This is a genomic window from Plantactinospora endophytica (assembly GCF_016862915.1).
GTDB classification, from domain to species: domain Bacteria; phylum Actinomycetota; class Actinomycetes; order Mycobacteriales; family Micromonosporaceae; genus Plantactinospora; species Plantactinospora endophytica.
On the sequence record NZ_BONW01000030.1, the window covers coordinates 1 to 114,378 of the forward strand.

Genomic DNA, 114,378 nt, shown 5'->3' on the forward strand with positions numbered 1-114,378 from the left:
GGACCACCGATGGGACGGGTGATTAAGGACACCGCAGCCGATAGGTTCGGGGTGCAGCGAATCGACGGCGGCCGGCGTTAGGAGCCCGGAGGAGGAGCTGGATGGCCCACGGTGCGTTCGGTGACGCCGAGGAGTTCGCCCGGGCCCGGCTGGACGCTTTGCGACGGTTCGCGTACCTGATCAGCGGCAGTGCGGCCGAGGCGGACGACCTGGCCCAGATCGCCGTGGTCGAGGTCTGGCAGCGGTGGCGCAAGGCCGGGGAGAACCCGGAGGCGTACGCCCGGCAGGTGATCGTGACCCGCAACGTGAGCCGGTGGCGACGGCGGCGCCGGGAGGTGCTGACCGACGACGTCGACAGCCGGCCCGACGACCCGGCCGCGACCGCCGTCGGCAACGGTGCGCTGTGGCAGGCGTTGCAGCAGCTCGGCAAGGCCGAACGAACGGTCGTGGTGCTGCACGTGCTGTACCGGTACACGTTCAGCGAGATCGCCGGGATCTGCGGTGAGCCACCGGGCACGGTCTCCAGCCGGTACGCGAGAGCCAAGCGTGTCCTGCGGTCGCACCTGGCCTCCGCCCAGCCAACGATTCGGAGCTGACGTGGTGAACGAGGTAGGCCCGGTCGACGACCGGCGGCTCGGCCAGGAACTGGCCGCCACCCTGACCGAGGCGCAGCACGCCCTGCCGGCGGCCGGCCCCGAGGCGATCGGCGCGATCCGTGCCCGCTACCGGCGGAAACGACGGCAGCGGGCCGGGCTGGCCGGCGCGGCGGTGGCGGTGCTGGTGCTGGCCGTGAGCCTGACCGGTGCGCAACTGACCCGGGGCGGAGGCGTGCCGCCGGTGCCGCCGGCCGAGGACGGGTCCCGGGGGGTGCTCCGGGTCTGGGCCGTCACGCCGCCGGACGCCGATCCCGCGCTGCGGAAACTGGTGAACCGCTACAACCGGACCGCCGAGGTCGACGTCGAACTGACCACCTTCGGCAACGAGGACTACAAGGAGAAGCTGCGTACCTCGGTCGGCACGGCGGACGGCCCGGACGTCTTCGCCAGTTGGGGCGGCGCCAACCTGCACCGGCTGGCCCGAGAGGGGCTGCTCACCGACCTGACCCCGGTGCGGGACGAGCCCGGGGTCGGTGACCGGTTCCTGCCCAGCGCGCTGGCCGGGGGCGTGGTGGACGGCCGGCAGTACGGCATCCCGATGAGCGGTACGCATCCGGTGGTGCTCTTCTACCACCGTGGCGTCTTCGCCGACGCCGGCGTACGCCCGCCACGCGACTACGCCGAGCTGCTCTCCCTGGTGGAGACGTTCAAGGGCCGGGGGATCACGCCGATCTCGCTGGGCGGCGCCCAGGGCTGGACCGAGCTGATGTGGGTGATGTACCTGGCCGAGCGGACGGGTGGCCCCGGCACCACCGCCGACATCATCGCCGGTCGCCCCGACGCCTGGTCGAAGCCGGCAGTGCAGCAGGCGCTGCGGGAGGCGCGGGCGCTGGCCGAGCGGGGTGCCTTCGGGGCCAACTTCGCCTCGATCGGCTACGACGACGGCGACGCCTCCCGGCGGCTGGCCATCGGCGAGGCCGCGATGCAGTTGATGGGCACCTGGGAGTATCCGACCCAGCTCGCCCGGAACCCGGACTTCGTCGCCGACGGCGACCTTGGTTTCGTGCCGTTTCCGGCGGTCTCCGGCGGGGCCGGCGACCCCGCCGACCTGGTCGGGGTACCGACCAACTACTTCTCGGTGGCGGCCGGCAGCCCGCATCGGGCGGCGGCGTTGGAGTTCGTCCGGGCCGCCTCGTCCGACGACTACGTGGCCGACCTGGTCGCCGACGGCGAGGTGCCACCGGTGACCGACGCGGCCGAGCGGTTGCGCGGTACCGAGCACGCGGAGTTCGCCACCTCGGTGCACGAGTTGGTCGCCCGGGCGCCGTCGTACGGGCTGGCCTGGGATCAGGCGCTGGAGCCGAAGGCGGCCACCGCGCTCACCGCCAACCTGCAACGGCTGTTCCGGGCGGAACTCACCCCGGAGCAGTTCGCGGCGGCAATGGCGGCGACCGGCTGACGCCGCCCCGGGCTCCCCGACTCCGGCCATTACCATCTCCGACACCTCCCAAGGAATAACGATCCGCCTCCATGGACTGTCGGATCTGCGACAGTGCGTTCGGCAGCAAACGTGGGTCCGGCCCGCGTTCCGGTAGGGATCGACGCGCATCCGTCCCGCGCGCGGCGATCCCCGCCGGCTTTGGCCGGGGACTGACGTCGAACCACACCTGGAGGCCTTGTCTCGATGAAGAAAATCCGGATAGCCATGGTCGGGGTACTCGCGGCCGGCGCCCTCTACACCGTCGGGCCGTCGACCGCCACCGCCGCCCCGACCCAGGTGCCGCTCGGCGCCGCCCAGGCACAGTCGAAGGGCAACTCCGCCGCGCGCACCTCCGGCGCGCCGAACACGGACCTTCCGCTCCGGCTGCTGGCCAAGCAGCACGGCCTGGGCATCGGCACCGCGGTCGACATGGCCGCGCTCGCCGCCGACACCGCGTACCGGGAGCGGGCCGCCCAGGAGTTCTCCGCGGTCACCGCCGAGAACGTGATGAAGTGGTCCGAGCTGGAGCCGACCCGGGGGCAGTACAACTGGGGTCCGGCGGACGAGTTGGTGCGGTTCGCCCAGCGCAACGGGCAGAAGGTGCACGGCCACACGCTGCTCTGGCACAGCCAACTTCCGGCCTGGCTGACCGACGGGGTCGCCGACGGCTCGATCGACTCCGCCGAGCTGCGGGAGATCGTGCGCAACCACATCACCACCGTGGTCAAGCACTTCCGGGGCAAGGTCCGGGCCTGGGACGTGGTCAACGAGGCGTTCACCGACGGCGACGCCCCGGTGCTCCGGGACACCATCTTCCGCCAGCACCTCGGCCCGGACTACATCGCCCAGGCGCTGCGCTGGGCGCACGCGGCCGACCCGAAGGCCAAGCTCTTCCTCAACGACTACGCGATCGACAACATCAACCCGAAGAGCACCGCGTACTACGAGCTGGCCAAGCAGCTCCGCAGGCAGCGGGTGCCACTGCACGGCCAGGGCTTCCAGGGCCACCTCGACCTCCAGTACCCGCTGCCGATCGACGCGCCGCAGAACCTGGCCCGGTTCGACAAGCTCGGCCTGGAGACCGCGTTCACCGAGGTCGACGTGCGGTTCTTCCTGCCGGGCGACACCTACAAGGAGGCCGGGCAGGTGGGTAGCTTCAACACCCTGCTGTCGGCCTGCCTGCTCACCCCGCGCTGCGTGATGTTCACCGTGTGGGGCTTCACCGACAAGTACTCCTGGGTCCCCGGCTTCTTCGACGGACAGGGCTCGGCCACCCCGTTGGACGAGAACTTCCAGCCGAAGGCGGCCTACCGGGGTCTCCAGCAGGTCCTCGCCGTCGCCTCCGACCCGAACAACAGGCGCGGCTTCTAGGAGGTCGGCCGGGAGCGGGTTCGGCCCGTGCCCGTTCCCGGCCACCTCGCCACCGACCGTTCCACCACCACCCGGTCTCCGGCCGGCCCGGTCCCCCGTCCGGGCCGGCCGGAGCCGAGCAGGGCCGCCGAGACGAGTTGGCGGAGCGCGATCACCACAGCCGCGCCGGCCAGGTCGCCCCAGTTCGTCAGCACGGCCAGCCGGACCAGACCGGCGGCGACCAGCAGGTCGAGCAGCAGCCGCAGCGCGGCCCGCCACGAGCCGGTGGTCAGCAGGGTCACCGCCGCCACCAGCAGCGCGAGCGCGGTGATCAGGGAGCCGAGTCCCTTCACCGCCGCGTCGTCCCCTCGCCGACCGGGGCGGCCCCGTCTGCCGGGCTGGTCCCGTCTCCCTCGCCGGCGAGCTTGCGCTTCTCCTCGCGGTTCTCCCGGCTGAGGAAGTAGTTCAGCGCCGTCCGGATGGCGGCGATCGCGGCCAGCCGGCCGAGCTGCCCGAAGCTCGGCGAGACGGCGGTACGCAGGAGGTCGGCGGCGAGCTGGAACTCCAGCCCCAGGGCGAGAAACCGGCCCAGCGTCAGCCGGACCGGGGTGAAGACGGCGCCCGACCGGTGCCGGATTCCCTCCACCACGAACCGGCCGGCGGCCCAGACGGCGCCCCCGAAGATCACCGCCGCGCCCACCGCCTCGATGACGGTGACCAGCACCTGGACGACGCGGTCCAGCAGTTCCTCGGCCAACCGGCGCGACCCCTACCGCGACCAGCGGGTGTGCGGCCGGGGCAGCAGCTCGCCGTCCACGAAGACGTCGGTCCGCTCGTTGAAGAAGGCCACCATTCCGGAGATCGGCTGCATCAGGTGGCTCGGGAAGTCGTACGCCCAGGCGACGTCGTCGTGCATGTTGTCACCGATTCGCACCGACCAGTAGTTGCTGGTCCGGCCCTTGTACGGGCAGGCGGTCTCGGTGTCGGTGGGAATCAGCCGGCCGAGGTCCACCTCGGTGCGGTTCAGGTAGTACCGGGTGGGCAGGCCCGTTTCGAAGACCAGCACCGGCGAGTGCGACTCGGCCAGTACCTCCCCGTCGATCTCGATCCGGATCCGCCGGGTCGACCGCAGCGCGTCCACCCGGGTGTACGGGTCACGCGGGTGCACGAAGACCTCCTCGTCCTCCTCGAACCAGGCGTCGAGCGCGTTCCACTCGAAGCGCACCATGTCGGCCAGCCCCTCGACGGACTTCTCGGTGTGCACCCGTACGGTGCCCGGCCGGTAGCTCTTGCGGACCCGCAGCCCGTACTGCCGGGCGGTACCCCCGCTGTACTGCTCGACGTCGTGCTCGTCGACCAGCAGTTCCTGGCGTACGTCGTCGAGCGGTACGTAGTAGTGCGGGTAGTGCGGCCACTCCCAGACGTACCTGGCGTGGTTGGTGTCGAACACCCACTCACCGTTGAGCAGGCCGCGGATCCGCCGGGCACAGGGTTCGACGTGGTCGATCGGGACGATCTCCCGGGGATAGAGGGAGACGGGCTTCCTGGTCGCCACTCCGGTTCGGCTCGACATCCTTCACGCCCCCTGTCCCTGGTTCTGCATCAGACCGCCGTCCACGAAGTACGTCGACCCGGTGACGTAGTCGGCGTCGGAGCTGGCCAGGAAGACCGCCACCCGGCCGATCTCGACCGGCTCGGCGGCCCGCTTGAACGGGATGCTCTGCACCTGCTCCTCAAGGTATTTCGGGTCGTCGATGGCGCGCTGGTTGAACGGCGTGAGCACCATGCCCGGCCCGATGTTGTTGACGTTGATCCCCATCGGTGCGAGTTCCAGCGCCATGCTCTTGGCGAGGTTGAGCAGGGCGCCCTTGCTGGCGTCGTAGTCCGAGCCGCCGGCCCGGGCCACCTCCTGGTGGATCGAGGTGATATTGATGATTTTGCCTTTGCCACCCTTGTCCCGCCGATGCCGGGCGAACCGGCGCGAGCAGAAGAACGCCCCGTACACGTTGACCCGGATCGCCCGGTCCCAGGTCTCGGTGTCCAGGTCGATCACCGGGATGCCGGAGGCGTCCACCCCGGCGTCGTTGATCAGTACGTTCAGCTCGCCGAACTCGGCCAGGGCGGTGTCGAACATCCCTTCGACCTGGTCCTCGTCGCTGATGTCGCCCCGCACCACCACCGCCCGCCGGCCGGCCCGCTCGACCTGCTCCCGGGTGTGCTCCGCGCCGTCGTGGTCGTGCAGGTAGTGCACCACCACGTCGGCGCCCTCCCGGGCGAACTCGATCGCGCTCGCCTGACCGATCCCGGAGTCCGAGCCCGTGATCAACGCCGTCGTCCCGTCGAGCCGTCCAGCCATCAGCTTCCTCCCCCTGTCGGCACCGCCTCGCTCCGGGCGGTGGTGAGTTCCCAGGCCGCACTGATCAGTCCGATGTGGGAGAACGCCTGCGGGAAGTTGCCGAGCTGCTCCCCCGTGTACGGGTCGACCTGCTCGGCGAGCAGCCCGAGGTCGTTGGCGACACCGGCCACGTTCTCGAACATCGCCGCCGCCCGGTCCCGCTCGCCGGCCAGTGCCAGGCACTGCACCAGCCAGAAGGAGCAGAGCGTGAAACCGGCCGGGTCCTCGGACCAGCGCCGGACCAGGCCGCCACGGGACAGCCGCTCCTCGACCAGCCGGATGGTGGCCCGCATCCGTTCGTCGGTGGCGGGCACGATCCCGACGATCGGCATCAGCAGTACGCTGGCGTCGAGCTGGTCCGAGCCGAAGGCGCCGGTGTAGGCGCCCACCTTCGCGTTCCAGCCGTCCCGCAGCACCGTCTCCCGGATCTCGTCCCGCGTCGCCGCCCACCCGGTCAGGTCCGCTGCGTCGGCCAGCCGGTCGCCGAACCGCACCGCCCGGTCCAGCGCCGCCCAGCAGCCCACCTTGGACGACACGTAGTGCCGGGCCGCGTCCCGGGCCTCCCACATCCCGGCGTCCGGCTCGCGCCAGGTCGCCGCCGCCTGGTCGGCGAGGCTACGCAACAGGTCGCGTACCTCGGGCGGCATCGGATCGAGGTACTCCCGCAGCCGCCAGGCGGCGTCCAGTACCTCGCCCGGCACGTCGAGCTGGCGCTGCCGCCACGCCTCGTTGCCGACCCAGACCGGTCTGCTGTCCGCGTACCCGCGCAGTGTCTCGATCCGGCGCTCGGTCAGGTCCCGCTCGCCCTCTACGCCGAACATGATCGGCACCGGCTGGCCGTCGATCCGGCCGACCGCCGAGGCGACCCAACTGAATAGCCGGTTCGTCTCGGTCGGGCAGGCCGCGACCCAGAGCGCCCGAAGGGTCAGACTGAAGTCGCGCAGCCAGGCGTACCGGTAGTCGTAGTTGCGGTCCCCGCCGATCGCCTCGGGCAGCGACGTGGTCGCCGCCGCCACCACCGCGCCGCTCGGCCCGTAGGTGAGTCCTTGCAGCACCAGCGCGTTGTGCCGCACCAGCTCCGGATATCGGCCCTGGTAGTCGTGGTGCGCCGCCCAGGACCGCCAACCCTCGACCGTGTCGGCGAGCGGGTCACCGCCGTCCACCGGCGCCGGCACCGGTTCGTGGAACGTCGGCCGGTACGCCAGCACGAACGACTCCCGCTGGCCGGCACCGACGGTGAACCGGGCGGTCGCCTCGGACCCCTGGCAGGTCAGCGGCACCGGGGAGGTCATCGTCAACGTCGTCGGCCCGGAGGTCGCCACCAACTCCCCGTCCCGCCAGACGAGATACGAGGTGCGCCGGCCGTACTCGAAGCGCGGGCAGTAGGACATCTCCATCGGAACTGTCCCGGAGAGTCCCTCCACCACCCGGATCAGCACGCCGGGCGAGCGGAGGCCGATGTCGTGTCCCCGGGCACCGTGCTCCAGCATCAGCCCGTCGGTCACCGACACCTCGCCGTGCGCGGTGCGGAACACGGTACGCAGCACCAGGGTGTCCGGCAGGTAGCTCCGGCGTACCTCGGACCGTTCGGTGGGCCGGATCCACCAGTGCCCCCCGGTGACGTCGAGCAGGCGGCAGAAGACCGAGGGTGCGTCGAACCGCTCCGGGCACCACCAGTTGACCGAGCCGGACCGGTCGACCAACGCCGCGGTGCGCCCGTCGGCCAGCAGCCCGTGCTCGGCGATTCCCCCGGCCTCCACGCGACGGGCTACCCCCGGCCGGCAGCTCTAATCGCGCTGTCTCCGAGGTCGCCGGCTTGACAACGAGAACTTAGGTCAGGCTAACCTAATGCCCCGACGGGCGGGGTTCGCCCGTACGGACCGGACAGTTTCGCTGCGCCGCAGCGGTCAGCCAAGGAGCACCACGTCATGCCGCACCCTCGTCAGTTCACCCGCCGGAACCTGCTCGGCGCGGCCGGCGCGCTCGGCCTCACCGCCCTACTCGGCGCCTGCGGCCAGGACGACGCCTCCACCGGGGACACCGGCAGCGACGGTGCGTGGAGCTTCACCGACGACCGGGGGCAGACCGCCTCCGCCGCCAGCCGCCCGAAGCGGGTCGTCGCGTTCGTCGGCACCGCCGCCGCGCTGTACGACTTCGGCGTCACCGAAGCGCTCGTCGGGGTCTTCGGGCCGACGAAGCGTGCCGACGGCAGCCCCGACGTGCAGGCCGGCAACCTGCCGGTGGCCGGGTTGACCGTCATCGGCAACACCTGGGGCGAGTTCAACATCGAGACGTACGCCTCGGTCAAACCCGAAGTGCTGGTCACGCACGAGTACGAGAAGAACTCGCTCTGGTACGTCCCGGACGAGAGCAAGGACAAAATCACCCCGTTGGCGCCGACCGTGGCCCTGGTCGCCTCGCGGGCGCCGCTGGACAAGGTGATCGGCCGACACGCGGAACTCGCCGCCGCGCTCGGCGCCGACCTGACCGCGTCTACGGTCACCGACGCCAAGGCGCGGTTCGAGGCCGCCGCCGCCAGCATCAGGGCGGCCGTGGCGGCCAATCCCGGGATCAGGGTGCTGGCCTGCTCCGCCTCCGCCGACCTCTTCTACGCCTCCAACCCGGGCGTGAACTCCGACATCCTCTACTACAAGTCGCTGGGCGTGGACGTCATCGTGCCGGGCAAGCCCGACGAGGGCGGCTACTTCGAGAGCCTGAGCTGGGAGAACGCCGACAAGTACCCGGCCGACGTGCTGCTGCTGGACAACCGCAGCAGCACGCTCCAGCCGAAGGACCTGACAACCAAGCCGACCTGGGGCCAGCTCCCGGCGGTGAAGGCCAACCAGATCGTCGGCTGGAACAGCGAACCCCGATTCTCGTACGCCGGCAGCGCCGCCGCCCTGGAAACCCTGGCCACCGCGCTGCGCTCCGCCCGCAAGCTGGCCTGACACCCCGCCCGCAGCGCAGCCATCCGCCCGCAAGCCGGCCTGAACCGTCGGGCCCGGACGCCTCGCCGGGCTATCCGTTGAACGCGGAGAGCCCGGTGAGCCGCTGCCCGATCACCAACTGGTGGATCTCGGACGTCCCTTCGTAGGTCAGCACGCTCTCCAGGTTGTTGGCGTGCCGAAGCACCGGATACTCCCCGCTGATCCCGTTGGCGCCGAGGATCGTCCGGCACTCCCGGGCGATCGCGATCGCCTCCCGGACGTTGTTCAGCTTGCCGACGCTGACCTGCTCCGGCCGGAGCGTGCCGGCGTCGGCCAGCCGGCCCAGGTGCAGCGCCAGCAGATAGCCCTTCTGCAACTCGACCGCCATGTCGGCCAGCTTGGCCTGGGTGAGCTGGAAGCCGGCGATCGGCCGACCGAACTGCATCCGGCTGGTCGCGTAGTCGATCGCGGCGTGCAGACAGTCCCGGGCCGCACCGAGCGCACCCCAGACGATGCCGTAACGGGCCTCGGTCAGGCAGCTCAGCGGGGCCCGCAGGCCGGTCGCCGCCGGCAGTTGGGCGTCGGCCGGCAGCCGGACGTCGTCGAGCACGATCTCCCCGGTCGACGAGGCGCGCAGCGACATCTTGTGCCGGATCTCCCGGGCCGTCACCCCGGGCGTGGCCATGGGTACGACGAAACCCCGCACCCCCTCGTCGGTACGCGCCCAGACCACGGCCAGGTCGGCGACCGGTGCGTTGGTTATCCACATCTTGCCGCCGGTCAGCACCCAGTCCGTACCGTCCCGGCGGGCCCGGGTCGTCATCGAGGCGGGGTCGGAGCCGTGGTCCGGCTCGGTCAGCCCGAAGCAGCCGATCAGCTCGCCGGCCGCCATCCGGGGCAGCCACTGCTGCTTCTGCTCCTCGGAGCCGTACCGCCAGATGGCGTACATCGCCAGCGAACCCTGCACCGAGACCAGCGAGCGGACACCCGAGTCGCCCGCCTCCAACTCCAGGCAGGCCAGCCCGTACGCGACAGCCGAGGCACCGGCGCAGCCGTACCCGGTCAGGTGCATGCCGAGCAGGCCGACCTTGCCGAACTCGACGGCCAGTTCCCGGACCGGGGCCTGACCGATCTCGTACCAGCGGGCGACGTGCGGGCGTACCCGGGTCGCCACGAGCTGGCCCACGACGGACCGGATCTGCCGGTCCTCCTCGGTGAGCGAGCCGTCCAGGTCGAGCAGGTCGAGCGGGGGTGTCCCGGCCCTGGTGAATGCCTCGGTCATGACCGCCACCCTAGCGGCCGGTCAGCCAGGCCCCGCCGCGCTCAGCCGGCGGCCGGCAGCACCAGCACCCGGGCGTGGATCTGGTTGCGCTGCTGGAGTGCGGCGCGCAGCGCACGGTGCAGCCCGTCCTCCAGATAGAGCCCGCCGCTCCACTGCACGACGTGCGGGAAGAGGTCGCCGTAGAAGGTGGAATCCTCGGCGAGCAGCTTGTCCAGCGCGAGTTCCCGCTTGGTCGTGATGAGCTGGTCGAGGCGCAGCGGGCGTGGCGGGATCTCTGCCCACTGCTTCAACGTGAGCCCGTGGTCCGGGTAGGGACGCCCGTCCCGAACCGCTTTGAAGATCACGACGGCACGCTCCCCTCCCCGTGGCCGTGCTGGCCCGACCCCTTGCTTCGCTACTCCGGCGGCCCGCCTCCCCGCAGGCCGCACCGTACCAATGACGCCCGTCAGCCTAGCGACCTCCGACGACCCCATGGTTTGTCCGTCGATGTCAGTTTCGTTACTACCGCCGGTGACATCCTGACCGTCTCCGGTCAGGATGTCAGCCCCATCGGCCCCGGTGCACCACCTGCTCCACCGACCGCCGGCCGCGCTTCAACGAGGGCGATCGATGGTCCGCCGCCGGGTAGCCGATGCTGAGCGCTCCGATCGGGGTGAACCCGTCCGGTACCCCGAACGCCGCCCGGAACGCCCCGGTCCGGTCGGGCGGAATGCCGAAGAAGCACGCCCCGAGCCCCTCGTCGACTGCCGTCAACAACATCAGCAGCGCGGCGAACCCGGTGTCGACGTACCAGTACGGCACCGGCCAGCGGGCCTCGTCGCGGTCCGTCCAACCCTTGTCCGGTTCGGCGTACCGATCCAGATAGGCGTCCCGGTCCGCCAGCGGTACGACGATCAGCGGCGCCCGCCGCATCCCGGTCAGCCACCGGTTCTGCCCCTCGGCAGCCGGGCTCACCTCAGCGGCCGGACTTCCCTCGGCAGCCGGATCGCGACGGACGGTGTCCGGGGTGGTCGCCGTCCAGAACAGCTCGCGGTCCGCCGGCTCGGTCAGCACCAGGAACGCCCAGCCCTGCGAGAACCCGGCCGACGGGGCCCGGACGGCGTGCTCCAGCAGCCGGTCGACGAGTTCCGGCGGCACCGGTCGGTCCGGGTCGTAGTTGCGCACCATCCGCCGTCGCCGGACGACCGTCGAGAACTCCATCGCGTGCCCCTCCCCGCTCAGGCTCCGGGGCGGATGCCCCAGCTACCCTGCCAGGTCTGTCCCGGTTCGAGGGTGATCACGTCGCGGCCGGAGCGGAACGCGTCCGGCGGGCAGGTCATCGGCTCGACCGCCACCGACCGGCGGTACCGGTCGCCGACCAGGGTGTCCCCGGTGAAGACCTGCCACCAGCCGAACGACGGGTCCGCCCAGATGCTCACCGCGTCGTCCGAATCCGGGGCGGAGATGGTGACGCTGGAGCCCCAGTCGTGCACCAGCGCCGGGTCGAGGTCCCCGAACGCCAGGTCGAGGACGGCCTCGCCGATCCGGCGCGGCTCGGTGAAGTCGTAGTCCCCGCCGGTCACCTTCGCCACCCCGATCGGCAGCAGCCGGCCGTCGAGCAGCAGCCGACTGCGGCCCGGTACCCGCAGCCGCAGGTCGTCCACGGCCACCCCGGGCAGCCGCAGGTACGGGTGCACCGAGAAGCCGAACGGACACGGCACCCGGCCGACGTTCGTCGCCTCGTGCCGCACCCGCAGCCCGTCCGCGCCGATCCGCCACTCGGCCCGCAGCGCCAGCGGCCACGGATAGCCGACCTGGGCCGGCAGCTCACAGGCCACCACCACCGCGTCCGGCCGCTGCTCCACCAGCCGCCACGGCAGCCAGTTGACCAGCCCGTGGATCGCGGTGTGCCGCTGCGGCTCGGTCAGCGGAAGCTGCAACTCCTGGCCACCGAACGAGTACTGTCCGTCGCGGATCCGGTTCGGCCACGGTGCGAGTACCTGACCCGCGCTGCCGGCCGGCAACTCGTCCTCGCCGTACCCGTCGAGATAGTCGACGCCGTTCGCCCGGTACGCCCGCAGCCCTCCGCCGACCTCGACCACCACGGCCTCCTGGCCGGCGGCGGAGATGGTCCACTGTGCACCGGAGAGCGGCCGGGCCGCCGTTGTGACGTTGTCCATGCCGGGACGATAGCCGCTACCCGGCCTTGGCGCCCGGCTGCCCGGACGTCGCGCCGCCCCCCGACCCGGAACCGGCACCCGCTCCGGACCCGGTGTCGGTATCTGCACCCGTATCGGCATCCGCATCCGTATCCGCACCGGGCGGTGCCGACCCGTCGGCGGTCTGGGGCGCCCGGTAGCGGGCCAGCGCCGGGAAGAGGACGCCCAGCAGCACCGCGAGCACGGCCGCCAGCACGCCGCCGCCGACCCAGGCGAAACCGACCCCGAAGGCGGCGGCGGTGCTGCCGGCGCGCAGGTCACCCAGGCGCGGGCCACCGGCCACCACGGTGATGTTCACCCCCTGCAACCGGCCGCGCAGCCGGTCCGGGGCGTAGACCTGCAACATCGACTGCCGGAAGACCGCGCTGACCAGGTCGGCCGCCCCGGCGACCGCGAGCAGCAGGACCGCCAGCCAGAGCTGCCGGGCCAGTCCGGCGGCGGCAATCGCCAGGCCCCAGCCGACCACCGCGCAGACCAGGGCCAGGCCCTGCCGGCGTACCCGGCTGATCCAGCCCGAGGTGAGGCCGCCGAGTACCGAACCGATGGCGATCGCGCTGAACAGCCAGCCGACCGCCGAACCGCCGCCGAACCGCTCCTGCGCCACCTCGGGGAAGAGCGCCCGGGGCATCGCCAGCACCATCGCGATGATGTCCACGGCGAAGGAGAGCAGCAGTACCGGCGTGGTGGCCAGATAGCGGAAGCCGTCCACCACGCTGGCCAGGCCGACCCGTCGGGGCGCCCCACCGTCGTCCAGCGGCGGCATCGAGGGCAGCCGGTAGGTGGCCCAGAGCGAGACGGTGAAGAGCAGTGCGTCCACCCCGTACGCCATCGGGAGTACGACCTCGACCGGGCCGGCCGAGAAGACCAGGCCGGCGGCGAGCGGTCCGAGTACGCCACCGGCGGTCGAGGTGGTGTAGCCCAGCGTGTTCGCGGCCGGCACCAGCGGGGTGGGTACCAGTCGAGCGATGATCGCCTGGCGGGTCGGCGAGCTGACCGCGAAGGCGATCGTCTGCACCGCGACCAGCACCAGCAGCAGTACCGGGCTGCCGACCCGGAACACCGCCTGGAGCAGCAGCCCGAGGGTGGACAGCCACATCAGCGCCGAGCTGGCCAGCAGCAGTTTGCGCCGGTCCACCGCGTCGGCGACGGCACCGCCCCAGAGACCGAAGATCAGCAACGGGACGAACCCGGCGATGCCCAGCAGACCGACCCAGAACGACTTCTCGGTCAGCGCGAACATCTCCACCGGTACGGCGACCGCGGTGAGCTGGAAGCCGAACATCGAGACGCCGTTGCCGACCCACAGCCGCCGGTACGCCGGCACCCGCAGCGGACGTACGTCCATCGCCCAGCGGGCGAACCGGCCCCCGGAGCGTGGGCTCGCGGCGGCGGCCGGCTCGGCGGTGTCCCCCGGTCCCGGTGCCAGCGTCCCGGCCGCCTCCGCAGCCGGCCCGACGGCGTCCCCGGGGTCGCCACTGCGCCGATCGGCGTCCTTGTCAACGCTGGTCAAGGCGCCAGCCGCTCGATGTCGAGGCTGGTCAAGGCGCCAGCCGCTCAATGTCAACGCTGGTCAAGGCGCCAGCCGCTCGATGATCCAATCGTCCGCACCGGACCGACGGTAGCGCAGTCGATCGTGCAGCCTGCTCGCCCGTCCCTGCCAGAACTCCACCGTCGCCGGCACCACCCGCAGGCCGCCCCAGTGCGGCGGAGCCGGCACCGGCTCGCCGTCCGGAAACCGCCGTACGGCGTCCCGGAACCGGGCGTCCAGGGCGGCCCGGTCGGAAAGCACCTCCGACTGCGGGCTCGCCCAGGCTCCGAGCTGCGAACCGCGCGGCCGGGCGGCGAAGTACGCCTCCGTCTCGGCCCGCTCGACCGGCCCGATCGTGCCGCAGATCACCACCTGCCGCTGCATCGGGAACCACGGCAGCAGCAGGCTGGCGTACGGGTTGACCCGTGCCTCGGTGCCCTTACGGGACCCGTAGTTGGTGTAGAAGACCAGCCCACGCCCGTCGTACCCCTTCAGCAGGACCGTCCGGGTGCTCGGCCGGCCCTCGGCGTCGGCGGTGGCCACCACCATCGCGTTCGGCTCGGGCAGCCCGGCCGCGACCGCGTCGGCGAACCAGCGGTCGAACTGGGTCACCCAGTCCGGCGCCAGATCGGCCTCGGCGAGCCCGTCGACCGATCCGTACTCCCGGCGCAGTTCGGCCGGCGGCACTGTGTCCCGCATCACGTCACATCCTCGTCCGTCTATCGGAAGCGCGGCACCCGCGCCGACCCGCCCCCGGGCCGGCAAACCCGGGGGGTGAGCAGCGCCCCCGGGCCGGTCGTGTCGCGCGTAGCACAACCGTGACCTCTCGCAAAGTTAGTTACCCAGCAGGCAAGATGGCACGAATACCTCGCTGAGTTCGCGGGGGCTCACGCCGGGCACCCGCCGGGTGGGCCCTGAATGCACGGACGACCGATCCAGGAGCGCTGATGTCCGACTTCAAACCGGGGCTGGAAGGCGTGATCGCCTTCGAGACCGCCATCGCCGAGCCTGACAAGGAAGGAGGGTCGCTGCGCTACCGCGGAGTCGACATCGAGGACCTGATCGGCCAGGTCTCCTTCGGCAACGTGTGGGCGTTGCTCGTGGACGGCCGGTTCGGTCCCGGCCTGCCCCCGGCCGAGCCGTTCCCGGTGCCGGTGCACTCCGGCGACATCCGGGTCGACGTGCAGTCCGCGGTGGCGATGCTGGCGCCGTACTGGGGGTTGTCGCAGTTCCTCGACATCTCCGACGAGCAGGCCCGGGAGGACCTTGCCCGGGTCTCGGTGACCGCGCTCTCCTTCGTCGCCCAGTCGGCGCGCGGGCTCGGCCTGCCGGCCGTACCGCAGAAGGAGATCGACAAGGCGGAGACCATCGTCGAGCGGTTCATGAAGCGCTGGCGCGGCGAGCCAGACCCGCGACACGTCAAGGCCGTCGACGCGTACTTCATCTCGGCCGCCGAGCACGGGCTGAACGCCTCCACCTTCACCGCCCGGATCGTCGCCTCCACCGGCGCCGACGCCGCCGCCTGCATCTCGTCGGGCATCGGCGCGCTCTCCGGCCCGCTGCACGGCGGTGCGCCGTCCCGGGTACTGCACATGATCGAGGCGGTCGAGCGCAGCGGCGACGCCGAGGGGTACGTCAAGGGCGTACTCGACCGGGGCGAGCGGCTGATGGGCTTCGGGCACCGGATCTACCGGGCCGAGGACCCGCGCGCCCGGGTGCTCCGGCGTACCGCCAAGGAGCTGGGCGCGCCCCGCTTCGAGATCGCCGAGGCGCTGGAGAAGGCCGCGCTGGAGGAGCTGCACGCCCGCAAGCCCGACCGGGTACTCGCCACCAACGTCGAGTTCTGGTCGGCCGTCGTACTCGACTTCGCCGAGGTACCGGCGCACATGTTCACCTCGATGTTCACCTGCGCCCGGATGGGCGGCTGGAGCGCGCACATCCTGGAGCAGAAGAAGCTGAAGCGGCTGGTCCGGCCGGCCGCCCGGTATCTCGGCCCCGGGCCGCGCAAGCCCACCCAGGTCGAGGGCTGGGACGCCGTCCCGCACAACGCCTGACCTGCCCCGAGACTCGTTTCTGGATCACCCGGAGGGCTCCTTCCCGCCGCACCGCCGGACGGGAGGGAGCCCGCCGCGTTTCCGGGGGTGCACCGGCCGGCCGGAGATCTCTCGGCGCACGGGCGCAGCCGGGGGTTCCCGGACCTGCCAGCGGCCTGGATTATCGGGGTTCGCCGGCGGGCCGGGTGTGGGGCAGAACTCAGCCGCCGCCGTGGGATCGTCCCTCGGCCCGCGCGGCGGAGGTGCGAGGATGGGAAATCGGCAGCGTCGCCGGATCAACCGCTCGGCTCACGGGCCTCTCGGCCCACCGGAAGGATCTTCGTAACCGTGGCTGACGTATCGACCATTCGGATTCCAGACGAGATCAAACCCGCTGACGGCCGGTTCGGCTGCGGCCCGTCCAAGGTGCGTCCCGCGGCGGTCTCCGCGCTGGCCGACGTCGCCACGACGTACCTCGGCACCTCGCACCGGCAGAAGACCGTACGCGACCAGGTCGCCCGGCTGCGCCGGGGCATCGCCGAGTTCTTCTCCCTGCCCGAGGGCTACGAGGTGGTGCTCGGCAACGGCGGCACCACCGCCTTCTGGGAGGTGGCCACCTTCGGGCTGGTCCGGGACCGGGCCCAGTTCGCCAGCTTCGGCGAGTTCGGCGCCAAGTTCGCCAAGTCGGTCAAGGACGCACCGTTCCTGGGTGAGCCGACCGTCCGCAAGGCCGACCCGGGCAGCGCGCCGTCCCTGGTCGCCGAGGCCGGCGTCGACGTCTACGCCACCCCGCACAACGAGACCTCGACCGGTGTCGCGGTGCCGATCCGTCGGGTGGCCGGCGCCGACGACGACGCGCTGCTGCTGGTCGACGCGACCTCCGGGGCGGGCGGGCTGGAGGTGGACGTCCGGGAGACCGACGTCTACTACTTCGCCCCGCAGAAGTGCTTCGGCTCCGACGGCGGGATCTTCCTCGCCCTGATGTCGCCGGCCGCGCTGGCCCGGGCCACCGAGATCAAGTCCTCGGGGCGGTACATCCCGGCCTTCCTCGACCTGGTCACCGCGATCGACAACTCGCGGCTGGAGCAGACGTACAACACCCCGGCGCTGGCCACCATCTTCCTGGCCGCCGAGCAGACCGACTGGATGAACGCGCAGGGCGGGCTGGCCTGGGCGGCCAAGCGCACCGCCGAGAGCGCCGCCCACGTGTACGGCTGGGCCGAGCGGTCCGCCGTGGCGACACCCTTCGTGACCGACCCGGCACTGCGCTCCAATGTGGTGGCCACTGTCGACTTCGCGGACGGGGTCGACGCGACGGCGATCGCCAAGGTGCTGCGGGCGAACGGGATCGTCGACACCGAGCCGTACCGCAAGCTGGGCCGCAACCAGCTCCGGGTCGCGCTCTTCCCGGCCGTCGAGCCCAGCGACGTGGAAGCCCTCACCACCTGCGTCGACTACGTGGTCGACCGGCTCTGAGTCGAATCGATCACTCGGGTCGGGCCGGTCGGCCGGACCACCCGACCCGAGTGATCAATTCTTGCAGCTCACCCGCGACATGCGGGCGCGCCTCTCCCCAACGGGTGACGGACCGGCGTACCGTGTGACGAGGACGCCCGGGTGTCTGACCTGTGGCGTGGGCCCAGCGAGGCGGGACGGAGGCAACGCGATGCGGCCAGTACGCTTCGTCGCCCTCTCCGAGGACGGCCAAGCTATGGTGCTCACCGACGAGGTGGGCCGACTTCTCGCGCTGCCGATCGACGAGCGGGTCGCAACCGTCCTGCACAACGAGCCCGGCAGCCCTCCACTGACAGCGGTCGGTCCCGGCACCGAGCCGGCACCCTCGCTGTCACCCCGGGACATCCAGGCCCGGATCCGTTCCGGCGAGTCGGCCGAGGACGTCGCCCGGATCGCCGGAGTGCCGGTCGACCGCGTGCTGCGCTACGCCGGCCCGGTGCTCCAGGAGCGGGCGATGCTCGCCCAGCACGCCCGGCGGACCAGGCTGAAGAACGCCGAGAACCAGTCCCCGCTCGCCGAGATCGTCGACGGCCGGCTCTCCCAGCACGGCATCGACACCGAGAAGATCTCCTGGGACGCCTACCGGCGCGACGACGGCACCTGGCGGATCATCGCGACCTGGCCCTCCGGCAAGGCCACCGCCCAGGCGATCTGGGATCTCGACAAGGCGCGCCAGTCGGTGACGCCGCACGACGACATGGCGCAATACCTCTGCGCCGAGCGTCCCGCGCCGCTGCTCGGCCAGGAGCCCGCTCCGGAGCGCGGCGGACACGCGCTGCCCGGTCCGTCCCGGGTGGAGCCGGGTCGTGGCGGGCACGGCCTGCCGGCGGCAGCCGCCGACCACGCGCGTCCCGTCCGGGACCCGATCCGGGCCGGCCGCGACGCGCTGCTGGCCGGGCTCGACCGGCCGCTCGGCTCGACCGCCGGGCGCGGGCTCGACCCGGCCGCGTCGATGGCGTCACCCGACGCACCCCGGCAACGGCCGGTCTCGGGCGGCGCCGCCGCGCTGCTCGGCGGCGGTCCCGGCTCCGCGTTCGACGACGACGCCGACGCCCCGAAGGAGGTCCCGGCGGTTCCCTCGCTGGCCGTCCTCCGGCCGCGCCGCGCCGCCACCGGGCCGGGCTCCGGCGAGTCCGGTGACGCTGCGGGCAAGCCGCGCAAGCGCCTGCCGAGTTGGGACGACGTCCTCTTCGGCAGCGGTCCCGCCGCCCGCGAGTCCTCCTGACGCCACCGCACGTCCGCCGGTCCGCCCGCCTCATGATCGACATCGGGCGGATCGGCGTGGCAGGGTGAGGAGATGGAATACACCAATCTCGGCCGGACCGGCCTCTCGGTGAGCAGGCTCTGCCTGGGCACCATGAACTTCGGGCCGGAAACCGACGAAGCGGACAGCTTCGCCATCATGGACCGGGCACTGGAACACGGAATCAACTTCTTCGACACCGCAAACGTCTACGGGCGCAAGACCGGCGAGGGCGTCACCGAGAGCATCCTCGGACGCTGGTTCGACCAGGGCGCCGGCCGGCGGGAAAAGGTCGTACTGGCCACCAAGGTCTACGGCCGGATGGGTGACTGGCCCAACGAGCAGGGACTCTCGGCCCGGCACATCGTCCGGGCCTGCGACGAGTCGCTCCGCCGGATGCGGACCGACTGGATAGACCTCTACCAGATGCACCACATCTCCCGTACCACGCCGTGGGAGGAGATCTGGCAGGCGATGGAGACCCTGGTCGCCCAGGGCAAGGTGCTCTACGTCGGGTCGTCCAACTTCGCCGGCTGGCACCTGACCCGGGCCCAGGAGTCCGCGTACCGGCGGAACTTCCTCGGGCTCGTCTCCGAGCAGTGCATCTACAACCTGATGAACCGCTTCGTCGAGTTGGAGGTGCTGCCCGCCGCCGAGGAGTACGGCCTCGGCGTCATCCCGTGGTCGCCGCTCCAGGGCGGGCTGCTCGGCGGCGCGCTCCGCAAGCTCGCCGAGGGCGGGGCGGCCCGGACCAGGAACGAGCACGCCAGCAAGCTGCTCGCCGAACACCGGCCGGCGATCGAGGCGTACGAGAAGTTGTGTGCCGAACTCGGCCACGATCCGGCGGACGTCGCGCTCGGCTGGCTGCTGACCCGACCGGCGGTGACCGCCCCGATCATCGGCCCCCGGACCCTGGCCCAGCTCGACGCGTCGCTCGGCGCGCTGGCCGTCGAGTTCTCCGCCGACACCCTGGCCCGGCTGGACGAACTCTTTCCGCCGCTCGGCAAGGGCGGCCCCGGCCCGGAGGCATGGGCCTGGTAACCCCTCTCCGGCGGATGGGTTTGGTAGCCCCCGTTCCGGCGGCCGGACTGCTAGAGCGGCCAGGCCGCCAGTCGGTCGTACGTCGGCCGGGGGCCGAGGTGGCTGCGCATCAGCACCAGTTCGGTCGCCGGCCAGGACGGCCCGAGATAGCCGTCGAGGGTGCGCAGGTCCTCGGCGAGACTTTCCGGGTCCAGCCGGTCGCCGGGTCGGGCCAGGGTGAGGTGCGGGCGCAGCGGCCGGAAGTCGAACGGCAGCCGGGACCGGCGCAACTCCCGCCGGACCGTCGCCCCCAGCCGGTGCAGGGCGTCGACCTCGCCGAGCAGCCCCACCCAGAGCACGGTGAACCGGCCCCGGCCGAACCGCCCACCGCCGCCGAGCTGGAGCCGGGGCGCCGTCCGAACATCAGACAGCGCCCGCTCCGCGTGTTGCCCGGGCTGTTCGGCGGGGGATGCGGCGGTGGTCGCGCGCCGACGTCGGGCGGGCGGATGGTGCCACGCCTCGACGGCCCGGGCGAGGGTCTCCTCCACTGTGGGCAGCCGGTCGTCCGGTACCTCGCCGAGGAACGCGACGGTCACGTGCAGGGTCGACGGGGCGGCGAGCCGGACGTTGATCCCGGCGTCGGCCGCCGCACCGATCCGGAGCCGGTTCGTCTGCGCGACGATGTCGTCCAGCGCCTCCGGCGGCGGATAGAGGGCGACGAAGAGCCGCACGTCAGCGTCCACCGTGCCGTGGTCGACGGGTGACGGGGCCGGCGGGCGGCTGCGGGCGCCGGAGCACCAGCGGGCGGGTCAACTGCTGCCCTGGCGCGGCCCGGCGTGCGGGGACGGCAGGATCAGGCCGGCCGCCTGCAACTCGCCCTCGACGCGTACCCGCTCGATTTCCAGGTCGACGCCGTCGAGATCGCCGAGGTGTTCCGCCACCCCCAGGCACCGGCTGGCCAGTCGCAGTCGGTCGTCGTACGCCTCCAGCACCGCGTCCTGCCACATCCGGGACCGGCCGGCGACGCTGAGCCGCTGGTCGCCCAGCCGGCGCAGGTCGGCGGCGATCCGTTCGATCGCCGGATGGTCCACCCGGTCGAGGTCGGCGGGACCGACCTCGTGGGCCGGCGCGTCCACTTCGAACGCCCGGTCCAGGCGGTTGATCGCCCTCCGGAACCGGCGGCTGTCGCGACGGTCGGCGAACCAGTGAAAGCAGCGGTCGGCCAACTCGTCGGCGAAGATCAGCGCGGCCACGACCGCCGGCAGGCCGACTACGGCAAGAAGGGCCAGCGGCAGCGCGAAAGCATGCACGATGGCCACATCGTCCGACGTTAACCGCCGGTAACCCGCCCCGCCACCGGTTTTGCAATCACCGAATATTCACCGGGTGGCCGCAGCGAGTACCAGCCGCAGCCGGTCGACCGCCGCCCGGTCGCCGGACCAGTCGACCGCGTCGTCGGCGGAGCGCCGCCACAGCCAGAGCAGCACCCGCTCCGGGGTCGCGCTGACGGTGGCCGCCGCTCCGCCCTCGGACGCGTCGTCGGTGGTCCCACCACCCGGCGGGACCGGGCCGGCTGCCGGCGGTGGCCCGCCGTTCTCCCTCGACGCCGACGTCCCGGCGCGGGCGACTCCGCCCCGGTCGGCGGCGACCGTCGCACCCGGCGGCCCGAGCCGGACCAGCCAGCTCGCCGGCCCGGCGTTGACCACGACCTGTACGGCGGTGTCCGGCAGCACCTCGGCGAACTCCTCGGGCCACCGCCGGCTGCCGTAGCCCAGGAAGATCCGGAGGATCTCGTCGATGCCGTCGGCGGCCAGGTCGGCCGGGATCTCCGCCACCGGTTGGGCGGTCGCCAACTCCGCGTCGACCCGGTGCACTACCGTCTCCTGCGCCATCCGGCGGAGCCAGAAACCGACGGTCTGGTCCGGGTCGTACCAGGTGGGGGCGAGCGCGGCCGGGTCGCGGCCGTCGAACTCGCCGCGCAGCGCGAGGTAGGCGCGATCGAGCAGGGCGAGCGGCTCCGTTCCGGACAGGTCCGGTGGCCACGCGGTGGGCATCCGCCCGGTCCGCATGCACTCGACCTTGTGCAGGTAGACCAGGGCGACGTGTCGGACCAGGTCGGCGACGGTCCAGTCCGGACAGCTCGGCACGGCGGCGGTGAGGTCGGCGGAGGCCACCTGCCGCAGCCGGGCCTGGTCGGCGGCCAGGCACTCCAGGAGTCGCACACGCAGCATGAGGTCAGCTAACCAGAGGGGTCCGACTGCCGCAGGTCGCCGAGCCGGCCGCCGCCGGGTGGCGGACGCCGACGCCAGCCCGCCAGGTACGGAAGGCGCCCGGCCGGCGCTACGTCACATGTCGGCCGGGTGCACCACGTAGAACCGGGGCATCGGGAGGATGCGCAGCCGAAGCCGGGTACCGGTGCGGTGCAGTTGCCAGATCAGCGCCGTACCGGCGGTGGCCAGTGAGATCAGTCCACCGATCCAGATGCTCGCCCCGGCACCGAAACGCTCGGCGATCCACCCGATGATCGGCGCACCGACCGGGTTGCTGCCGAGGAACACCAACACCCAGAGCGCCATCACCCGGCCCCGGAACGCCGCGTCGACACCGAGCTGCACCCGCTGGTTGGACGCCTGGGCGAAGAAGACCATGAAGAACCCGGTCAGCGGCAGCAGCAGCACGACCAGCCAGTACGTCGGAGCGAGCCCGACCAGGGTGCCGCAGACGCCGGTGGCCACGGCGGCGCCCAACACCGTCCAGACCGACGGCCGGCTGCGCCGGCCGCTGCCGGCCAGTGCCCCGGCCAGCGCGCCCACCGCGAGTGCGGTGGTGAACAGGCCGAACGAGGCCGCCCCGGTGTTGAAGGTGGTCTTGGCCAGTGCCGAGAGGGTGAGCTGGAAGTTGAACAGGGCCAGCCCCATCACCGACATCAGCACCATCGGCAGTATCAGGTCGGAGCGGCGGGCGACGTACCGGAGGCCGTCGATGACCCGGGCGGAGCCCCGCTCGGCGAGCGGCGGCAGTTCCTCGCGGTGCAGTTCGGCCGGGCGCATCAGCACCACGAAGATCACCGGAGCGACCGAGCAGAGCGCGCTGAACACGAAGACCGGGCCGACGTCGAAGAGGGCGATCGAGACGCCGGCCACCGCCGGGCCGATGATCCGGGCGGAGTTGAAGGTGGCGGCGGAGAGCGCGAGCGCGTTGGGCAGCAGCGGGGTGCCGACGAGTTCGGAGACGAAGGACTGGCGTACCGGGGTCTCGACGGCGTTCGCCACCCCGAGCAGTCCGGCGAAGACGAAGACGTGCCACAACTGCACGATGCCGGTGATCACCAGCACGCTCATCCCGAGCGCCAGGACGCTCCAGGTGCAGTTGGCGACGAAGAGCAGTACGCGTTTGTCGTACCGGTCGGCGAGGCGGCCGGAGAGCAGGGTGAGCAGGAGCACCGGGGTGAACTGCAACGCGATGACCACACCGAGCGCGGAGGCCGAGTTGTCCGATAGATCGAGGACGAGCCAGTCCTGCGTGGTGAACATCATCCACACACCGATCAGCTTGATGAGCTGGCCGGTGGCGAAGAGCCGGTAGTTGCGAACCGTCAGGGACTGGAAGGTGGTGCTCAGCTTTGCCCGCACTCGGGGTGCGCCTCCTCGGGTCGTACGCGTCATCCCGACCTCCGGCCTCGGCATTGCGGCCGGAAGGTCCTAGCGGACGAAGCGGACCCGGTCCTCTGCGGCGGTCAGTCGCGCGCCACCTTCTGCAGGATCTCGGCGGCGCGCTGGAGCGCGTCGCGGTCCTCCGGGGTCAACTCGGCGAGCCGGCCGGCCAGCCACTCGTTGCGGGCCCGGTCGAACTGGGCGAGCATCGCGCGGCCGGTGTCGGTGGTCGACAGGATGACCTGCCGACCGTCGGTCGGATGGGGGGTGCGCTGCACGAGGCCGCGCTCCTCCAACTTCGCGACGATCTTGGTCATCGTCGGCGGCTGTACCCGTTCGGTGTCGGCCAGCTCGCGAGGTGTCAGCGCGCCGGCCAGCTCCAGGCTGGTCAACGCGGAGAGTTGGGTCCCCGTGAGGTCGCCGACCGGCCGGGTCTGCCGTACCCGTCGGTTGAGTCGGGTGATCGCGTCGCGCAGCAACGTCGCAAGCTGCGCCGGTGGCATGCGCTTCGCCATCACCGTCCACTCCGTCACGATCGTTAGCCTAACTAATAAGCCAGGCTAACGACCACCGATTATGACCACTGTCACCGAGACCCGGCGCCGTACTGTTCCACAGGCTAGAACAGCACGGTCTCGATCGGGCCGCGCAGGAAGTAGAGCACGAAGAGCGCGGCCACCCCGTAGAGGAGCGGATGCACCTCCCGGGCCTTGCCCCGGGCCACCTTGACCAGCACGTAGCTGATCACCCCGGCCCCGATGCCGTTTGAGATCGAGTAGGTGAACGGCATCAACACGATGGTCAGGAACGCCGGGATCGCGATCTCGTAGTCGTTCCAGTCGATGGTCTTCACCGCGGTCATCATCAGGAACCCGACGATCACCAGCGCCACCGAGGCCGCCTCGAACGGCACCACCACGACCAGCGGGGCCAGGAACATCGCCAGCAGGAACAACCCGCCGGTGACCAGGTTGGCCGCGCCGGTCCGGGCACCCTCCGCGACCCCGGCGGCACTCTCGATGTACGACGTGTTGCTCGACGTGCTCGCCGCACCGCCGGCCGCCGCCGCGATCGAGTCCACCAGCAGGATCTCCCGGGTACGCGGCGGCATCTTCTCCTCGTCGAGCAGCCCGCCCTCCTGGCCGACCGCCACCATCGTGCCCATGGTGTCGAAGAAGTCCGTGATCAGCAGCGTGAAGACGAACATGATCGCCACCAGCACACCGGCCCGCTGCCAGGAGCCGAGCAGGTCGAACTGGCCGAGCAGGGAGAGGTCGGGAGTGTCCGCCACCCGGTCCGGCAACGCCGGCACGTTCAGCGACCAGCCGGCCGGATTCGGCTTGCCGTCCACCACCGACGGGCCGACCTTGGCGATCGCCTCCACCACGATCGCCAGCACGGTCGAGGCGAGGATGCCGATCAGGATCGCGCCCCTGACCCGGCGTACCACCAGGACCAGCGTGACCAGCAGCCCGAGTACGAAGACCAGGGCCGGCCAGGTGACCAGCTTGCCGCCGATGCCCAGCCCGACCGGCACGGTGGTGTTGGCGACGTCCGGGATCCGCCGCACGAACCCGGCGTCGACCAGCCCGATGATCGTCAGGAACAGCCCGATGCCCACCCCGATCGCGGTCTTCAACTGGGTCGGCACCGCCCGGAACACGGCGGTACGCAGCCCGGTCAGCACCAGCACCGCGATGATCACGCCCTCGATCACCACCAGGCCCATCGCGTCGGCCCAGGTCATCTGCGGCGCGATCTCGAACGCCACCAGCGCGTTGACGCCGAGTCCGGCGGCCAGCGCCAGCGGGAACCGGCCGACGACGCCCATCAGGATCGTCATCACCCCGGCGACCAGGGCGGTCGCCGCAGCCAGCGCCGGGATGGCCAGCCGGGCGCCGTCACCGTCGACGGCGTTGCCCAGGATGAGCGGGTTGAGCACCACGATGTAGGCCATCGTGAAGAAGGTGGCGAGGCCGCCGCGCACCTCCCGGCCCAGCGTCGAGCCGCGCGCCGTGATCTCGAAGTACCGGTCGAAGGCGTTACCGGCGTCGGATCGGCCCGCCGGCTTTGTCGGGGCGTTGTCCATCAGGTCCTCGCGAGGGGTGTACGAGCGTGCTCGGGGCATCGTTGATCGGGGCATCGTCCCAGATCACCGGTTACCGGCAAAGACCTTCCCGGTTACCAACCATTACCAGCCCGGCCGTACGCTGGAACGATGTCGGAGGAGGAGCCGCGGATCGAGCCGCTCGACCCGCCGATGGTCCCGTTCGCCGTCGCCGGGATCGTGGTCTGGGCGGTCGTCGGGCTGGTGCTGTTGATCTTCTTCCGGGACTGGCTCGCGGCACACGACCGCGAACACTGGCTCTGGACCTGCCTGGCCGGCTTCCTCGTCGGATTTCCGGGGCTGGCCGTGATGCTCCGACACGACGCCAACCGCCGCCGCCGTCGCGCCGGTACCCGCTGAACACGCCCGCCCCGACGCCCGCCAGGGCGACCCCCGGTCAGCCGTGCCCGTACGGCTCCGGCGGCTCGGCGGCCTCGACCGAGCCGGGTGCCCGGCTGACCGCGACCGCCTCGACCTCGCTGTCGTCGTAGATCGTCGGCAGCTCGTCGACCGGCGTCTCGGCCGACTCGACAAGCGTCTCGGAATGCGCGCCGCAGCCGTGGTCGGCGCTGACCGCCCGGCCGTCGTCGGGGGCGAAGAAGTTTCCGCAGACCCCGAAGGACTGGCGCAGCGCACCGGCCAGCGGGAGATAGAAGCCACAGGTGCCGCAGCGGGCGCTCCGGGGCGCGGCGACCGCGATCGGCGCGCTGGGCCCGTGGTCACCGTCATACCAGCGCTGGGCGGTCTCGATCCGGCCCTCCCGGGACATCACCCGGGACCGCCCGAGGCCCAGCTCCCAGGCCGTCTCCTCCACCGCGGGATCGTCGGAGAGCAGGTAGCCGGGGGCGAGCCGCTCGTCGTCCGCCGGGGTCGGCAGCAGGTCGCCGACCCCGAGGTCACCCGGCTGGAGACGCTCCTGCCAGGGCAGCCAGCTCGGCGCCAGCAGGGCGTCCGGACCGGGCAGCAGGAAGGTCTCGCAGACCGTGACGTGCCGGCTGCGCGGCACCCGGGTCACCGTGACCGCCCACCGCCAGCCCTGGTAGCCGGCGAGCCGACACTCGAAGAGATGCGTCACGAGCCGGTCGCCCTCGGCGATCGCCCCCTGGTGGTCACCGACGTCGGCCGGGTCGACCTCGGTGATGCCGTCCCGCGCCACGTCGACGGCGTTGGCGCAGACCTGGTCGAGACGGGCCGCGCGCGCCGTGGTGCTCCTGGTCACTCACCCATTCTTGCCTATCCTTGACGACGGGTCGGCGGCACTCCCCGGCACAGGCCACCACAGAGATATCTCGGCACAGATCCGACGGTCGTCGACCGGATGGGCGAGGATGATGCTCATGCCGCTGTTCACCCGCTCTGGGCGATCGGTTCCCGGGCGTGTCGTCGGTACGGCGATCCGGGCCGTCAGGCTGCTCTTCCGGGGTTCGGTGGGCAGTGCACGCTGGACGACCCGCCGGGTCGCCCGGGTACGCGCCAAGGGTGCCGGCGGCGAGGCCGGGATGGTCCGGCTCTTCGACCTGCACGCCGCCTCGTGTGCCGGCGACACGCTGATCACCATCGGCCTGGCCGGGACGATCTTCTTCAACGCCCCGCTGGGCGAGGCGCGGAGCAAGGTCGCGCTCTACCTGCTGATCACCATGGTCCCGTTCGCGCTGCTCGCCCCGGTGGTCGGGCCGCTGCTCGACCACTTCCGGCACGGCCGCCGGTACGCACTGGCCGCCACCATGCTCGGGCGGGCCTTCCTGGCCTGGCTGATCTCGGACTACATCCACGGCTTCGGCCTCTATCCGGCCGCGTTCGGCGTACTGGCGCTGTCCCGGGCGTACGGGGTGGCCCGGTCGGCGGCGGTGCCCCGGCTGCTGCCGGAGGGAATCGGCCTGTCCCAGGCCGGCGCCCGGGCCAGCGTGTACGGCTCGATCGCCGGTGGCGTGGTCGCGCCGATCGGGCTGGCCGCGTTCTGGTTCGGTCCACAGTGGCCGCTCCGGGTCGCCTCGGTGATCTTCCTGGTCGGCATGGTGATCGCACTGCGGCTGCCACCCCGGGCCGACTCCGACGCGCCGGAGACGATGCCGAGAGCCTTCCAGGCGCTCCGCCCCGGCCGGAACGGGCGGGAACGGGCACTCAGCCGCAGCGGCCCCGGCGGCCGACTGGTGATCTCCGCGCTGATCGGCAGCGCCGCGCTGCGCGCCGTCTACGGCTTCCTGCTGCTCTTCCTGGCCTTCGCGATCAAGGCCGGTGACCTGGACACCGAACTCTTCGGCCGGCGGCACGGCGCGGAGGTGGCGCTCGGGGTGGTCGGCGTCGGGCTCGGCCTCGGAACCTTCCTGGCCACCGCCCTGGGTACCCGGCTGCGGATAGTCCGCCCGGTCGTACTCCAGGCCGCCGGACTGGTCGTGGTCACCGGGATCGGGGTACTCGCCACGCTCTGGTTCTCGCTGCTGCTGGTCGCCCTGCTCTGCCTGGTCACCGCCGTGACCAGCGGGATCGCGAAGCTGGCCGTCGACGCCTCCATCCAGGAGCGGGTGCCGGAGCGGCTTCGGGCGACCGGGTTCGCGCACTCCGAGACGGTGCTCATGCTGGCCTTCGTGGCCGGTGGCGGGCTCGGCCTCGTACCGCTGGCCGGCCGGGTCGGGATCGGCCTGCTCACCGGCCTCGCCGCCGTCGGCACCGTCTGGGCGTTGGTCGTGGCCACCCGGCTGCGCGGCGAGCGGCTCTCCGGGCGGGCCATGGCCGACGGCGAGTCGCCCGAGGAGACCCGACCCGATGCGGCCCGGTCCGACACAGCCCGGCCCGACGCGGCCCGTACAGGCCCGGCCCGGTCCGACACAGCCCGGTCCGACGCGGCCCGTCCCGCCCCGAACCGGGTCGACGCGGGTCGGTCCGAGCCGGACCAGCCCGGTGAGCAGCGGGTGAGCGGCGACCCGGCACCCACCTCACCCGCGCCCACGGTCAACCGGCGCCCCGACGGCGAGCCGCCGGCCGCCGCACCGGAGGATGACGGCGAGGATCCGGAACTGGCGCCGCCGGGCTACCACATCTATCGGCCGTCCTCCGCCGTACCCGGCCCGGGGCCGGGCGACGAGGGCTCGCGCCGGGAAACCCGGGGGAAGTAGTGGGCGACGGGATACTCGTGGTCACGGCCGTCGAGGCCGAGGCCGAGGCGGTACGCGCCGGTCTGGTCTCCGACGTGCTCACCGTCGCGCCGGTCGGGGTGGGTCCGGCCGCTGCCGCCGCCGGCACCGCCCGGCTGGTCGCGCTCGCCGAGGCGGCCGGACGACCGTACCGGGGGGTGCTCAGCGCAGGCATCGGCGGCGGCTTCCCCGGCCGGGCCCCGGTCGGCGGGACCGTGCTCGCGACCCGCAGCGTCGCGGCCGACCTCGGCGCCGAGTCGCCGGACGGCTTCCTCACCCTCGACGAGCTGGGCTTCGGCACCACCAGCCTGCCCGCCGACCCGGCCCTGCTGGAGGTGCTCCGGGCCGGGCTGCCGCAGGCGGTCACCGGGGCGGTCCTCACCCTCAACACCGTGACCGGCACCGCCGCGTCCAGCGCCGCCCTGCTGGCCCGGCACCCGGACGCGGTGGCCGAGGCGATGGAGGGGTACGGGGTGGCGACCGCCGCAGCCGCAGCCGGTCTGCCCTTCGCCGAGCTGCGTACGATCTCCAACCCGATCGGGCCCCGGGACCGCTCGGCCTGGCGGATCGGCGACGCCTTCGCCGCGCTCACCGCCGCCTTCGCCACGGTCGGCCAGAAGCTCTGAGTCGATCTGTGAGCTGATCTTCGGTCACTTCAGTCGGGCCGGTGCAGGGTCAGCCGCATCGGCCGGCTCGCCTGCGGAAGGAAGCCACAACGGATCAGAAACTCCACTCCGTGGAACTCGGTGACCGCCTGGGCCACCCGGATTCCGGTCCGGTCCATCTCGGCCAGCAGTTCGGCGAGGAGGCGACGCCCGATGCCCAGCCCTCGGCACTCCGCCACGACCACCACCCCGTCCAGCAGCACCTCCCGGTCCGGCTCCGCCGGTGAACGGAATTCGGTCGGGCACCGCCCGCGCAGGTGTGCCCGCAGTTCACCGATCAGCTCACCGTCGGGCAGTTCGGCCACCCACTGCCAGCCATCCGGTGGGAGGTCATCGGTCACCGCACGCACTCGGACCCGACGGCGGACGTCCTCCCGCCAGCGTCGCCGGTCCCGCCGGTCCCGGCACAGGTCGAAGGTCGCGGTCGGCACCCTGATCGGCCAGCGCTCGGGCGGCAGCGTGTACCAGTGCGCCCACCAGGCACCCGGCCAGTCCTTCGGCTCGTGCACGTCCCGCACGTCGAGATGTGCCGGGTAGCGTCGGCCGCGCTCGTCACGCCGCTCCTCGTGCGGGTGCGGCGCCAACCCGCCCAGCCCGAACCCGCCACCGGCCGCCAGCACCAGCCGCTCGACAGTGCGAAACTTCGGGTCCCTGGCCCGGCCCGCCTCGATCCGCGAAATCGTGCTCTTCGGCACGCCCGCCCGGTCCGCCAGCTCGCGCTGGCTGAGATCGGCCCGTCGGCGAAGCGTCCGCAACAGCCCACCCAGGTCGAGCGGCTCGTCCTGCTGCCCAACTCCGAACGCCGGCTGCTCCGCCACAGGCACCGCCTGCTCCGCCACAGGCACCGCCTGCCCCGCCACCGACGTCCCCTGCCCCGTCATGGACGTCGATGATTCCGGGTCGTGCCAACCCTGCCAACCCCGATCCGTCAACCTGTGGACAACCCTGCGGACAGGCGTGTGCGAGACGCCTCGGAACTGCCAACGACCTCCTGGTTTGAAGACTGTCGAGCTGCCCCGCTTGTGCACCCGCCTCCCTGCGCACTTCCACCTCCGCACCACCTCCGCACCATCGCTGCCCCCTCCCCCGCTGCCCCGCCTGTGCACCCAGCTCTACAGTCCCGCACCACACCACCCACCGACGCCAGCCATCCGCTGCCCCACCCTGCACCCAGCTCGACAGTCTTCGCACGGGTAGCGGTACGGCAGCGAGGGTGACCTAGTCAACCGGTGGTGGCCGGCCCGGTGGCGGCGGGAGCGACCGGGGATACGGTGGGCGCGTGGCGCTCTCCCTGGCGATCTCGCCCTGCCCCAACGACACCTTCGTGTTCCACGCTCTGGTGCACGGGCTGGTGCCCGGCGCCCCGCCGGTGGACCTCACCTACGCCGACGTGGACGTCACCAACACCGCCGCCGAGCGTGGTGCGTACGACCTGGTGAAGGTGAGTTACGCGGCGCTGCCCTGGCTGCTCGACGACTACCACCTGCTGCCCTGTGGCGGGGCGCTCGGCCGGGGCTGCGGACCACTGGTGCTGACCCGGGGCGACGGGCCTGACGGCGGATCTGGCAACGGCACCGGCAGCCGCGCCGACCTGACCGGGGCGACGGTGGCGGTACCCGGCGACCGGACCACGGCGTACCTGCTGTTCCGGCTCTGGTCGGCCCAGCGGCCTCCGGCCCGGATCGAGGTGGTCCCGTTCCACGAGATCATGCCGGGCGTGGCGGCCGGCCGGTACGACGCCGGGCTGGTCATCCACGAGGCCCGGTTCACGTACCCCCGGCACGGGCTGACCGCCCTGGTCGACCTCGGCGAGTGGTGGGAGGCCGACACCGGCCTGCCGATCCCGCTCGGCGCGATCCTGGCCCGGAAGGGCGCCGTCGACCCGGCCGAGGCGACCGGCTGGATCCGCGAGTCGGTACGCCGGGCCTGGGCCGACCCGGCCGGCACCGAGGCGTACGTGCTCGCGCACGCCCAGGAGATGGAGCGCGACGTGGTCGACCGGCACATCGCGCTCTACGTCAACGAGTTCACCGCCGAGCTGGGCGCCGAGGGTCAGGCTGCGGTCGACGCCCTGCTCGGCCGGGCGGCGGCGGCCGGGCTGACCCCTCAGATCTCCAGTTCGCGGGCGACCGCGTGGACGAGCTGAGCCACCGTCTGCGCGGTCTTGCGGTCGGGGAACCGGCCCCGGCGCAGGTCCGGCTGGACCTTCGCCTCCAGTACCTTGATCATGTCTTCGACCAGGCCGTGCAGCTCCTCGGCCGGCCGGCGGCGAAGCTCCGCCATGGACGGTGGCGCGTCGAGCAGCTTCACCCCGAGCGCCTGTGCGCCCCGGCGGCTGTCCACCACGCCGAACTCGACCCGCTGGCCGCCCTTCAGGTCGGTGACACCAGCCGGCAGCGCGCCCTTCGGCAGGAACACGTCGCCACCCTCGTCACTGGTGACGAACCCGTATCCCTTGGCCGCGTCGTACCACTTCACTCGACCCGTCGGCACCTGAAGACCTCGACTCCCCTGATGAGATTGCTGTCCTCACAAGGCTAGCCGCATCAGCCGCCGAAGCGCCTGTGGGAATCCGCTAAGGTCGGCGACCACCAGATCGGCACCGGCCGCCCGCAGCTCGTCGGCGTCGTGCGCGCCGGTGGTCACGCCGAGCCCGGGGATCCCGGCGGTCCGCGCGGCCAGCATGTCGGCCACGTGGTCACCGACGTACAGTTCCGCGCCGTGCATGGTCAGCGCGGTCGCCTTCTCCGCCGCGAAGAGATCGCCGACCAGCTCGTCCACCCGCATGCCGAGGTGTTCCAGGTGCAGCCGGGCCAGCGGTCCGTGCTTGGCGGTGACCACCATCGATCGCAGGCCGGCCGCGCGCAGCTCGTCGAGCGCCTCGACCGCACCGGGCAGCGGCCGGGACATCGTGATCGCGTGCTCCGGATAGAGCGACCGGTAGATCGAGACCACCTCGTCCAGCCGGTCGGCCGGAAACCAGTTCCGCAGTTCGGTGGCGAGCGGCGGGCCGAGCCGGCTCACCACGAGATCGGTGTCGACGTACACCCCGGTCGCGGCGGAGAGCGCCCGGAAGGCGGCGGCGATCCCGGGTCGGGTGTCGAGCAGGGTCATGTCGAGGTCGAACCCGACCGCAGGGGGTGTCACGCGGCCATGGTCGCATGATCTCCCAGCCCGACCCCACCGCTCCTCGGCGAGCGACCGCGGGACCGACGCAGCCGACGGACCCGGACCACCGACCGACCGCGTGACCGACGCGCACGACCGGCGCCTGGCCGGATAGCGTGGAAAGACGATGACCACACTCGCCGACACCCTGCGGGCGCTGCCCGACGAGGCGCTGGCCGCCCTGTTCCGGCTGCGTCCGGACCTCGTCGTGCCGGTACCGACCGATCTGTCCGCCCTGGCGGTCCGCGCCCAGTCCCGGGTGTCGGTGGCCCGGGCGCTGGACGGGCTCGACGAGTTCACCCTGCGGATCCTGGACGCGGCGCGGCTCACCCGTGACGAAGATCATGGCGAGACGTCGACGGAGAGCATTCTCACCCTGTCCGCCGGGGCCGCCCGCCGGGTGGACCGGGCTGCGGTCCGGTCCGCCGTCGACCGGCTGCGGGCGCTCTTCCTGCTGTACGGGCCGACGGAGTCGCTGCACGTGGTGCCGGGCGTGGACGAGGTCTGCTCGCCGTACCCGGCAGGGCTGGGCCGACCGGCGGCGGAGCTGGACCCGGAGACGGCCGCGCTGGTCGCGGACCCGGCGAAGCTGCGCCGGACGCTGCTCGCGGCACCGCCACCGGCCCGGGCGATCCTGGACCGGCTCGCCGCCGGGCCCCCGGTCGGCACGCTGCCGGCCACCGCCGCGCCCGGCGAGGGCGCCGCCGCACCGGTCTCCTGGCTGGTCGACAACCGCCTGCTGGTGCCGGTCACCGAGCCCAGCGGCCTGGCCGGCAAGCCGACCGCCGTCGAGCTGCCCCGGGAGATCGGCCTGCTGCTGCGCCGCGAGTCCGGCCCGCTCGGCCCGCTGCGTCCGACGCCGCCGCCGGTGGCCGGCGCGGCCCGGGAGCCGAAGGCCGCCGACTCGGCCGGGGCCGGCCAGGCGATGGAGGCGGTACGGCACACCGAGGCACTGCTCGAACAGCTCGCCGCCGAACCCGCCCCGGTACTCCGCTCCGGCGGTCTCGGGGTACGCGACCTGCGCCGGCTGGCCCGGGGCGGCGGGCTGGACGAGTCGACCACCGCCCTGCTGCTGGAGGTGGCGTACGCGGCGGGGCTGGTCGGCGAGGTGGACCTGCCCGGCACCGTCACCGCCCGGAACGGTGCGGACCAGCAGATGCTGCCGGCCGCCGGGTACGAGGGCTGGCGGGACGGCTCGCTGGCGCACCGCTGGGAGCACCTGGCGCGGGCCTGGCTCACCATGACCCGACAGGTGGGACTCGTCGGCCAGCGCGACGACCGGGACCGGCCGATCACGGTGCTCTCCGCCGAGGCGGAGCGGGCCGGGGTGCCGGCGGTACGCCGGGCCGTCCTCGACGTGCTGGCCGACCTCGAACCGGGTACCGCGCCGGGGCCGGACGAGGTGGTCGACCTGCTCGCCTGGCGGGCACCCCGGCGCAGCCTGGGCCGGGACACCGGCCAGCGGGAGGTACTCGCCGAGGCGGCGTTGCTCGGCGTCACCGGGCTCGGCGCGCTCACCACGTACGGGCGGCTGCTGCTGGCGCAGTGGACCGCCGGGGACACCCGGATCGGCGAGACCGGCGACGACCCGCTCGGCGTCCGGCCGGACGCGGACGGGGCGGCCGGCGGTGGTTCGGCGGCGGTCCGGGCCCTGGACGCGCTGCTGCCGGCACCGGTCGACCACTTCCTGGTGCAGGCCGACCTGACCGTGGTGGTACCCGGGCCGCCGGAGCCGACCGTCGCCGCCGAACTGGCCACGGTGGCCGAACACGAGTCGGCCGGCGGCGCCAGCGTCTACCGGGTGACCGGGGCGAGCGTGCGCCGGGCGCTGGACGTCGGCTACGCCGCCGAGGACCTGCACTCGCTCTTCGCCCGCCGGTCCCGGACCCCGGTGCCGCAGGGCCTGACATATCTGATCGACGACGTGGCCCGCAAGCACGGCGGGCTCCGGGTCGGCTCCGCCGGGGCGTACCTGCGCAGCGACGACGAGGCACTGCTCGCCGAGGTACTCGCCGACCGCCGGCTCGCCCCGATGTCGCTGCGCCGGCTGGCGCCGACGGTGCTGACCACTCCGCACCTGGTGGGGCGGCTGCTCACCGCGCTGCGCGAGGCCGGGTACGCGCCGGTCTCCGAGGACGCCAGCGGGGCGACGGTGCTGAACCGGCCGAAGGTGCGCCGGGCGGCGGCCCGGGGCTCGGTGGCGAACCGGGTCACCGATCCGCTCGCCACCCCGAGGCTGAGCACGCCCCGGCTGCTCGGCATCGTGGAGCAGATCCGCCGGGGCGACGCGGCGGCCCGGGCGGCCCGCCGGGCGCCGAGCACGGTCCGTGGGGCGGGTCGGCCGGGCGGGGCCGGGCCGGGGATGCCGACGGCGCACGCGCACAGCCAGGCGCTGGCCGTACTCCAGCAGGCGGTCCGGGACAAGGCACTGGTCTGGGTCGGGTACGTCGACGCGCACGGCGCGACCGCGTCCCGGCTGGTCCGGCCGGTGTCGATCGGCGGCGGTTACCTGCGCGCCGAGGACGAGCGCACCGAGATGCTGCACACCTTCGCACTGCACCGGATCACGGCGGCCGTACTCGACGAGTGAGGCGGCCGGCCTCAGTCGCGGCGGTGCTGGCGGACCGAGCCGACCACCGAGACGATCAGCAGCAGGGTGAAGGCGGCGCCGAGCCCCTCACCGAGCGAGGTGACGAAGCCCTGCTGCTGCACCAGCCAGCCGAAGAGCACCCAACTGGCCAGCAGCACCGCCACGGCGGCGTACGCCAGCACGGTGGCCCGGGAAACGGGCGCCGGAACGGGCGCCGGAACGGGCGCCGGGGCGGTCGGGGGGTCTGTCTCGGACCTGACCTCGCCGTCGACCGTCATCTGCGAACCTCCCGCCACGGGCTGTCTGCTCCGAGATTCCAGATTCGCACCTGGCCGGCCGATATGACAGGTTCACCGGCCCGCAAGGCGCGTCAGGTCCCCGGGCGGCGGCCCATCACGTGCACCCGGGTACCCACCTTGCCGAGTTGCCACATCCGTCGGGCGTCGCTCGGCAGCAGGTTGACGCAGCCGTGCGAGCCGATCGGCATGTTGTGCAGATAGGTGGTGGTCTCGTGGAACCCGATTCCGCCGACGAAACGCTGCCAGTACGGCAACCACACCTCGTACGGGTCGGACCACTCCTTGGTGTTCCGGAAGTTGATTTTGTAGGTGCCGGCCGGCGTGGCGTACCCGGACATGCCGGTCCGGGTGACGGTGGGCGCCATCACCACCGTGCCGCCGCGCATCGCCCAGACGGTTTGCAGGGTCAGGTCGACGCAGAACGTCGTACCGCTGCCGGTCTTGCACTTTCCGGTGTTGGTCCGGGCCAGCCGGCGGGCGACGTCGGCGGTGGTCGGTCCGGCCCGGCCCTCGGCCGGCCGGATGTCGTAGCGGCGCTGGAACTTCTTGATCGCCGAGCAGTCGGCGGCGGACTGCCGGCCGTCCACAACGATCTTGCCGAAGCCGCCCAGCTTGGCCAGGTAGCCCTCGACCTCCCGCTGCCGGTCTCCCTGCGGGCAGCCGGCCGGCGGCTTCGGCGAACTGCTCCGAGCGGGCTTCTTCGTCGGCGCCTTGGTCGTCGGCGTGGTCTTGCGCGGGGTGGTACGCGGACTCGGCGTGGCGGCCTCTCCCCGGTCCGGCGCGGGCGGCGCGCTCGCCCCCGTTGCGTTCTCCGCCGCCGCCTCGACCGGGGGAAGCCCCTCGGCTCCCGACTGGTCCGACTGCGGATCAAACGCGCACGCACCGGCGCCGAACAGGGCGACTGCCACTAGAGTGATCAGACCGGTGCCGAGACGCGTCAGTACCATCTGCCCCTCCCCAGAAGCCGTCGACAGCTAGACGCACAGGGGTACCGGTCCGGTTGCACCAGTTGAAGAATTTTTCCGGTTCGTTATCCATCGTGCAAGACTGGAGGGTCGGTGCGTGGGACGCCCGACCTCGGACGACGGGGAGGGCGTGCAGCGTGAGCGGCGGACCACTGATCGTGCAGTCGGACAAGACCCTGCTGCTGGAGGTCGACCATCCGGACGCGCTGGCCTGCCGGATGGCGATCGCGCCCTTCGCCGAGCTGGAGCGCTCGCCGGAGCACGTGCACACCTACCGGTTGACCCCGCTGGGCCTGTGGAACGCGCGGGCGGCCGGGCACGACGCCGAGGGCGTGGTCGACGCGCTGCTGCGCTACTCCCGCTATCCGGTGCCGCACGCGCTGCTGGTCGACGTCGCCGAGACGATGGACCGGTACGGCCGGCTGCAACTCGTCGCGCACCCCACGCACGGGCTGGTGCTGCGCGCCCTGGACCGGCTGGTCCTGATCGAGGTGGCCAAGAGCAAGAAGCTGGCCGGCATGCTCGGCGCGAAACTGGACGACGACACCGTGATCGTCCACCCGTCCGAGCGCGGCCGGCTCAAGCAGGCGCTGCTGAAGCTCGGCTGGCCGGCCGAGGACCTGGCCGGCTACGTCGACGGCGAGGCGCACCCGATCGAGCTGGCCACCGAGGGCACCGACGGGCGGCCCGGCTGGGAGCTGCGGTCGTACCAGCGGGAGGCGGTGCAGAGCTTCTGGGCCGGCGGGTCGGGCGTGGTGGTGCTGCCCTGTGGCGCCGGCAAGACGCTGGTCGGGGCCGCCGCGATGGCCGAGGCGAAGGCGACCACGCTGATCCTGGTCACCAACACCGTCGCCGGCCGGCAGTGGAAGCGGGAACTGATCGCCCGTACCTCGCTGACCGAGGAGGAGATCGGGGAATACTCCGGCGAGCGCAAGGAGATCCGTCCGGTCACCATCGCGACGTACCAGGTGCTGACCGCGCGGCGCGGCGGCGCCTTCACCCACCTGGACCTGTTCGGCGCCCGGGACTGGGGTCTGGTGATCTACGACGAGGTGCACCTGCTGCCGGCGCCGATCTTCCGGTTCACCGCCGACCTCCAGGCCCGCCGCCGGCTCGGCCTGACCGCCACGCTGGTCCGGGAGGACGGTCGGGAGGGCGACGTCTTCTCGCTGATCGGCCCGAAGCGGTACGACGCGCCGTGGAAGGACATCGAGGCGCAGGGCTGGATCGCCCCGGCCGACTGCACCGAGGTACGCGTCACGCTGACCGAGGCCGAGCGGATGGCGTACGCGGTCGCCGAGCCCGAGGAGCGCTACCGGGTGGCGGCGACCGCCCGCACCAAGCTGCCGGTGGTGAAGGCGCTGGTCGAGCGGCACTCCGCCGACCAGGTGTTGGTGATCGGCGGCTACATCGACCAGCTCCACGAGTTGGGCGAGACGCTGGACGCGCCGATCGTGCAGGGCTCGACCACCAACAAGGAACGCGAACGCCTCTTCGACGCGTTCCGGGCCGGCGAGATCTCCACGCTGGTCATCTCCAAGGTCGGCAACTTCTCCATCGACCTGCCGGAGGCGGCGGTGGCGATCCAGGTCTCCGGCACCTTCGGCTCCCGGCAGGAGGAGGCGCAGCGGCTCGGCCGGGTACTCCGACCGAAGGCCGACCGTCGGCAGGCGCACTTCTACACAGTCGTCTCCCGGGACACCATCGACACCGAGTACGCCGCACACCGACAGCGCTTCCTCGCCGAGCAGGGGTACGCGTACACGATCGTGGACGCCGACGACGTGCTCGGGCCGTCGCTGCCCAGCGTCGACTGAGCTGTCTCCCGGCTCAGCGAAATCCACATGCTGTCTGATCGACGTCGGTCGCCCTGAGGGCTGCCATCAGCGCCAGGACATGGCCTGAACTTGCTACGTTCGGTTACCGCATAGCGGAGGTACGCGAGCGGATCGCGGCAGACCAGTGCGCCTTCTGGAGCCTCGAACCTGCAGAACAGCACGTTGCTTGGCGTCGGCAGTTGCAGATGAGCGAGTCACCATATTGCCGATGTACATTGCGCGCGTGGAGCTCGGTCATCTTGCCAGCATCCTGCGGCGCAACGGTGAAGCGTGGGCACAAAGGAGGCCCTCCTCACGTCGCACCTGGAGATCGTGCTAGTTCAGGGCAGGAGTGCCTTCCGGCCGATTGTGAAGGCACTCTTTCCCTGAACCAGTACGACCCTGCCTCGGTGCTCTCGGCTCGCGCCTCCACAAAGGAGGTCGAGTGGGTTTCGGCGGGCGGGTGCCGGTCAGTACCCGTCGGGGTGGTCGCGCCACCAGCGTTCGCGGTCGCGGCGCTCCCGCTCCAACCGCTCCCGCAGCGCGGCGAACTCCCGCTCGCCCCGGGCCGCCAGCTCGGCCCGCTCCTCCTCGGAGGTCTCCGCCCAGCGCTGCGCGAACTGCTCCATCCGGGGGTTGAGCGCCGAGGCGAAGACCGGCGAGGTGGCCACCTCGCGCAGCCCGCGCCGGCCGTCCAGCACGTCGGCCACCAGCCGGCGGAACTCGGGGTCGTCGGTGCGTTCGCCGAGAGTCTTCAGCGAGTCGCGCAGGTGCCGGGAGAGCGCCGGGTCGCCCCCGGCGACGTCGAGCAGCGGTTCGTCGTCCGTCGGTGGTCTCATCTGGTACTCCGGCTCAGTCGCGGTGGTGGGAGACGGGCGGTTCGGCCGGCGGGCGTACGGCTGGATGGTCGTACTCCCTGGCCGGCAGGAGCGGCAGCCTGTTGTCGTCCACCTGGCCGAGCAATCCGGCGACCACCCCGCTGAACGCCTGCACGAGGTTCCAGATGTTGCTGTGCAGGCTCAGGATCTGCTGCCACTTCGCGACGGCCTGACTGGCGGTGAACGCGATGGTGGCGCCACCGATGATCGGGCCGATCACGGTCGGCGCCGACGCCGCCGTCGCGGCCATCTCGATGCCGATCGCGATCAGCAAATCCACGAGCCCTTCCAACAGGCCCTTCAGTGCACCGGCCGTCTCGTAGACGCTGAACGCCGTCACGTCCAACTGCCAACCGAGCTGGACGAGAACGCTGATCTGGCCCCTGAGCACCTGCCCGACGCCGCTGAAGTACTCGTCGGCGGCGTCCCGGGCGTTGCCCTCCCAGCCGTAGCCGACGGTGGCAACCGCAGAGTTGAGGGCGCCGGCACACGCGTCGTTGAAGTTGGCCAGGGTCTGCACCGCCTTGCCGGCCGTCTGCACCGCCTGCCAGTCGCCGGTGAACTGCTCGGCGGCCCACTGGAACGGGTTGGTGCCGATGACGAGGTTCATCGCCTCACCCAGCCAGTACGACGGACTGATGTACTGGGAGACGCCGAGATAGTTCTCCAAGCTGTCCGGGATCGGGTCCTCGACCTTCGGGTCGATGAGTTCGTCCAACGGGTCGGCCATGTCGTCTCCTTCCTCCCCGCCGGCGCTCAGTAGGTCCGGTCGAGCTGTTCGGCCGCCGCCGCGTCCGTGGTCTCGTAGTACTGCGCGACCCGCTCGATCTCCTCGGCGGAGAGTCTGAGCACGTTCTCAAGCTGCATGTACGAGAGCAGCAACTGGTTCCTGATCGCGGCGACGGCGTCGAACACCGTCTGGAACAGTGGCCCCGAGGAAGCGCTGATCTCCAGCCATCGCTCGTCGTACTGCTGTGCCCCCACCGAGTCGTTGACCAGGTCGGTGAGTGCGGCACCGAACTCGCGGATGACCGCCGGATCGGCCTTGAACGACGACACGTTTCCCCCATGCGTTTTGCTGCGCAGTTGGGTGGAGGGTGCCAGCCGCCGACTTCAGATCGGCTTCACGCTGTCGACAGGTCGGGGCCGGGCGTCAGCCGTTCGCCGGTGGGTCGGCTGGCTGGCCGGTGATGGCCTGCATCTCTCGCTGGAGGATCTCCTGCAACGGGATGTCGTCGTAGTTGCTCAGGACGACGCTGACCCAACCGGTGTCCGGGTAGATGTTCCAGTTGGCGCCGCTGCCGGCCCCACCGCCGCCGCGTCCGAACACCCACTGGCGGCCGTTGACGAGGCGGAGCGGACCTGAGTACGCCCTGAACGACGTGGGCGTGCGGCCGGGGAGCTTGGCGCCGGTCAACAACTCGGCGAAGGGACGATCCAGTACCCTGCCGTCGCGCAGCGCATGCGCGAACCGGACCAGGTCCGGAGCGGTGGCGAAACCGTCGCCCGAGGCGTGGCCGATGAAGCTGCGGCCCGGGTTCCTGCCTGCTATAGCTGGGTGCACGCTGCCCTTGTCCAGGTTGCGAACGGCGTCGACACGGCTGCCGTCCGCCTGCCGCATGTACGAGTGCGCGATGTGCTCGTCGGTGAGCCACTGCGTTCTGGTGTAGAAGGCCGAGCCGGTCATGCCGGAGCGCCCGAAGACGTGCTCGTGCACGTAGTCCCAGTACGTGGTGCCGGTCACGGCCTCCACGATCTGCGCGGCGATGGCCAGGCCGGCACCGGCGCCGGGAAGGTGGGCCTGGTCGCCCGCACCGGGGGCGACCACCAGCCTCGCCTGCCGGGTCCACTGCTGGTACTGCTCGTGCACCTCCGCCCGGCTATGGAAGACGCGTTGCCAGTCCGGCATCGGGGCGTCCAGTCCGGCGGTGCTGGTGAGCAGGTGGTGGATGGTCACTTTCTCGGCGATCTCCGTGGCGAAGCCCGACAGGTGCGCGCCCACCGTCTCCGACAGGCTCAGCCTGCCCTGCTGCACCAGTTGCAGGACGGCCACCGCCAGGAACGGCTGGATCGCCGAGCTGAGGTTGACGGCAACGTCTTCGTGGTTGCGGATCCCTCGTTCCTTGTCGGCCATGCCGTAACTGCGCGACAGGATGGTCCGGCCCCGGTGCGACAGCAGCACCACGCCGGAGAACCTGTCCTGCGCGGCCAGTTCCGCCACGTACCGGTCGAAGGCTCCGCCGGGCCGGGTGTCCGGCGGGATCCGCTCGTGCCCAGGTGCCTCGGGCGCCAAGGGTGCCTCAGGGGCGAGGGGTGCCTCGGGGGCGAAGGGTGCCTCGGGGGCGATCGGGGCCGAGGCGGCCTGGCCGCGCTCCGCGCCGACGAGTGGCGCGCCGGCCGCCACGCCGGCGGCCACCAACCCGCCCCATCCGACCAGCCGCCGCCGATCGATACCACGTACCGAGTCCGAGTCGAAAACCATCACCGCACCCTATGGATGGGGTGTGAAAATCCATTGAAGAATCCGTATGGCATCTCTGTGGCTTGTGGACGACCTGCCACCGCGTTCAGTCTGCGGCAGATCCGGATGGGTCAGAATGTGTCGATGACGAGCTCCGCTGACGACTCCGGTCCGGTCCGGATTGTTACCGCCGTTCTTCGCGACGGCGATCGGGTCCTGCTGTGTCATCGAAGCGCCGGACGCCGTTGGTACCCCGATGTGTGGGACCTGCCGGGCGGTCATGTCGACGAGGGGGAGGATCCGAAGGAGAGCCTTGTCCGCGAGCTTCGGGAGGAGTTGGGGATCACGGCGCCGGAGCCGTCCAGCCCGCCGTTGCACGAGATCCGGACCGCGACGTTCGACATGCAGATCTGGTTGGTCGACAGGTGGACCGGAACACCCGTCAACGCCGCGCCGGACGAACACGACGCTGTGGCGTGGTTCGAGACGTCCGACCTTGACGGCCTGCGTCTCGCCCACGAGCCGTACCTCTCGATGCTCACCGCCGTGCTCGCCACGTGACCTCGCTCCGCGAGCCCGGGGTGCGCGCTCGTCAGGACTGCCCGGCTCCGCGATCGGGTCAGCAGCCCTGACCGGGCACGGTGACGACGAGCCACCGGGCGGGCCACGCCGGCGCGGGGTAGCCGCCGGGCAACCGCCGGGGCTACGGCAGTTCGGGGCCGCCGTCGAGCAGCTCGATCAGCAGGTCGCCGTACTCCTCGATCCGGGACAGCGCCTCGGCGGCGGGAAACTGGCGGACGGCGCCCGGCTCGCCCTCGGCCGCCGCCTCGACCTCGGCCCAGTGCAGCGGGGTGGATACGGCGGGGGCGGGCTGCGCCCGCAGTGAGTACGGCGCCACCGTCGTCTTCGCCGCGTTGTTCTGGCTCCAGTCGATGAAGACCTTGCCGGGGCGGAGCCGCTTGGCCATCTGGGCGGTGACCGACTTCGGTGCCTTCCGGGCCAGTTCGTCGGCGATCCGCTTGGCGTACGCCGAGACGGTGTCGGCAGACTGCCGCCCGGAGATCGGGCAGAGCAGTTGCATGCCCTTGCGGCCGGAGGTCTTCGGATAGCTGTCGACGCCGTCGGCGGCCAGCCGTTCCCGGATCATCAGGGCGACTCCGCAGCACTCGACGAGCCCGGCCGGGGCGCCCGGGTCCAGGTCCATCACCATCAGGTCGGGGTCGGCGCCGACCTGCCACTGCGGGCTGTGCAGTTCCAGCGCGGCGAGGTTGGCCAGCCAGACCAGCGTCGGCAGGTCGTCGCAGACCACGTAGTCCAGCATGTCCCGGTCCTTGGACGAGCCGGGTGACGGCAGCCGCTCCAGGCGTACCCAGTCCGGGGTGCCGGCCGGGGCGTTCTTCTCGAAGAAGGAGGCGCCGTCGACGCCGTTCGGGTAGCGGATCCGGGTCAGCGGCCGGTTCCGCAGGTGCGGCAGCAGGGCCGCCGAGACCCGGGTGTAGTAGTCGATCACCTCCCCCTTGGTGAACCCGGACGCCGGATAGAGCACCTTGTCCAGGTTGGACAGTTCGAGGGCCCGTCCCTCGACCTCGACGCGTACCCGCTGCTCACGTGCCATCGACGTCCGCCACCGTCTTGTCGGCGCGCAGCCGGCGGATCCGGGGGAACCGCAGCCGGCCGTCCGGCGTGCGCTGGCCGTACTTCACCTCCACCACGATCCGGGGGGTTACCCAGATCGCGCCCCGGGCATCCTCCCGGGGCACCGGGGTCACGAACGGCGAGCCGCCGGTGCGCAGCGGCTCCAGCACGGCCAGCAACTCCCGCTCGATCGCCGCGCCGATGCCGCCGCCGACCCGGCCCCGGTAGACCAGGCCGCCGGCCGGTGCCGGCACCCCGACCAGCAGCCCGCCGATCCGGCGTACGCCGGGGCGCCAGCCGCCGACCACGAAGTCGTCGGTGACCTCCAGTTTCACCTTGACCCAGTCCGGCGACCGGACCCCGGGCCGGTAGACCGCGTCGACCCGTTTGGAGACCACGCCCTCCAGCCCGTGCTCGCCGGCCGCCTGGTAGGTGGCCCGGCCGTCCGGGAAGACCGGCGGTACCGCCCAGCGCGGTCCGGCCAGCCCCAGTTCCTCCAGCGCCTCCCGGCGCCGCCGGTACGGCCACCCGGTCAGCTCGGTACCGTCCCGCCGCAGCAGATCGAAGATCATGTACGTCACCGGCAGGCTGGCCGCCAGCCGAGCCGCCCGGGCCGGTTCCCGGACGTGCATCCGCTCGGCGAGCGCGGTGAACGACGGCTGCCCCGACTCGGTCAACACCACCACCTCGCCGTCGAGCACCGCGTCGGACAGCCCCCGGTCGGCGAGCTGCGCCCCCAGCGGGGCGAGTTCCGGATAGGCGGCGGTGATCTCCACGCCGGAGCGGGCGTACAGTCTCAGCCCGCCCTCGGCGAAGTCGCCGATTGCCCGCACCCCGTCCCACTTGAACTCATGCACCCAGCCGGGGCCTGCGGGCAGCTCCCCGGTGACCGCGAGCATCGGCTTGACCGGGGTGCCGGGCACGATCCTCACTCTAGGTCCGCGCCGAAACACTCGCGTCCGGTTCGATCCGGTGCGATCCTGGATCGAACCGGTCGGGCACACCGGCGAACGGCCGGGTACCGGCTGCTCAGGGGCACAATTTCACTCGACGGGGTGAACAGCCGCCCGGATGGGGGAAGGTACGGATCATGCGGGCTATCTGGCGGGGGGCCGTCTCGTTCGGGCTGGTCTCCATCGGCGTACGGGTCTACTCGGCGACCGAGGAGAAGGACATCCGGTTCCACCAGGTGCACCGCACGGACGGTGGCCGGATCCGCTACAAGCGGGTCTGCTCGATCGACGGCGAGGAGGTCAGCTACGACGACATCGCCAAGGGGTACGACATCGGCGGCGGCGAGATGGTCATCCTCACCGACGAGGACTTCGCCGAGCTGCCGCTGAGCACCTCGCACGCGATCGACGTGCTGGAGTTCGTCCCGGCCGAGCAGGTCGACCCGATCCTCTACAACAAGGCGTACTTCCTGGAGCCGGAGAACGCGGCGATGAAGCCGTACGTGCTGCTCCGGGACGCGCTTACCGACTCGGAGCGGGTGGCGATCGTCAAGGTGGCGCTGCGGCAGCGGGAACAGCTCGCCACGTTGCGGGTCCGGGAGGGCGTACTGCTGCTCAACACCATGCTCTGGCCGGACGAGATCCGCCGACCCGACTTCGGCTTCCTGGACGAGGACATCCGGGTACGCCCTCCTGAGCTGGCAATGGCGAGTTCGCTGATCGACTCGATGGCCGGCGAGTTCGAGCCGGACGTCTTCACCGACGACTACCGGACCGCCCTCCAGGAGGTGATCGACGCCAAGGTCGAGGGCCGGGAGGTGGTGCAGCCGGAGGAGGTCGAGGAGGCTCCGGCGGCGGCGGTCGACCTGATGGCGGCGCTGCGCGCGTCGGTGGACCGGGCCCGGGCGGCCCGGGGCGAGGAGCCGGCCGGGGCCGGCGCCGGCCAGCCCACCCCGATCTCGGCGGCGAAGTCCGCCAAGGCCGCCGCGGCGAAGAAGGCCACCCCGGCCGCGAAGAAGGCGGCGGGAGCGAAGAAGGCCACCGGGGCGAAGAAGGCGGCCGGGGCGAAGAAGACCGCCGCCAAGTCGGGGACGGCCAAGCAGGCCGGCGGCAAGGCCGCGACCAAGAAGGCCGCCCCGAAGAAGGCGCCGCGCAAGACCGCCTGAGCCCGCCGGGCACGTCCGGGGCGCCACACCCGGTTCCGGCAACCCGACGGCGACGCGGAACACCGGTCCGGCTCAGTAGGCCGGCGGCACCCCGAACGGGTACGCCACCGGCGGTGCCGCGCCGTTGTGCTCTGCGCAGTACGCAGCCCGGGGGCCGGGGCCGGTGAACGGCGGGACGTAGCCGGTCAGCGTGGCGAGTCCGGTGGCGATCGCCAGCGCGCTGGACTCGATGTCGAACTCGACGAACGCCCGCGCGAAGGGCGTACGGGCGTTTGCCAGCCGTACGGCGTTCCGCCACGCCTGCTCCCGCCAACCGACGATCACGCCGAGCACCGTGCTGGTGGGTATCCCGGTGTCGAAGCCGTCCTGGTCCAGCCGGGCCAGCAGTTCGGCCAGCAACGGGTCCATCACGGCGGCCAGGATCTCGTTGACCTTGTCGTGGTCGGGCTTGCGGCTGCTGCCGTCCGGTGCGGTCAGTCCGACGCGTTCGAGCACGTACGGCAGGTCCCGGTTGATGTGCGCGTTCATCCCGAGCATCAGGTCACCGGCGCCGCTGAGCCGGCGGGACCGGGCCGCGTCCAGGGCGGCCAGCCAGGCGGCGGGTACCGCCGAGCGGCGGCCGGCGGCCCAGTCGTCGTACGCCCGGTGGTAGTACTCGGCGAAGAGCGCGCCCTCCCGGTTGACCCAGGCGTTGTCGGCGAAGTATCCGTCCTGGTCCCGCCCCCACTTGAAGCCCTGGGTCGTACGCAGGTAGGCGAGGGCGAAGGTGGCGTGGTGGTCGCAGGACCGGCCGAGGGTGGCGAACTGTTCCCGGAGCCGGGCGATGGTGTCGTCCACACATCCCGCCCCGCCGTCCGGGCAGGTGTCGGGGATGGCGGCCCGGGCCGTCGGTCCGGCCGGCCGGGGTGGGGCGGCGGCGGCCGGTGGGGCTGGCGGCAGCACTCCGGTCACGCCCAGCGTGGCCACCAGCAGAGCCCGCGCCGCCGCTCGCCATCCCATGTCCCGCCCCCTGAAGATGATGATGATCGACGTCAATGTCAGACATCATTGCGAATCTGAGTAGTCAGTCAGGATCATTGGTCCGATACCCGACTCGACCAGCGAAAAGAGCCAGATTAACCGCTATCCTGGCGGCCAATCCGGCTGTTGCCGTCGCCGACAGTGTTGGCGCGGCGCCGGATTCCCCGGCCGGCCCGCCGGGTCAGGGCGGAGCGGGCCGGCCGGGGCAATCGGTCACGGGCCGACCCGGGCAATCAGTCGCGGACAGGCTCGGGCAGTCGGTCACGGGCCGGCTCGGGCAGTCGGTCCGGCCGGCCGGGGCAGTCGGTCAACGGGTTGCCGAGCACGCCCGAGGCGGCCGGCTGAGGCAGGATGGAACCGTGGTAGACGCGGTGATCTTCGACCTGGACGGCGTACTGGTGGACTCGGAACCGGTCTGGGAGCGGGTCCGACGGCGCTACGTCGACGTATCCGGCGGCCGGTGGCAGCCCGACACCCAGCGCCGGCTGATGGGGATGAACACCGAGGAGTGGACCCGCTACCTCGGCGAACTCGGCGTACCGGGCGGCGCCGAGAAGATCGCGACGGACGTGATCGACGCGATGGCCGAGGAGTACCGGACCCACCTGCCGGTCATCGACGGCGCGCCGGAGGTGGTCCGCCGGCTCGGCCGGCACTGGCCGCTCGGGCTGGCCAGCTCGTCCCCGCGCCGGCTGATCGACGTGGCACTGGCCGCGATGGAGCTGACCGACGAGTTCCGGGTGACGCTCTCCACCGAGGAGGTGGCCCGGGGCAAACCGGCCCCGGACGCCTATCTCGAAGTCGCCCGGCGGCTGGGCGTACCGGCCGACCGCTGCGTCGCGGTCGAGGACTCCAGCAACGGGGTACGCTCGGCCGCCGCCGCCGGCATGCGGGTGGCGGCGGTGCCGCACGGGTCGTACCCGCTCGACCCGGATGCCGAACAGCTCGCCGCGCTGGTCCTGTCGCACGTCACCGAGCTGACCGAGGAGACGGTGCCGCCGGCCCGGTCGCCACGGATCCAGCAGGTCGACTGGGGCCGGATGACCGTCGACGGGCTCGGCGAAGGCAAGGACTTCAAGCTGTACCCGGGCGGCGGCCGACCGTGGGACTGGTCCGAGACCGGCACCCGGCACGAGCCCGGGATCCAGCCGGCGGACGTCGAGGAACTGCTCGACCACGGGGCGACCCAGGTGGTGCTCTCCGAGGGCTTCGACGGCCGGCTCCGGGTCGACCCGGCCACCCTGCTCTTCCTCCAGGAGCGGGCGGTCGACGTGCACGTGGCCCGGACCGGCGAGGCCGTCGAGCTCTACAACACCCTCGCCGCCCGGGAACCGGTGGGCGGCCTCTTCCACTCCACCTGCTGACCGCCGCCCGAAAGCTCCACCTGCTGACCACCGCTGACCGCCGCCCGAAAGCTCCACCTGCTGACCGCTGCCCGAAAGCTCCACCTGCTGACTACCGCTGCTCGCTGCCCGAAGGCTCCACCTGTTGGCCGCCGACCCGACGGCCCGGTCATGGGCTCAACCGGGCAGCAGCAGGGACTTTCCGCTGGTCCGTCGGCCCTCCAGGTCGGCGTGCGCCCGGGACGCGTCGGCGAGCGGGTACGTCGCACCGATCCGGATCGACAGCCGGCCGGCGGCGATCCAGCCGAACACGTCGGCGGCCCGGGCCAGCAACTCGGCGCGACTTCCGATGTGCTGCGGCAGGGTGGGCCGGGTCAGGTAGAGCGAGCCTCCGGCGGCCAGCCGCTCGGTCTCCAGTGGCGGCACCGGCCCACTGCTCGCCCCGTACGCCACCAGCAGGCCCCGAGGGCGCAGGGCCGCCAGGCTGTCGTCGAAGGTGGCCCGGCCGACACCGTCGTACACCACCGCCGCACCGGCACCGTCGGTCACCTTACGAACCGTGTCGAGGAAGGTGTCGTACCTGGCGACGTGGTCGGCGCCGGCCTGGCGGGCCAGCTCGGCCTTCCTGTCGCTCGAGGTGGTGCCGAGCACGACACCGCCGCGCAGCTTGACGAGTTGGGTGAGCAGCCCGCCGACCCCTCCGGCCGCCGCGTGCACCACCACCGGCTCGCCGGACGCCACCGGATGGGTGGTGTGCGACAGGTAGTGCGCGGTCAGGCCCTGCATCATCGCCGCCGCCGCGACCCGGAAGTCGACCTCCTCCGGTACCGGCACGGCCCGCTCGGCCGGGATCGCGGCCTGCTCGGCGTAACCACCGGGCACGCTCACCCAGGCCACCCGGTCGCCCATGGCGAAGCCGTCGACGCCCGGCCCGATCCCCGCGACCGTGCCGGCGCCCTCCTGCCCCGGCACCGCCGGCAGGTTCCCCGCGTACGACGGGACGCCCTGCCGCTGGTAGACGTCGGCGAAGTTGACCCCGACGGCGGCGACGTCGACGAGGATCTGGCCGGCGCCGAGTTGCGGCGTCGGCACGTCCACGCTCTCCAGGACCTCCGGCCCGCCGTGTCGGCGCATCAGTACCGCCCGCATGCGGTCATCGTCCCCCGTGGCCGGCCACACCGCCCCGGGATCGTCGGGATCGGCGAGCCGCTCTGGCGTGTCGTCGCCCGGCGCGTCCGGTCGCGCGTACCGGTGGAACCGCCCCGGTCGGCCGGGGTGCCGAGCCGATGCGGCTAACGGCCCGAGCCGATGCGGTTAACGGCCCGAGCCGATGCGGTTAACGGCCCGAGCCGATGCGGCTACCGGTGCGTTCCGGCGTCGTGCCGGGCGCGGGCCCGGTCGATCGCGGGCTGGTTGGCCACCGCCCACTCGCCGAGCGCCACCACCAGCGGCAGCAGCGAGCGTCCCAGCCCGGTGAGGGCGTACTCGACCCGGCCGGCGACCACCACCGGGCCGGTACGGCTGACCAGCCCGTCCCGGACCAGCCCGTGCAGCGTACGGGTCAGCATCCGGCGGCTCAGCCCGACGACGGCCCGGTCGAGTTCGTTGAAGCCGTAGCTCCGCCGGCTGAGCAGCGACAGCACCAGCAGACTCCACCTGTCGCCGACCCGGTGCAGCACGTCCTGCGCCGAGCAGGCCGCCCGGTCCTCCTCGGTGACCGGCACCTGGATCAGTTCGGTCGACAGCTCGCCAGGGGACATCGATGTGCCTTCTTTCGCCCGTCCGGCAGCAACCCGAGGATCAGGTTAGCCGGGACGGGGACGGGGACGGGAGCGCGACGGATGCGGACAGTGGTGATCACCGGGGGTACCCGGGGCATCGGGGGCGGGCTGGCGCGACAGCTTCTGGACCGTGGTGACCGGGTGGTGGCGATCGGCAGCGGCGCCGCCGGTGGTGCGTCGCTGCGGGCCGAGGCGGCCCGACGGGGTACCGCCGACCGGCTCGCCTTCCACCGGGTGGACCTCGGCTCGGTGGCCCGGACGGTGGCGCTCGCCGAGGAGCTGCGCGCCCGGTACGAGGTCGTCGACGCGCTCGTCCTCTGCGCCGGCCGGTACCGGACCGGGCGGGCCGAGACCGTCGAAGGCTTCGAACAGACCTTCGCGCTGTACGTGCTCAACCGGTTCCTGCTGCCGGAACTGCTCCGCGAGCCGCTGGCCCGGGCCGACCGGCCGGTGATCCTGAACCTCTGCGGCACCGGCGGTCGGGCGGGCCGGATCAACTGGGACGACCTGCAACTGCGGCACCGGTACGGCGGCTTCCGGGCCACCATGCAGGGGGCGCGGGCCAACGACCTGCTCGGGGTCTCCTTCGCGGCCCGGCACGCCGGCAGCGGAATCCGGTACGTGCTCTACAACCCGCTCTTCGTCGACACCGGGCTGTCCGAACCGTTCCGGCAGCCGACCAGGGCCCTGGTCCGGGTACTGGCCCGGCTGTTCGCGGCGCGGGTGGACCAGGCCGTCCCGCCGCTGCTCGACCTGCTGGCCGACCCGCCCGACCGACCGCTCTCGGCCTTCCGCCGGAGTACGCCGGTCGACCTGGGCCGCCGGGAGTTCGACGCGGAGACCGCCGTACGCCTGCACCGCGTCCTCACCGGGCTGCTGCCGGGTCCGGCCGTCTGACCGCCGGGGCGGCGCGTCGGCGTACCGGAGGCGGTGTCGGCTTTCCGTCAGGGGCGGTACCGGCGGCTGGGGCGGACGCCCTCCGACCTAGATCATCAGCGCGGCGGAACAGTGCCGGAGAACAGCGTTTGTGCGGCGTACGCCCGGGTCCGCCGGGACTGTTCCCCACCCCCGCAACGACCAGGGAAAACGCGAGGACTTTCCGCGTATCACTCCGTTGCGTATCGGGCCTGTTGCTCTAGGTGATTGTCTGCGTAACATGCCCGAGGAGCAGGCCCCACCGGAGCCCGTCCGGGAGCGCGGACGGGCCACCCGACGTGCGACAACCCCCAAACGATCAGCGAGAACGGTCAACGGTATGCCAACTTTTCGATCGACGCTGCGCCGCGCCTACCACCAGTCCGGTGCACACCACGTCCGTCGGGCCGCCCACCGGATCGCCCTCCGTACCCGGGCAGGAGCGTTCCGGAACGAGATAGGTGTGGTGCTGCACGCCGACCACACCGACATCAGAGGCACCGAACTCGCCGTCTACAAGGGGAACCTGGACCGCAAGGCGGTCGCCGCCTGGCGGCGGCTGGTCTCCGAGGTCCGGCCCACCGTCGCGGTCGACGTCGGCGCCAACTACGGCGAGGTCGCCTTCTCCACCTGCTACTACGGCCTGCGGGAACTGCACCTCGTCGAGCCGAACCCGGCCGTGCTCCCCTGGCTGCGCAAGACGATCGCGGCGGCCACCGGCGACTACCCGGGTACCGTGCTGCACGCCGGCGCCGCCAGCGACCGGCCCGGCACCGCCCGGCTCAACCTGCACGAGCACACCGGCGTCGCGTCGCTGCGGGTGCACAACGACCGGGGCGTCGAGGTGGAGTGCTTCCGGCTGGACGAGCGGATCCACCTCGGCGGCGACGACTCGCTGCTGTTCAAGATCGACGTGGAGGGCCACGAGCAGGCCGCGCTGGAAGGGATGGCCGGGCTGTTCCACCGCCGCCGGGTCGCCGGCATCTGCGAGGTGCTGCACGCCGACGACGACCTGCTGAAATACCTCTGCGCGCAGTTCACGGTCGCGCTCCAGCAGGCCGGCCGGGAACTGCCGGTGAACGAGGCGCAACTCCGGGACACCGTCGCGCGGGCCAGGGAGGACGGCTGGGGCGACCTCAGCAAGGACGTGGTGCTCCGGTCCCACTGACCGGGCGCAGCGTGCGCGCCTGGGCGAAGCCGGCGATGGTCAGCGGTGCGGCGGCCCGGCTGCTCACGGGGCGCAGGCGAAGCCTGGTTACGGGCGCAGGCGAGGCGTGGTTACGAGGCGCAGACGAAGCGGGGATCGGCCCAGACCCCGACCGCGCCGCCGAACGGACTGCTCGTCACCAGGTCGACGAAGCTGGCGCTGGCGATCGGTACGTCGATCTGCTCGGCGGTGTCCGCCCGACTCCGTACGCCCGACTCGAAGACGGTCACGTCGTCGGCCCGTACCACGAAGGCGACCTGTACGTCGTCGGTGCCGACGTCGATCACGGCCCGGAGCCGCTCGCAGCCGGCGGGCGGTTGCACCCGGACCCGGCTCGGCGCGGCGGTGAGCACCGCCCGGGGATAGACCTGCCCGTGCACGGTGACGGAGCCGGGCGTCGCCCCGGCCGCCGGAGGCGTCGACGGCCGCTCCGAACTGCCGTCCACCAGCATCGGCAGGTCGGAGAGCGGATAGGTGACCTCGGCCGGGGACGACTGTGCGGGGCTGCGCGTCGTCACCCCCGGCCACAGGTTGAGCGCCATCACCCCCAGCCCGACGGCCAGCACCGCGACGGTCGAGGCCATCGCCCGGTGCCAGTGCCGGGCCGCCCCGACCGACGCCACCGCGATCGTCGACGGCACCGCGATCGTCGACGGCGCGGGCCGGGCGGTCCGGGCCCGGTCCGGGCTGACCCGGGCCGGCACCAGCGCCGGCCGGCGGCGGGCGGCGAGGTCCTCGATCCAGCCGAACAGCGCCACCGCCACGGCCACCAGCAGCCAGACGGCGGCCAGCCGGACGGCGACGATCTGCACCCAGCCGGAGACGGCCAGCGGGGTGACCAGCGAATTGGCCAGCACCCCGGCCGGCAGGTGCCACAGGTAGATGGTGACCGCGCGGGCGTTCAGCAGCTCCACGAGCCGGTCCAGCGGCCGGATCCGGGCCAGCCAGTCGAGTCGCGGCCGGAACCGGAGCACCGTCGCGACGAAGGCCATCGACCACAGGGTGTTGCCACCGGCGATCCGGTTCAGGTCGTAGTTCCCGCTCGACCAGCCGACCAGCAGTACCCAGCCGGCGCCGGTCACGGCCAGCCCGGCGACGGCGAGCGCGTACCGCCGGGCGGGGATCCGGCGCAGCAGCCCGTCGTGGTGCGCGAAGCCGAGCAGCCAGCAGGCCAGGTACGTGCTGACGTTGGTGGCCTGCTCGTTGAAGTACCCGCCGACGTTCACCACGCCGAACCGGAAGGCGATCGGCAGCGCCACCGCCAGCGCCAGGCTGTACCAGGGCCAGCGGCGGAACGCGGCGAGCAGTGCCGGCGAGAGCAGCACCAGCCACAGGTAGGTGACGATGTACCAGAGCACCACGTTGTAGGCCCAGGCCCACGACTGGTCGCCGACCGGCGGGGTACGGGCCGGGAAGACCCACCAGACCAGCTCGCCCCAGCCGAGCGCCGCGCTCGGCGCCACCCGCCAGCCGGTCACCAGCAGCAGCGTGACCGCCACCGCCCCGAACCCCCACAGCGGTGGCAGCAGCCGGCGCAACCGGCGGCCGACCGCGCCCGCTCCGGTACGGTCCAGCGAGCTGGCCATCAGCGAACCGGCGAGCGCGAACATCAGCCCCATCGCCGGGAACAGCACGGTCAGCCAGATCCAGCCGAGGACGTGGTACGTCACCACCCGGACCAGCGCCGCCGCCCGCCACAGGTCGAGGTATCGGTCCCGACCTCCCGCCGAGCCGCCCGCCCGGCCGGCCACCGGTACGACCGCAGCCGGCACCGTGGGCTCGGCTGAGGTTCCCATCGGCGTCTCCACGTCTCCGGTCGGACCGTACGCCCGTCGGTCCCGGGCGACTCGTACGTCGTCAGCACGGGTGACCCGGACCGGCCCGGCGACTTTCCGCCACCGTCGCCCGTCCGGCCGCCGCCCCGGCGAAACCGCCCGGACAGGCCGACGCCCTCGACAGACGACCCTTGCCCACCAGTCCTACCCGACAAACCTGAACGATCCCTGACCGGTGCCGTCCGGCGTGTTCCTCGTCGCTCCCCGGCAGGACGACGCCGGCCGTCCCACCGGACCGACCCGCCGACCACCAGCGCGGACGGGCGCCACCGGCCGCTCGACACCGGGCGGCACCGCCCCCTTTGTGATGTCACCCACCCGCCACCCGCGCGGAAACCCCGACGAGCCACCCGGACGGGCAGCAAGATGGTGGTCGGCCGGAGCGCGTGCGAGGCTCAGCGCGGAAGTAGGGGCACAGCGCGGAAGTAGAGGCTCGGGGCGGAAGTAGGGGCTCGGGGCGGAAGAGGTGATCGGGCGTGGCAGCACCGGAGCGATCGACGATGAGGGCGGCCGTCTACCGCCGTACGGGTGATCCGTCCGTGCTCGAGGTGGTCGACCGGCCGGTGCCGGAGCCGGGCCCGGGCGAGGTCCTGGTCCGGGTCGCCGTCTCCGGGGTGAACCCCACCGACTGGAAGTCCCGGCAGGGCGACGGGTCCGGGGCGCCGCCCCGGCACGGCTGGCAGATCCCGAACCAGGACGGTGCGGGGATCATCGAGTCGGTCGGCACCGGTGTCGACGCGAAGCTCACCGGCGAGCGGGTGTGGATCTGGGAGGCGGCCTGGCAGCGGCCGTGGGGCACCGCGGCGGAATACACAGTGGTGCCGGTCCGGCAGGTCGTCCGGCTCGGCTCGGCCTCGTTCGACCTCGGGGCGGCGCTCGGCATCCCGTTCCTGACCGCGCACCGCTGCCTGACGGTCGGCGAGACGATGCCGGACCGCCTCGACGTCGGTGCGCTCACCGGGCGCACCGTGCTGGTGCAGGGCGGGGCGGGCGCGGTCGGCAACGCCGCCATCCAGCTCGCCCGGTGGGCCGACGCCACCGTCGTCGCCACGGTCAGCAGCGCGGAGAAGGCCCAACTCGCGGTCGCGGCCGGTGCGTCGTACGTGGTCAACTATCGGGAACAGGACGTGGTGGCCGAGGTCCGCAAGATCGTGCCGGACGGGGTGGACGCGATCGTCGAGGTCGCCGCCGCCCGCAACGCCGAGATCGACTGCCAGGTGATCGGCGCCAACGGCGCGGTCGCGGTGTACGCCGACGACGGCGGCGCCTCGCTCACCCTGCCGGTACGCCCGCTGATGATGCCGAACATCCGCTGGCAGTTCGTGCTGGTCTACACCCTGCCGACGGTGGCCAAGGCGCACGCCGTGACCGACGTCGCCGCCGCCGCGTCGTCCGGGGTGCTCCGGCTCGGCGCCGAGGCGGGCCTGCCGTTGCACCACTACCCGCTGGACGAGGTCGCCCGGGCGCACGCCGCCGTGCAGGACTCGGCCGTCGGCAAGGTACTGGTGGTGACCAGCCAGTCCTGAGCACGCCGCTTCCGGCCTGTCCCGCTGCCACCGGCCGCATCCGTACCGGGCCTCAGCGGCTGATGGTGGGCGGGCCGACGTACGACCAGGTGATGCCGTCCGGGGAGAGCCACCCGCCGGAGGAGTCCTGGTTGCCGGGCTGGGCGAGTCCACCGGGTACGGCCACCGCCGAGGCGCCCGGCCCGACCGGGACCTCACGCAGCCGCTCACCCCGGTCGAGGCCCTCGAACATGATCGGGTTTTCGCCGGCCAGGATGCCGGCCTGGATCAGCAACACCCCGTCGGGCCGGACGGCGGCGTCGATCATCCGGTCACCGACCTGGGCCCGAGCGGCCGTACCCTGCCACGTCCGTCCCTGGTCGACACTGCGGTACACCCGCAGCACCCCGTCGACCTGGCCGACCGCGTACGCCACCTCGTCGCCGATGGCCAGCGCGGCGGCCCCCGCGTTGCCGCCCGCGTCGAGTTCCTCGGGCAGCGCCGACTGGTGCCAGCTACGTCCGCCGTCCCGGCTGACCCGAACGGCGCTGCCGCTGTAGATGACCTTGTCGGTCGAGACGGTGCCGTTCTCCTCCTGCACCGAGCCGACCCGCTCGTCGGTCCAGCCGGTGATCCACAGTCCGGCACCCACCGACCGACCCTCGATCACCCGCGCATGCTCCAACGGCTGCCGCTCGGCCAGCCGGACGATCGCCCCGCTCGCCGGATCCGCCGCCAGTACGGTCAGCCCGTCGAGGTCGGGAATCCACTCGATCGGCCGGTACGTCGCCGGCACGGCGGGGACCTCGGTGATCTGGACCTCCCGCCAGCTCACCCCGCCGTCGGTGCTGGTGAGCCAGATGTCCTGGATCCGGAGGCTGTCGATCATGCCGTCCCGCATCGGCCGTGTCTGCGCCTCGGCGATCAGCGTCTGCGGTCCCACCACGCGCAGGTCGACCAGGCTGTTGTCCGGCACCGGTATCGGCCGGGACCGCCAACTCGCGCCACCGTCGGCGCTGGCCGCCAGCCGGATCGCGCAGTTGCCGCCCTGACAGTCGCGGTAGCGCAGGTAGAGGTGGTCCAGGTCGCCGGCCATCATCCGGCCGGCGACGGTGGCCGGCCCCGGGGTGACGGTCGGTGGCGGATCCAGCCCCGGCGTGGCGCTCGGCCCCGGCGTCGGAACGAAGTCGGGCGTACGGTCGAGCCGTACCGGCGGGCCGAGGGTGCCGTACCGGGGGGTGTCGTCCCCCGAGGGCAGGCCGCGCCAGGCCACCCCGGCGCCGACGGCGACCACGGCAACCAGCGCCGCCGCCCCGGCCACCCGGGTACGCTGCCGCCGGCCCCGCGCCCGGCGTTCCACCTCGGCGAAGTGCGGCCTGAACGCGGCCTGCGCCGCCTGGGCCAGTCCGGAGAAGTCGGGTTCGGGCATGGCAGATCCTCCCGTTCGGATCGGTGAAGTCGTGGCTGGAGGGATCGACGGGTCAGTGCGGGTTCGACCGGCCGGTGACGAACTGTTCCGCCCCGGGTTCGGCCAGGTGCCCGGCGAGGGCCTGCCGGCCGCGTACGAGTCGGGTCTTGACGGCCCCCACCGAGCAGCCCAGCGCGGCGGCGACCTCGGCCACCGGCAGGTCGCCGATGTGGTGCAGCACCACGGTCTCCCGGGTGGCCCTGGGTAGCCGTTGCAGCGCGGCGACCAGCGCCACGTGGTCGGGCGACAACTCGGGGCCGTCCCGTTCGGCACCGGCCAGCCGGCCGGACCGGATCAGCCGGTCCAGCCGGATCCGGCGGCGGAACCGGGACCGGGCCACGTTCAACGCGACGGTACGCAGCCACGCCTCCGGGTTGTCGACCTGCCGGAACCGGCCCGGCCGGGCCAACGCCCGGACGAACGCCTCCTGCACGGCGTCCTGCGCCTCGGCGTAGTCCGCGGTCACCGCGAAGAGCTGCGCCACCAGTCGGGCCGCCGAAGCGGCGTACACGTCTCGGATTGCCTGCTGTCCGTCCACACCATCCCCTGCCCGCCGACCGCGTCCACCCAGTACGACCGCCGGGGGCGTCGCCCGGTGACATCCGATTTGCCGACGGTGGACGGTGCGGGCGGAACCACCCCCGGAGGGGCAGGTGGCGAGCGGCCCGGTCAGTCGGCGACGACCGCCCCGGTCGACAGAATGGCGGTGAGCCGGGGGCCGAACCGGGCGAGCGAGGCCGGGTCCTCGGCCGGCCGTACCCCGGACACCGTCGACCGGGCGACCAGCACCGCGCAGAGCCGGCCGGCCGCCAGCCCCCAACCGGCCGTGTCCCGGGCCGGACGGCACGCCGCTCCGGCGATCGTCGCCGCGTCCTCGGCGGTGGCCGCCTCGACCAGGAACAGCAGCAGGACCTGCTGCTCGGCACCGACGCCGGCACCGTCCGGCTCGGCGTGCAGACAGACGCATCCGGTCAGCCCGCGCAGTGCCTCCACCACCGCCGACTCCACCACCGCCGACTCCGCCCGATCGGCGCCCAGCGGCTCCGTCGGGTCGACGCCCAGTGGCTCCGTCGGGTCGACATCCAGCGACTCCGGCGGGTCGGCGCCCGGCCAGCCGGTCGGCGGCGTCGCCGCCACCGACACCTGCCCGACCTGGTAGTTGTCCCGTTCCAGCAGCGTCGCGGCGCGGAAGGCGAGGCCGGCCAGGTCGGCCGTCGGGGCGTACGGGTCGCCCTCGTCGTCGACCAGGACCCGACCGGTCGGCGTCTCCAGTACCCGGTAACCGCACTCCTCGGCGAGGTCGACACTGTCCCGGGTCACCTCGAACAGCAGTGCCGCGAGTTCCGGGTCCGCCCGGTTGGCTGCGGCGCGTACCGTCTCGGGTGGTGCCAGGCCGAGCCACTCGGCCGCGTACGACGCCAGCGCGGTGCTGACCCAGACGTCCCGCCAGTCGATCCGGTGCAGTTCGATCGCGGAGAACGCGTCGAACGCGGCCAGCACCTCGGCCTCGTCCCCGGTACGGATCGCCGCGAGTGCGCGTCGACGGGCGAAGGTCAGCAGCGTGTAGAGGTCGTCCGGGCACAGTCCGGCGCGAAGTCTGCGCCGGCCGGCGGCGGACTGCCGGACGTACCCGGTCAGGAAGGCCCGCACCGCCGCGTCGGCCGGTGCCGCCACCCACCGCCACAGACACTCGGCCGCCGGGGCGTAGTCCACCCCGCGCAGCGGCGAGTCCGGCGATCCTGGCCAAGGGGTCGGGTCGGGACCGGGGATGGTGCGATCGGCGCCGCCGTCACCCGGCGCCGCGCGGCCCGTCGGCCACGGCTCGCTCATACCCGAGGACGCTATCCCATCCCGCCCAACATCGGCGGACTTCCATGTGTCAACAGCCCACCGTCGTTGCTGGCGCGAGGCGCTACGACATCGAAGACCGGCCCGCCGTCGTTGGTGGCGTGACGCGCTACGGCACGAGGACGATCTTTCCGCGCAGCCGTCCCGCCTCCACCAGCCGGTGCGCGTGGGCCGCCTCGGCCAGCGGCAGCGAGGCCGCGACCCGGGTACGCAGTCGTCCCTTGGCCACCTCGGCCATCAGCTCGGCCAGCATCGGCTGGTCGAGTCGGACCAGCACGGTCTCCTGGCGTACGTCACGGGTCGGGTCGAGGGGTGCACCGGGCCGGGTCGCCACCAGCGTCCCGCCGTCGGCGACCGCCGCTGCCGCCGCCGCGCCGACCGGTACCGCGTCGAAGACCGCCGGGACCGGCCCGACCTCGGCCAGGTCGGCCGACCTCGGCAACACCTCGGCGGCACCGAGGCTGCCCACCCACTCCTCGTCGTCGGAGCTGGCGACCGCGATCACCCGGTGGCCGGCCCGGGCCGCCAACTGGACGGCGAAGCCGCCGACTCCGCCGCTGGCACCGGTGACCAGCAGCGTCGATCCGGCGGCCAGCGGCATCATCGCCAGCGCCTGCCGGGCGGTCAGCGCGTTCAGCGCCACGGTGGCCGCCTCCGCCGCGTCCACCTCGTCCGGTACGCCGACCAGCCAGTCCCGCCGGGCGACCACCAGTTCGGCGTACGCCCCGACGGCGCCCCGGGTGAGGTGCCACGGCACCATTCCGGCGACCCGGTTGCCGGGGCGGTAGTCGGTGACGTCGTCGCCGACCGCCAGCACGTCACCGGCGAAGTCCCAGCCGAGCAGGAACGGCGGCTCGATCGGGCCGCCGGGGATCCGTCCGACCCGGGCGGCGATGTCGGCGGGCTGCACCGCCGTCGCGCGTACCCGAACCAGGATCTCGTCGGGGCCGGCGACCGGGTCCGGCCGCTCGACCACCCGGAGCACACCGGGACCGCCCAGTGCCGTCACCGCCACCGCTCGCATCGCTCGCCCCTTCCGCGTGGTCAACATCCTTCCCGCCCCGACATCGGGTTGGCAACGGGTCGATCGCGGCGGTTCCGGGGCGCCGAACGGCCCGGTTGTCGAGCCGTCGGTCAGCCGGGTTGTCGAGCCGTCGGACGGTCGGGTTGTCGAGCCGTCGGACGGTTCGGCTTGTTGAGCCGTCGGTCAGCCGGGGAGTTCGGTGACGGCGAGGATGCCGGCGGCGTAGTCGGCGCGTACCCGCTTCTTGTCGAACTTGCCCACCGAGGTCTTCGGTACGGCGTCGACGAAGGCCCACCGCTCCGGCAACTGCCAGCGGGCGAGCTGGCCGGCGAGGAAGTCCCGCAGTTCCTCGGCGCTCGCGTCGGCTCCCTCTCGCCGTACCACCGTCGCTAGTGGACGCTCGTCCCAGCGCGGGTCCGGTACGCCGACCACGCACGCCTCCAGCACCGCCGGATGCGCCATCAGCGCGTTCTCCAACTCGACCGAGGAGATCCACTCGCCACCGGACTTGATCACGTCCTTGGCGCGGTCGGTGAGGGTGATGAAGCCGTCCGCCGAGAGCGTGCCGACGTCACCGGTACGCAGCCAGCCGTTCCGGAACTTCTCCGGGTCGGGTTCGTCGTCACCGACGTACCGGCCGGTCACCCACGGGCCACGGACCTCCAACTCACCGACGGTCGTACCGTCGGCGGGCAACGGTTTGCCGTCCGGGCCGACGATCCGGGCGGCGACGCCGGCCGGCACCCGGCCCTGGGTGTAGCGGTAGCGCCATGCCGCGTCGCCGGTCGCCCCAGCCGGCACCCGGGCGACCGAGCCGAGCGGGGACATCTCGGTCATCCCCCAGGCGTGGATCACGTCGATCTGGTGCCGTTCCGCGAAGGCGTGCATCAGCGCGGGCGGGCAGGCCGAACCGCCGACGATCACCTCGGTCAGCGAGGAGGTGTCGACCTCGTTGTTGTCCAGGTAGTTGAGCAGGTCGGTCCAGATGGTCGGCACCGCGCCGGCCAGGGTCGGCCGCTCGGCGGCGATCATCGCGGCGATCGGGGCACCCTGGAGGAACCGGTCCGGCATCACCAGCGACGCGCCGGTGAGGAAGGCGGCGTACGGGATGCCCCAGGACATCGCGTGGAACATCGGCACGATGGCGAGTTCCCGGGTGGTCGGGCCGAGCCCGAAGGACTCCGGCAGGCAGATCTGCACCGAGTGCAGCCAGATGGACCGGTGCGAGTAGGCGACGCCCTTCGGGTTGCCGGTGGTGCCCGAGGTGTAGCAGAGGGCGGCGGCGTCGCGCTCGTCCAACTCCGGCCAGTCGTACCGGTCCGGCTTGTCGCGCAGCAGGTCGTCCCACCGGTGTACGGCGATCCGCCCGTCCCCGGCCGCCAGCAGCGGCGCCGGGTCGGCACCACCGACCACCACCACGTGCTCCACAGTGGACATCTCGGGTAACGCCTTGGCCAGCAGCGGGATCAGCGTAGAGTCGACCAGCACCACCCGGTCCTCGGCGTGCGTGGCGATGTAGGCCACCTGGTCCGGAAAGAGACGGATGTTCAGCGTGTGCAGCACGGCACCCATGCTCGGCACCGCGAAGTAGGCGACCAGGTGCTCGGCGTTGTTCCACATGAAGGTGGCCACCCGCTGGTCACCGGTCACCCCGAGGTCGTCCCGGAGCGCGTGCGCGAGCCGGGCCGCCGTCGCGCCCACCTCGGCGTACGTCATCCGGCTGGCGCCGTCGCCCCGCCAGGTGGCCACCTCGGCGGTGCCGTGCACCGTGCTGCCGTGTTCGAGGATCCGGGAAACCAGCAGGGGCGCGTCCATCATCGTGCTACGCATGGATCACAACCTAGTGTCGCGGATCACATCCTGACCACCCTCTTCACTCCCACCCGAAAGGCAGGCCGATGAGCAGCATCCCGTGGGCGGAGTCGTACCTCGGTCAGCTCCGCGCGCTCGCCGGTGACCGTGTGCTGATGTTCGTCGGAGCCCGGGGCGTGGTACGCGACGCGACCGGCCAGGTGCTGCTGATCGAACGCTCCGACAACGGTTACTGGGCGTTGCCGGCCGGTGCGATGGAACTCGGCGAGTCGATCGCCCAGTGCGCGATCCGCGAGGTCTGGGAGGAGACCGGGCTGACCGCCACCGCCGTCACCCCCTTCGCCATGTACACCGGCCCGGACCGCACCTTCACCAACATGTACGGCGACACGTACCAGCTCTTCGTGGTCGCCTTCCGGGTCGACGCCTGGTCCGGCGAGTTGCTCACCAGCACCGACGAGACCACCAACGCCGGCTTCTTCGCCCCCCGGTCGCTGCCCGCCCCGGTCTCCTCCACCGTGCTGGAGACCCTGGACGACCTGGCCGTCTTCGAGCAGACCGGCCAGGTCGTCCTGAAATAGCGAGGATAAGGCGAGAGCGACAAGAGGCTTAATCGGATTCTCCAATATCCACCCTGGACTATCATCCGAACTCGGCGGAAAATGGGCGGCGGTCAGCCTCGTCTACCATTCCGGCTCCGGGCCGCCGCGAGAAAGTTCGAGAATAAATGAGTAACAATGGTGTTCCGCAGATCCTGAAGTTCCTGCGTACCCTCAACGGCGGCATGACGCAGGAACAGGTCGCCGCACGGCTGAACGTCTCCACGTCCTTGATCGCCAAATTCGAGACGAGTCGCCTGGTGCCCATGCCGGACACCGCGAAACAGATAGACGAACTGTTCGGCAGCGGCGATCTTGTCCAGAGCACGGCAGCCGCCGCCCGGAAGACCACGCCGCAGGAGTGGTTCCGTCAATGGCCCGACGTCGAGCGCGAAGCGGTCGCCATTCGGTGGCACGAGGCAAACTACGTGCCCGGCCTGCTCCAGACGGAGGCGTACGCTCGGGCGGTCCTGACCTCCGGTCTGTTCGACGCCGACGAGGTCGAGGAGCAGTTGACGCTTCGGATGGAGCGCCAGGCTGCCGTGTTCGGCCGCGAGAAGCCACCGGTCGGCACCTTCGTTGTCGACGAACTGGCGCTGATGCGCGGCGAGCCCCGGCCGATGCTGAAGGAACAGTTGGCGCACCTGGTCGAGATGTCGACCCGGCAACTGGTCTTCATCCACGTCGTGCCGCGATCCGCCGGGCTGTATGCCGGGCAGATGGGCCCGCTGATCCTCGCCTCCCTGCCCGGCGGAGGCGACGTGGCGTTCCTCGAAGACCAGGCGGCGGGACGGCTGCTGGCCGAGCCGGACCAGGTTGCCGCGATGGCGCGGGCCTGGGACGCGATACGCTCGGTAGCACTTCCCCGAGACATGTCCCGAGACCTGATCGTGAGGATGGCGAACGAGCAATGACTCCCAACTGGCGAAAGTCGACCCGCAGCAACGCGAACGGCGGCGCCTGCGTCGAGGTCGCCGACAACCTCCCCGGCCGCGTACTCGTCCGGGACAGCAAGGACCCACACGGACCAGCCCTGACCTTCGGCCCGGCCGCCTGGCGGCACTTCGTGCACCGCGTCGCCGCCCGCTGACAGCCCGAGCCCTCGGTGACCGGCGCGGTGCCGGGGCGTCGCCGTTGCCGTACCCCTTGAAGCAGCCCGGCCCACGGCCTCAGATCATCGTCTGGGCGTTGGCCTCCATCTCGGTGGCCGCGTCGCCCTTGCGGTCCCTGGCCAGGGCCTCGGCGGAGCCGGCCGGCGGTCCGCCGCGCAGTTCGCGGTTCGGCATCGCCAGGGTGACCGCGACCGCCAGGATCGCGACCAGCCCGGCCACCAGGAAGACGGTGTGCAGCGCGCCGACGAACGACTCCTGGACGGCGGCCCGGATCGGCTCCGGCAGGGCCAGGATCCGGGACGGCTCGTTGACCGAGAACTCCATGGTGGCTCCGGCGAACTGGGCGCGCTGCTCCGGCGGAAGCTGCCCGATCGCGCCGGGCAGCCGGTCGGCCAGTCCCCGGGAGAGTCCGGCGGAGAGCACCGCACCGAGGATCGCCACCCCGAACGAACCGCCCAGCGACCGGAAGAAGGTCGCGGCCGAGGTACCGGCGCCGAGGTCGCGTACCTCGACCGCGTTCTGCACGGCGAGGACCAGCGACTGCATGCAGAGGCCGAGGCCGACACCGATGATCACCATGTAGATGAAGGCGTTCCAGAGCGGCGTGTCCACCTGCAACTGGGTGAAGAGCAGCATGCCGGCGACCAGCACCGCCGCCCCGGCCACCGGGAACCACTTGTACCGGCCGATCTGGCTGATCGCCCGGCCGGAGAGTACCGAGGTGACGATCACGCCGGCCATCATCGGCAGCATCAGCAGACCGCTGTCCGTCGGCGACGCGCCCTTGACGATCTGGAGGTAGAGCGGGATGAAGATGATCGACCCGAACATCACCAGACCGAGGATGAAGCCCGCCGTGTTGGCCAGCGCGAAGGTGGGTCGGCGGAACAGCGAGATCGGCAGGATCGGCTCGGCCACCCGGGCCTCCTGGACCAGGAACAGTACGCCGAACACCGCGCCGGCCACGAACAGCCCGATGATGACGCCGGAACCCCAGGCGTACTCGTTGCCACCCCAGCTCAGCGCGAGCAGCAGGGCGCTCACCCCGGCGACCAGCAGGCCGGCGCCGAGCCAGTCGATGGCGTGCTTCCGCCGCTGGAACGGGATCAGCCGCATCACGTGGTAGCAGACGATGATGGCCACCACCGCCAGCGGCACGTTCAGGAAGAAGATCCACCGCCAGTCGTGCTCGGCGAAGTACCCGCCGACCAGCGGCCCGGCGACCGAGGAGAGCCCGAACACCGCACCGAAGAGGCCCTGGTAACGGCCGCGTTCCCGGGGCGACACGACGTCCGAGATGATGGTGAAGGCCAGCGTCATCAGACCGCCGGCGCCGAGCCCCTGCACGCCACGGGTGATGATGAGCTGGGTCATGTCCTGCGAGAAGCCGGCGGCGAGCGAGCCGACCAGGAACGCCCCGATGGAGAAGAGGAAGACCGGGCGGCGGCCGAAGAGGTCGGCCATCTTCCCGTACAGCGGGGTGGAGGCGGTCGACGCCAGCAGGTACGCGGTGACCACCCACGAGTAGTGGTTGATCCCGCCCAGCTCGCCGACGATGGTGGGCAGCGCCGTTCCGACGATGGTCTGGTCCAGCGCGGCCAGCAGCATGCCGGTCATCAGGCCGCTCATCAGGAGCAGGATCTGTCGGTGGCTCAGCGCCGGCCGCGCCTCGTCAGCGGTGGTCATAGTGCCTCTTCCCCCCGTTGGCACGGAAAATGCCTGCCGCCAGTCTCGACCCGCGCGGCCCGCCCGCGTCGCCGAGCGCCGGGTTTGTGATCACTCTCATGGGTGCCCGGCGCCCGACCGACGACGGTAGGGCGGATGCGCGCAGCGGGGGCGCGGTGCTCGACTCGGACCGGTTACGCGTGCGCGGAAGTGTGCCGAGCTGAACTGTGCCGAGCCGAGCGCTGCCGTGCCGACCGCCGACCGGCTGCGTGCCGACGCCGACGCCGACGGCGCCGGCCACCGGTCAGTGGCGACCTTCGGCGAGTTCCTCCACCAGCTTGGCGCAGAACGCCGGCAGGTCGTCCGGCTTCCGGCTGGTCACCAGGCCGTTGTCGACGTGGCACTCCGCGTCGACCCAGTGCGCGCCCGCGTTCGAGAGGTCGGTGCGGAGGCTGGGCCAGGAGGTGAGGGTGCGGCCCTTGACCACGTCGGCGTCGATCAGCGTCCACGGCGCGTGGCAGATCGCCCCGACCGGCTTGCCGGCGTCGAAGAACGCCCGGACGAACCGGACGGCGTCCGGATCGGCCCGTAGGGCGTCCGGGTTGGCCACCCCGCCGGGCAGCACCAGGCCGTCGTAGGCCGCCGGGTCCGCCTGGGCCACGGTCGTGTCGACGTCGTACGTCCCGGACTTGTCCAGGTGGTTGAACGCCTGGATCCGGCCGCCGTCGAGGGAGACCAGTTCGACCCGGCCGCCGGCCGCCTCGACCGCCTCCCGGGGACGGGTGTACTCGACCTCCTCCACGCCGTCGGTGGCCAGGAAGGCGATGCGCTTGCCCTGCAACGTCGCGGTCATCTCGGTTCTCCTCTCCGAGGACGGGAACGGGGGATATGTGACGACGATCCGTTTGGTCGCGTCCCGTGAAAAGACGTTCCCGGCACGACATGCGCCAAACCCGCCGTACGACGACCGGCAGCCGCCGCCGGCCGCACGGCGGGGCAGGTTTGTCCGGCCGGGCACCGGGGACCCGCAGCGACATGGCGACAGACGCAGCGGAACAGCGCCGGTTGGCCTCGGTGGTGGAGAGCTGGCTCGGCCGGGGCGTACTGGTGGTCGGCGACGCCATGCTGGACGAGTGGCGGTTCGCCGAGTCGGACCGGCTCTGCCGGGAGGCACCCGCCCCGGTGTTGTCCCTGCGGCGCCGGCTCACGGCGGCCGGTGGCGCCGCGAACACCGCCGTCAACCTCACCGCGCTGGGCGGCCGGGCCGCGCTGGTCGCCCCGGTCGGCGCGGACGTCGCCGGTGACGAACTGCACGACTGCCTGGACCGGGCCGGCGTCTGGGACCGCACCATCAGCCAGCCCGGTCGCCCCACCCCGGTGAAGCGTCGACTGCTCGCCGCCGACCAGATCCTGCTCCGCGAGGACGAGGGCGACGCCGACGAGACACTGCCCGAGGAGGGCGTACGGCGGATGCTGAACGCGCTCGCCCGGGCAACAGAGGAGTTGCGGGCCGACCGGGACGGTCAGCCGCCGACCCTGGTGGTCTGCGACTACGGTCTGGGTGCCCTGCCGGAGGCGGTACGCACCTGGCTCGTCCGGCACCGCGACTCCTTCGCCACGGTCGCCCTGGACGCGCACGACCTGGCCTACTGGCGTGGGCTGGCCCCGACCGTGGTGACGCCGAGCTTCGCCGAGGCGACCCGACTGCTCGACGAGGCGGTCTCCGCCGGACCGTCCGGCCCGCCGACAGCGCTCGCCAGCACCCGGGTCAGCGTCGCCGAGGACGGCACGACCGTGGCCACCGGCGGCCGGAGCGACGACGCCAGCGCCGAAGACGACGCCCGGAAGGTCAGCGCGGGCGCGGAGCCCGGAAAGGTCGGCGCGGGCGCGGACGCCGGCAGGATCAGCGCGAACGCCGGCAGGGTCGCCGTGGGTGCCGACGCGGGAAAGGACGCCGACGGCACCGCCGCGAAGGACCCCGCGAGCGGCACCGGAGCAGGCCACGACAGCGGCACCGGGAGCGGCACCGGAACAGGCCACGGCAGCGGCACCGGGAGCGGCACCGGAACAGGCCACGGCAGCGGCAGCGGCACTCGAAGTGGAGGCGGCGCCGGAGCGGGCCGCCCGGCGTCGTCGCCCGGCCGGCCCGGACCGGTACTCGCCGCCGGTGCCGAGGACGGCGGCCGGGACGGCGACCGGTCGTCCACACCGGACGGAACGCCACCGGGCAGCGGCGAGGGTGCCGGCCCGGTCGGCGGCGACGGCATCACCGTGACGAGTGACGAGATCGGCGTGTCCGGCGACGACATCGTGGTGGCCGGCGACGAGACGTCGAGTGCGGCCGGTGGGCGGCCGGTCGCGGCCGGTGGCGCCAGCCGGGCCCTGGTCGCCCAGGCCCGCCTCGCCGAGCTGCGGGAACGCACCGGCGCCGACGTGGTGGCGGTGACCCTGGACGCCGAGGGCGCGGTGGTCGGCGGGGCCGACGGGCGCCCCCGCCGCAGCCACGCCACTCCGGTACCGGCCAGTTACGCCGTAGGCGCCGGTGACGCGTACCTGGCCGCGATGACGCTGGCGCTGGCCGCCGACGCGCCGCTGCCGACCGCCGCCCAGCTCGCCCAACTCGCCGCCACGACAACCGTCTCGGACACCGGTACCTGTGTCTGCCTCCGGGAGGACCTGCTCGCCGCGCTGGGCTCGACCGGCGACGAACCGGCCCGGATCGTGCTCGACCGGGCCACCCTGCTCGAACTCGTCGAGGGACACCGGGCCGACGGCCGGTCCGTCGTCTTCACCAACGGCTGCTTCGACGTACTGCACCGGGGGCATGTGCGCTATCTCGACCAGGCACGCCAGCTCGGTGACCTGCTGGTGGTGGCGGTCAACTCGGACGACAGCGTACGGCGACTCAAGGGCGCGGACCGGCCGGTGAACCCGGTGGAGGACCGGGTGGCCGTACTCGCCGCGCTGTCCTGTGTGGACCACGTGGTGGTCTTCGAGGAGGACTCGCCGACCGCGCTGATCGAGGCCGTCCGCCCCGACGTGTACGTCAAGGGCGGCGACTACCCGCCGGAGATGGTCCCCGAGGCACCCCTGGTACGCCGACTCGGCGGCCAGGTCCGCACCCTCGGCTACGTACCCGACCGGTCCACCTCGGCAGTGATCGACCGGATCCGGTCGCACGGCGACGACCGACGACAGGCGGCGACCGGTGCGACCCACCCCGGGCCAGGCGGGGCGGCGGCAGACTCCGACCCGAGCGGAGCGTCGGACCGAAGCAGGGAGGTCGTCGCCGCGCCGATCGAGGCGGGCGGGGCGGCGTCCGGGTCGAGCCGCCCGGCGTGAGCGCCGGTCCGCGACCCGACCGGGGCGGCGGACGGCCGACCCCGACAACCCGACCGCTCGACCCGGGCGACCCGGCCGGCTTCCGTACGCCCCGGCTGCTGGACGTGCTGGTGCCGACCCGGAACCGCCCGGCGGAACTGGCCGTCACCCTGGCCGGCCTCGCCGCCCAGCACGCCACGCAGAGCAGTCCGCCAACCCGCGAACAGGACCGACACCCCACCCACAGCGGCACACCGGCCGACGGACAGGGCCGGCACTCCACCGACGGCGGCCCGGCGAGCGGCGGGGGCGGTCGGGACGGGGTGGCCCGGTTCGGGGTGGTGGTCAGCGACCAGTCCGACGGGGAGCCGGGCTGGGCGGAACCGGCGGCAGCGGCGATGGTGCGGGTACTCCGGCACCGTGGTCATCCGGTGCTGCTCACCCGCCGGCTGCCCCGGCGCGGGCTGGCCGAACACCGCGCCTACCTGCTGGACGCCTCGGCGGCCCGGTACGTACTTTTCCTCGACGACGACGTCTGGCTCGAACCCGGCACCGTCGACCGGCTGCTCACCGCGATCCGGGAACTCGGCTGCGGTTTCGTCGGCAACGCGGTGCACGGACTCTCCTATCTGGACGACGTACGCCCGGAGACGCACCGGCACTACGCCGAGTGGGACGGGCCGCCGACGCCGGAGCGGCTCCGACCCGGCACCCCGGAGTGGGACCGGGCGCAGATCCACTCGGCCGCCAACCTGCTGCACGTCACCGCCGCCCGAGGGCTGCCGGCCGGGCAGTGGCGGGCGTACAAGGTCTCCTGGATCGGCGGCTGCGTACTCTACGACCGGTCGCGGCTGCGCTCGGCCGGCGGATTCGACTTCTGGACCCGCCTCGACCCGGGGCACCAGGGCGAGGACGTCGCCGCCCAACTCGCCGTACTGGCCCGGTACGCCGGGGCCGGCGTGCTGCCCAGCGGCGCGTACCACCTGGAGGCGCCGACCACGGTGACCGAACGGACCATGGAGGCGTGGGAGGTCACGTCGTCGTCAGATCGGTCACCGCCGTGAGCACCTCCACCACCGGTACGTCGGTGACGAACGAGACCCGGTGCGGGCAGGCCGGACCGCCGCCCCGGGCCGGATAGATCTCCCGGCTACAGTCCCGTCCACAGACCGGGCAGTTGATGGTCCACGAGGCGATCGGCCGGTGCCGGCCACGCAGCGGCGTCGCGCAGTTGATCAGGTTGCCGACCCAGAAGATGCCGACCGTCGGGGTGTCCAGCGCGGCGGCGACGTGTACCGGGCCGGTGTCGTTGGCCACCACCACCGCACAACCGGCATAGAGGCCGATCAGGCCGCTCAGCGACAGCTCGCCGACCACCGAGCGGACCGGCCGTCGGGCCGCCGCCACCACCTGCTCGGCGAGGTTCCGCTCGTCCGGGATGCCGGTCACCAGTACCTCGTACCCCTCGTCGACGAGGTGGTCGGCGACCGCGGCGAACCGGTCCGCCGGCCAGCGGCGGCGCGGGTCGCTGGCACCGGGGTGCAGGGCGATCCGGGGCCGGTCCGGCTCGCCGAGCACCATCCGGGCCTCGGCCAGGTCCGCCTCGGTCGCCGCGAGCCGGGGTTCCAGGCCGGTCGGGCTGGCACCGACCAGGCCGGCGACCTCCAGGTAACGGACCACCTCGGGCTGGTAGTAGACGTACCGGAGCCAGCGGTCCAGCGGCGGAGCGTCCTCGGCCCGCAGTCCGGCGGTCACCCGGGCGCCGAGCCCGGCGACCAGCGGATTGGAGTTGGCGCCGCCACCGTGCATCTGGAGCGCGAGGTCGAACCGCTCCCGGCGGGCCGCGTCGAGAAACCGGTCCAACGCCTCCGTCGACGGCTCGGGCTCGTCCGCGCCGGCCTCCCGAATACCGGGTGCGGGCGGCACCACCAGTACCCGGTCGACCGGGCCGGGCCGGTCCCGGAGCAGCCGCTCGTGCCACGGGGCGCCGATCAGCACCAGCTCGGCGTCCGGATAGCCGACCCGCAGCGCGTCGAGCGCCGGCAGCGCGAAGATGAAGTCGCCGAGCGCGTTGGCCCGGAGTACGGCGATCCGCTCGACGTCCCGGACCAGATCGCGCACCTTGCCGATCATCGGGTACGGGTCCGCTGCCCGGTCAACCCGTGAACCGGGGCGCCGAAGTACCGACGGCGGTGTCCGGCCGGTGCAGTTCACGGTCGGCGGCCGGGTCGACGGTCACCGGCCCGCCACCGGCTCCGGCCGTACGCCCGGCAAGCTGGCCGGGGTCGTGCCGCCGGCCGCCGATGGTGATGGTCCGCCGGCCCGGCCGGGGTCCCTTCGGCAGCCTGACCGTGAGCAGGCCGTGGTCCATCACGGCGTCGATCCGGTCCGGGTCGACCGGCGCCGGCAGGTGTACCCGGTGCTCGAACGACCGGGTCTGCGATCCGCTCCCGACCAGTCCGTGGTCGGCGTTGACCTCGGCCTCGGACCGGGCCCGGATGCACAGTTCGCGGTCGTCGAGTTCGAGCGCCACCTCCTCCGGGGCGACTCCGGGCAGCCGGGCGACCACGGTCCAGCCGTCGTCGCTCGGAGTCAGCTCGACGTCGGGCTTCCCGCCCCGGCCGCCGGCCAGCGCGGAGCCGACCAGCCGGCCCAGCTCCGCACGGAGCGACTGCAACTCGCCGATCGGATCGAAGCCCCGGTTTCCCGCACCACGTCCTGGCTCAGTCATACCGCCGTATTCCCTCCCGTCGCGCCTGCCACTCCTCGGATCCGATCCCGGTCACCCGACGGATCCGATGCCGGTCACCCACCGAATCCGATGCCGATCACCCGGCGAACCTGTGACCCGGCGAATCCGGTGCCGGTCACTGCTCGTCGGGGCGGTCGGCGGAGGCGGCGGCGGTGGTCCGGGGGCGCAGCGAACTCGGCGCGTTCAGGTCGGCCTCCGGATCCACTCCGACGCCGAGCCGGTCGACCATTTCGCCGCCGAGCCAGGCGCCGAGCGAGGCTCCGGCGACCGCCACCACCTCGATCGCCACCAGGGCACCGCCGGCCGCCCGGGTGTCCGCGGCCAGCCGCACCGCCCAGACCGCGGCGAAGAGCAGCAGCACCGCGATGTTGGTCGCGCCGTGCGCCACCCCGACCCGCTTGGCCCGGGTGCCGGACGGTACGGCCAGCAGGTCCACCGCGCCGGCCAGCACCGCCAGTACCCCGCCGATCAGACCGACCAGGATGTTCCAGTACGCCAGCTCGCCGAGGAAGGCCGGTCCGCCGGCCACGTCGATGATGTCGAAGATCGTGGCGGCCACGAAGAGCGCGATCGGGAACATCACCAGCATCGGATGGACCGGGTGCCCCAGCACCTTGATTCGGCTCTCCATGATCATCGCCTCCCGGGCTCAGCGGATGCCTGCGCCACACAGCGACGCACTCGTAATGCGTAGGTCGACGCGTTCCGAGGCGTCTCGTCCCCGTCCCGAAGCGTCTCGTCCCTCCGTCACGTCTCGCCGCTGCTGACGCGGTACCCGAATTGTCCGTCTGCAAACCCTCCGTACCGAGGTGATCCGCTATTTCGCAGCCGAACGGCGGTTCTGGCGGGCCGACCGGTGCCGGATCAGCATCTTCAGGTCGGCGAGTACCACCCCGAGCAGCACGGCGTTCACGGTGCAGACGATCAACAGCGGGGAAAGGAAGATCATCGGTGGGCCGAGCAGCACCAGCACCCCGCACCCGACCAGCCGGGACCAGTCCACCCGACCCAGCACCCGGTACTCGAAAAGAGAGCGGGCGGCCAGGAACAGCGCGGGCCCGCTCACGATCGCGGCGACCTTGGGCGCGGTGGTCGCCCCGAACGGGTGGTCGATCACGAGATGGTCCCCGACCGCCGTCACCACCACCCCGGCCAACATGAGCAGATGGGCGTACGAGGCCGAGCGGCCGACCCGGACCGGATCGGCGGCGGACCGGATCGCGTCGCCCATCAGCGCACCGCCCCGGTGGAAGTAGACCAACCACAGCAGTACCGCCCCGACGAACGACAGTACGAACGCCAGGGTCCGTTCGGCGGTGAACTCTCCACTGTCCAGCGCCGCCCCGGCGACCAGGATCAACTCGCCGAACGCGATGGCGAGGAACTGGAAGTAGCGCGTCGTCAAGTGCTCGCCGGCCACCGTCCACTCGGAGACCTGCCCCCGCCCCAGTCCCGGCGCCGGGTACTGCAACATGTCCGCCGAGTAGTCGATCGCCACCGCGACGATCCACAACGCGCCGCGCAGCGGATCCTCGGCGAACGTCCCGCCGATCCACGGCACGGCGGAGACGAGATACCAGAACAGGATCCGGGCGACCCGGCGCCGGGCCTCCCGACCCCGGACGATCAGCAGCAGATAGAGCCCCCGGAGGATGTGCACCCCGACGTACGCGCTGGCGAAGACCAGGTCACGATCGCCGTACGCCTTCGGCAGGGCGGCGGTCAGCAGCAGGCTGCCGAGCATCGCGGCGACGATCAGGAGCTGGACCGACCCCCGGGACGGGTCGAACCGGGCGACCACCCATGCGGTGGCGGACCAGGCCCACCAGACCGCCAACAGCAGGACGATCATCCGGAAGGCGCCGGCCCAGGTCAGGTCGCCGACCAGTTCGTCGGTGAGCTTGGTGAGCGCGAAGACGTACACCAGGTCGAAGAAGAGTTCGACGAAGGCCGGGCCGTACAGCCCGCCCTCGCGCGTCGACTGCTGCTCCCTCTCCCGCTCCCGCTCCATCAGCCCGCCCCCGCCCAGCTTGGCAGGCGGGGGTCGGTCCCGGGCCGGGTTCGGCAGAGCCGGACCCGAGGGTGTCGTTCGCCAGAACGCCCGTTCCTGTTCCTCCCGGCTGTGGGCTTCCGACGCTTCCTCGCGGCTGTGGGCTTCGGACGCGTCCTCGCGGTTGTGGGCCTCGGGCGCTTGCTCGCGGCTGTGGGCTTCGGACGCTTCCTCTCGGCTGTGGGCTTCAGATGCGTTCCGGGTTGTGGGCTTCGGCCGCGATGCCCGGCGGGTGGTGCCTAGCCGCGCCTCGGCTCGGTCGTCCGCCACCAGCCGTCGGTGCTGGTGGCGGCCCAGCCTGCGCCACTCGTCACCCAGATCAGCCCGTCGGCCTGCCCGACCGAGGGGTCGTCCGGCACGGTGATCGTCTCTCCCTTCGTGAACGACCGCCCGCCGTCCCGGCTGACCCAGACGGCGAACCTGCCGTCCGGCTCCCAGGAGCCCACCAGCAGGTGGCCGGCGGCGTTGACGGTGGCGACCTCGGTCGCGTCCCAGGGCACGTAGGTGGCGAACCAGCTCGTACCGCCGTCGTCGGTCCGGTAGACCACGGCCCCGCTCGGGCACTCGCCCAGCACGTACGCCTGCTCCGGACCGGCCGGCACCAGCAGCGGGTTCCGTACCACCGCCGGCAGTGCGGCCGTCGGCACCCAGCTCCGTCCGGCGTTCTCGCTGCGGGCCACCCGGGGCACCGTCGTCGCGCCACCGGGCGGAGCTGCGGCGCCGGAACCCAACAGCCACACGCTGCCGTCCGGTGCCCGCCGCGGCAGCCCACCGTCACCAGCCCGGGGCAGCGAGCTGAGCTGGTACAGGTCGCCGGTGGTCGGGTCGACCATTTGGGCGGAGCCGTCCCGGGCCTCCCTGACCTGCGGCGGCAGCGTGTCCACCGGCCGGACGCCCTCCTCGGCCGGCTGCCAGGACACCCCGGCGTCCCGGGTCAGGTACCGCACCCCGCGCACCTCGGCCACGAAGACCGTCGGCCCGAACAGCCGGTACGAGGTGCTGACCGGTACGCCGCAGTCGTCCCGCCACCCCACCGGCCCCCGGTACGGCGACCACGTCCGGCCGTCGTTCGTGGTGACGCTGAACTGCGCGGCGCACTCGCCGTACCGGACCGCGACGACGGTCCCGCCGTCCAGCACGGCGGTGGCGGTGAGATAGCCGCCTCCGGCACCGTCACCGGTCGCCGTGGCGGTCATGCCGATACCGCGTACCACCGGCACCGCCGTCAGCGCGACCAGCGCCATCATCCCGACGGCGGCGGCGGAGACGAGGGCCCGGCGGCGGCGGACCCGGCGGGCCGCCCGCGCGGCCAGATCGGCCAGCGGCGGCTGCGGAACGGACTGGCCCACCTCGGCGGGATCGAACGGGTACGTCTGCATCACTTGCTCCCGGAGCGGGCGAATTCGGCTGGGCCGTTGAGGAGAGCGGCCAGGGCGGTACGGCCACGGGACAGCCGCGACTTGACCGTGCCCACCGAGACGTCGAGGGTCCGCGCGACCTCGTCGACCGGCAGGTCCACCAGGTAGTGCAGGGCGATGGCGTGCCGCTGGCCGGCCGGCAACCGACGCATGGCGGCCATCAGCGCGACGTGCTCGGGAGAGAAATCCGGCACCACCGGCGGCGGCCCGACCCGGCGCAACAGCCGGTCCAGGGTCCGCCGCCGCCGGTGCCGGGTGTGCGCCAGGTTCATCGCCACCCGGCGCAGCCACGACTCCGGGTTCTCCAGGTCGACGAAACGCTCCGGAGCGCTGAGCGCCCGGACGAACGCCTCCTGTACCACCTCCTGTGCCTCGTTCAAGTCGCCGGTGACGGCGTACAACTGGACGATCAGGCGCCGGAAGCTGCCGGCGTACACCTCGGCAATCGCGTTCAGATGCGTCACCAGTCGCCCCTCTCCTCACCTCCCCCACGAACGAGAGGCATCGAAGGTTCCCGAGATGTCTGAGGAAATCGTGGCGCGGCCGGGTACGCCGCGTCCTCGGTCAGCCGGCCAGCCCGAGCCGCCGGTCGGCTCCGGATCACCGGTGGGGCGGGCGGGTCCGCCAGGATCACCCCTGGGCGCAGCGCTCCTTCAGGATGGGTACGCCGTCGCCGGTCAGCTCGTCGCAGCAGCTCGCCCGCCCGGTCATCGCCATCACCAGCGCCACGGTGCGGCCGGAGACCACCGGCCCCGAGCCGGTCGCGAACGGCCCGTCGGTCGCGGCGAGCCGTAGCCCGCCGATCCGCCCCTTGGCGAGGACCACCATGTCCGAGCGGTGGTAGTACTCGGCCAGCCGGGTGACCGTACCGATCGGGTAGTCGCGCCGGATGCCCAGCGGGCGCCGGATGTCCTCGGCGTGCACGACCGTTTCGCCGAGCATCGCCACGAGCGGCACCGGCGGCTTGGTGGTACTGGTGAGCACGGCGCGGAACCGGTCGAGCGTCTCCGCCGGGCTGTCCCCCAACTGCTCGGCCAGCCGCATCGCGACCTGCCGGTCGAAGTCGAACCGGCAGCGGATCACCCCGGCCATCCAGCGCAGCGGGTTGAGCCCGGCCGCCGAGGCCAGGTGTGCCAGCACCTCCCGCACGGACAGCCCGGCGCAGAGCGACGGGGTGGCCCACTGCTCCTCGGTCAACTCGGCCAGGTCGGCCGCGAGGGCCGCCCGCTCGGCATGGACGAGCTGCCAGAGGTCGGTGTTCGGGGTCGAATCGGTCATCTCGGCGGGCCTCCTGCGGCAAGGATAAATACGGCGAACATGGCGGAAGAACGGGCTAACCGGGCGCAACTCGTGGGTCGGTCACCGGCCGGCCGGACAAGAGACTGCGGGAGCGGGCCGGAATCGTCGGTCGGTGGAGCAGAATTCTGGCTCGTGAGCGAGATCTCCTCGACCCGGTCCACCGGCCCCGGTGCCAGCCCGGGCAGCCGCGCCGACAGCGCAGACCTGCGCGGTGCCCTGGACGGAGACGACGCGGCGTTCACCCGGCTGGTGGCACCGCTGCGTCCCGAACTGCACGCGTACTGCTACCAACTGCTCGGTTCGCCACACGACGCCGACGACGCCGTCCAGGACGCCCTGCTCCGGGCCTGGCGCGGGCTGGCCGGCTTCGAGGGCCGGGGATCGCTGCGCTCCTGGCTCTACACCGTGGCCACCCGTACCTGTCTCGACATCGTCAAGGGTCGGGGCCGACGGGCCCTACCGGTCGACCTCGGCCCGGCCAGCGACCGGGTCGTACTCGACAACCGGCCGTCGACCGAGGTCGGCTGGCTGAGCCCGTACCCGGACGGGGACCTCGGGACCGGGCCGGCCAGCCCGCACGCCCGGTACGAGCGGCGGGAGGCCGTCGAACTCGCCTTCGTCGCCGCGCTCCAGCACCTGCCCGGAAACCAGCGGGCGGTACTCCTGCTCGTCGACGTCCTCGGCTTCGCCGCTGCCGAGATCGCCGATCTGCTCGGCACCTCCGTGGCATCGGTGAACTCGGCCCTGGCCCGGGCCCGCCGGCTCGTCGCCGAGAAAGCCCCCGCCGCCAGCCAGCAACGAACACTGCGCCTGCTCGGAGACGACCGGATCCGCAAGATCGCCGCCGGGTACGCCGACGCACTGGAACGCCACGACACCGAGGCACTGATCGCGCTGCTGACCGAGGACGTCACCTGGTCGATGCCGCCACTGCCACACTGGTACTCCGGGCTTCCGTCGGTCGCCGAGTTCGCCCGGACGGTCCCGATGGGGCTCTGCCCGAGCTGGCGTACCCGGCTGGTCAGCGCGAACGGCCAGCCGGCAGTGGCCGGCTACGTCGGCGCGGACGCCACCGCACCGCACGTCGCCTGGGCAATCACCGTTTTGACCCTGCGTGGCGACCGGATCGCCGGGCTCACGTCGTTCCTCGACGCCACCCACTTCCCGTCGTTCGGCCTGCCCAACATGCTGCCGTGACGGATGGTTCCAGCCGTCCTGCGGTCTGCCCGACACGCTGCCTTGACGGATGGTCCCAGCAGTCCTGCGCTCTGCCCGACATGCTGCCGTGGCGGATGGTCCCAGCGGTCCTGCGTCGCGAGCGCTGGCCGATGCTCTCGGCGCGAGGCGAGCCGCTACCTCTCGCGCGGGCCCCTGCGACCCAGCCGGCGCAGCCGCGACTTGGAAAACTGGACGACGTTGCTCACCAGCGCCTGGTCGGGTGCCGCCACCGTGTAGCCACGGGTCTGCAACTCGGCGACGGCAGTCGACGGGTCCCGACGAACCGCAGCCGCCAACTGTCTACGGCGAAATTCGTCCCGGCTCCGCTCCAGCACCGCCTTCCAGCCGGCCTGCGGTTCGAGGATGCCCTCGGCGATCAACGCCTCGACGATGTCCTCCAGGGCGACCTGGTAGCGGCGACCGCCGACCGGAAGATGCAGTTTGCTGACGCTGCCCTCGCTTCTGCCCGACGCCAGGAGAAGCTCGTCCCAAGCCTCCCCGTGCGCGAAAATCTGCAGGTGAGCGTCCGGATATCCGATCTTGTCCCGCTCGTAGTCGTAGTGGAACAACTCCACGGCCGGCTTACCCGCCGACACGAGGAAGGTGGACTTTTTGACCGTGAGGTAGTTGTCACCGTCGAGGAAGAGCTGACCGGAGACGGTGAGCCAGCAGGGCACCCCGCCACGCGTCTTCATCGGGATCGGTTCGGCGCGCTGGCCTCGGCGCAGCCCGGTACCAAAGACCACCATGCCGTCAGGACGTTCGAGGACGCCGACGAACGCCCGATCGCAGACCGTGCGGTTCAGCATGGTGATGAGGTCTCTGGCGAACCGTTCGGCAATCTTGCCCGGTTCGCTCCGGCTCACCCGATCATCGTCCAGAGGACGAGCGCCTCCGGCGACCGGAAATCGCGCCTCGCGGCCTGGTCGGCCAGTGCTTCGTAGGTCAACCCGAGTTCGTCGAGTTGACGCTGCACGAACGCGTCCCACTCCTGACGGGAGGGCTTCCAGGTGAGGGTGTCGTCCTGCTCTGCGGAGGCGGCAAGCGGCGGCGTCATCTTGTTGACCTTCCAGGCGGCGGGCGGATCCTGGTTGGTGCTTCCCAGCGTACTGTCTTCGGCGACAAGATCACGCTTGGTCACTCTTGCCATGCCGTAAGTAACTGCCGGTCGACCCCGACGTTACCGGCTGGACGAAGTCGGTCAACCCGACAACCGGCGCTCAACCCCTGGCCGAAGTAGGCACCTGTGGTGGCCCATCGGTGACAGATCGTCCCCGCCGAGGGCCATTATGCCTGCTCAGAAGGGTGCCGGAGAGTTCCGAGATCGCGTCGTACCGGGGCACGCTGCCGGGAAGGTCGCCAAGCCGACTCGTGCCCGGCACACGGGTTGTTGGCTCACTTTCTGGGAGCCAGCCCATTCGACGGCGAAGACGACGAAGCGGTGCCCCGGTCAGATGCATCGACCGGGGCACCGCTTTCGTTGAGCCGCCTGACGGAATCGAACCGTCGACCTACGCATTACGAGTGCGTCGCTCTGACCGACTGAGCTAAGGCGGCAACGCCGGCAAGTGTACGACACCGGGCGCCGGCCCGGCTCGGGGGTTTCCGCCCGGCGCCCTCCGACAGGGCCTCCAGACGTGCCCCGCACCCCGTCCGAGCACCCGCGACGGTGCCCGGAACGGTCGGCAGGCGGACAGTCGTTCGAGTCTCGGTCCGACTAGGCTGCCATCGATGAGCGATCACCAGGCGCCGCCGATCCCGGCGCAGCCCGCGTCGCCGCCTCGGCCGGGCAGCCTCGATCCGCGCGAACTCGGCTTCACCCCACAGCGTCCGGTGCCCTGGCTGGCGCCGCTGCTGCTGATCAGCACCGGGCTGCGTACGCTGCTCGCCCTGCTCTTCGGCGCCTACCTGGACAAGCGGGAGCTACAGAACTCGCTGCCCAGCGAGGTGACCCGGCAGGTCGGCCCGGACGGGGACCTGTGGCTGGACTTCGTGGCCGACCTCGGCGACGGGTTCAACGCCACCTACTCGGTCGCCTACCTGCTCTCCCGCCCGGAGTTGACGGTCGACGGGCACCGGCTGCCCCGGGGCCAGATGCTGCTGATGGGCGGCGACCAGGTCTATCCGACGGCCAGCGGCGAGGCGTACGAGAACCGGTGCAAGGGGCCCTACCAGGCGGCCCTGCCGCAGGCACCGGTCGACGGCCCGCGCCCGGTGCTCTACGCCGTACCCGGCAACCACGACTGGTACGACGGCCTCACCGCCTTCCTCCGGCTATTCGCCCAGTCCCGGGCGAGCAACATCGGCGGCTGGCGTACCCCGCAGAGCCGGTCGTACTTCGCCGTGGAGTTGCCGGCGGACTGGTGGCTGTTCGGCCTGGACGGGCAGTCCGGGGTCTACCTCGACGACCCGCAACTGCGCTACTTCGAAGAGGCGGCGAAACGGCTCACCCCCGACTCACGGGTGATCATCGCCGTGCCGGAGCCGTCCTGGGTCAAGGCCGTCGACAAACCCCAGGAGTACGACACCCTCGACTTCTTCATCCGTACCCTGATCGCCCCCACCGGCGCCCGGGTCCGGCTGCTGCTCTCCGGCGACCTGCACCACTACGCCCGGTACCGGGGGCCGGACCGGGACCTGGTCACCTGCGGAGGCGGCGGCGCCTACCTCTATCCGACGCACAAACTGCCGAAGCGGATCGAGGTGCCGCCGAAGGACACCCTGGTCCGGCGGGCCAGCACCAGCGAGCCGTACGCGCTCGCCGGCCGCTACCCGGAGCCGTCCCGGTCCCGACGGTACGGCTGGGGAATCTTCGGCCGGCTGCCGCTGCGCAACCCCGGTTTCACCACCCTGCTCGGCGGGCTGCACACGCTGCTGATGCTCGCCATGGCCGGGGTGGTCGCCCCGCGCTCCGAGGCGACGGCACAACGGCTGTTCAGCATCCCGCTGGCCATCATGCTGCTCGTCACGGTGCTCGGTGCGGTCTTCTTCGCCAAGCCGCCCAGCGCCAGCGGCAAACGGCACGCCCGGAACTGGATCCTCGGGCTCTGTCACGGGTTCGCACACATCGGGCTGGCCGCCGCCGGTACCTGGATCTGGCTCCAGTTCTTCTTCCACGCCTGGCCGTGGCCGCTGCCGGTGGTCGCGGCGGCCGTGGTGTACGGGCCGATCGCCGGCCTGGTGTCCAGCCAGCTCACCGCGCTCTACCTGCTGGTGGCCGGCTCGTTCGGGGTCAACCTCAACGAACTCTTCGCCGGCCAGGGCATCGAGGACGCCAAGTGCTTCCTCCGGCTGCACATCGCCGCCGACGGTACGCTCACCGGCTATCCGGTCGCGGTCGACCGGATCTGCCGCGACTGGCGGGCCGACCCGGAGGGCGCACCGGACGACGCCTGGTTGACGCCGACCCAGCCACTGCCGTTCCGGCTCGCCGAGCCTCCGTTCACGCTCCGCTGACCCGGCTGGCTACCGGCGGCGTACCGCCGGTTCTCGGGCCGGCGCGACGGCGGCGACAGCGACGGCAACGGCGTGCAGCACACCGACGACGGTCAGGCGGGCCGTTTCGCCAGGCCGACGAAGCTCCGCCACTGCTCCGGCCCGAAGGTCAGGACGAACCCGTCCGGGTCCTTGCTGTCCCGCACCAGTACGAGACCGGGAAGGTTGTCCGCCACCTCGACGCAGGCACCGCCGTTTGAGCTACTACGACTGGACTTCCGCCAGGTCGGCTCAGTTGTGCTCATCGATAATCCTCAGGATCAGGTCTCGGGACTGGCCACACGGGAGCACGAGGCCACTCAGACCTTCCCACGTCCGCTCAAGTTCGCCTACCTCCTCGGCACCTGGCACCGGGCAGGCTGGCGATCCTCTACTAGGTGCCCCGGCGCCGCCGATAACCCCGCTCGTAGCGATCAGCCCTGCCCTTCCGGCTCACCGAATGCCCACGCTCCGCCGACGCACCGCCCCGGAGGACAGACAGTTCATTATCTCGTAGCGTTTGGCCGGCCAGGGCGAGCGGAAAGCTACGGGATCATGAGATGGCGGCGGGTCAGCCGGGGCAGGGTGTCAGCCGGCGTAGTGTTCGTCGTGGGCCTTGCGGGGGCCGCAGACCGAGGCGCGGCTGCACGAGCAACGCGAACCGTCGGCGTCCATCCGGACCACCACCGCGTCGCGCGGCACGCTGTGCCCGACCACCCGACCGGTACCCTCCGGAGTGGACACCCGCGACCCGACCGCCGGGGCCGACGCCTGGAACTGCTGGTACAGCGGATGCTCGTATTTGAGGCAGCACATCAGCCGGCCGCAGGCGCCGGAGATGCGCAGCGGGTTGAGCGGCAGCTCCTGGTCCTTGGCCATCCTGATGGTCACCGGCTCGAAGTCGGTCAGGAAGGTGGCGCAGCACAGGTCACGCCCGCAGGAGCCGATGCCGCCCTGCACCCGGGCCGAGTCCCGGGCGGAGAGCTGGCGCAGCTCGACCCGGCAGTGCAGCGTCGCGCCCAGGTCCCGGACCAGGGATCGGAAGTCGACCCGGTGCGGCGCAGTGAAGTAGATGGTCGTCCGGGAACCGCTCGATCCGCCGGCCGGCGCCGACTCGATGACGTGGTCGACGGCGACCACCTTCATCGGCAGCCCGTGCTCCCGGATCAGCCGCTTCGCGGCCACCTTCGCCTCGGCCTTGCGCTTGCGCAGCATCTCGTCGCGGCGCAGGTCCTCCTCGCCGGCCAGGCCGGCCAGCCGGGGAAAGCCGCTGGTGTCCTCCGACACCCACTGTGCGGCCCAGACGCACTCCGCCACCTCGGTGCCCTCGTCGGTGGGGACCAGCACCCGGTCACCGACCGCCGGCTTCAGCTCGCCGGGGTCGAGGTAGTAGAGGCGGCCGTAACGGTTGAAGCTGACCGCGCACAGCATGCCCATGCGCTCACCCTACGACGGATCCGACCATCCGCCGAACCTCGTCCCGAGCCCGACCGGTCGGCGGCCGGGTCGGTATCCCCGGCCGACCCGACCGGCCCACCTGCTGACCTACTCACCGAGAGTGCCGCTCAGCGGACGACGTGCCCGCCGTCGGGGCTTACGGTCGGGGTGTCCGGTGGGCGGTAGGTGGATTCGTCCAGTTCCGCAGCCCACCGCTGGGGCAGCGCCTCTGCCCGGTCGTACGCCTCCGCGACCGTGGCCAGGATCCGGGCGCCGATCTCGGCAGCGGCCGACCCGACCGGCAGTCCCTCGGGGGCGACACCGGACGGGCCGTGTTCGCCGACCCGGGCGGTCACCACGGTCACCGCCTCGGCCGAGCCGAGCAGGTCGGCGAGGGTACGCGCGAGCGCGTAGCGGGTGCCGGCGATCCACTCGGCGACCGCCGCCGCGTACGCCGCCGTGGCGTCGACCCGGCCGGTCAGCTCGACGAGGTGGTCCGCCATCCCGGTGCGGTGTGCCGCGTACGTCTCGGCGGCCGGCCCCTGCCACGAGCCGCCGTCGACCAGCACGGCCCCGGCCTCGGCGTACCCCCGGCGCAGGTCCCCGGTCACCTCCCCGGCGGCGTCCAGCGCCCCGGTGCGCAGCCCGAGCACCGCCTGCACGGCGTCGCCGGGAAGCACCCGGAGCCGGCGGAGCAGTGGCCAGATCCGGTGCCCGGCCGGCGCCCCGGTGGCGGCGAGCACGTCGTCGACCCGCCCGGACAGTTCGACGGCGGGCTCCGCGAGCTGGTCCAGGACGTCCATCACACCTCCTCCGGCTGCCGGCGGTACGCCTCGACGTCGACGTCCGCGTACGCCTGGTCGGCGATTCGCAGCGCGGCTGCGGTGTCGGTCAGCCGCTCGGCCGTCGCCGTCAACTCCCGGGCCCGGTTGTCGAGCGCGGTCGACCACTGCCGGTGCAGCATCGCGCCGACCTCGCCGAGCCGGCCCGACCCGTCGGCGGCGAAGGCGCTGCCGTCCGGCCCGGCGTACGGCAGCCGGCGGGCGAGGTCGGCGAGAGTGCCTGCCACGCTGTCGAGCCGGCCGGCGAGGTCCCGGAGGCGGTCCACTCATGCCTCCGTCAGCCGGCGGTACTCGCCGAACGTCTCGGTGTGCAGCTTCTCCCGGGCCCACCGGGCGGCGTCGTCGGCCGCTGCGATGGCGGCCCGCACCGAGCGGGCCACCTCCGGCCCGCTCCGGAGCTGGAGCGGTCCCAGGAACCGCACGTCGCTGACCGCCCCGCCGGCAGTGACGATCAGCTCGACCAGCCCGTCCGGGGACCGGACGGTGACCTCGACCCGTTGGATCGCCTGGTCGAACTCGGCCTGCAGCGCTTCGATGCGCCGGTAGCGCTCGATCGCCTCCTCGACCCACGACTGGTCGATCTCCCGCGTCACCGGCAGGTCCTCCCGCTTCCGCCCCGTCGGTTCACCGAATGTGAAAGCTTGACTGCGTTACGGCACCGAACCGTACCGGCCGGCCCGCCCGAAGGGAACCCTTCGCCCCAAGATCTCCCTGATCAGCACAGAACTCCCGCGCAGTCCAGAATGCAGAATCGGCAGTAGGGAGTCAGCGGCAGCGGTACGGGGTCGGCGGTCGGGCGGGACGGCGTCGGTCAGCCGCGCCAGAGGGCGAGCATCATCGCCTCGACGGCGATCCGTGGCTTGACGTTGGTCTCGATCGCCGTACGGCAGCCCAGCACCGCCTCCAGCCGGCGCAGGGTGCTCTCGGCGGTCCACTTCCCGGCGGCGGTACTGGCGATCGGGGCGACGTCGGTGTGCACCGGCTCGACGGGGGCGCGCAGCGAGACGGTCAGCACGTCCCGGTAGAAGCCGGCCAGGTCGACCAGGGCCCGGTCCAGCGCGTCCCGCTGGGCCCGGGTGGCCCGGGACTTCTGCCGGCGTTCGAGGTCCTTGATCTGCCCGGCGGCGCCCCGGATCGCGCCCGCCGCGCCCCGCCCGGTACCGCCGGCACCGAGCGCCGTCTCCAGCGCGGCCCGCTCGGCCGCGTCCGACTCGACCACGGCCGCCGCCGCCTCGGCCTCGGCCGCCTCGATCAGCGCGGATGCGGCGTCGAAGCAGGCCCCGACGCCGGTCAGCTTGCGCGGCAGGGCGAGTACCGCGTCCCGCCGCTTGCGTGCCTCCGGGTCGTGGGCCAACCGGCGGGCCCGGCCCACGTGTCCCTGCGCCGCCGCTGCCGCCCAGGCCGCCACGTCCGGCGCGATGCCGTCCCGATCCTGGAGTACGGCCGCCACCGCCTCGGCCGGCGGCTGGCGCAGCGCCACCACCCGGCACCGGGACCGGATGGTCACCGAGATGTCGTCCGGGTGCGTCGACGGCGTGCAGAGCAGGAAGACGGTACGCGGTGGCGGCTCCTCCACCGCCTTGAGCAGCGCGTTCCCGGCCGCCTCGGTGAGCCGGTCGGCATCGGAGATGACGAGTACCTGCCAACGTCCCCCGCTCGGCGTGCTGGCCGCCCGCAGCACCAGGGCCCGCATCTCGCCGACCCCGATGGAAAGTCCCTCCGGCACCACGAACCGTACGTCAGCATGGGTGCCGGCCAGTGTCGTGTGGCAGCCGGCGCACTCACCGCAGCCGGTGCCCCGGTGACATTGCAGCGCCGCCGCGAACGCCCGGGCCGCGACCGACCGCCCCGAGCCGGGTGGCCCGGTGAAGATCCAGGCGTGCGTCATCGCGCTGCCGACCCCGGCCCCGTCCGGCGTACCGGCCTCGGGGCTGGCTCCGACGGACATCGCCTCGACGGCGGCGGCCCGGATGGTCTCCGCCGCGGCTGCCGCCCGGCGGAGAATGTCGACCGCCTCGGGCTGGCCCACCAGGTCGGCGAAGACCTCGGGCATCAGGGGCGCCGTTCGAGTTCGAAGCCGCCCGCCGCACCACCGGCGCGCTCCCGCCCGCCCGGCACGCCGTCGGTCCTCCGGGCCTCGTCGGTTGTCCGGGCGGCGTCGGTTGTCCGGGCGGCGTCGGTTGTCCGGGCATCGGCCGGGTGTTCCGGCTCGCCCGGTGTCTCGACGCCGGCACCCAGTTCCGCCGCCTCCTCGGCGGCGGTCGCCCGTTCCGCCTGGGCCCGCTGCTCGGCCTCGGACAACTTCGGCGGGGTCGGCGTGTCCGGCGCGCCGGCCGCTGCCGGATGGCCGGCCAGCTCCGGATCGGCGAGCATCCCGGTGACCCGTTCGGCCACCGCCGCCGCGAGTTCGTCGGCCGGCCGCGAGGCGTCGAGCACCAGGTAGCGCTTCGGGTCGGCGGCGGCCAGGTCGAGGAAGGCGTACCGGACCCGGTCGTGGAAGTCGATCGACTCGGTCTCCACCACGTCGGGGTCACCGCCCCGGGCGGCCACCCGGGACAGGCCGGTCCGGGGCTCGATGTCGAGGAGTACGACCAGGTCGGGCTTGAGGCCGCCGGTGGCCCAGGAGGAGAGCCAGGAGACCTCGTCGACCGGCAGGGTCCGGCCGGCGCCCTGGTAGGCGAGGGAGGAGTCGACGTACCGGTCGCTGATCACCACGGCACCCCGGGCCAGTGCGGGACGGACCACGGTGGCGACGTGGTGTGCCCGGTCGGCCGCGTAGAGCAGTGCCTCCGCCCGGGGTGCGAGGGCGTCCGGGCCGGTCGTCCGGCCGAGCACCAGGCCGCGGATCTGCTCCCCGACCCCGGTCGCGCCCGGCTCCCGGGTCACCACCACCTCGTGCCGCTGCCGACGCAGCGCCTCGGCCAGCCGGCTCACCTGGGTCGACTTGCCCGCTCCCTCACCGCCCTCGAAGACCACGAAGGCACCGGTCGAGGCGAACGGCTCGGCCGGGAAGAGCGGCCGGCCCCGGATCGAGCCCCAGAGGTCGGGCAGCACCGGTACGCCGGGCTTGTCGTCCATCTGGCGGAACGCCTTGATGCCGGTGAGGATGCCGGCCGCCCCGGCGACCAGCAGCAGCAGTCGGGTCGAGGAGACCGAGATGCCCAGGTCGGCGATGCGCAGTTGCCGGGAGCCACCGACGCCGACCAGCAGGCTGCTCACCGAGATGGCCAGGATCAGCACCAGTCGCGTCCCGGTCTGCACGACGGCGAAGACCCGGCCGCGTACCTCGTCGGCGATCTCCCCGCCGAGCAGGGTCGTACCGGCCAGGAAGGCCATTCCGGCGCCCGCGCCGACGAGTACCGCGCCGAGGATCGCCATGGAGAGATGGATGGAGCCGGCCAGCATCAGCACCGAGGCGCTGGCCAGCACGATGCTCACGCCGAACCAGCGGCGCCGGGACATCTCCCGGACGATCATCGGCCCGAGGCCGATGCCGAGCGAGAGCCCGAGGAAGATCGAGCCGAAGAGCAGGTAGAACGCGGCGTCACCGGCGGCCAGCGACTTGGTGAAGAAGTTGGCCGTACCGATCACCACGCCGCCGCCCGCGAAGGCACCGAAGATGCCCAGCACCAGGCCACGGACCAGCGGGGTCTTGCCGATGAACTTCCAGCCGTCGACGAACTGCCGCAGCACGCTCTGCTCGGCCTGCTCGACGCTCTCCCGGCGGCCCCGGCGACCGCTGATCTCCCGGATGCCGAAGAACACCACCAACGCGGTGGCGAGCCGGCTCAACGAGTTGAAGTAGAGCGCCAACTGGGTCGGGTCGGCCCAGCCGGGCGGCGGGCCGCCGGAGGCCGCCCGGATGCTCCGGTCGAGTACGGCGATGCTCACCGCGGCCAGCACGGGGGTGAGCCCGTACGTGGTGATCAGCGTGAGCTGGTTGGCCATCTCCAGCCGGGACCGGGGGATCAGGTTCGGGACCGCGGCCTCCTTGGCCGGGATCCAGATCAGCGTGATCGCCTCGATCAGGAAGGTGGCGATCGCCGCCCAGCCGACCACCAGGCCGCCGCCGACGTCCAGCAGGGCGGCGAGCGGGATCGAGGCGAAGAGTACGAACCGGAGCAGGTCGCAGATGACCATCGTGTAGCGGCGGTCGAACCGGTCGGCGAGCACTCCGGCGACCGGGCCGAGCAGCAGGGCCGGGAGCAGTCGTACCGCGATCACGGCGCCGAACGCGAGACCCTTGGCGGTGTCCCCGGTGACCTGGCTGGAGGCGAAGATCGAGGTGGCCAGCAGGCCGAGCCAGTCGCCGAACGAGGCGGCGCCGAGCACCAGCCAGAGCCGACGGAACGGGCGGATCCGCAGTACCGAGCGGAGTGCCTGGTAGCCGGTCCGGTCGACCGGGCCGGTGCCGGACGAGGGCGTGCCCGTGTTGGGCGGCTGCGTGGTGCGCTCCGCGCTCCTGTCGTTCTCGTCGATGGCCGTACCCCTCCGCGCCCCGGCCCATGGCTGGGCTCCCCCGAGCACACTCTAATCGCGGTACGGATCCGCCCCGACCCCGACATTCCCCGGAACCGGAGCCTAGGGGGCGTCCCGGACGCCATGCCGGGAGATGCGAGACGGTTTCGCATTCTTCCCCGGGGGGTTAGCGTGCTCGGGTGGCCACCGAACGCGAGATCCTGCGCAGACGCCTCGACCAGGCGACCGCGCGCCTCGAACCACCCTTCGCCGTGGTCGACCTCGACGCGTTCGACGCCAACGCCACCGCCCTGGCCGGGCAGGCCGCCGGCAAGCCAGTCCGGATCGCCAGCAAGTCGCTGCGCTGCCGGACCCTGCTCGGCCGGGGCCTGGCCGAGCCCGGCTGGGCCGGCGTGATGGCGTACACCCTGGCCGAGGCGATCTGGCTGGTCCGGGCCGGGGTCACCGACGACGTACTGGTCGGCTACCCGACCACCGACCGGACGGCGCTGGCCCAAGTCGCCGCCGATCCGGAACTGGCCGCCGCGATCTGTCTGATGGTGGACAACACCGACCAACTGGACCTGGTCGACGCGGTCGCCGCTGCGGGCAGCCGGGAGGAGATCCGGACCTGCCTCGACCTGGACGCCTCCTGGCGACCGATGTCCGACGCCTTCGGCGGCCGGCTGCACATCGGCACCCGCCGCTCACCGGTGCACTCGGCAAGCGACGCCGGCACGCTGGCCGCCGCCGTCGCGCAGCGGCCGGGGTTCCGGCTGGTCGGGCTGATGGCGTACGAGGCACAGATCGCCGGGCTCGGCGACGCCCCGCCCCGGCAGGCCGTCCGGGGCGCCACCATCCGGCTGCTGCAACGCCGGTCGTACCGCGAACTCCTGCACCGCCGCGCGGCGGCGGTCGCGGCGGTACGCGAGCACGCCGACCTGGAGTTCGTCAACGGCGGCGGTACCGGCAGCATCGCACTGACCTCGGCGGACCCGGCGGTAACCGAGATCACCGCCGGGTCCGGCCTGTACGGGCCGACGCTGTTCGACGCGTACCGCAGTTGGCGGCCCCGCCCGGCGGCGTTCTTCGCGCTGCCGGTGGTACGCCGCCCCACCGCCCGGGTGGCGACCCTGCTCGGTGGCGGCTGGGTGGCCTCCGGGCCGGCCCACCGGTCCCGGCTGCCCACCCCGTGGCTGCCGTCGGGCCTGCGGCTGAGCGGCACCGAGGGGGCCGGCGAGGTGCAGACCCCGGTCTCCGGTGTCGCCGCCGAGTCGCTCCGGGTGGGCGACCGGGTGTGGTTCCGGCACGCCAAGGCCGGCGAGCTGGCGGAACACGTGGCGGAACTGCATCTGGTCGAGTCGGACCGGGTCGTGGACACCGTTCCGACCTATCGCGGCGAGGGCCGGGCCTTCCTCTGACGGGAAGCGGGCCCACACAAAAGAAATCTGGTCGACGAACCTGCTCGGCCGACGGATTCGGTCGGTCGACGGAAGGTCGGTCAGCCGGCGGAGGGCGCGGCGTCGACGTGTCGGTGCAGGTACTCCCGGATCAGCGCGGTCGCCTCGGTCAGTACCTTCTCGTCGCCCTCCGGATCGCGCCGGAAGGCCAGCTTGATCAACGCGTCGGCCGCCTCGACCGCGATCTCCAGCGCGAACCGCAGTCGGGGCGCGTCGGCGGTGCCGAACTGCTCGACCAGCACCCGGGCCAACTGTTCGGCGATGACACCGTTGTTGTCCCGGTCCTCGTCGAGCAGGTGCACGTCGACGACGTCGCCGAAGTGCAGGGTACGGAAGCCGGGCACCCTCCGGTGCATCGTGATGTACTCGTCGATGGCGGCGTCGACCCCGTCCCACCAGTGGGTCAGGTCGCCCCGGGAGAACCGGTCGCCCAGCCGCTCCAGGTACGCCTCCATGTTGCGCAGGGTCAGTGCCTGCACGATCGCTCGCTTGTCCGGGAAGAACTGGTACACCGACCCGATGGCCACTCCCGCCCGCTCGGCGAGCAGGGTCGTGGTCAGCCCCTCGTAGCCGACCTCGTCGACTATCTCGGCGCAGGCGTCGAGCATGCGCTGGACCCGGGCGACGCTACGGCCCTGCACCGGTACGCGGCGCAGTGGACCGGATGTGGCGGTTGACGTGGACACTCGTCGCCACTCCCTTTCGACGGGGTGAAGGTTACTAGGCGTCGCGAAGTTCGAAACGCTACCCGGACTAACGAGCCGAGTGGATATCGGTATTTACTCGGCGTGACGATCCTGATTTACTCGCCCTGGTAGACCTTGACGCGAGTCTAATTCATGTTTGTCGCTCGGCTGCCTGGTCAGAGCCAGGGGAGGTCAGATGAGTGGACGTACCGCACCACCCGGCGCCACCTCCTCCTGGGCCAACTGGGCCGGCAACCAGCGCACCGTCGGCGACGCGCTGCGACCGTCGACCGTGGACGAGGTCGTCGCCACGGTCCGGGCCGCCCGGTCCGCCGGTCGGCGGATCAAGCCGATCGGCAGCGGTCACTCGTTCACCGCGATCGCCCGGGCCGACGACCAGTGGCTCGATCTCACCGCGCTGGCCGGACCGATCCGGGTCGATCCCGGGCGTCGGCTGATCACCGTACCTGCCGGGATCACCCTGCACGCGCTCAACGAGGTGCTCGCCGGGCACGGTCTGGCCCTGGCCAACCTGGGCGACATCGACGCGCAGACGATCGCCGGGGCGATCTCCACCGGTACCCACGGCACCGGCGCCAACTACGGCTGCCTCTCCACCTTCATCGCCGGGCTGACCCTGGTGACCGGCACCGGGGAGTTGCTGGAGTGCTCCGCCGAGCGGAATCCGGAGGTGTTCGCGGCGGCCCGGGTCGGGCTCGGCGCCGTCGGCGTACTCGTCGAGGTGACCCTGAGCTGCGTGGACGCCTTCGTGCTGCGGGCCGACGAGCGCCCGGCACCGCTCGCCGAGGCGCTCGCCGCGCTGCCCGAACTGGTCGGCGGCAACGACCACTTCGAGTTCTACTGGTTCCCCTACACCGACCGGGTCCAAATCAAGATCAATAATCGGGTACCGGTCGACGACCGCCCGCTGCCCCGGTTCCGTAGCTGGCTGGACGACGACTTTCTGGCCAACTCCGTCTTCGCCGGAGCCTGCCGGCTCGGCCGGGCCGCCCCGAGCCTGGTGCCGGCCATCTCCGCCGTCTCCGCCCGGGCGCTCACCGCACGCAGCTACACCGCCCGCTCCGACCGGGTCTTCTGCACGCCGCGCCGGGTCCGGTTCGAGGAGATGGAGTACGCGCTGCCGAGAGCCGCCCTGCCGGAGGCGCTGGCCGGGCTGCGCCGGGTGATCGACGAACTGCCGTTCCGGGTGCTCTTCCCGGTCGAGGTCCGGTTCACCGCCCCGGACGACATCTGGCTCTCGCACGGTTACCGGCGCGAGTCGGCGTACGTCGCCGTGCACCAGTACGCCGGGATGCCGGCCGAGCCGTACTTCCGGGCCTTCGAACGGGTCGCCGCCGCGCTGGGCGGCCGGCCGCACTGGGGGAAGCTGCACTACCGGGACGCCGATTCGCTGCGGCCGGCGTACCCCCGGTTCGCCGACTTCCTCGCGGTCCGGGACCGGCTCGACCCGGATCGGATCTTCGCCAACTCCTACACCGAGCAGGTGCTCGGCGCCTGAAACCGGCGCTCCGCCCACCGGGATGGTCCCGTCACGGCCGAAAATCGTTCGGGCCGGCGTCGACACATGCCGTATACAGGCCCGGTGACCAGCGAGATGCCCCGGCTCCGGCCGTACACCGACGCCGACCTGCCGCGCCTGTCGCGGACCTTCGCGGGCTGGATCGCCGAGGCGGGCCGGTGCGGGTACGACCACGTCGGAGAGGTACCGCACCGGATCTACGAGAACCTCCGGGGGCACCGGCCGGCGGGCGAACTGGTCCAACTCTGGGAGTCCGGCGACGAGATCGTCGGGCTCGCGGTCAACCTGCGCTTCGGTGCCGCGTTCGACGTCTTCTGCGCGCCCGCGCTGCGCGGTACCGCCGCCGAGGTCGAGATGCTCCGGACGGCGTACCAGACCACCGCCCGCCGGATGACGGCCGACCGGACCGCCGAGCCGTACGTGCTGACCGACGTCTTCGACCGCGACACCACCCGGATCCGGCTGCTCACCGAACTCGGCTTCACCCGCTTCCGCACCTGGGACGACGTCACCAGCCGGGACCTCGCCGACCCGGTCGCCGCGCCGGTCCCGCCGGACGGTTTCGTGCTGCGCGCCGCCCGGCTCGCCGACGCCGCCGAGCTCGCGCAGGCCCGCAACTCGGCGTTCGACACCGACTGGACCGGCGAGGGGTACCGGTCGGCGGTGATGACCCGTCCCGGCTACTCCCCGGAGCGGGAGATCGTCGCCGAGGCGCCGGACGGCCGGATCGCCGCCTTCGCCGTCTACTGGCTCGACGAGCAGAACCGGGCCGGCCACTTCGAGCCGGTCGGCACCCACCGGGACTTCCACCGCCGAGGGCTGGCCCGGGCGGTGCTACGGCACGCGATGCGACGGATGCGAGAGGCCGGCATGACGACGGTGACCGTCAACCACGACGCGGCCAACCTGCCCGCGCACCGCCTCTACGCCTCGCTCGGCTTCCGCCGCGAGTACCAGACGTACGGCTTCCGCCGCCCCCGCCCCGCTCCCCCGACCACCTGACCCGGCACCGCCGCCACCGACCGCCGGCCACCTCGCCGGCCAGCCCCACCAAGATCCACGGCAAGTTATGGCTCGCCGGGAACCATTACTTGCCGTGGATCTTGGTGGGTCAGTCGGTCGGGTCGGCGGCGGTGGTGGCCTTGCGCGGGGCGGCCTTCTTGGCCGGGGCCTTCTTCGCCGCCGTCGCCTTTGCCGCCGTCGCCTTCGTCGCCTTTGCGGCGGTGGTCTTCTTCGCGGCGGTGGTCTTCTTCGCCGCTGCCTTCTTGGCGGGTGCCTCGGCGGTGCCGGTGGCCTTCGCGGTCGCCTTCTTCGCGGGAGCCTTCTTGGCCGCCCGCTTGCGCGGCGCCGGGCCCTTGGCCCGCTTCTCGGCCAGCATCTCCGACGCCTCCTCCAGGGTCAGCGCCTCCGGAGTCTGGCCGCGCCGCAGCGACGCGTTGGTCTCGCCGTCGGTGACGTACGGTCCGAACCGGCCGTCCTTGATCACCAGTGGCTTCTCGGTCAGCGGGTCGGCGCCCATCTCCCGCAGCGGCGGGGCCGCCGCCCGGCGCTGCCGGGTCTTCGGCGCCGCCAGCAGGGCCAGCGCCTGCTCCAGGGTGACCGTGAAGAGCTGCTCCTCGGACTCCAGCGACCGGAACTCGTCGCCACGCTTCACGTACGGGCCATAGCGGCCGTTCGCGGCCAGCACCTCGGCACCGTCCGGGGCGACCCCGACCACCCGGGGCAGGGTGAGCAGTTGCAGCGCCTCGGTCATCGACAGCGAGTCCGGAGACTGCGAGCGCAGCAGTGACGACTTGCGCTCGCCACTGGAGACGTACGGGCCGAACCGGCCCGACTTCAGCACGATCGGCTCACCGGTCTCCGGGTGCTCGCCTAGCTTGCGCTCCCCGCCGCCGCCGAGGAACAGCTCGTGCACCTTCTCCGGGGTCAGCTCGTCCGGGGCGACACCCTCCGGGATCGGCGCCCGGTCGCCGGTCGCCGCCGCGTCCTCGGCCGGACCGCCGTCGCCGGTGTCCCGGGGCGCGGCAGCCGCCGGCTCCGCGCCGGGCAGGTTCCGTTGCAGGTACGGGCCGTAGCGGCCGACCCGGACCACGACGTCGCGCCCCTCGTCGTCCCGGAACAGCGGGATCGAGTTGACGCTGCGCGCGTCGATCTCGCTCAGGTTCTCGGTGACCATCTTCTTCAGCCCGCCGGAGCGGGCCACCGACTGGTCGCCGCCGTCCGGACTGCCGAAGTAGAACGAGGTCAGGAAGTCCACCGCCGCGTGGTCGCCACCGGCGATCTCGTCCAGCTCGTTCTCCATGGCGGCGGTGAAGTTGTAGTCGACGAGCCGTGGGTAGTGCCGCTCCAGCAGGCCGACCACGGCGAACGCCAGGAAGGACGGGATCAGCGCTTGGCCGCGCTTGAAGACGTACCCCCGGTCCTGGATGGTCTGCATGATCGACGCGTACGTGGAGGGGCGGCCGATGCCCAGCTCCTCCAGCGACTTGACCAGCGACGCCTCCGTGTAGCGGGACGGCGGCTGGGTGTGGTGGCCGGTGGCGGCCAGTTCCTCGGCGGTCAGCGGCTGGTCCTTGACCAGGTTCGGCAGCCGCCGCTCGGCGTCCTCGGCCTCGGCGTTCTCGTCGTCGGACGACTCCACGTACGCCCGCAGGAAGCCCGGCTCGGTGATGGTCTTGCCGGTCGCGCCGAAGTCGGCCTCCTCGCCCGCGCTGGAGACCGCCCTGATCCGCACCGAGACGCTGGAGCCGACCGCGTCGGTCATCTGCGACGCGATGGTCCGGCGCCAGATCAGCTCGTAGAGCCGGAACTCCTCGCCGGACAGCTCGTTGGCCAGCTCACCGGGGGTGCGGAAGTTGTCTCCGGCGGGGCGGATCGCCTCGTGCGCCTCCTGGGCGTTCTTGACCTTGCCGGTGTAGCGGCGCGGCTCCGGTGGCACGTTCCGCTCGCCGTACAGCTCGGCGATCTGCCGGCGGGCGGCGGCGATGGCCGTCTCGGACAGGTTCACCGAGTCGGTACGCATATAGGTGATGTAGCCGTTCTCGTACAGCCGCTGCGCGGTACGCATCGTCTGCTGCGAGGAGAACCGCAGCTTGCGGGCTGCCTCCTGCTGGAGCGTGGAGGTGATGAACGGCGCGTACGGGCGGCGCCGGTAGGGCTTCTCGTCGACCCGGGTGACGGTGAACGGCCGCCCTTCGAGGCGGGCGGCCAGGCCACGGGCGCCGTCCGCGTCGAGGTGCGTCACCCCGGCACCCGGCTTCACCCGGCCGGTGGTCGGCTCGAAGTCCTTGCCGGTGGCGATCCGGTCGCCGTCCAGCGCGACCAGGGTGGCGGAGAAGCTGCGCGGCCCGTCGGCGGCGCCCTGCACGCCGAGGGTGGCCAGGATGTCCCAGTATTCGGCGCTGCGGAACGCCATCCGCTGCCGCTCGCGCTCGACCACGATCCGGGTGGCCACCGACTGGACCCGGCCGGCGGAGAGCCCGGACCGGACCTTCCGCCACAGCACCGGGGAGACCTCGTAGCCGTAGAGCCGGTCCAGGATCCGGCGGGCCTCCTGGGCGTCGACCAGGTCGCGGTCGATCTCGCGCGGGTTGGCCACAGCCGCCTGGATCGCCTGTCGGGTGATCTCGTGGAAGACCATCCGCTTGACCGGCACCTTGGGCTTGAGCGTCTCCACCAGGTGCCAGGCGATGGCCTCGCCCTCGCGGTCCTCGTCGGTGGCGAGGAAGACCTCGTCCACCTCCTTGGCCAGCCGGGTCAGCTTGGTGATCTGCTGCTTCCGGTCGGGCGACACGACGTAGAGGGCGGCGAACCCGTTGTCGACGTCGACGCCGAGCCGGGCCCACGACTCACCCTTGTACTTGGCGGGCACGTCGTCGGCGTTGCGTGGCAGGTCACGGACGTGACCAAGGCTGGCTTCGACCACGTATCCCGGGCCGAGATAGCCCGAGATCGTCTTGGCCTTCGCCGGTGACTCGACGATGACCAGACGGGTGCTCCTGGCGTTGCTCGGCACGTCTCTCCTGACCTCACTCACGATCTTTCCCCCTGCGGACCGCCCTGTCCGCGCTCGACCGCCGGGGTCGGCTCGACCGCCCGGTGGCCAGACGTCCAACGTAACGCGCTCCCCGACCGTGGAGTTGCGCGGGCCGAGAAGAGCACCGCTACGCTGCGGTGACGCCGGGTGCAACAACGCGGGACGGGCGGTCATGCCGGACGGCGACACCGTACACCCACGGGCGATCCGTGCGGGACCAACCGGACGGATCACGCCGCCACCAGCAAGGCACTAATCGGATTAACCGAACAAATCTGACTCTCGGCTGTCCGGGATACGACACCGGTCGATCCGTCCGAGCCGCGTCGGCGCCTACCCGTGGAGTGTAGTCAGGAGGTGCCACCCGGCCACTGACTCGGCGGCGCGGGCGGCGGCCGGTCCCCCACCAACTCCGCGAGCCGGGCCAGCCGGCGCCGCCCGGTTATCCGGTACGCCGGACCGCCGGCCCGGGCGTCGAGCAGTACCGCCGGCAGACCGATCGCGGCCAGCGCCGCCCCGACCGGCTCCCAGCACGCCTCGTCGGCCGGCCCGAGCCGGAGCGAGAAGCCCAGTGGCTCGGGTCGACCGGCCGCCGCCGCCCAGAGCCGGAGCCGGGGACCGGTCAGGAAGAAGTTCGGCGGCGGTCGCTTCTCCGTGCCGCGCAACCAGCTCGCGCCCAACGGGGCGAGCAGCGTGCTGTACGACGTCTGCACCCCGTGCTGCTCCGCCACCCGGCCCAGCCAACTGGCGGTCAGCCCCCGGCGGGCCAGCTCGGCGACCAGTACGTGCACCCGCCAGGCGGCGTCCACCACGATCGTGATCCTGGCCGTGCCACCCATCCGGACCAGCTCACCCGGCCCGGCCAGCAGCCCGGCGAGGTCACCGACGGACGGATCGGCGGCCTCGACCCCGAACAGCGAGAGCTGCCGGGCCGGCGGCACGACCGGCTCGGCCGGTGGGTCGAGCGGCACGACCGGCTCGGCCGGTGCCTCGGGCGGCACCACCGGCTCGGCCGGTGCCTCGGGCCGCTCCGGAGGCGGGGACGGCTCTCCGGGGGCGGGCGGCTCCGGAGGCGAGGAGGGCTCTCGGGGGGCGGGCGGCTCCGGGGGTGGCTCTGGCGGCGGGGGCGGGTCGGGTGGCTCGGGTGCCGCGCCGGCCGGGTCGGAGGACTCGGCCGGTACGGGCGGGAGGGGCGGTGTCAGCGACACTCCGGGACCTCGTCGAAGGCCCGCTTCAACTCCACCGAGTCCAGCTCGCTGGTGTCGAGCGAACTGGCGTCGTACTCCTTGTTGAGGGTGTCGACCGCGGCCTTGACCCCGTCGTAGAACTCGCCGGGCTGCCCGGTGCCGAGTGCCTCGATCGCCGTGCCGGCCCGGCCGTAGGCGTCCCGGACCGCCGTCAGCGAGGCGACGAAGCCCTCGGAGACCGCCTCGCCCTTCTCGGCGTCCGGTACGCCCGCCGCCGCCACCTTCTGCCGGGCGGTCTCGCTGGCCTGCTCGGCACCGCGCAGCAGCCGGACCAGGTTCTCCTTGGCCTGCGCAGGACTCGTCTGCGCGGTCATCTGCTGCTGGGTGCTCCGGGTCAGCGTCCCGATCTCGGCCCGCCACGGTGCCAGTGCGGCGCAGACCGCAGCGGCCCAGGCCTGCGGGGTGGGTCCCCCGGCGCAGCCCCCGAGAAGCAGGGCGATCGTGCACAGGGCCGCCGTGAACCTACCGGCGGATGCCGTGCGGGGGGTACGCATGCGTTGCAGCGTACGGGTTGGAGCGGACTTCGCGAGGGGGGTAATCGGCCGAGCCGCCCCGGACCCGGCCACGGACGGGTCGACCCGACCCGTGCCGGGCACCGGTGACACCGCCCCGGGAAACGGACCCGGGTCCGCCGCGTGTGCGACGGACCCGGGTCGAACGGCCATCGCCTCAGGCGTTGGCGGTCTGCGGCTGCTGGTCGGAGCTGCCGCTGCCGGTACCTCCGGTGTCCGGGTCGGAGTCCGACATGGCCACCGACTTGCGCTTGCTGAACACCACCGCCGCGACGATGATCAGCGCCGCGACGACCGCGACCCCGATCCGCAGCGCGGTGTTCTTGTCCTCGCCGACGCTCCAGGCCACCACTGCCGGGGCGATCAGCAGGGAGACCAGGTTCATCACCTTGATCAGCGGGTTGATCGCCGGCCCGGCGGTGTCCTTGAACGGGTCACCGACGGTGTCGCCGATCACCGTGGCCTCGTGCGAGGGCGAGCCCTTGCCACCGAACGCACCGTCCTCGACGAGCTTCTTGCTGTTGTCCCAGGCACCGCCGGAGTTGGACAGGAAGACCGCCATCAGGGTGCCGGCCCCGATGGCACCGGCCAGGTACGCGGCCAGCGCACCCGGGCCGAGCCCGAAACCGACCGCGATCGGCGCCAGGATGGCGAGCAGCCCCGGAGTCATCAGCTCGCGCTGCGCGTCCCGGGTGCAGATGTCGACCACCTTGCCGTACTCCGGCCGCTGGCTGTAATCCATGATCCCGGGCAGCTCGCGGAACTGCCGGCGTACCTCCATGACCACGGCACCGGCCGAGCGGGAGACCGCGTTGATGGCCAGGCCGGAGAAGAGGAACACCACGGCGGCACCGACGATCAGGCCGACCAGGTTGCGCGGGTTGGCCACGTTGAGCAGGCCGTCGATCGACAGGTCGGAACCCGCGTCCCGCAGTGCCGTGCCCAGCGTGTCGGTGTACGACCCGAAGAGCGCGGTGGCCGCCAGTACCGCCGTGGCGATCGCGATGCCCTTTGTGATCGCCTTGGTGGTGTTGCCGACCGCGTCCAGCTCGGTGAGCGTACGCGCGCCCTGCTCGTCGATGTCGCCGGACATCTCGGCGATGCCCTGCGCGTTGTCGGAGATCGGCCCGAAGGTGTCCATCGCCACGATCACGCCGACCGTGGTGAGCAGACCGGTACCGGCCAGCGCCACCGCGAAGAGCGAGAGCGTGAGCGACCCGCCGCCGAGCAGGAAGGCGCCGAACACCCCGGCACCGATCAGCAGTGCGGAGTAGACCGCCGACTCCAACCCGACGCTGATCCCGGCCAGTACGACGGTGGCCGGACCGGTCAGCGACGACTTGCCGATGTCCTGCACCGGTCGCCGGTTCGTCTCGGTGAAGTAGCCGGTCAGCGCCTGGATGGCGGCGGCCAGCACGATGCCGATCACGACGGCGCCGATGGCGAGGATCCGGGGGTCGAGCGGCGTCCCGGCGTCGTCGGCGAGGCCGAGCGCGGCCCGCCAGTCGTCGCCGAGCAGCCCGGCCCAGGTGGCCGGCAGGTAGACGAAGGACATCACCGCGACCAGGATCGCCGAGACCACCGCGGAGGCGTAGAACGCCCGGTTGATCGCGGTGAGCCCGGACCGGTCGCCAGCCCGCAGCCGGGTGATGAACACCCCGAGGATGGCGATCAGCACGCCGATGGTGGAGACGATCAGCGGGAAGACCAGCCCGTGCTCGCCGAACGCCGCCCGACCGAGGATCAGTGCGGCGACCAGGGTCACCGCGTACGACTCGAACAGGTCGGCGGCCATGCCGGCGCAGTCGCCGACGTTGTCGCCCACGTTGTCGGCGATGGTCGCCGCGTTGCGCGGGTCGTCCTCCGGAATGCCCTGCTCGACCTTGCCGACCAGGTCGGCGCCGACGTCGGCGGCCTTGGTGAAGATGCCGCCGCCGACCCGCATGAACATCGCGAGCAGCGCGGCACCGAAGCCGAAGCCCTCCAGCACGGTCGGCGCGTCGCCCTTGTAGATCAGGACGACCGCCGCCGCCCCGACCAGGCCCAGGCCGACGGTGAGGAAGCCGACGACGCCACCGGTACGGAACGCGATCTGCATCGCGGCCTCCCGGCCGCCCTGGTGTTCCCGGGCGGCGGCGGCGACCCGCAGGTTGGCCCGGGTGGCCAGCGCCATGCCGGCGCCACCGATGAACGCGCTGAACAGGGCGCCGACCACGAAGAAGCCGGAGCGGCCGATCTTCACCAGCGTCTCGCTGCCGTCGGTGTCGTGCACCGGCAGCAGGAAGAGCAGGATCACGGCGACCACGACGAATATGCCGAGGGTGCGGAACTGGCGCAGCAGGTAGGCCGAGGCCCCCTCCTGCACGGCCCCCGCGATCTCCTGCATCTTCTCGGTGCCCTTGCCGGTCGACAGCACGGCCTTGGTCAGCGCACCCGCGAAGCCGAGCGCCACCAGGGCGATAACCGCCGCGACGACGACGTACGTCAGGTTCTCGCCGCCGAGGGACAGCCCGCCACTGTCGGCGGCCCAATTGTGGGACATCTATGTCCTCCTGTACCGAACACTCGCGCCGGGCCGGCGGACGAACCGGCCAGACGTCTCCACGCGTGGAGCGACAGACTCGCAAGCGCCCTCGGACCCGGACCCCCACAACCGGCGATGCTCACCCGCCCGCAGGAGCGCGACCAGCACACTTGCTGATAACCCCGGGTACTCTAGCGGTCCGTCGTGTTGGAGGTCACACAGAGGACCCACCCGGTCGCGATGATCTTCGTCGCTGTGTTAGCGGCGGCGGTCTGGTAATGCGGGTACCGGCGCCGCCCGGCAGCGCCCCGGGATCATCCCCGGCGGACGTCCCGGGTTGCCGCCCGAGCGACCGGGCCACCCGGACCGCAGACCTCTCGGGTTACCGGCCGAGCGGCGTGGCCACCCGGACCGCAGACGTCCCGGGTTAGCGGCAAGACGTCCCGGGTTACCGGCCGAGGGGCCAGGCCATTCGGACCTCGGTGCCGATACCCTCGTCCACCGGGCGCACCTGGAGGTCCTCGACAAAGCCCGCGAGCAGGGCGAACCCGACACCCACCGTCAGGGCCTCGTCGGTCAGCGACTCGTCGGCCAGTTCGTCCGGAGGCAGCGCGGCCAACCCCAGCCCGGCCTCGATCGGCGCCCGGTCGATCACCCGGACCGTGTACGCCGGACCGTCCGACATCTCCACCAGCACCAGGTCGGTCAGCCCGTACTGCCGGTGCAGGGCGACCGCGCGGGCGCACGCCTCGCCGATCGCCAGTCGTACCTCGTCGAGCAGTTCCTCGGGCACACCGGCCCGCCGGGCCACCGCGACCCCGACCAGCCGGGCGGTACGGACGTGGACCGGGGCCGGGGTGAAGGAGAGTTTGACGCTCGACATCACGCGTCGACCGTCGACATCAGGCATCGGCGCGTCGACATCACGCATCGGTACCGGACGAATCGGCCGAGGTGGCGGCCTCCAGCGTCGGGTAGATCGGGAAGACCTGGTCGAGGGCGGTGATCCGGAAAATCTTGAGCAGCGGCTCCTTGTCACAGATCAGCCCGAAAGTCCCGCCGACCGGACGCAGCCGCTTGAGCGCCCCCACCAGCACGCCGAGGCCGGTCGAGTCGAGGAAGTCCACCCGGCCGAGATCCACGACGATCGCCCGGGCCCCGCCGTCGATCAGCTCGACCAGACGCTCGCGGAGCCGGGGTGCGGTGTAGACGTCCACCTCGCCGCCGACCTCCAACACGGTGTGCTCACCGATGGTGCGGGTCGTCAGCGACAGATCCATCAGTCCTCCTCTGACCGCCAGGAACGCTCCTGGGCATCTAACCATCGACCAGCGGACCGCGCACCGACAGTGGACCGACCGCTACCCCGCCTTCCGACGCACGTACGAGAGTGCGAGAGTGCAGGGCGTGACGTTTCCAGCAACAGTATCGGCCGGCAGCGGGGCCGAGGACTCCCGCCCGACCGGTCGCCCCGCCCCGGGCGAGCTGCTGGACCGGCTGCGCGGCCGGGCCGCGTTCGGCACCACCGGCAGCGCCGGCAGCCCGGTCACGCACGTCGAACGGGTGCCGGCCCGAGCCGGTACGGTGGCGCAGTGGCCGGAGTGGGTGCCGGCCGAGCTGCGTACCGCCCTCGTCGGGCAGGGCGTGGTCGCGCCGTGGCGGCACCAGGCCGAGGCGGCCGGGCACGCGTACGCCGGCCGGCACGTGGTGGTCGCCACCGGCACCGCGTCCGGAAAGTCCCTCGCGTACCAGCTTCCGGCCCTGGCAACGCTGCTCACCGACCCTCGGGCCACCGCGCTCTACCTGGCCCCGACCAAGGCACTCGCCGCCGACCAGCTCCGGTCCGTCGCCTCGCTCGGTCTGGACGGGGTACGACCGGCGTGTTACGACGGCGACACCCCGCGTACCGAGCGGGACTGGATCCGGGCGCACTCCCGGTTCGTGCTGACCAATCCGGACATGCTGCACCACGGGATCCTGCCCGGGCACGCGAAGTGGTCCGCCTTCCTGCGCCGGCTCGCCTTCGTGGTGGTCGACGAGTGCCACACCTACCGGGGCGTCTTCGGGTCGCACGTGGCCCACGTACTGCGTCGGCTGCGACGGCAGGCCGCGCGCTATCCGGGTACTCCCGGAAAGGCGGTGCCGGGGCAGCGGAGCGGGACCGGCGGGTCCGGGCCGACGCCGGACGGCCCGGTCTTCGTGCTGGCGTCGGCGACCTCCGGCGACCCGGCCGCGGCGGCCGAGCGGCTGACCGGGCTGCCGGTCACGGCGGTCACCGAGGACACCGCGCCGCGCGGCGGGTTGACCTTCGCCCTCTGGGAGCCGCCGCTGCTCCCACCGCCGTCGTCTTCGTCGCCGTCGGACCGCCTGGAGCCGGCCGACCTCGCCGAACTGGTAACGGCCGATGCCGATGCCCGACCTGTCAGGGCCGGCGCCGGACCTGTCACGGCGGGTGCTGACACCGGGCCTGTCACGATCGGCACCGACACCGGACCTGTCACGGTGGGTATCGGGGCCGGCACCGATCCGGTACCGGCGGTGGCCGGCGCCGGCATCGACGCCGCCCCGGTACGCCGTTCCGCGTTGCGGGAGACCGCCGACCTGCTCAGCGACACCGTCGCGGCCGGGGTCCGGACACTGGCCTTCGTCCGGTCCCGGCGCGGGGCCGAGGTGATCGCCACCACCGCCCGGCGCTCCCTGGACGAGGCCGTGCCCGGGCTGGGCGGCCGGGTCGCCGCCTACCGCTCCGGCTACCTCCGCGAGGAGCGCCGCTCCCTGGAACAGGCGTTGCTCGGCGGTGAACTACTCGGTCTCGCCTCCACCAGTGCACTGGAACTCGGCGTCGACCTGGTCGGCCTGGACGCGGTACTGATCTGCGGCTACCCCGGCACCCGGGCGTCGCTCTGGCAGCAGGCCGGCCGGGCCGGGCGGTCCGGCCGGGAGGCGCTCGCCGTGCTGGTGGCCCGGGACGACCCGCTGGACACCTACCTGGTGCACCATCCGGAGGCGCTGTTCGGCCGGCCGGTCGAGGCGACCGTGCTCGACCCCGCCAACCCGTACGTGCTGGGGCCACAGCTCTGCTGCGCGGCGGCGGAGTCCCCGCTGACCCCGGCCGACCTGGAACTCTTCGGCGACGGAGCGAAGGACGCGGTCGAGTCGCTGGTGGCCGCCGGTGCGCTCCGGTCCCGCCCGACCGGCTGGTACTGGCGGCACGCCGGGCGCCCCGAGGTGGACCTGCGCGGCACCGGCGGCGCCCCGGTGGACGTGGTCGAGTCGTCGACCGGTCGGCTGCTCGGCACCGTGGACCCGGCGTCGGCACACTTCCAGGTGCACCCCGGCGCGGTCTACCTGCACCAGGGCGTGTCGTACGTGGTCGACGACCTCGATCTCGACGACGGCTGCGCGCTGGTGCACACCAAGGAGCCGGACTGGTCCACCCATCCCCGGGACGTCACCTCGCTCTCCGTCGTCTCGGTCCGCTCCTACCTCGACTGCGGGCCGGTCGGGATGTTCCTCGGCGAGGTCGACGTGACCAGCCAGGTGGTGTCGTACCAGCGCCGACGGCTCGCCTCCGGTGAGGTGCTGGCCACCCTGCCGCTGGACCTGCCCGCCCGGGAACTGCGTACGGTCGCGGTCTGGTTCACCGTCTCGCCGGAGTCGCTGGCGGCGGCCGGGGTGGAGGCGGCCGAGATGCCGGGGGCGTTGCACGCCGCCGAGCACGCCGCGATCGGACTGCTGCCGCTGGTCGCCACCTGCGACCGCTGGGACATCGGCGGGCTGTCGACCGCCAACCACCCGGACACGGAGGCGCCGACGGTATTCGTCTACGACGGCCATCCGGGCGGGGCGGGGTTCGCGGAGCGGGCGTACCGGGCGGCGTCGGAGTGGCTGGGGGCGACCCGGGACGCCATCGCCGAGTGCGGGTGCGAGGCCGGCTGCCCGTCCTGCGTCCAGTCCCCGAAGTGCGGCAACGGCAACAATCCGCTGGCGAAGCCGGAGGCGGTCCGGGTACTCGACGTGGTGCTCTCGAACCTGGCCAGGGTGGCTCCGGCCGGGCCGGACGAGACCTGATCGCGGTTAGTCGGTATTCGCATGCATGGATCTATGTGGATGCGGTTAAGTTAGGCTGGGAGCGCTTCCACGGATCCGCCTGAGGAGGACGTCGTGGCCGACACCATCGCCGAGACCGTCGAACTGCTGTACACCATCGACCAGGCACATCTGACTGTCGATCAGCAGATCGCGCTGTCGCAGGCGTACGCGGCACTGGCCCAGGCCGAACGCCTGGACCAGATCCACCAGATGCTGCACAGCATCCACCAGGTGCTGAACAGTTGGGTGGTGCGCCGGGCCACCGAGGGCAGCATCCGCTGACCCGGCCGCACCCCAGGCACGGCCGCCGGCCCCGCTGGCGACCGATCCGGACCGGCGGTCAGCCGGAGACCGAGAAGCTGTTGGTGACGAAGTCCCGACCACCGGCGGACGACGTGATCTCGTAGCCGAGCTGTACGTCGCCGATGGTCACGTCGCCGAACCAGCCCCGGGCGCGGATCCAGGTGGCGATCGCCCGGACGTCGACCGTGCCGGAGTTGGTGTTGCCGCTCCGGATGAACGAGTAGACCTGGTTGGACCCGTTCGAGCCCCGGTAGACGTCCCAGGTGTGCCCGCCGACCGACGCCCTGACCTGGAAACTGCCCAACGGACCGACCGGCCCGTACCTGTTCATCCAGAGCATGATCTCGTGGGCGTGGTCGGTGGTCCAGATGTCGTACGCCGTGGTGTAGGCGAGGCCACTGCCGCTGGTAGGCACCGTGACGTTGAAGCTGCTGGTGACGTTGCCGAGGGCACTGACCCGGCGGCCGATGTAGCGGGTGGCGTTCGGGTACGCCTTGATCCCGCCGGTGTTCGGGTGGTTGGCCCAGACCCCCCAGTTGCTGGTGGAGTTGGCCCAGATGGTCTGCGGGCCGTGCCCCGAACCCCAGATGTTGTTGTAGAGCGTGTACCCGCCGCTCGACCAGGTGCCCCAGCGGTCACTGGAACTCCAGACGGCGGCCCGCACGGGCGCGGGTGCGGCGGTGACGGTCAGTACGACGGCGAGCGCGAACGCGCCGACCGCCAGACGTAGGGAACGCAGCACGATGACCTCCTTGTCGGCCCGGCGGCAACGGGACGGACGCCGGGACAGCCGGAGCAGTCGAACGGTTCGACTGCGGCCCGGAGATGACGCGCGCGACATCGCTCACCGAAAATTTAGTTTTGGTTCCAAACTAAGTCAATAGATGTGTACCGATCACATTCGGGTGAAGCCGCGCCCTCCGCGATCGCATTGACACCCTCGAATCCACGCACCTAGAGTTGACTTCCCTCACGCTGCGTGAGCGTTCCTCGCCCGTACCGGCTGTCGCCGCGCCCGGTCCCGTCCCCCGAAGGCAGGTCGCCGCCGTGTCCACCCCCGTCAGCACCGTGGCCGCTCCCGGCCGCCGCTGGTACACCCCGATCGCCGCCGGGCTGGCGCTGGTCACCACCGCCACCCTCGCCAGCGCGCTGCCCGCGACCGTCGCCCGGGCCGTCCCGCACGGCACCGCCCCGGCCCGACCGGCGGCGGCGGATGCCCACCTGCCCGAAACGGCGGCGGATAGCCGACTGCACGCAACGGCGGCGGATGGCCAACCGCCCGCAGCGGCGGCGGCTCCGCTGTTCACGGACGACTTCGAGGACGGCAACGCCGCCGGCTGGTCGACCGCCGGCGGACAGTGGTCGGTCGGCACCGACACCACGCGGGCGTACCGGCAGCGCTCCGGCAGTGCCGCCGCCAGCGCCCGGGCCGGCGACTCCACCTGGACCGACTACACGGTCAGCGCACAGGTCAGGCCGAATGCGCTGAGCAGCGCACGCTCCTCGATCGGGCTGCTCGCCCGGGTCCAGTCCAGCACCAGCCACTACTACCTGAACCTGCGCGGCAACGGTCAACTCGAACTCGGCAAACTCGTCGCCGGTCGGGTCACCGTGCTCGCCTCCGCACCGGCGACCGCCGCGATCGGCGGCTGGCAGACGCTCCGGCTCGCCCTGCTGGGCAACCAACTCGTCGGGCAGCTCGGGACCGTCTCGGTCAGCGCCACCGACAGCCAGTTCGGCCAGGGCCGGATCGGGCTGGCCACCGGGTACGCCACCGGATGGTTCGACGACGTCCTGGTGGAGCCGCCGGCCCCGGACATCCAGCCGCCGAGTCCGCCCGGCCAGCCGCAGGTGCTGTCGGTCGTACCGGGAGCGGTGACCATCACCTGGCCCGCGTCGACCGACAACGTCGGAGTGACGCAGTACTGGGTCTACCAGGGTGACCAGTTCTACTCGCAGTACGTGGCCCGGATCGTGCCGGACAACTCGCCGCTGACCCTGCAACTCAATCCGACGGCGGCACGAAGCCACTTCTCGGTCACCGCCCGCGACGCGGTCGGCAACACGTCCTCGTTCTCCGCACGGACCTCCGTCGACCAGCCGCCGAGCTTCCCGCGCAGTGGCGACGACACGGTCCGGCCCAGCGCGCCCGGCGCCCCGGTGGTCACCGCCGTCACGCCGAACGGCTACCAGGTCACCTGGGAGCCGGCGACGGACGACATCGGCGTGGTCGAATACCACGTCTACCACGTGTTCGCCCTCGACGAGATCCGGGTCGACGCCAAGGTCACCACCAACTCCGCAGTGATCGTGCCGCGTGGCGGGTACGAGACGATCTACGTGGTCGCGTACGACGCGTCGTGGAACCGCAGCAGCAGTCCCACGGTGCAACTCGTCCCGCCAGCAACTCCGCCAGCCAGGCGGTAGCTGCCAGGCCGGACCTGCGGGACGCAGCCGAATCTGCTTCCCCAGGATCAGCGGCTCTCACAGGCGTCCCGTCGCTCCGGTTAGCGGTGCAGGGAATCGACGCCAAACTGGACGTACTCGGTCCGTAGCGCCAGGTCAGGCGGCTGGGCCGCTGTCGCCCCGGACCGGTCCGGCCCGAGCTGTCGCGCGGGCGACCCGGCTCATCCCGGGCAGCGGTTCGACCGTCACCTCGGCGGTGACCTGGAGGTCGAATCCGTCGAGCGTGCACCCGGTGATCCGGGCGCTGTTCGCGGCGGCGATGGCTGCCGCGCGGGCGCAGGCCCGGTCCGCGCCTTCGATCGCGTGGGCGGCGCCGGCGAGCGCGCCGAGATCCGCCGCGACCCGGGACTGGTGCCGGGCCACCCGAGCGGCCTCGACCGCCGCTCCGCCGAGGCTGAACACGACCAGCGCCAGCCCGACCGCGAGCAGCCACAGGCTCGCGCTGCCTCGATCGGACCCGCTGCCGGAACCTGCCCACGACACCCGCGCCGGGCCAGGAACAGCCGCGACTGCTGCCACGCACCAGGCTGGACGGCAACGGGCACCAGCTCGACGAGCCCGGTCCAGCCCCAGCGGCCGGCCTCGCCGACCCCGATCCAACCGGCGAAGCAAACCCTGCCGGACCCGGACCAGCCGGCGGAACAGGCCTCGCCGGGTCCAGTCCAGTCCAAGCCGTGTCCGGGGTGCGGTGCGGTCGGGCGTCATGACACCGGCTCCGGTGCACCGGGTTCGACTGCCGCCACGGCGGTCCCGGTCACGGTGATCCGGGGCAGCCGCGCACCGAGCGTACGCACCGGTGCCCGTACGGTGGCCACCACCCGGTCGCCGGTCACCGAGACCGACACCACCGCGCCCGGCGGCGCGGCCCTGGTGCCGGCCGGCACACCCGGGGCGCCACGGGAGGCAGCCAGAGCCGCCTCCCGCGCCGCGTCCACGCACTGCCCCTTGGTGGTCACCGCGTTCACCGCAGTGAGCCCGGCGAGCAGCAACAACAGCAGCGCCGGCAGGCCGGCCGCCAACTCGGCGGTGACCGAGCCCCGGTCGCGGTCGACCGGCCAGCGCCGGATCACGACAGGGCCCGGTCGATCACGCTCGCCAATGCGGCCTGGACCCGACCGGAGGTCAACACCTTCAGCAGGATCCCGGCGAAGGCGACGGCGGCGAGGGTGCCGACGGCGTACTCGGCGGTGTTCATCCCGGCGTCGCCCCGGAGCCGGGCGGTCAACTTGCGCAGCATGGAGTTCCTCTCTCGGTTCGGTCAGAGCACGTCGCCGAGTACGGCGACGATCACCGGCACCAGGCCGGCGAGAATGAAGGCGGGCAGGAAGCAGAGGCCGAGCGGCAGCACGATCAGCACACCGGCTCGACGGGCCGCCGCCTCAGCACCGGTCGCCCGGTCGGCCCGCAGGTCGTCGGCGAGTCGGGTCAACGCCCCGGCGAGCGCGGCGCCACTCGCCGACGAGCGCACCGCCGCCGTTGTCAGCCGCTCCGCGCCCGGCACCGGTCCGAGCCGCGCCCACGCCTCCTCCGGCGTGCCGCCGAGCCGGAGGGTCCGACCCACCTCGGTGAGCCGCTCGCCGAGTGGGCCGGCGAGAGCCTCCGCGACCGCACAGACGGCACCGTCGACCGGTGCGCCGGCCCGTAGCGCCGCCGCGAGCAGGTCTGCCGCGAGTGGCAGGTCGGCGGACTCGCGCAGCCGGCGCCGTCGGGCGGCCGCCGGTTCGAGACGGCGCAGCAGCCGGTCGAGGCTGACCGCCGTCAGCACCCCGAGCAGGAGGCCAGGCCAGCCGCCCAGTAGAACTCCGGCCGCCAGCCCGCCCAGGCCGGCACCGATCCGGACGAGGTCGATCGGGCCCGCCCAGCCCGGCCCGTTTCCGGCCGGACCGAATCCCGCAGTCGTACCGCTGTGTGATCCGGTGCCGGTCCGACTGGCTACCCGGCTGGCTGTCTGGCTGCCTGTTCGAGCCGGCTGGCGGGCGGGGGTGAGTGCGGAGAGTCGCTGTCGGGGCGATCGGCGGGCGGGCACGCCGACGAGCGCCAGCAGCAGGGCGAGACCCGCCAGAACTGCCGGTACCAGCGTCCGGGCCGTCATCAGCGTTCCGAGGTGGCGACACGAGCGGATCGGCCGGCGCCGCCGAGCCGGGCCGCCCAGGCCAGGCCGGCGAGTTGCAGGATGATCGCGCCGACCGCGCAGGCGGCTCCGATCGGGGTGTGCAGCAGGATCGCCAGCGGGTCGACACCGATGCCGTAGCCCAGCGCGATTCCGCCGGCCGGCAGCCCGGCGAGCAGCCAGGCGGTGGCTCGGGCACCGGCCGCCTGCGCCTCGGCAGCGGCCAACCCTCGGTCCATCGCCCGCGCGTCGGCCTCGATCCGCTCGACCAGGTCGGCCAGTGGCGCACCGGTCTCCTCGGCGAGGCGTACCGCTGCGCGGGCGAGACCGGCCAACCGGTCCGGCCCGTCGACCACCGACGTGGCCGTCGACAGGGCCGTCGACGGTGGGAGTCCGGCGCGCAGGTCGGCGGCGAGTGCGCAGAGCTCGTCGAGTTGGCGGCGGTGCGCGTGCTCGGCTGTCCGGTTGGCCCGGCGCCGCAGCAGGGCGCGTACCGCCAGGCCGGTGTAGGCGGCGACGGCGAGCGCGGCGACCGGTCCACCGGCGAGTGCCCCGCCGACGCCACCGAGGACTACACCGACGAGCACTGTCCGCCAGGGCGGCACCGAGGTCAACAGCCGATCCAGCGCCGCCGAGCGGGGCAACCGTGCACCCGGTCCGATCGCCGTGGAGATGTCCCCGGAGCCGGACTCCTGCACGGTGTCGGCGGTGTGGCGCCCGCTGATCACGGCGCGGCGCCGGGCCCGGAGCCGCCCGGACGGCCAGCCGACCAGGATTGCGGCGCCCACCAGGCAGGCGCCGGCCAGCCACCACGTGGTCACGGTCCACCCCGGGTGATCTCCCGCCCCTGCCCCGGCCCGGACGGCGGCCACGATCGGGATGCCGAGTTGCTCGGGTGGGCGGTGTCGAGCAGGGGTGGCACCGGCACTCCCCGCTCGGCTAGCAGCGCCGCCAGCGCCGGGCCGGCCGGGCCGACGCCCCGATCCCGACGCCAGGCCGGTACGACGGTGACCAGCCGCTCCGGCCCCGCCGGCAGCAGCAGGCAGACCGCCTCCAACACCCGTCCCGTCGCGGTACGCCGAACCTGGAGCAGTACCTGTAGGGCGGCGGTCACCTGGGCGTGCAGCGCTGGTCGGGGCAGCCCGCCGAGCAGACCCAGTGCCTCCAGGCGGGCCGGTACGTCGCCCGGGGCGTTGGCGTGCAGGGTGCCTGCCCCGCCCTCGTGCCCGGTGTTCAGGGCGGACAACAGATCGACCACCTCGGCGCCCCGGCACTCGCCCACCACCAGCCGGTCGGGGCGCATTCGCAGGGCCTGCCGCACCAGGTCGCTCAGCCCGACCGAGCCGGCACCCTCCACGTTGGAGGTGCGGGCCTGTAGGCCGACCACGTGCGGATGCACCGGCCGCAACTCGGCGGCGTCCTCGACCAGCACGATCCGTTCGGTCGGCGGTACCAGGCCGAGCAGGGTGTTCAGCAGGGTCGTCTTGCCGGAGCCGGTGCCTCCGACGACCAGGTAGGCGAGCCGGGCGGCGACCACGGCGGCGAGCAGCGCGGCGGCGGCCCGGGGCAGGGTGCCGTGGCGTACCAGGTCGTCGAGGGTGAAGGGGCGCTGACGGAAGGTACGCAGCGACAGGTAGGGCCCGCTGGTCGCCACCGGGGGCAGTACGGCGTGCAGCCTGGTGCCGTCCGGCAGCCGCGCGTCGACGTACGGGCTGCCCTCGTCGAGTCGTCGGCCACAGGCGGCGGCGAGCCGCTGCGCAAGTCGGCGTACCTCGTCGGGGCCGCCGAGCAGGATCGGCACCGGGGACAGTCCGCAACCCCGGTCGACCCAGACCTTGGCGCCGTTGACGAGTACGTCGGTGACCTCGTCGTCGGCGAGCAACGGGGTCAGCGGGCCGGCGCCGACGAGATCGTGGTGCACCCGGGTGGCCATCCGCAGCACGGTGGTGTCACCGAGTACGGCGGCACCGGGCTCGGCGCGTACGGCGGCAACGACGGCTGCCGGTGTCACGGTGGTCCCCTCGGCGGCGAACCGGCTCCGGACCCGGGCGGCGAGATCACTCCTCATGACCGGGCCATCCCGGTGGCTGCGCAGGCGCCCCGCGGCGTCATCGTGCCTCGGCCGGGACGCCGGCCGCTCCGGTGAGGTCGGTGATGATGCGCTGGCAGAGCGCGGCCAGCGGCCCCCGCCCGGCGGCCGCCGGAGCCTCGCCGCGTTCGAGGTTGCGGCAGAGTCCCGGCTCGGGACGCAAGGTGCCGACCAGTGGCAGGTCCAGTGCCCGGGCGACCTCGCGGGCCTTGAGCCGGCCCGGCGCCGGACCGCGCACGATGACCGAGAGGTTGGTGCAGTGCAGCCCGGCGACCGCGACCACCCGGGCGGCTGCGGCGGTGGCCCGCAGCTCGGCGGGAACCAGCACGAACGCCTGGTCGGCCGCCTGGAGTGCGATCACGGCCGCGTCGTCGAGTTGCCGGGGCAGGTCGACGACGACGATGTCCCGGCCACGGCGGCCGGCGTCCATGGTGGCCGCCATCGCCTCGGCCGGCAGCGCCAGCAGGTCGCCGCGATCCCAGGAGAGCATCACCAGGTCGCCCCGGCTGGGCAGCGCCCGGACCAGCGCGGGTGCGTCGACCCGGCCGTCCGCCTCGGTCAGCGCCGGCCAGCGCAGACCTTCCAGTTGTTCCCAGCCGAGCACCAGGTCGAGGCCGCCGCCGAGCGGGTCGGCGTCGACCAGCAGGGTACGCAGGCCGCACCGGGCGGCCGTGATCGCGAGCCCGCCGGCCAGTACGCTCGCGCCGGCCCCGCCGCGCCCACCGATGACCGCGACGATCCGGGCCGGGCCACCCACCGCACCCCGGCCGGTGAGCGCCTCGCCGAACCGGTCGACCAGCCAGGGTTCGGCCGCCGGCAGCACGGCGACGTGCTCGGCGCCGAGCAGCTCGGCCACCTCCCAGCCGCCGTCCCCCTCGCCGGAGCGGCCGACCAGGACCACCCGGGGTCGGCGGGGCAGCCTCGCCCGCAGGCATGCCTGGGCCTGGTCGGTGCCGATCATCACCAGTGGCGCGGCGGCCCATCGGGACCGGGCCGACGGCGGGTCGGCGGCCACCTCCACCTCGCCGCCACCCGCCGCCGCGAGCCGGAGCAGCTCGTCGAGTAGCTCGTTGTCCGAGGTCACGACCAGGGGCAGGCGCGGTCCGGGACGGACCTGGGTACGCGGTGGCATCACGTCCTCCAGCGGTGGGATCCGGCTCCAACGGGCGGTCCGGTTACCGCCACACCCTGTCGTCCCGGACCCCTGCCCCGAGCAGGTGAAATCCCGCCCTGTGGATAACTCGGACGGCTGTGGACAACCTCCGCTCGACCGGTGGATCTGATATGCGAACCAGGACATTCAGCGGCGATCCCGACAGCGGAACCCAGCCGTCCCGACAGCGGAACCGACAGCCTGCGCGGACGACGCCGACCAGGCCATATTCGAGGCCGGCCCGGGTACCCGAACCGCAGGTCGGCACCGTGCCACGGCGGTGCGGGTCGGAGGGAGGGGACGTGATGGCGCAGTCCGTGAGCATGACCTCGGTGGTGCTGGAGCCGGCCGCGGAAGAGATCGTCCGGCAGACGGCGAACCCGCCGTTCATCTGGCAACTCGGGCCGGAGAAGGGGCGGGCGCAGCTCGCCGACCTGCAGTCGGGCAACACGCCACGCCCGGAGGTCGACATCGAGGACATCGTGGTGCCGGGTGGCCCCTCCGGGCAGGTACCGGTGCGGATCGTCAAACCCCGGGGCGCCGGCCGGCTCGGTGGGACCGGTGCGGGCCTCGGCGACCGGATCCGGTCCGTGGCCCAGGAGATGATGCGGCCTCGCGGAGTCGGCGGGATGCTTCCGGCGGTGCTCTACATCCACGGCGCGGGCTGGGTCTTCGGGGACTCCCTCACCCACGACCGGCTGATCCGCGAACTCGCCGTGCAGTCCAACTCGGCGATCGTCTTTCCGGAGTACAGCCGGGCGCCGGAGGCGCGGTTTCCGATCGCGATCGAGGAGTGTTACGCGGTGGCGCAGTGGATCGCCGCCCAGGGCGACGACTACGGCATCGACCCGACCCGGATCGCGATCGCGGGCGACTCGGTCGGTGGCAACCTGGCCACCGTGCTGACGATGCTGGCCCGGCAGCGTAACGGCCCCCGCTTCGCCGAGCAGGTGCTGCTCTACCCGGTGACCGACGCCAACTTCGACACCGCGTCCTACCGCGAGTTCGGCACCGGCTACTACCTCAGCCGGGACGAGATGATGTGGTTCTGGGACCAGTACCTGCCGGACCGGGCCGAGCGGTCCGATCCGCTGGCGTCACCGCTGCACGCCAGGCCGGACCAGCTCAAGGGCATGCCGCCGACCCTGATCACCACGAACGAGGCGGACGTGCTGCGCGACGAGGGCGAGGCGTACGCGGCAAAGCTGCGCCAGGCCGGCGTACCCGTGACACACGTGCGCTACCAGGGCATCATCCACGACATGGCGATGCTCGACGCGCTGGCCGACACCCAGGCCGCGCAGGCGGTCACCGCCCAGGCGGCGGCGACCCTGGCCCGCGCCCTGCACCACGTGTAGCAACCGCCGTCGACCCGCGGGGCTACTCGGTGAGGCCGATCCGGTGGTGCAGTCGGCGCAGCGGCCCCGGCGCCCACCAGTTCGCGTGCCCGGCCAGCCGCATCAGCGCGGGTACCAGCACGCCCCGGATCAGCGTCGCGTCCACCAGCACGGCCAGCGCCATCCCCACGCCCAACTGCTGGAGGAAGACGACCTGGCCGGTGGCGTAGGTGGCGAACGAGGCGGCGAGCACGGCCGCCGCCGCGGTGACCAGCGGACCGCTCCGGGCGATACCGGCCGGCACCGAGCCGACCGGGTCGCCCGTGCGGTCGTACTCCTCCTTGATCCGGGCGAGCAGGAAGACCTCGTAGTCCATGCTGAGGCCGTAGGCGACGCAGAACATCAGGATCGGGATGCTCGGTTCGATGGCGCCGGTCGGGGTGAAGTCCAACCACCCGGCGAGGTTGCCGTCCTGGAAGACGAAGACCAGCACGCCGAACATCACCGACAGGCTCAGCAGGTTGAGCACGGACGCCTTCAGCGGTGCCAGCACACTGCCGGTCATCAGGAACAGCACGACGAGGGTGACGGCGACGATCAGGCCGGCGACCAGCGGCAACCGCTCGGTCACCCCGTCCCGATAGTCGGTCAGCTCGGCCGGATAGCCGCCGACCAGGACCGGAAAGGGAGCCGGCTCGGCACGCACCGCGCGGACCAGGCCGACCGCGTCGTGCGACAGCCGCTCCGCCGAGGGTACGACCGACAGCCACGTCCCCGGCCCGGCGCTGCCTCCACCTGTCCCAGTCCCACTCCGGATTCCGGTCGGTGTCGGTACGGGCTGGCCGGCCGCGTAGGAGCCGGCCGCCGAGTCGACCCGGACCACCCCGTCGAGTCGGGACAGCGCGGCGGCGTAGGAGCCGACGGTCGACGGGGTACCGGTCGGGGCGACGACCTGCACCGCGTCCGCCTCCTCGGCGGCGAAGTTGGCGCGTACCTGGTCGTAGAGCTGGCGTACCGGGGCGGACTGCGGGAGCACCCGGTCGTCGGGAAGCCCGAACCGCACGCCGAGAAACGGGGAGCCGAGCAGCAGCAGGATCGCCAGCGCGGCACCGCCGAGCAGGAGCGGGCGGCGCATCACGTGGCGCGTGGTGACGTACCAGAAGGTTCCGGTGTTGTGCTGCGACGCGCCGCGCCGGTCGACACGGTGGCCGAGCAGCGCGAGCGCCGCCGGCAGCACGACCGTCGCGCCGAGCACGGCCGCGAAGACCACGGCAATCCCGGCGTACGCGAAGGAGGCGAGGAACGGGAACGGGAAGGCGAGCAGCACCGCCAGGGATGCGGCGACGGTGATGCCGCTGAACAGCACTGTCCGGCCGGCGGTGCGTACCGTCCGGGCGACCGCCTCCCGCACGTGGCCGGCGGCGCCCGGGTCTGTCGAGTGGTGTAGCTCCTCGCGGAAGCGGAAGACGACGAAGAGTCCGTAGTCGACGCCGAGGCCGATGCCGAGTACCAGGGCAAGGTTGGCGGCGAAGGTGGAGACGTCGACGATCGTGACCACGCCGCGCAGGATGGCCAGTGCTCCGGCGACGGCGAAGATGCCGACGCCGAGGGTGAGCAGGGCCGGGGCGAGTCGCCGGTAGACCAGCCAGAGCAGCAGGAACACCATCGGCAGGACGATCAGTTCGGCGCGGACGAAGTCCCGCCTGGCCTGTTCCATCACGCTGCGGAACACCTCGTCACCGCCGCCGACCTCGACGGTCAGCGTGCCATCGTCGCGGGTGAACCGTGGGGTCAGCTCGGGCAGGATCTCCCGGCGTACCTGGTTGGCGTCGCCGGGTATCCAGGCCAGCACCAGCGCCTGCCGGCCGTCCTCGCCGCGCAGTGTGGCCGGGGCGTTTCGGGTCCAGTAGGACCAGGCGTCGCCGACGCCCGGATAGCCTGCGAGTTCGCTGGTCAGTGCGGCGCCGGCCGCCGCGATGTCGGGGCTGTCGACGGTGCCGTGGCGGGCGGTGACCAGCAGCGCGACGTTGGGACTGCCAGTGCCGAAGCCGGCGGCCAGGGCGTCGCGGGCGCGCATCGACTCGGAGCCGGGCGCCTCGAACCGGTTGAGCGAGAGCGCGTCGATCGTCCCCGCACCGATCGCGGCGGAAGCGAGCGTGACCAGCACCCCGACGACGACTATCCACAGTGGTCTACGACCGACGAACCGGGTCAGCACGTACGCCCCCTTGGTAAAGTACGAGCAATCAGTCGTGTTTCTGGGATACGAGAATACGAGCAATCGCTCGCGTTTACTAGGAGGGGTGTGCCGTCAACGTGACCGAGGAGCACCACATGACCGAGGAGCACCGCGTGACCGAGGAGC

Annotated in this window: 105 protein-coding genes, 1 tRNA gene and 3 pseudogenes (1 of these 109 only partly in view); 36 read left to right on the forward strand and 73 right to left on the reverse strand. The window is 72.4% G+C overall.

The genetic code is table 11. The features are described from left to right. The first annotated feature begins 101 nt into the window (after positions 1-101). From Pen02_RS28520 to Pen02_RS28530, 3 genes are all read left to right on the forward strand, one after another. Positions 102-596 (forward strand): RNA polymerase sigma factor, encoded by a 495-nt coding sequence (locus Pen02_RS28520; protein ID WP_203869222.1) that lies wholly within the window; start codon positions 102-104, stop codon positions 594-596. Between the two features lies 1 nt (position 597). Then, positions 598-2,055 carry an ABC transporter substrate-binding protein gene (locus Pen02_RS28525; RefSeq protein WP_203869223.1) on the forward strand — a complete coding sequence of 486 codons (1,458 nt, stop codon included), beginning with the start codon at positions 598-600 and terminating at the stop codon, positions 2,053-2,055. A gap of 225 nt (positions 2,056-2,280) precedes the next feature. Next, positions 2,281-3,447, forward strand: a complete 1,167-nt coding sequence (locus tag Pen02_RS28530; RefSeq protein ID WP_203869224.1) for an endo-1,4-beta-xylanase — start codon at positions 2,281-2,283, stop codon at positions 3,445-3,447. Here Pen02_RS28530 and Pen02_RS28535 read toward each other — a convergent pair. The 5 genes from Pen02_RS28535 to Pen02_RS28555 are packed head-to-tail and all read right to left on the reverse strand — an operon-like array spanning position 3,444 to position 7,581. Next, positions 3,444-3,779: a hypothetical protein gene (locus tag Pen02_RS28535; RefSeq protein ID WP_203869225.1), complete on the reverse strand. Its 336-nt coding sequence runs from the start codon at positions 3,777-3,779 to the stop codon at positions 3,444-3,446. The genes Pen02_RS28530 and Pen02_RS28535 overlap by 4 nt on opposite strands. Beyond that, the gene (locus tag Pen02_RS28540; RefSeq protein ID WP_203869226.1) at positions 3,776-4,183 is read right to left on the reverse strand and encodes a DUF1622 domain-containing protein; all 408 of its coding nucleotides are present in this window, start codon (positions 4,181-4,183) and stop codon (positions 3,776-3,778) included. The genes Pen02_RS28535 and Pen02_RS28540 overlap by 4 nt, the downstream gene beginning before the upstream one ends. A gap of 12 nt (positions 4,184-4,195) precedes the next feature. Continuing rightward, positions 4,196-4,999 carry a DUF427 domain-containing protein gene (locus Pen02_RS28545; protein WP_203869227.1) on the reverse strand — a complete coding sequence of 268 codons (804 nt, stop codon included), beginning with the start codon at positions 4,997-4,999 and terminating at the stop codon, positions 4,196-4,198. A 3-nt stretch (positions 5,000-5,002) separates the two neighbouring features. Then, the gene (locus Pen02_RS28550; RefSeq protein WP_203869228.1) at positions 5,003-5,782 is read right to left on the reverse strand and encodes a glucose 1-dehydrogenase; all 780 of its coding nucleotides are present in this window, start codon (positions 5,780-5,782) and stop codon (positions 5,003-5,005) included. Then, positions 5,782-7,581: a glycoside hydrolase family 15 protein gene (locus Pen02_RS28555; RefSeq protein WP_203869229.1), complete on the reverse strand. Its 1,800-nt coding sequence runs from the start codon at positions 7,579-7,581 to the stop codon at positions 5,782-5,784. The genes Pen02_RS28550 and Pen02_RS28555 overlap by 1 nt, the downstream gene beginning before the upstream one ends. Positions 7,582-7,749: 168 nt before the next feature. On the opposite strand from Pen02_RS28555, the gene Pen02_RS28560 reads away from it, so the two are divergent. Next, entirely contained in the window at positions 7,750-8,769 is a 1,020-nt protein-coding gene (locus Pen02_RS28560; RefSeq protein WP_203869230.1) for an ABC transporter substrate-binding protein, read from the forward strand. A 70-nt stretch (positions 8,770-8,839) separates the two neighbouring features. Here Pen02_RS28560 and Pen02_RS28565 read toward each other — a convergent pair whose 3' ends face one another. The 6 genes and pseudogenes from Pen02_RS28565 to pdxH form a co-directional block, all read right to left on the reverse strand. Next, entirely contained in the window at positions 8,840-10,030 is a 1,191-nt protein-coding gene (locus tag Pen02_RS28565) for an acyl-CoA dehydrogenase family protein (RefSeq protein WP_203869231.1), read from the reverse strand. A 41-nt stretch (positions 10,031-10,071) separates the two neighbouring features. Further along, complete coding sequence (locus Pen02_RS28570) at positions 10,072-10,374, reverse strand: type II toxin-antitoxin system VapB family antitoxin (RefSeq protein WP_203869232.1); 303 nt, start codon at positions 10,372-10,374, stop codon at positions 10,072-10,074. Positions 10,375-10,570: 196 nt separating this feature from the next. Then, positions 10,571-11,230 (reverse strand): nitroreductase family protein, encoded by a 660-nt coding sequence (locus Pen02_RS28575; protein WP_203869233.1) that lies wholly within the window; start codon positions 11,228-11,230, stop codon positions 10,571-10,573. A gap of 17 nt (positions 11,231-11,247) precedes the next feature. Further along, positions 11,248-12,189 carry an aldose 1-epimerase family protein gene (locus Pen02_RS28580; RefSeq protein ID WP_203869234.1) on the reverse strand — a complete coding sequence of 314 codons (942 nt, stop codon included), beginning with the start codon at positions 12,187-12,189 and terminating at the stop codon, positions 11,248-11,250. Between the two features lie 157 nt (positions 12,190-12,346). Beyond that, positions 12,347-13,573 (reverse strand): annotated as a pseudogene (locus Pen02_RS28585) (MFS transporter); the annotation flags it as partial. A 225-nt stretch (positions 13,574-13,798) separates the two neighbouring features. Next, positions 13,799-14,455, reverse strand: a complete 657-nt coding sequence (pdxH, locus tag Pen02_RS28590; RefSeq protein ID WP_203869235.1) for a pyridoxamine 5'-phosphate oxidase — start codon at positions 14,453-14,455, stop codon at positions 13,799-13,801. Positions 14,456-14,703: 248 nt separating this feature from the next. Between pdxH and Pen02_RS28595 the strand changes: the two genes are divergently transcribed. The 4 genes from Pen02_RS28595 to Pen02_RS28610 all read left to right on the forward strand — a co-directional run bounded on the left by Pen02_RS28595 (position 14,704) and on the right by Pen02_RS28610 (position 19,588). Beyond that, positions 14,704-15,810: a citrate synthase 2 gene (locus Pen02_RS28595; protein WP_203869236.1), complete on the forward strand. Its 1,107-nt coding sequence runs from the start codon at positions 14,704-14,706 to the stop codon at positions 15,808-15,810. A gap of 327 nt (positions 15,811-16,137) precedes the next feature. Beyond that, positions 16,138-17,265: a phosphoserine transaminase gene (gene serC, locus Pen02_RS28600; protein ID WP_203869237.1), complete on the forward strand. Its 1,128-nt coding sequence runs from the start codon at positions 16,138-16,140 to the stop codon at positions 17,263-17,265. Between the two features lie 190 nt (positions 17,266-17,455). Further along, positions 17,456-18,529, forward strand: coding sequence for a septation protein SepH (gene sepH / locus Pen02_RS28605; RefSeq protein ID WP_203869238.1), 1,074 nt, complete (start codon positions 17,456-17,458; stop codon positions 18,527-18,529). Between the two features lie 72 nt (positions 18,530-18,601). Further along, complete coding sequence (locus Pen02_RS28610; RefSeq protein ID WP_203869239.1) at positions 18,602-19,588, forward strand: aldo/keto reductase; 987 nt, start codon at positions 18,602-18,604, stop codon at positions 19,586-19,588. A 50-nt stretch (positions 19,589-19,638) separates the two neighbouring features. Here Pen02_RS28610 and Pen02_RS28615 read toward each other — a convergent pair whose 3' ends face one another. The 6 genes from Pen02_RS28615 to Pen02_RS28640 form a co-directional block, all read right to left on the reverse strand. After that, on the reverse strand, positions 19,639-20,310 hold the full coding sequence (locus Pen02_RS28615) for a 2'-5' RNA ligase family protein (protein ID WP_443678487.1): 672 nt from the start codon (positions 20,308-20,310) through the stop codon (positions 19,639-19,641). A 66-nt stretch (positions 20,311-20,376) separates the two neighbouring features. Then, entirely contained in the window at positions 20,377-20,886 is a 510-nt protein-coding gene (locus Pen02_RS28620; protein WP_239141430.1) for a hypothetical protein, read from the reverse strand. A 60-nt stretch (positions 20,887-20,946) separates the two neighbouring features. Then, complete coding sequence (locus tag Pen02_RS28625) at positions 20,947-21,798, reverse strand: maleylpyruvate isomerase N-terminal domain-containing protein (protein WP_203869240.1); 852 nt, start codon at positions 21,796-21,798, stop codon at positions 20,947-20,949. A 114-nt stretch (positions 21,799-21,912) separates the two neighbouring features. After that, positions 21,913-23,199 (reverse strand): MFS transporter, encoded by a 1,287-nt coding sequence (locus Pen02_RS28630; protein WP_203869241.1) that lies wholly within the window; start codon positions 23,197-23,199, stop codon positions 21,913-21,915. A 104-nt stretch (positions 23,200-23,303) separates the two neighbouring features. Beyond that, entirely contained in the window at positions 23,304-23,753 is a 450-nt protein-coding gene (locus tag Pen02_RS28635; RefSeq protein WP_203869242.1) for a MarR family winged helix-turn-helix transcriptional regulator, read from the reverse strand. A gap of 86 nt (positions 23,754-23,839) precedes the next feature. Next, on the reverse strand, positions 23,840-25,309 hold the full coding sequence (locus Pen02_RS28640) for an NCS2 family permease (protein ID WP_203869319.1): 1,470 nt from the start codon (positions 25,307-25,309) through the stop codon (positions 23,840-23,842). Positions 25,310-25,438: 129 nt separating this feature from the next. Here Pen02_RS28640 and Pen02_RS28645 point away from each other — a divergent pair, with 129 nt between their 5' ends. Beyond that, positions 25,439-25,687 (forward strand): DUF2530 domain-containing protein, encoded by a 249-nt coding sequence (locus tag Pen02_RS28645; RefSeq protein ID WP_203869243.1) that lies wholly within the window; start codon positions 25,439-25,441, stop codon positions 25,685-25,687. 37 nt (positions 25,688-25,724) lie between these two features. Here the strand turns inward: Pen02_RS28645 and Pen02_RS28650 are convergent, their stop codons facing one another. Next, positions 25,725-26,546: a DUF3027 domain-containing protein gene (locus tag Pen02_RS28650; RefSeq protein ID WP_203869244.1), complete on the reverse strand. Its 822-nt coding sequence runs from the start codon at positions 26,544-26,546 to the stop codon at positions 25,725-25,727. 118 nt (positions 26,547-26,664) lie between these two features. Here Pen02_RS28650 and Pen02_RS28655 point away from each other — a divergent pair, with 118 nt between their 5' ends. Then, on the forward strand, positions 26,665-28,440 hold the full coding sequence (locus tag Pen02_RS28655; RefSeq protein WP_203869245.1) for an MFS transporter: 1,776 nt from the start codon (positions 26,665-26,667) through the stop codon (positions 28,438-28,440). Positions 28,441-28,451: 11 nt separating this feature from the next. After that, the gene (locus tag Pen02_RS28660) at positions 28,452-29,084 is read left to right on the forward strand and encodes a futalosine hydrolase (RefSeq protein ID WP_239141479.1); all 633 of its coding nucleotides are present in this window, start codon (positions 28,452-28,454) and stop codon (positions 29,082-29,084) included. 29 nt (positions 29,085-29,113) lie between these two features. Here the strand turns inward: Pen02_RS28660 and Pen02_RS28665 are convergent, their stop codons facing one another. Next, entirely contained in the window at positions 29,114-29,947 is an 834-nt protein-coding gene (locus Pen02_RS28665) for a GNAT family N-acetyltransferase (RefSeq protein ID WP_203869247.1), read from the reverse strand. 455 nt (positions 29,948-30,402) lie between these two features. On the opposite strand from Pen02_RS28665, the gene Pen02_RS28670 reads away from it, so the two are divergent. Then, entirely contained in the window at positions 30,403-31,269 is an 867-nt protein-coding gene (locus Pen02_RS28670) for a 1,4-dihydroxy-6-naphtoate synthase (protein ID WP_203869248.1), read from the forward strand. Here the strand turns inward: Pen02_RS28670 and Pen02_RS28675 are convergent. Together Pen02_RS28675 and Pen02_RS28680 are read right to left on the reverse strand one after the other, a co-directional pair. Then, positions 31,230-31,616: a cold-shock protein gene (locus tag Pen02_RS28675; RefSeq protein WP_101368382.1), complete on the reverse strand. Its 387-nt coding sequence runs from the start codon at positions 31,614-31,616 to the stop codon at positions 31,230-31,232. The two genes, Pen02_RS28670 and Pen02_RS28675, sit on opposite strands and share 40 nt — an antisense overlap. Positions 31,617-31,652: 36 nt before the next feature. Beyond that, complete coding sequence (locus tag Pen02_RS28680) at positions 31,653-32,270, reverse strand: HAD family hydrolase (RefSeq protein ID WP_239141431.1); 618 nt, start codon at positions 32,268-32,270, stop codon at positions 31,653-31,655. Positions 32,271-32,418: 148 nt separating this feature from the next. Between Pen02_RS28680 and Pen02_RS28685 the strand changes: the two genes are divergently transcribed. Continuing rightward, a complete protein-coding gene (locus Pen02_RS28685; RefSeq protein ID WP_203869249.1) occupies positions 32,419-34,881 on the forward strand; it encodes a helicase-associated domain-containing protein in 2,463 nt (820 codons plus the stop codon). An 11-nt stretch (positions 34,882-34,892) separates the two neighbouring features. On the opposite strand, the gene Pen02_RS28690 is transcribed toward Pen02_RS28685, so the two are convergent. Beyond that, positions 34,893-35,159, reverse strand: a complete 267-nt coding sequence (locus Pen02_RS28690) for a hypothetical protein (protein ID WP_203869250.1) — start codon at positions 35,157-35,159, stop codon at positions 34,893-34,895. Between the two features lie 92 nt (positions 35,160-35,251). After that, the gene (locus Pen02_RS28695) at positions 35,252-36,127 is read right to left on the reverse strand and encodes a L,D-transpeptidase family protein (protein ID WP_203869251.1); all 876 of its coding nucleotides are present in this window, start codon (positions 36,125-36,127) and stop codon (positions 35,252-35,254) included. 155 nt (positions 36,128-36,282) lie between these two features. Between Pen02_RS28695 and Pen02_RS28700 the strand changes: the two genes are divergently transcribed. Further along, the gene (locus tag Pen02_RS28700) at positions 36,283-37,962 is read left to right on the forward strand and encodes a DNA repair helicase XPB (RefSeq protein WP_203869252.1); all 1,680 of its coding nucleotides are present in this window, start codon (positions 36,283-36,285) and stop codon (positions 37,960-37,962) included. A 470-nt stretch (positions 37,963-38,432) separates the two neighbouring features. Here Pen02_RS28700 and Pen02_RS28705 read toward each other — a convergent pair whose 3' ends face one another. The 4 genes from Pen02_RS28705 to Pen02_RS28720 all read right to left on the reverse strand — a co-directional run bounded on the left by Pen02_RS28705 (position 38,433) and on the right by Pen02_RS28720 (position 41,322). After that, the gene (locus Pen02_RS28705) at positions 38,433-38,801 is read right to left on the reverse strand and encodes a hypothetical protein (RefSeq protein ID WP_203869253.1); all 369 of its coding nucleotides are present in this window, start codon (positions 38,799-38,801) and stop codon (positions 38,433-38,435) included. A gap of 13 nt (positions 38,802-38,814) precedes the next feature. Further along, positions 38,815-39,570 (reverse strand): WXG100 family type VII secretion target, encoded by a 756-nt coding sequence (locus tag Pen02_RS28710; RefSeq protein ID WP_203869254.1) that lies wholly within the window; start codon positions 39,568-39,570, stop codon positions 38,815-38,817. 26 nt (positions 39,571-39,596) lie between these two features. Beyond that, positions 39,597-39,899: a type VII secretion target gene (locus Pen02_RS28715; RefSeq protein WP_203869255.1), complete on the reverse strand. Its 303-nt coding sequence runs from the start codon at positions 39,897-39,899 to the stop codon at positions 39,597-39,599. A gap of 94 nt (positions 39,900-39,993) precedes the next feature. Further along, a complete protein-coding gene (locus Pen02_RS28720; RefSeq protein WP_203869256.1) occupies positions 39,994-41,322 on the reverse strand; it encodes a serine hydrolase domain-containing protein in 1,329 nt (442 codons plus the stop codon). A gap of 123 nt (positions 41,323-41,445) precedes the next feature. Between Pen02_RS28720 and Pen02_RS28725 the strand changes: the two genes are divergently transcribed. Beyond that, positions 41,446-41,862 carry an NUDIX domain-containing protein gene (locus Pen02_RS28725; protein ID WP_239141483.1) on the forward strand — a complete coding sequence of 139 codons (417 nt, stop codon included), beginning with the start codon at positions 41,446-41,448 and terminating at the stop codon, positions 41,860-41,862. A 142-nt stretch (positions 41,863-42,004) separates the two neighbouring features. Here the strand turns inward: Pen02_RS28725 and ligD (Pen02_RS28730) are convergent, their stop codons facing one another. Next, the gene (gene ligD / locus Pen02_RS28730; RefSeq protein WP_203869258.1) at positions 42,005-42,916 is read right to left on the reverse strand and encodes a non-homologous end-joining DNA ligase; all 912 of its coding nucleotides are present in this window, start codon (positions 42,914-42,916) and stop codon (positions 42,005-42,007) included. Continuing rightward, positions 42,906-43,859: a non-homologous end-joining DNA ligase gene (gene ligD / locus Pen02_RS28735; RefSeq protein ID WP_203869259.1), complete on the reverse strand. Its 954-nt coding sequence runs from the start codon at positions 43,857-43,859 to the stop codon at positions 42,906-42,908. Before ligD (Pen02_RS28735) ends, ligD (Pen02_RS28730) begins: the two co-directional genes overlap by 11 nt. A gap of 167 nt (positions 43,860-44,026) precedes the next feature. On the opposite strand from ligD (Pen02_RS28735), the gene ku reads away from it, so the two are divergent. Beyond that, complete coding sequence (ku, locus tag Pen02_RS28740) at positions 44,027-45,055, forward strand: non-homologous end joining protein Ku (protein WP_203869260.1); 1,029 nt, start codon at positions 44,027-44,029, stop codon at positions 45,053-45,055. Positions 45,056-45,127: 72 nt separating this feature from the next. On the opposite strand, the gene Pen02_RS28745 is transcribed toward ku, so the two are convergent. After that, complete coding sequence (locus Pen02_RS28745) at positions 45,128-46,090, reverse strand: DUF5995 family protein (protein WP_203869261.1); 963 nt, start codon at positions 46,088-46,090, stop codon at positions 45,128-45,130. Positions 46,091-46,434: 344 nt separating this feature from the next. Between Pen02_RS28745 and Pen02_RS28750 the strand changes: the two are divergent. Further along, a pseudogene (locus Pen02_RS28750) lies at positions 46,435-47,100 on the forward strand (HAD family hydrolase); the annotation flags it as partial. Beyond that, positions 47,092-47,439 carry an Mth938-like domain-containing protein gene (locus tag Pen02_RS42050; RefSeq protein WP_372445690.1) on the forward strand — a complete coding sequence of 116 codons (348 nt, stop codon included), beginning with the start codon at positions 47,092-47,094 and terminating at the stop codon, positions 47,437-47,439. The pseudogene Pen02_RS28750 and the gene Pen02_RS42050, both read left to right, overlap by 9 nt. 156 nt (positions 47,440-47,595) lie before the next feature. On the opposite strand, the gene Pen02_RS28755 is transcribed toward Pen02_RS42050, so the two are convergent. Together Pen02_RS28755 and Pen02_RS28760 are read right to left on the reverse strand one after the other, a co-directional pair. Continuing rightward, on the reverse strand, positions 47,596-48,567 hold the full coding sequence (locus Pen02_RS28755) for a quinone oxidoreductase family protein (protein ID WP_203869262.1): 972 nt from the start codon (positions 48,565-48,567) through the stop codon (positions 47,596-47,598). A gap of 209 nt (positions 48,568-48,776) precedes the next feature. Beyond that, positions 48,777-49,178, reverse strand: coding sequence for a winged helix-turn-helix transcriptional regulator (locus Pen02_RS28760; RefSeq protein WP_203869263.1), 402 nt, complete (start codon positions 49,176-49,178; stop codon positions 48,777-48,779). An 81-nt stretch (positions 49,179-49,259) separates the two neighbouring features. Between Pen02_RS28760 and Pen02_RS28765 the strand changes: the two genes are divergently transcribed. Both Pen02_RS28765 and Pen02_RS28770 read left to right on the forward strand, forming a co-directional pair. After that, positions 49,260-50,096: an SDR family NAD(P)-dependent oxidoreductase gene (locus Pen02_RS28765; RefSeq protein WP_203869264.1), complete on the forward strand. Its 837-nt coding sequence runs from the start codon at positions 49,260-49,262 to the stop codon at positions 50,094-50,096. A gap of 358 nt (positions 50,097-50,454) precedes the next feature. Continuing rightward, positions 50,455-51,282 carry an FkbM family methyltransferase gene (locus tag Pen02_RS28770; RefSeq protein ID WP_203869265.1) on the forward strand — a complete coding sequence of 276 codons (828 nt, stop codon included), beginning with the start codon at positions 50,455-50,457 and terminating at the stop codon, positions 51,280-51,282. 110 nt (positions 51,283-51,392) lie between these two features. Here the strand turns inward: Pen02_RS28770 and Pen02_RS28775 are convergent, their stop codons facing one another. Continuing rightward, positions 51,393-53,117 (reverse strand): acyltransferase family protein, encoded by a 1,725-nt coding sequence (locus Pen02_RS28775; protein ID WP_203869266.1) that lies wholly within the window; start codon positions 53,115-53,117, stop codon positions 51,393-51,395. 539 nt (positions 53,118-53,656) lie between these two features. On the opposite strand from Pen02_RS28775, the gene Pen02_RS28780 reads away from it, so the two are divergent. Beyond that, positions 53,657-54,682: an NADPH:quinone reductase gene (locus Pen02_RS28780; RefSeq protein WP_203869321.1), complete on the forward strand. Its 1,026-nt coding sequence runs from the start codon at positions 53,657-53,659 to the stop codon at positions 54,680-54,682. A gap of 52 nt (positions 54,683-54,734) precedes the next feature. Here the strand turns inward: Pen02_RS28780 and Pen02_RS28785 are convergent, their stop codons facing one another. The 5 genes from Pen02_RS28785 to Pen02_RS28800 form a co-directional block, all read right to left on the reverse strand. Beyond that, positions 54,735-56,090 (reverse strand): beta propeller repeat protein, encoded by a 1,356-nt coding sequence (locus Pen02_RS28785; RefSeq protein ID WP_203869267.1) that lies wholly within the window; start codon positions 56,088-56,090, stop codon positions 54,735-54,737. A 52-nt stretch (positions 56,091-56,142) separates the two neighbouring features. Next, a complete protein-coding gene (locus Pen02_RS42055; RefSeq protein WP_239141433.1) occupies positions 56,143-56,640 on the reverse strand; it encodes an RNA polymerase sigma factor in 498 nt (165 codons plus the stop codon). A 158-nt stretch (positions 56,641-56,798) separates the two neighbouring features. Beyond that, positions 56,799-57,959, reverse strand: coding sequence for a hypothetical protein (locus tag Pen02_RS42060; RefSeq protein WP_239141435.1), 1,161 nt, complete (start codon positions 57,957-57,959; stop codon positions 56,799-56,801). A gap of 127 nt (positions 57,960-58,086) precedes the next feature. Next, complete coding sequence (locus tag Pen02_RS28795; RefSeq protein ID WP_203869269.1) at positions 58,087-59,001, reverse strand: NADP-dependent oxidoreductase; 915 nt, start codon at positions 58,999-59,001, stop codon at positions 58,087-58,089. 183 nt (positions 59,002-59,184) lie between these two features. Next, entirely contained in the window at positions 59,185-60,831 is a 1,647-nt protein-coding gene (locus Pen02_RS28800; protein WP_239141437.1) for a long-chain fatty acid--CoA ligase, read from the reverse strand. 68 nt (positions 60,832-60,899) lie between these two features. On the opposite strand from Pen02_RS28800, the gene Pen02_RS28805 reads away from it, so the two are divergent. The 3 genes from Pen02_RS28805 to Pen02_RS28815 all read left to right on the forward strand — a co-directional run bounded on the left by Pen02_RS28805 (position 60,900) and on the right by Pen02_RS28815 (position 62,502). Further along, complete coding sequence (locus Pen02_RS28805) at positions 60,900-61,394, forward strand: NUDIX domain-containing protein (protein WP_239141439.1); 495 nt, start codon at positions 60,900-60,902, stop codon at positions 61,392-61,394. Between the two features lie 146 nt (positions 61,395-61,540). Next, entirely contained in the window at positions 61,541-62,326 is a 786-nt protein-coding gene (locus Pen02_RS28810; RefSeq protein ID WP_275413618.1) for a helix-turn-helix domain-containing protein, read from the forward strand. Further along, positions 62,323-62,502, forward strand: coding sequence for a DUF397 domain-containing protein (locus tag Pen02_RS28815; protein ID WP_203869271.1), 180 nt, complete (start codon positions 62,323-62,325; stop codon positions 62,500-62,502). Before Pen02_RS28810 ends, Pen02_RS28815 begins: the two co-directional genes overlap by 4 nt. A 79-nt stretch (positions 62,503-62,581) precedes the next feature. Here the strand turns inward: Pen02_RS28815 and Pen02_RS28820 are convergent, their stop codons facing one another. Together Pen02_RS28820 and Pen02_RS28825 are read right to left on the reverse strand one after the other, a co-directional pair. Beyond that, positions 62,582-64,210: an MDR family MFS transporter gene (locus tag Pen02_RS28820; RefSeq protein ID WP_203869272.1), complete on the reverse strand. Its 1,629-nt coding sequence runs from the start codon at positions 64,208-64,210 to the stop codon at positions 62,582-62,584. Between the two features lie 283 nt (positions 64,211-64,493). Then, positions 64,494-65,042, reverse strand: coding sequence for a type 1 glutamine amidotransferase domain-containing protein (locus tag Pen02_RS28825; protein WP_203869273.1), 549 nt, complete (start codon positions 65,040-65,042; stop codon positions 64,494-64,496). Positions 65,043-65,224: 182 nt separating this feature from the next. On the opposite strand from Pen02_RS28825, the gene rfaE2 reads away from it, so the two are divergent. Further along, a complete protein-coding gene (gene rfaE2 / locus Pen02_RS28830) occupies positions 65,225-67,531 on the forward strand; it encodes a D-glycero-beta-D-manno-heptose 1-phosphate adenylyltransferase (RefSeq protein WP_203869274.1) in 2,307 nt (768 codons plus the stop codon). Then, on the forward strand, positions 67,528-68,574 hold the full coding sequence (locus tag Pen02_RS28835; RefSeq protein ID WP_239141441.1) for a glycosyltransferase family 2 protein: 1,047 nt from the start codon (positions 67,528-67,530) through the stop codon (positions 68,572-68,574). Before rfaE2 ends, Pen02_RS28835 begins: the two co-directional genes overlap by 4 nt. Here Pen02_RS28835 and Pen02_RS28840 read toward each other — a convergent pair. The 7 genes from Pen02_RS28840 to Pen02_RS28870 form a co-directional block, all read right to left on the reverse strand. Continuing rightward, positions 68,543-69,643: a glycosyltransferase family 9 protein gene (locus Pen02_RS28840; RefSeq protein ID WP_203869275.1), complete on the reverse strand. Its 1,101-nt coding sequence runs from the start codon at positions 69,641-69,643 to the stop codon at positions 68,543-68,545. The genes Pen02_RS28835 and Pen02_RS28840 overlap by 32 nt on opposite strands. A 22-nt stretch (positions 69,644-69,665) precedes the next feature. Then, positions 69,666-70,241 carry an Hsp20/alpha crystallin family protein gene (locus Pen02_RS28845; RefSeq protein WP_203869276.1) on the reverse strand — a complete coding sequence of 192 codons (576 nt, stop codon included), beginning with the start codon at positions 70,239-70,241 and terminating at the stop codon, positions 69,666-69,668. 136 nt (positions 70,242-70,377) lie between these two features. Further along, on the reverse strand, positions 70,378-70,893 hold the full coding sequence (locus Pen02_RS28850) for a DUF2231 domain-containing protein (RefSeq protein WP_203869277.1): 516 nt from the start codon (positions 70,891-70,893) through the stop codon (positions 70,378-70,380). 186 nt (positions 70,894-71,079) lie between these two features. Then, a complete protein-coding gene (locus Pen02_RS28855; RefSeq protein ID WP_203869278.1) occupies positions 71,080-72,273 on the reverse strand; it encodes a low temperature requirement protein A in 1,194 nt (397 codons plus the stop codon). A gap of 278 nt (positions 72,274-72,551) precedes the next feature. Next, on the reverse strand, positions 72,552-73,691 hold the full coding sequence (locus Pen02_RS28860; RefSeq protein WP_203869279.1) for a WD40/YVTN/BNR-like repeat-containing protein: 1,140 nt from the start codon (positions 73,689-73,691) through the stop codon (positions 72,552-72,554). Then, on the reverse strand, positions 73,691-74,194 hold the full coding sequence (locus Pen02_RS28865; protein WP_203869280.1) for a SigE family RNA polymerase sigma factor: 504 nt from the start codon (positions 74,192-74,194) through the stop codon (positions 73,691-73,693). The genes Pen02_RS28860 and Pen02_RS28865 overlap by 1 nt, the downstream gene beginning before the upstream one ends. Positions 74,195-74,360: 166 nt before the next feature. Then, positions 74,361-75,008, reverse strand: coding sequence for a maleylpyruvate isomerase family mycothiol-dependent enzyme (locus Pen02_RS28870; RefSeq protein WP_203869281.1), 648 nt, complete (start codon positions 75,006-75,008; stop codon positions 74,361-74,363). Positions 75,009-75,170: 162 nt separating this feature from the next. Here Pen02_RS28870 and Pen02_RS28875 point away from each other — a divergent pair, with 162 nt between their 5' ends. Continuing rightward, a complete protein-coding gene (locus Pen02_RS28875; protein WP_372445691.1) occupies positions 75,171-76,226 on the forward strand; it encodes a sigma-70 family RNA polymerase sigma factor in 1,056 nt (351 codons plus the stop codon). 155 nt (positions 76,227-76,381) lie between these two features. Here the strand turns inward: Pen02_RS28875 and Pen02_RS28880 are convergent, their stop codons facing one another. The 3 genes from Pen02_RS28880 to Pen02_RS28890 form a co-directional block, all read right to left on the reverse strand. Next, on the reverse strand, positions 76,382-77,113 hold the full coding sequence (locus tag Pen02_RS28880) for a hypothetical protein (RefSeq protein WP_203869283.1): 732 nt from the start codon (positions 77,111-77,113) through the stop codon (positions 76,382-76,384). Continuing rightward, the gene (locus Pen02_RS28885; RefSeq protein ID WP_203869284.1) at positions 77,110-77,388 is read right to left on the reverse strand and encodes a hypothetical protein; all 279 of its coding nucleotides are present in this window, start codon (positions 77,386-77,388) and stop codon (positions 77,110-77,112) included. Before Pen02_RS28885 ends, Pen02_RS28880 begins: the two co-directional genes overlap by 4 nt. A 342-nt stretch (positions 77,389-77,730) precedes the next feature. Then, positions 77,731-77,804 (reverse strand) — tRNA-Thr (locus Pen02_RS28890). A gap of 174 nt (positions 77,805-77,978) precedes the next feature. Between Pen02_RS28890 and Pen02_RS28895 the strand changes: the two genes are divergently transcribed. After that, the gene (locus Pen02_RS28895) at positions 77,979-79,703 is read left to right on the forward strand and encodes a metallophosphoesterase family protein (protein WP_203869285.1); all 1,725 of its coding nucleotides are present in this window, start codon (positions 77,979-77,981) and stop codon (positions 79,701-79,703) included. A 92-nt stretch (positions 79,704-79,795) separates the two neighbouring features. On the opposite strand, the gene Pen02_RS28900 is transcribed toward Pen02_RS28895, so the two are convergent. From Pen02_RS28900 to tmk, 7 genes and pseudogenes are all read right to left on the reverse strand, one after another. Further along, positions 79,796-79,987, reverse strand: coding sequence for a DUF397 domain-containing protein (locus Pen02_RS28900; RefSeq protein WP_203869286.1), 192 nt, complete (start codon positions 79,985-79,987; stop codon positions 79,796-79,798). 322 nt (positions 79,988-80,309) lie between these two features. Continuing rightward, complete coding sequence (locus tag Pen02_RS28905; RefSeq protein ID WP_203869287.1) at positions 80,310-81,158, reverse strand: PSP1 domain-containing protein; 849 nt, start codon at positions 81,156-81,158, stop codon at positions 80,310-80,312. A gap of 128 nt (positions 81,159-81,286) precedes the next feature. Further along, entirely contained in the window at positions 81,287-81,961 is a 675-nt protein-coding gene (locus Pen02_RS28910) for a hypothetical protein (protein ID WP_203869288.1), read from the reverse strand. Next, positions 81,961-82,266: a hypothetical protein gene (locus Pen02_RS28915; protein WP_203869289.1), complete on the reverse strand. Its 306-nt coding sequence runs from the start codon at positions 82,264-82,266 to the stop codon at positions 81,961-81,963. The genes Pen02_RS28910 and Pen02_RS28915 overlap by 1 nt, the downstream gene beginning before the upstream one ends. Next, entirely contained in the window at positions 82,267-82,593 is a 327-nt protein-coding gene (locus tag Pen02_RS28920; protein WP_203869290.1) for a YbaB/EbfC family DNA-binding protein, read from the reverse strand. A gap of 218 nt (positions 82,594-82,811) precedes the next feature. Continuing rightward, on the reverse strand, positions 82,812-84,053 hold the full coding sequence (locus Pen02_RS28925; protein WP_203869291.1) for a DNA polymerase III subunit delta': 1,242 nt from the start codon (positions 84,051-84,053) through the stop codon (positions 82,812-82,814). 233 nt (positions 84,054-84,286) lie between these two features. Continuing rightward, positions 84,287-86,332: pseudogene (tmk, locus tag Pen02_RS28930) on the reverse strand (dTMP kinase); the annotation flags it as partial. A gap of 326 nt (positions 86,333-86,658) precedes the next feature. On the opposite strand from tmk, the gene Pen02_RS28935 reads away from it, so the two are divergent. Continuing rightward, complete coding sequence (locus tag Pen02_RS28935; RefSeq protein WP_203869292.1) at positions 86,659-87,879, forward strand: amino acid deaminase/aldolase; 1,221 nt, start codon at positions 86,659-86,661, stop codon at positions 87,877-87,879. A gap of 80 nt (positions 87,880-87,959) precedes the next feature. Here Pen02_RS28935 and Pen02_RS28940 read toward each other — a convergent pair whose 3' ends face one another. Then, positions 87,960-88,604, reverse strand: a complete 645-nt coding sequence (locus Pen02_RS28940; RefSeq protein ID WP_239141445.1) for a TetR/AcrR family transcriptional regulator — start codon at positions 88,602-88,604, stop codon at positions 87,960-87,962. Between the two features lie 196 nt (positions 88,605-88,800). On the opposite strand from Pen02_RS28940, the gene Pen02_RS28945 reads away from it, so the two are divergent. Together Pen02_RS28945 and Pen02_RS28950 are read left to right on the forward strand one after the other, a co-directional pair. Continuing rightward, positions 88,801-90,123, forward strand: a complete 1,323-nt coding sequence (locus tag Pen02_RS28945; protein ID WP_203869293.1) for a D-arabinono-1,4-lactone oxidase — start codon at positions 88,801-88,803, stop codon at positions 90,121-90,123. A gap of 84 nt (positions 90,124-90,207) precedes the next feature. Further along, entirely contained in the window at positions 90,208-91,146 is a 939-nt protein-coding gene (locus tag Pen02_RS28950) for a GNAT family N-acetyltransferase (protein WP_203869294.1), read from the forward strand. Between the two features lie 109 nt (positions 91,147-91,255). Here the strand turns inward: Pen02_RS28950 and topA are convergent, their stop codons facing one another. From topA to Pen02_RS28980, 6 genes are all read right to left on the reverse strand, one after another. After that, a complete protein-coding gene (gene topA, locus Pen02_RS28955; RefSeq protein ID WP_203869327.1) occupies positions 91,256-94,159 on the reverse strand; it encodes a type I DNA topoisomerase in 2,904 nt (967 codons plus the stop codon). 371 nt (positions 94,160-94,530) lie between these two features. Then, positions 94,531-95,181 carry a hypothetical protein gene (locus Pen02_RS28960; RefSeq protein WP_372445687.1) on the reverse strand — a complete coding sequence of 217 codons (651 nt, stop codon included), beginning with the start codon at positions 95,179-95,181 and terminating at the stop codon, positions 94,531-94,533. Positions 95,182-95,378: 197 nt separating this feature from the next. Continuing rightward, the gene (locus Pen02_RS28965) at positions 95,379-95,921 is read right to left on the reverse strand and encodes a hypothetical protein (RefSeq protein ID WP_203869295.1); all 543 of its coding nucleotides are present in this window, start codon (positions 95,919-95,921) and stop codon (positions 95,379-95,381) included. 175 nt (positions 95,922-96,096) lie between these two features. After that, positions 96,097-98,481 (reverse strand): sodium-translocating pyrophosphatase, encoded by a 2,385-nt coding sequence (locus Pen02_RS28970; protein WP_203869296.1) that lies wholly within the window; start codon positions 98,479-98,481, stop codon positions 96,097-96,099. Between the two features lie 430 nt (positions 98,482-98,911). Next, a complete protein-coding gene (locus tag Pen02_RS28975; RefSeq protein ID WP_203869329.1) occupies positions 98,912-99,349 on the reverse strand; it encodes an ATP-binding protein in 438 nt (145 codons plus the stop codon). A gap of 37 nt (positions 99,350-99,386) precedes the next feature. Further along, the gene (locus Pen02_RS28980) at positions 99,387-99,743 is read right to left on the reverse strand and encodes an STAS domain-containing protein (RefSeq protein ID WP_203869297.1); all 357 of its coding nucleotides are present in this window, start codon (positions 99,741-99,743) and stop codon (positions 99,387-99,389) included. 205 nt (positions 99,744-99,948) lie between these two features. On the opposite strand from Pen02_RS28980, the gene sftH reads away from it, so the two are divergent. Both sftH and Pen02_RS28990 read left to right on the forward strand, forming a co-directional pair. Beyond that, positions 99,949-102,534 carry a DEAD/DEAH box helicase gene (gene sftH / locus Pen02_RS28985; protein ID WP_203869330.1) on the forward strand — a complete coding sequence of 862 codons (2,586 nt, stop codon included), beginning with the start codon at positions 99,949-99,951 and terminating at the stop codon, positions 102,532-102,534. 93 nt (positions 102,535-102,627) lie between these two features. Beyond that, positions 102,628-102,837 (forward strand): hypothetical protein, encoded by a 210-nt coding sequence (locus Pen02_RS28990; RefSeq protein ID WP_107262234.1) that lies wholly within the window; start codon positions 102,628-102,630, stop codon positions 102,835-102,837. Between the two features lie 58 nt (positions 102,838-102,895). On the opposite strand, the gene Pen02_RS28995 is transcribed toward Pen02_RS28990, so the two are convergent. After that, a complete protein-coding gene (locus tag Pen02_RS28995; protein WP_239141448.1) occupies positions 102,896-103,600 on the reverse strand; it encodes a GH12 family glycosyl hydrolase domain-containing protein in 705 nt (234 codons plus the stop codon). A gap of 305 nt (positions 103,601-103,905) precedes the next feature. Here Pen02_RS28995 and Pen02_RS29000 point away from each other — a divergent pair, with 305 nt between their 5' ends. Further along, on the forward strand, positions 103,906-105,285 hold the full coding sequence (locus tag Pen02_RS29000) for a fibronectin type III domain-containing protein (protein WP_203869299.1): 1,380 nt from the start codon (positions 103,906-103,908) through the stop codon (positions 105,283-105,285). Between the two features lie 135 nt (positions 105,286-105,420). Here the strand turns inward: Pen02_RS29000 and Pen02_RS42065 are convergent, their stop codons facing one another. From Pen02_RS42065 to ssd, 7 genes are all read right to left on the reverse strand, one after another. Continuing rightward, entirely contained in the window at positions 105,421-105,807 is a 387-nt protein-coding gene (locus tag Pen02_RS42065) for an Rv3654c family TadE-like protein (RefSeq protein ID WP_239141450.1), read from the reverse strand. A 218-nt stretch (positions 105,808-106,025) separates the two neighbouring features. Next, positions 106,026-106,394, reverse strand: a complete 369-nt coding sequence (locus tag Pen02_RS29010; RefSeq protein WP_203869301.1) for a TadE family type IV pilus minor pilin — start codon at positions 106,392-106,394, stop codon at positions 106,026-106,028. Continuing rightward, complete coding sequence (locus Pen02_RS29015; RefSeq protein ID WP_203869302.1) at positions 106,391-106,561, reverse strand: DUF4244 domain-containing protein; 171 nt, start codon at positions 106,559-106,561, stop codon at positions 106,391-106,393. The genes Pen02_RS29010 and Pen02_RS29015 overlap by 4 nt, the downstream gene beginning before the upstream one ends. A 21-nt stretch (positions 106,562-106,582) precedes the next feature. Further along, positions 106,583-107,416, reverse strand: coding sequence for a type II secretion system F family protein (locus Pen02_RS29020; protein WP_203869303.1), 834 nt, complete (start codon positions 107,414-107,416; stop codon positions 106,583-106,585). After that, the gene (locus tag Pen02_RS29025; RefSeq protein WP_239141452.1) at positions 107,416-108,255 is read right to left on the reverse strand and encodes a type II secretion system F family protein; all 840 of its coding nucleotides are present in this window, start codon (positions 108,253-108,255) and stop codon (positions 107,416-107,418) included. The genes Pen02_RS29020 and Pen02_RS29025 overlap by 1 nt, the downstream gene beginning before the upstream one ends. Next, a complete protein-coding gene (locus Pen02_RS29030; protein WP_203869304.1) occupies positions 108,252-109,502 on the reverse strand; it encodes a TadA family conjugal transfer-associated ATPase in 1,251 nt (416 codons plus the stop codon). Before Pen02_RS29030 ends, Pen02_RS29025 begins: the two co-directional genes overlap by 4 nt. A gap of 40 nt (positions 109,503-109,542) precedes the next feature. Then, a complete protein-coding gene (gene ssd / locus Pen02_RS29035) occupies positions 109,543-110,655 on the reverse strand; it encodes a septum site-determining protein Ssd (protein WP_372445688.1) in 1,113 nt (370 codons plus the stop codon). Between the two features lie 326 nt (positions 110,656-110,981). On the opposite strand from ssd, the gene Pen02_RS29040 reads away from it, so the two are divergent. After that, positions 110,982-112,034 (forward strand): alpha/beta hydrolase, encoded by a 1,053-nt coding sequence (locus Pen02_RS29040; protein ID WP_239141475.1) that lies wholly within the window; start codon positions 110,982-110,984, stop codon positions 112,032-112,034. A 22-nt stretch (positions 112,035-112,056) separates the two neighbouring features. On the opposite strand, the gene Pen02_RS29045 is transcribed toward Pen02_RS29040, so the two are convergent. Next, positions 112,057-114,231, reverse strand: a complete 2,175-nt coding sequence (locus Pen02_RS29045; RefSeq protein WP_239141477.1) for an MMPL family transporter — start codon at positions 114,229-114,231, stop codon at positions 112,057-112,059. 116 nt (positions 114,232-114,347) lie between these two features. On the opposite strand from Pen02_RS29045, the gene Pen02_RS29050 reads away from it, so the two are divergent. Next, positions 114,348-114,378, forward strand: partial view of a TetR/AcrR family transcriptional regulator gene (locus Pen02_RS29050; protein WP_203869305.1) — the start only. It continues 608 nt past the right edge of the window; the window shows 31 of its 639 coding nt (coding positions 1-31); the start codon lies at positions 114,348-114,350; its stop codon lies beyond the right edge, outside the window.

Bases quoted from the DNA above. Each gene is read 5' to 3' on its own strand.
- Pen02_RS28520 (WP_203869222.1), top strand. From the start codon at position 102: ATGGCCCACGGTGCGTTCGGTGACGCCGAGGAGTTCGCCCGGGCCCGG.
- Pen02_RS28530 (WP_203869224.1), top strand. From the start codon at position 2,281: ATGAAGAAAATCCGGATAGCCATGGTCGGGGTACTCGCGGCCGGCGCC.
- Pen02_RS28545 (WP_203869227.1), bottom strand. From the start codon at position 4,999: ATGTCGAGCCGAACCGGAGTGGCGACCAGGAAGCCCGTCTCCCTCTAT.
- Pen02_RS28550 (WP_203869228.1), bottom strand. From the start codon at position 5,782: ATGGCTGGACGGCTCGACGGGACGACGGCGTTGATCACGGGCTCGGAC.
- Pen02_RS28560 (WP_203869230.1), top strand. From the start codon at position 7,750: ATGCCGCACCCTCGTCAGTTCACCCGCCGGAACCTGCTCGGCGCGGCC.
- Pen02_RS28565 (WP_203869231.1), bottom strand. From the start codon at position 10,030: ATGACCGAGGCATTCACCAGGGCCGGGACACCCCCGCTCGACCTGCTC.
- Pen02_RS28575 (WP_203869233.1), bottom strand. From the start codon at position 11,230: ATGGAGTTCTCGACGGTCGTCCGGCGACGGCGGATGGTGCGCAACTAC.
- Pen02_RS28580 (WP_203869234.1), bottom strand. From the start codon at position 12,189: ATGGACAACGTCACAACGGCGGCCCGGCCGCTCTCCGGTGCACAGTGG.
- pdxH (WP_203869235.1), bottom strand. From the start codon at position 14,455: ATGCGGGACACAGTGCCGCCGGCCGAACTGCGCCGGGAGTACGGATCG.
- Pen02_RS28595 (WP_203869236.1), top strand. From the start codon at position 14,704: ATGTCCGACTTCAAACCGGGGCTGGAAGGCGTGATCGCCTTCGAGACC.
- sepH (WP_203869238.1), top strand. From the start codon at position 17,456: ATGCGGCCAGTACGCTTCGTCGCCCTCTCCGAGGACGGCCAAGCTATG.
- Pen02_RS28610 (WP_203869239.1), top strand. From the start codon at position 18,602: ATGGAATACACCAATCTCGGCCGGACCGGCCTCTCGGTGAGCAGGCTC.
- Pen02_RS28625 (WP_203869240.1), bottom strand. From the start codon at position 21,798: ATGCTGCGTGTGCGACTCCTGGAGTGCCTGGCCGCCGACCAGGCCCGG.
- Pen02_RS28640 (WP_203869319.1), bottom strand. From the start codon at position 25,309: ATGGACAACGCCCCGACAAAGCCGGCGGGCCGATCCGACGCCGGTAAC.
- Pen02_RS28645 (WP_203869243.1), top strand. From the start codon at position 25,439: ATGTCGGAGGAGGAGCCGCGGATCGAGCCGCTCGACCCGCCGATGGTC.
- Pen02_RS28655 (WP_203869245.1), top strand. From the start codon at position 26,665: ATGCCGCTGTTCACCCGCTCTGGGCGATCGGTTCCCGGGCGTGTCGTC.
- Pen02_RS28685 (WP_203869249.1), top strand. From the start codon at position 32,419: ATGACCACACTCGCCGACACCCTGCGGGCGCTGCCCGACGAGGCGCTG.
- Pen02_RS28690 (WP_203869250.1), bottom strand. From the start codon at position 35,159: ATGACGGTCGACGGCGAGGTCAGGTCCGAGACAGACCCCCCGACCGCC.
- Pen02_RS28695 (WP_203869251.1), bottom strand. From the start codon at position 36,127: ATGGTACTGACGCGTCTCGGCACCGGTCTGATCACTCTAGTGGCAGTC.
- Pen02_RS28705 (WP_203869253.1), bottom strand. From the start codon at position 38,801: ATGAGACCACCGACGGACGACGAACCGCTGCTCGACGTCGCCGGGGGC.
- Pen02_RS28710 (WP_203869254.1), bottom strand. From the start codon at position 39,570: ATGGCCGACCCGTTGGACGAACTCATCGACCCGAAGGTCGAGGACCCG.
- Pen02_RS28720 (WP_203869256.1), bottom strand. From the start codon at position 41,322: ATGGTTTTCGACTCGGACTCGGTACGTGGTATCGATCGGCGGCGGCTG.
- Pen02_RS28725 (WP_239141483.1), top strand. From the start codon at position 41,446: ATGACGAGCTCCGCTGACGACTCCGGTCCGGTCCGGATTGTTACCGCC.
- ligD (WP_203869258.1), bottom strand. From the start codon at position 42,916: ATGGCACGTGAGCAGCGGGTACGCGTCGAGGTCGAGGGACGGGCCCTC.
- ku (WP_203869260.1), top strand. From the start codon at position 44,027: ATGCGGGCTATCTGGCGGGGGGCCGTCTCGTTCGGGCTGGTCTCCATC.
- Pen02_RS28755 (WP_203869262.1), bottom strand. From the start codon at position 48,567: ATGCGGGCGGTACTGATGCGCCGACACGGCGGGCCGGAGGTCCTGGAG.
- Pen02_RS28760 (WP_203869263.1), bottom strand. From the start codon at position 49,178: ATGTCCCCTGGCGAGCTGTCGACCGAACTGATCCAGGTGCCGGTCACC.
- Pen02_RS28765 (WP_203869264.1), top strand. From the start codon at position 49,260: ATGCGGACAGTGGTGATCACCGGGGGTACCCGGGGCATCGGGGGCGGG.
- Pen02_RS28770 (WP_203869265.1), top strand. From the start codon at position 50,455: ATGCCAACTTTTCGATCGACGCTGCGCCGCGCCTACCACCAGTCCGGT.
- Pen02_RS28775 (WP_203869266.1), bottom strand. From the start codon at position 53,117: ATGGGAACCTCAGCCGAGCCCACGGTGCCGGCTGCGGTCGTACCGGTG.
- Pen02_RS28780 (WP_203869321.1), top strand. From the start codon at position 53,657: ATGAGGGCGGCCGTCTACCGCCGTACGGGTGATCCGTCCGTGCTCGAG.
- Pen02_RS28785 (WP_203869267.1), bottom strand. From the start codon at position 56,090: ATGCCCGAACCCGACTTCTCCGGACTGGCCCAGGCGGCGCAGGCCGCG.
- Pen02_RS42060 (WP_239141435.1), bottom strand. From the start codon at position 57,959: ATGAGCGAGCCGTGGCCGACGGGCCGCGCGGCGCCGGGTGACGGCGGC.
- Pen02_RS28795 (WP_203869269.1), bottom strand. From the start codon at position 59,001: ATGCGAGCGGTGGCGGTGACGGCACTGGGCGGTCCCGGTGTGCTCCGG.
- Pen02_RS28800 (WP_239141437.1), bottom strand. From the start codon at position 60,831: ATGCGTAGCACGATGATGGACGCGCCCCTGCTGGTTTCCCGGATCCTC.
- Pen02_RS28805 (WP_239141439.1), top strand. From the start codon at position 60,900: ATGAGCAGCATCCCGTGGGCGGAGTCGTACCTCGGTCAGCTCCGCGCG.
- Pen02_RS28810 (WP_275413618.1), top strand. From the start codon at position 61,541: ATGAGTAACAATGGTGTTCCGCAGATCCTGAAGTTCCTGCGTACCCTC.
- Pen02_RS28815 (WP_203869271.1), top strand. From the start codon at position 62,323: ATGACTCCCAACTGGCGAAAGTCGACCCGCAGCAACGCGAACGGCGGC.
- Pen02_RS28820 (WP_203869272.1), bottom strand. From the start codon at position 64,210: ATGACCACCGCTGACGAGGCGCGGCCGGCGCTGAGCCACCGACAGATC.
- Pen02_RS28825 (WP_203869273.1), bottom strand. From the start codon at position 65,042: ATGACCGCGACGTTGCAGGGCAAGCGCATCGCCTTCCTGGCCACCGAC.
- rfaE2 (WP_203869274.1), top strand. From the start codon at position 65,225: ATGGCGACAGACGCAGCGGAACAGCGCCGGTTGGCCTCGGTGGTGGAG.
- Pen02_RS28840 (WP_203869275.1), bottom strand. From the start codon at position 69,643: ATGATCGGCAAGGTGCGCGATCTGGTCCGGGACGTCGAGCGGATCGCC.
- Pen02_RS28845 (WP_203869276.1), bottom strand. From the start codon at position 70,241: ATGACTGAGCCAGGACGTGGTGCGGGAAACCGGGGCTTCGATCCGATC.
- Pen02_RS28850 (WP_203869277.1), bottom strand. From the start codon at position 70,893: ATGGAGAGCCGAATCAAGGTGCTGGGGCACCCGGTCCATCCGATGCTG.
- Pen02_RS28855 (WP_203869278.1), bottom strand. From the start codon at position 72,273: ATGGAGCGGGAGCGGGAGAGGGAGCAGCAGTCGACGCGCGAGGGCGGG.
- Pen02_RS28860 (WP_203869279.1), bottom strand. From the start codon at position 73,691: ATGCAGACGTACCCGTTCGATCCCGCCGAGGTGGGCCAGTCCGTTCCG.
- Pen02_RS28870 (WP_203869281.1), bottom strand. From the start codon at position 75,008: ATGACCGATTCGACCCCGAACACCGACCTCTGGCAGCTCGTCCATGCC.
- Pen02_RS28895 (WP_203869285.1), top strand. From the start codon at position 77,979: ATGAGCGATCACCAGGCGCCGCCGATCCCGGCGCAGCCCGCGTCGCCG.
- Pen02_RS28900 (WP_203869286.1), bottom strand. From the start codon at position 79,987: ATGAGCACAACTGAGCCGACCTGGCGGAAGTCCAGTCGTAGTAGCTCA.
- Pen02_RS28905 (WP_203869287.1), bottom strand. From the start codon at position 81,158: ATGGGCATGCTGTGCGCGGTCAGCTTCAACCGTTACGGCCGCCTCTAC.
- Pen02_RS28910 (WP_203869288.1), bottom strand. From the start codon at position 81,961: ATGGACGTCCTGGACCAGCTCGCGGAGCCCGCCGTCGAACTGTCCGGG.
- Pen02_RS28925 (WP_203869291.1), bottom strand. From the start codon at position 84,053: ATGCCCGAGGTCTTCGCCGACCTGGTGGGCCAGCCCGAGGCGGTCGAC.
- Pen02_RS28945 (WP_203869293.1), top strand. From the start codon at position 88,801: ATGAGTGGACGTACCGCACCACCCGGCGCCACCTCCTCCTGGGCCAAC.
- Pen02_RS28965 (WP_203869295.1), bottom strand. From the start codon at position 95,921: ATGCGTACCCCCCGCACGGCATCCGCCGGTAGGTTCACGGCGGCCCTG.
- Pen02_RS28970 (WP_203869296.1), bottom strand. From the start codon at position 98,481: ATGTCCCACAATTGGGCCGCCGACAGTGGCGGGCTGTCCCTCGGCGGC.
- Pen02_RS28980 (WP_203869297.1), bottom strand. From the start codon at position 99,743: ATGGATCTGTCGCTGACGACCCGCACCATCGGTGAGCACACCGTGTTG.
- Pen02_RS29015 (WP_203869302.1), bottom strand. From the start codon at position 106,561: ATGCTGCGCAAGTTGACCGCCCGGCTCCGGGGCGACGCCGGGATGAAC.
- Pen02_RS29020 (WP_203869303.1), bottom strand. From the start codon at position 107,416: ATGACGGCCCGGACGCTGGTACCGGCAGTTCTGGCGGGTCTCGCCCTG.
- Pen02_RS29030 (WP_203869304.1), bottom strand. From the start codon at position 109,502: ATGAGGAGTGATCTCGCCGCCCGGGTCCGGAGCCGGTTCGCCGCCGAG.
- ssd (WP_372445688.1), bottom strand. From the start codon at position 110,655: ATGCCACCGCGTACCCAGGTCCGTCCCGGACCGCGCCTGCCCCTGGTC.
- Pen02_RS29040 (WP_239141475.1), top strand. From the start codon at position 110,982: ATGGCGCAGTCCGTGAGCATGACCTCGGTGGTGCTGGAGCCGGCCGCG.